Source organism: Zhongshania marina (genome assembly GCF_002915595.1).
GTDB lineage: Bacteria > Pseudomonadota > Gammaproteobacteria > Pseudomonadales > Spongiibacteraceae > Spongiibacter > Spongiibacter marinus_B.
In genome coordinates this window covers 1-115,343 of sequence record NZ_PQGG01000012.1, presented here as the reverse complement: position 1 = coordinate 115,343, position 115,343 = coordinate 1, and the positions used below count along the sequence as shown (strand labels likewise).

Here is a 115,343-nt window from a genome sequence, read left to right as displayed (position 1 = left end):
TTTCAGATCGTTTAAGCCGCAGCATGGAACAGCAAAGTCATCATTTTTTAGCGGCGGATCGGGTTTTAAAAACCCCTCGCGAAGTACCTGAGGAATGGCTAACTGAGGCAGCGGCGCGGGGCTTGCGCACAGCGACGATTGTAAGCTTTAGGTCAATGATCTACGCCGGTGAGGGCATGCAGCTGGCGTCAATCCGCGCAGTCTCAGATAGCTACCCCTTAATTGGCGAAGTCGGCGTTAGCGCGACTTTGTTTGGGCCGCCAATAATGCGCGCCACGGGGCCGAAGCGCGGTGAAATATGGTTGGATTCTCGGCTGTTTGCTCTGCTGGATTTAGGTGTTGGTGGTCAAGCAAGTGTTGGCGAAGCAGATTTCACCGCCAGCCAAGCCTTGATTAGCGAACCAGATCAGGGCGGCATGAATGAGATGTTAGCCCCTCGAGGTATCATTAATTTTGCAGACCTAGCCGCAACCGGCGTGGTGCAACCGGGTAGCCTTGTGCGCTACCGCTATTTATTTGCCGGTAGCCCCGAGCAGCTCGACGCTTATGAGGAGTGGTTAAGTCCGAGATTAGACGATGGGCAGCGTTGGCAAGATGTGCGGGATGGGCAGCCGGCAATGGCGGCAACGCTGCAGCGCACAGAAGGGTATCTACTATTGGCTGCAAGCTTAGGTGTGGCGCTGGCTGGCGCTGCCATTGCTTTGGCTGCGCGTCGATACGGCGAGCGCAATACCGACAGCGTTGCCATTATGAAGGCGCTTGGAGCAAGTCGGAGGCAGGTGCTAGCGCATTACGGCAGTCAGCTTTGTCTGCTAAGTGCGGCGGCAATAGTGCTTGGCGGACTTGGTGGTCACGGTTTGCAGTGGGTTTTATTTACTACTCTCGGCGAGCTAATTTCAGTCGACATACCAGCGCCGAGCTGGCGCCCATTGGCGGTAGGTGCGGTGACGGCATTGAGTTGCACTGCGGTGTTTGCCATGCCGCCAGTGTGGGCCTTAAGCGAAGTTTCACCGATGCGGGTGCTACGGCGCGGCCACGACGAGGCAGGTGTCGCCCTGCTAGTAAGTGCATTAATCGGAATTGGCGGTATCGGCTTGCTAATGTGGTGGTATAGCAATGATGCCTTACTTACCGGCGCGGTGTTAATTGCAGCACTGGTGACTGGGGTATTGTCCAGCGCATTGGTCCTGTTGTTAATTTCAGCGGCCCGTCGTGCCCTTATCCGCGGTGCCAGTGGCGCATTGCGTATTGCGCTGGCGGCGATCTATAGACGGCGGGTAAGCAATGCATTTCAAGTTGCCAGCTTTGCCTTGTCGCTAATGGTCTTGGCCAGCCTTGGCGTGCTGCGTACGAGTTTATTAGATGACTGGCGCTTGCAGTTGCCCGCTGATGCACCAAATCATTTTTTAATTAATATTCAGTCTTCAGAAATTCCAGCGCTGCATAGCTTCTTTCGGCAGCATCAATTAAAAGATGCTGGACTATTTCCAATGGTACGAGGCCGTTTAACTCATATTGATCAAGAAAAGATCTCAGATATAGAAGGTATCGATGCTCAAGACGGCAGTATTAATAGAGAGCTAAATTTAAGTTGGGCTGAGGATTTGCCAGAGGATAACCGGCTGCAGAGTGGCAGTTGGTGGTCGGATGAGGGCGCAGAATTTACTGATGTTATTCCAGTTTCGGTAGAAGCGGAATTGGCAGCAAGTCTGCAACTTACAATTGGCAGTGAGCTTCGATTTAATATTGGCGGGCAACTATTAAATGCGCGGGTGAGCAGTACCCGTAGTTTGGACTGGGCCAGTATGCGACCCAATTTTTATTTTATGTTTCCGCCCAATAGTTTAGAAAATTATGCGGGTAGCTATATCACCAGCTTTTATTTGCCGACGGAGCAGAAACGCCTCCTTGCAGATTTGCTGCGACAGTTTCCAACCTTGACCTTAATAGAAGTCGACACCCTTATTCAGCAAATGGAGGTGATTGTTACTCAGGTCAGTACCGCCATCGGTTTAGTGCTGGTATTGGTAGTCGCCTGCGCCTTACTGGTAGCCGTTGCTAATGTACAGGCCAGTCTTGATAGTCGCTTGCATGAAAATGCGATTTTGCGAACGCTGGGGGCCAGTAAAAAATTAATTATTCGCGGTTTACTTATGGAGTTTGCGGCGATTGGCCTGCTGTCGGGATTGCTGGCAGCGGTGGGGAGTAATATTGCGCTAATGGGTGTGCAGTACTGGGTGCTAGAAATGGATGTGGTTTGGCACGGTATGGTATTTGTTATTGCGCCGCTGGTCGGGGTGCTGACCATGTGTATACTGGCGGCGCTTTCTTGCCGCCAGCTTGTTACTCAGCCACCGCTGGTGGTGTTACGCCAAGCTCTTTAGTTGTTTTCTGGCGGGTAGGGGGTGGGTGCGCTTGGTAACCGCGAGATATCGCTGGGGTCCGTGCACAGGCCTGCAATCATCATACGTAGTGATTTTTCAGCCTGTAAATCTAAGTCGCGGTGATAGCCATAGGTGTCGCCGTGATCGAGCATTAGGGTGGCCACGCCGTGAACCGCCGCCCAAACAGTGTGGGCCATAGAGGCAACATCGTCGAGTTCGCGCAAAACACCGGTTTTATAACCGCGCTCTACACCTGCTCTTACTTTGTAAATGGCTTCACGTCCCGCAGCAAACAGCTCCGGATAGTCGTTGCGCGGTTGCAATACTGGGCCAAACATCAAATGAAACATTTCAGTATGGGTTTTCGCAAATTGCACATAGCCAAGACCAAAATACAGCAGGCTGAGATCTGCGCGGGGTTCAGACTCGCTCGGTACACAAAACTCAAAGAAACGGCGAAAGCCTTCCGTCGCTAATGCCGCCAGCAATGCGTTTTTGTCTTTGAAGTGGCGGTAGGGAGCGGTTTGCGATACGCCAATTTCTCTCGCCAGCGCGCGCAGGCTTAATTCGCCTATGCCCTCATTGATTAAATGTTGTTCGGCCAAATCCATCAGTTCTTGACGTAAGTTGCCGTGGTGGTAGCTAGTATTGGTGGTATTCATAGTCATGTATTCTGCCTGTCATCCTGAGGCAATGTTGACAGCGATTATATCTAATGTCATGTGTTTTTTCAGGTTTATGTCGCTATATTCTGCGAAGCTGCGTCATTCTAGCGAATTTCTAGCGGCGCGTCGCCCTATTGATCGTGACTCAGTGTGGTGAGGCCGGCACAAACAATTCACTTTGCGGTGGCTGACTTGTATAAGTTTCCGTGGCTAATCTCTGTGATAATAGCGATTTTACTGATCGCGCTTTCCGCAAATGTCAGTACTAGCCTAAAACCTAGGAGTTCTAATGGAGTTGAATGTAAAAAATAAGGTGTTTCTAGTTGCCGGCGCGAGCAAAGGTCTCGGCTATGCCATTGCGGAGCAATTAGCACTCAATGGCGCGGCAGTCGCTATCGCTAGTCGTGATCAGGCGGCTATTGGATCGGCTGCTGAGGCATTAGCGTCGGCAACGGACGCAAAGGTGCGTGGCTACGCGATGGACGCCAGCATAGCCGAGAGCATTACCAATTGGGTAAGCCAAGCGAGTAAAGACTTTGGCCGTGTAGATGGTTTGGTCGTGAATGCGGGTGGGCCGCCACCGGGACAGTTTGATGTGTTTAGTGACGACGACTGGCTGGCGGCGTTTCAGCTCACGCTGATGAGTGCAGTGCGTATGGTTCGCGAAACTCTGCCACATCTGCGAGCTGCGGGTGGCGGTGCAATTTTGACGCTGACATCTTCATCGGTAAAAGAACCCATCGATTTTCTATTGCTATCGAATGTCATGCGCTCTGGGGTGACGAGTTTGGCCAAGAGTTTGTCCAAGCAATTAGCAAGCGAGAATATCCGTGTAAACAATTTGGTGCCGGGCTTGATTGGCACTGATCGCATGGTGAACTTAGATACCGCGCAGGCGAAGGCCAAGGGCATAAGCTTTGATGAGCAGCGCGCGGCTAGTCAGGCACTGATTCCCCTTGGTCGCTATGGTGATCCGGCGGAGTTTGGAAAGGCAGGGGCATTTTTACTGTCTGATGCCGCTAGCTATATTACCGGTGCGACCCTCGTCGTTGACGGCGGTACGATGAAAACGGTTTGGTAAATCATCTTCTGTCCAGAGTTGAACGGCTAAGGCGATCAGTGTTCGCCGTGTTCAATCTTATAAAGTAAGTCAATGCTCTGGGCTTTGCCGGACTGGGCTTTTAGGCCTAAGTTTTTGCTTAGGCTGTAATCGAGCTGAACACTGCCGGTGGGTGTAAAAAGATTCTGCACATAGCTGATAAATAAATCCGGCGTCAGGTATTTGCCCACCACCAAGGCACTGTCTTCGTAGCTGTCGCCGCCCTGTAGGCTAATCACATCCACACCAAAGGTATTTTGCAGGGTATTGGTAATGCCTCGGCTTTGCGATATACCGAGTGCAGTGGCGGCGTTCATGACCTGGTTAGCGTCTGATTTATTCAGGTCTGAGGGTGCTTTGCCGGTAATTAAAATCGCCATTACATCGGTGGGTGGCAGTGCCGGTTCCGAGAAGAGTTCGCTTCGAATGTCCTGCGCAAAGCCACCGATATTCACGCCGACGGTGACAGTTTTGGTTTCTCTAACGGCGGTAATGTTTAGGCCAGGGTTGTCCAGCGGCCCCTGAAAAATAAGCAGCCCACGCTCAACATTTAATTTTTGGCCGTAGGCTTGGTAGATACCGTCGTAAAGCGACAGGGAGCCAAAGGCTTGCAATAAACCCTCAGGTTTTTGGCTTACTTTTAATTTCCCGCCTAGCCGAGTGCTGAGTCCATAGCCCTTAAATTCAAAGCTGTCGTTTAAGGTGATATCAATTCGGCTGTCTATGGCGCGCGCTTGTGTTTTGCTCTTATCGCTTTGCGAATTGACGATGCGTTCATCAACTGAGACTCCGGCAGCTTGGTCGGGCAGGGCCTTTAGCGTGTAGTTGCCTTTTGCTATGTCGAGGCTGCCGCGTATTTTTATAAGCTCCGGCGTGATGCTGGTGTTGATGTTTGGTGAAATCACCAACATACCTTCGCTGCGATCAAGCGCGGTGATATTTTCGCCGCTAATTTGAATTTGCCCGGTCGGCCCGCCAAGCTCGCCGAGTTCACCTTGACCGCTAATATTTAGTGATCCGTCACCAGAGGGGATGGTGCTATCCAATTGCCAAGGGCCGCGACTATCAAACGCGAGTTTGGCGCCTGCATCACGCAAGCTAAGTCCAAGCTCTGGTAAGTCCATTTTGACTTTGCTTAGGCTTACTACTCCATCGGCCTTTGGTGTTGCGAGTTGGCCGCTAGCGGAGATATTGCTTGTCAGCACGCCATCGAGCTTTTCGAGCTGGGGGAATAGGCCTCCCAACCACCGGAGGTTGTTGAATCCGCCTTCGATGCGTCCCTGAATGTCACTGCTCGCCGATAGCCCTTGAGTCGTGATATTTGCGGCGATATTGCCAACATCGTCGATGCTAAATAGGGCATTGCCGCGCAGACGGTTGTGCTCAAGCTCGGCCTTGGTCGTGAAGCTTGCGCGGTATTCGGCGGCAGTTTGATCTGCAGAGCTTTGGTAGCGAATCAGAATATCTTCGCTATTGATTGTGATATTGCCGCTGAGGTCGTCGCTTTTACCCGCAACAGAAAATTGGCTGATTATTTGCCCTGTTATGGCGGAGCCGGAGGGCAGGCCCGCAGCGAAGCGTTCTAGCGGCAGGGCGTCAATGAGCCCACTCGCTTTAATGGCGCCATCTTTTAATACTAGCTCGCTGCACACTCGCGTGCTGTCCTGGCCTAAACATAGACGAGATAGCGACACGGCATTGGCCGCTAGCGCCAAGTCACTGTTGCCAATTAACTGCCACGGCCCGCTAGCGCGGCTATTCAGCGACAAACGCTGAATGTTAGTTTGCCACTGGTATTGCGATTTAATTTGCTGCAGTGCGCCGCGTAGGTCGAGATCAATATGTTTGTCGCCATCACGTAATTGCAGGTCGAATTGGTGTTGGGGAAGGGTGCCGCTGCCATTGAGATCAAGTGCGGCATTGTTTAAAACCGAGGCCGAAATTCCCTCGCCGTGTAAACGTAAGTCGATTGCCGCATTGCTCTGGGTGTTTAGGTTTAGCGTGGCATTGGCGACACTGTATTGCTGATAACGAAGGGCTTTTGCATTTAGCGTGGCGCTAATTTTCGGCGACTTTCCTTTGTCAAAAAGTTGTGTGATGGCACCGCCATGCAGGCTGCCAGTTGAACTGATTGCGCCGCTTAAATCTGGCAAAACTTGACTTAAATCGCTAGCGGCAAGCTCCCAGTATAATTCGCTTTTATCCGCTAATTTTCCATTTGCTTTAAGGCGATTGTCACCCACTTGCAATGTCAGTTCTTTGAATGCTTGTCCTGTATTACTAATATCGAAACTGCCATTGCCGGCAAGGGATTTTCCTGCCAATTCGCCATCTAGGGTGTTTATGCTCAGTGTCGTTTGGTAAAGCTCACCCTGCCAAGAACCGCTGCTATCAATATCGGCGGCTAGCTTGATTGGCCATTGGGGGAGGAGGTTCTGGGTGTCGATAGCGTCGGCAATCAGATTTAGCCGCCACTTGATGCTGGGACTGGTTTGGGTTTGTTCTACATCGATTTTGCCTTGAATACGCAGTGCGCCGACACTGCTTGTTAAGGCAAGTTTATTCACGGCTACAGCTTGTCTTTTTCCGCTAATGTTAAGTGTTAGGTTTGCGGGCTTTGCTAGCAGCTTGTCGATAAATGCGGTCTGGTGTGTGTTGGCAGACGCGTCAGCACTTGCCTTATTAGCTTCAAGCTGACTTTGAAATGTGAGGCTATAGTCCTCCCAGCCACCTTTAATGAAAAGCTGAGCATTGCTGCTGCTAACTAATGGCTGATCGGCTTGGCGTGGTGGCAGCGCGAGTTTCGCCCAGTTTAGATTGGCTTCAAGCTGTATTTTTTTAATATCGATCAGCGCCTGCGAGGGCTCATACCAATCGCTAAGCATTAACTCGCTGTGTATGACGGTTGGTTCGCTGAGTTGATGACTAAGGCGCAGTTTTTCTAAGTTACCAGACAAGCTGCCTTTGCCGCTGTACCGGCCTTGTTCATCTAGCTCTATACGCCAATCGAGATTTAAGCGCATCTTATAGGGCGGGCGATTATTCACCGCGCCGCTGAGCTTGGCACTGTATTCCTTACTTTCAATATGCAGCTTAGCAATATTGCTACTAATAAGCCCGCTATGTGCTTGCAGGGACACTTCATCAATGTATTGCTGCTTGTCACCTTGCTGAATGTTTATGTCTTGAACGCGCAGATCCTTTAATGCGACGGGAAACGGCAGCGTTAAATTTGGCCAGGGTGGCGGTGATGTGGTCTCCGTTTCCGCTTTTTCTGTATCAAGAATTTTGATGTCTAGCTGCGTGATATGCAGATTATGTATCGGCAGTTCACCACTTAGAATGCCCCATAAATTCCAGCTGCTGTCGATACCGGCAATGTGGATATCTGCGCTAGGAAGAGGGAGATGCAAATCTTGAAGTTGAATCCCGCTTGCCAAGGTACCTCTGTACGAGGTGAAGCTCGCTTCTGGTGAGATAAACGACAGACTCTTGGCGAGTAGCCAGTCGCTGCCACGTTGCGTGTCTAAAACAGAATACAAGACCGCAACGCAAGTGACGACGATCAGTGTGCATGCCAGTACGCCGCGCAATATCCACTTGCCAATTTCGGCTGGCCAGCTGTTGCCTGTGTTTGGGTGATTTTGCGTCATAAATCTGGCCCCATTGAGAGATGGAAGCGGAAGCCGCCATCCTTTAAGGGAAAACCAAAGTCGACGCGGATCGGCCCGATAGGTGAAAACCAGCGCAGACCGAAACCGGCGCTGCTATAAAAAGTGAAGTCGCTGGTGTCGAAGGCATTGCCGGCGTCGTAGAAGGTGGCCAGCGCAAAATCGCCCCACACTCGGTGGTCGTATTCCACGCTGCCGGTGAGTCTATGCTTGCCGCCGACCACGTCGCCGTCGCTATTTTCTGGCCCCAAGGACTCGTAGGCAAAGCCGCGCACACTATTGTCGCCGCCCGCAAAAAAGCGCAGCGACGCGGGTAATTCTGAAAAGTCGTCGAGCGCGGTAAAGCCGATACCGCCGCGGCTGATGAGGCGGCCGCCCAGCAGTGGGAATATCATCTTTCCGTCTAGCTCAAGCTGAGCCAAGCTAACATCAGATACTACGCCATCTAAGGCGCCCCGTGCGGCAGTGGTGATGCGCCAGCCCTGAGTTGGGTAGCGGCGATCATTGGCTTTGCTGCGTGCAAAGGCAATGCCGGGCATGAGTAGTGTTGAGGTGTTGTCTACGTCGGCAATGTCAAAATTCTCATGCAGAAATTTTAAACTCAGGGTCTGAACCCAGCCGCCACTGCGTAGCGAAATAAGGGCAACTTCGGCACGGTAGCTGGTGCTTTCTGATGTGTCGGTGTCCTTTTTTTGCACCCCAGTTGACCACACCGTCTTATCGCTCAGGGGTTTGTCGCCGGGCTGCGAATATTGCAAGCCGAGGTTTGATAGTACCGGCGAGTATTGGCTGGAAAGCTGATAGGTGTCGCCGTCGTCGTTGACTCGTCGATTATGTAGCCCGTAACTCACCCGGGGGCCAGTATCTGTCGAAGCGCCGATACCCGCGGTGGTTTCATACTGCTTTTTAGGCGCGGTGCTGATGCGGGTCGCCACGGTTTTGCTGTCACCATCGGGATTGTCTTGATCAACATTTACCGAGGCAAAATAATTGCTGCTCACCAAATTATTTTGCAGTGTAATCAGCTGATCGGCCTCAAAGGGGACGCCGCTTGTGAAGGGTAAATAGCGTTTCAGTAGGGCGTCATTTAGCAGAGACGGGCCGAACTCTATTGCGCCAAAGCGGTAGCGAGGCCCACTTTCATAGCTAATTAATATTGCTGCAGTGTTCGAGTCGGTATTGATTTCTAGGCTATGTTGAGTGAATTTGCCTTCAAAATATCCGGCATTGCGTGCGCGTTGGCTGATTTGTTTTTTAATATCTTCGTAATCGCTGTGCCGTAATTTGTCGCCCACTTCAATGGGGAGCGCCGACAGGTATTTTGTGAATACCTCGTCGTGTTCACCTTCTCCCTCAATGCGAACGTCTAGCTTCGCAATGCGGGTAACTGGGCCGGCCGTGAGGTCAAGATCGAGTTGCCAGCAGCTATCTTGGCTGTCTTTTTTGAGCAGTTTCAAAGGATTGGCGGTATCTAGTAGCGAGCCTTTTTCACCCTTGCTTTGGCGCGGCCCTATATTTGTCGTCAAGGTCCATTTGCCTTGGTAGTACCCGAGAGCGCGTAGCGCGATCGAGATTTTCTCATCGCTGCCCCGCAGGCGACGGCGCAGCTTGGCTTCTGATAAGTCGCAGTCGAGGTCGTTTAGCGCTAGATGGGCACGAATATTTTCCTCCAGTTTGGAGTTTGCGCCCTTAATCGATAGCGTCGCGAATTCATTGTCTGCGGTTTGGGCGTAGGCGCAATACAAAAGCACGACAATTAGCGGGATGGCCCGTTTTAGCATAAATCCTGAATGTGCATGGCGGTGATGAGTGGATGAGGGACAGATTATGCCTTGGCATAATTTTGCTAGCCACTTTAAGCTGAGAATAATTAGCCGTAGCGCATTTCGTCCCGCGTCTATGATTGCACTGCTGTTAGAATATTTAGTTAGCAGCATTGTGTTGAGAACTTACGTAATGAACAGAGTCATCGATTTCACAGGGCATAAAAATTTATGAGGCGTTTGCTATTACCCCTAGCGGCACTCTTGCTGTCGGACGCGCTTTTGCTAGTTGGCCACGGCTTGATGCTGACCCTCTTGCCTTTGCGGGCGGAGATCGAACAATTTTCCGCGACCGAGACAGGTTTGACAGCGTCGACCTATTTTGTTGGTTTTGTACTAAGCTGTCTTGTCACACCCCATATAGTGCGTCGCGTTGGACATATTCGAACTTTTGCGGTACTAGGAAGTGTTTTTTCCTCGGTAGTCTTGGTATTTCACGCACTACCTATTTTCGCCGCATGGCTGGTGCTGAGATTTATCGTCGGCTTTTGTATTTCTGGTTTGTACATGGTGATAGAGAGCTGGTTAAACGACCGTGCGACCAGAGAAACACGGGGTACAATACTGTCGCTCTACACCGTCATTAACTTAAGCATGATTATTGTCGGTCAGCAGATGTTGAATTTTGCCGATCCCTCCGGCCCAGTATTATTCGGCCTTGCGGCTATCTTGCTGTCGCTGGCTATTGTGCCGGTATCACTCACAGCAACCCTAGCTCCCGCGCCCATGCAGGCGGTGAAACTCGACTTCCGTCGTCTTTGGCGCTTGTCTCATGTGGGGATGGAAGGGGCAATTACCAGCGGTTTAGTCACCGGTGCATTTTGGGCGCTGGGGCCGGTCTACGCCAGAGGTTTGGGCTTAGATACTTCGCAGCTCACATTGTTTATGAGTGGCGCGGTGCTGGGCGGTGCGCTATTTCAACTACCGCTGGGGCGCTTGTCCGATCGCTACGACCGGCGCTTGGTCTTGTATTTTTCGAGTCTTGCAGGAGCGGGAGTCTCCTTGCTTCTGGTCTTTCTGCCAGCGACAGGCAATTTACTGTTATTGCTGGCGGTATTGTGGGGTGGGGCGGTTATGACCATGTACTCCATTTGCCTAGCCCACACCTCTGACAATGCCGAAGCTGCCGATTTTGTATTAGTTGGCAGCGGTATTTTGTTTCTATTTGGCTGTAGCTCCGCGCTGGGCGCGCCACTTGCGTCACTGTTCATGCTGTTACTTGGCCCATCGGGACTATTTGTCTTTTCGGCGGTGTGTTTGCTCGGTTTTACACTCGGCATTTCGATTCGACGTAAATCTCATGTACTTCCTGTCGTCGACGAAACCGAGCCATTTGTGCCGGTGTCGGTCACCTCGCCGGTAATTTTTGAACTAGATCCCCGTACCGAAGAGTCTGAAATTGCACCAGATTCGGAGTCAGGTGTTAGTGATGAGAATGAGCATAGCCGTCAAGAAGAGGGTTCTGATGCGAATAATGAGCGATAGCGTATTTGCTCATAGCGATTTGTCAAAAACGCGATATGATCAAGAGAAGGGAATGATTGGCAGATATACTGGGACAGTCGTTTGACTGGCGACCACTAAAATAGGGGGCGCTATTTCATTGAGTTACCTAAAATGTATCCGCCAATGTTAAATCACACTCCCTGATTAAAGGGGGTAAAGTAATTTATTGCATCGTTATAGCAAATTGTTGAGTGTCAGAATAATGAGGTAATAAGCCTATGAGATGGCGGCATTAGCAAGGTGCTGGCCGGCTCTTATCGCATTCGTGGTGCTTGCGGCTACATTGGGCAATACAGATACAGCCTACTTGTGAGAATCGATGGTGTCTGCTCCCACCTCTTAGTTCTACTCAATTCTTGGAAAAAACCTTTAAGCAGCTTGCTTGTGGGCTGCGGCAACAATTGTCTTCCTTCGTGGTTTATAAGGTGTCTGCTTGTGTCCGTTTAGGGCATAACCGTTTAAGCCGGCCATATGGATTTTTCGTAAATAGATTTCCCAATCGATTGCGGCGGAGTTGACTGGAAACAGCTCCTGATCTTTTTTGCCCATACGCTTGGCGAGATCCAATAATTTATTATTGTGAAAGATGTAATTGGGTTCGGTGTAAAAGGAAAAAATCGCCGAAAGTGTCATTGCCGCATCAAGATTGCGGCGCGCTTTTAGTCCGCGTTTAAAGCCTAATTTAACTAAGGTATGGCTAACAGCGTTAAGTACTAAACTTAGACAAAGGGTGACGGCTGCGAATATACGCTTATCGACTGCTATAAACGGTTTGCGCGGTTGTCGCAGAAATAGTTTGTCGTAGCTACGGTAATTTTCCTTTGCTTCGGCCATGAGGTGGTCAATAAATTTACCCAAGGTAAGCGGGTTGGCCGAGCCGCTACAGCACTGGTAGATGTGGTGGCGGCCTGGGTATTTAAACTGCTCAGCTAGCGATAATAGTATGCTGTTGGAAACAAGATCTGCGGGAATCACGTCAATGACACCACTGCGTTTTCCCGGGAAGAAGCTCACCTTTTCTTTGGCGTAGGCCAACAAAATTGCGTCGGCAACTTTTACACCTTCAATCCAACCTGGCGACGGTTCCCGCAGGGTGCTTTCGACGATTGATGGTCTAAGTAATGTTAAGGAGTATCCGCGTAAAGATTTAAGTAGAAGTTGTTCGCCTAGCCATTTGGTGAAAGTGTAAGTGTCATTCCAGCCACAGGCGTTTGCTTCGCGAATGCCTAAATCAATAAGCTGTTGTTTTAAGGCTTTACCTTCATATTGTTGCCGTATCTGAGCAATTTTTAATTCGAGTTCTTCGATTAAATTGCCGACTTCAAAATAGCCTTCTTTGTGGCGGGGGATGTCTGCCCGTGCTGGCACTGTTACCGTCTCGTGAATGTGGCCTTGATTAAACCCGTTTACATAGCAGGTGGAAACCTGAATAACGGGGATGTTACCCGCTAAATCTGATAGCGCGACGATGTTATTTAAACTATGGGTATTGATGCTTAGTGCGCGGTCTAGCTCTTCGCGAAAGTTCACGCTGGCAGCACAGTTTACGATGGCGTCTATTTTTCCGGCGAGTTCATGAAATTCGATACGGGGAATGCCAAACTGATGCTCGGTAATTTCACCGCTGATGCAATGGATTTTCTTGTGGCAAAAATCATTGAAATAGTCGGGGGCATTTAATTTTAAAAATTCAAAGACGGAAGAAGTGGCGATTTCATTGGCGAAACGACTGCCCGCGTTTGCGTGCTTCTTTGTGCCTCTAATTAGCAGGTAGACACCGCCAATATCTGGCACCGTGCGCATTATTTTTTCTAGCATTACTTTACCGACAAACCCGGTCGTGCCGGTGATGAGTATATGCTTGCCTTTGAGGAGTTGTAGAGTTTGGGAAACTTCTTTACTTGTATCCATGAACGCTGACCTCGTTAATGCGATGCGGTGATCCTAGTAATCCTAACCTGATTCCTTGACCCTAATGTGACAGCGGATGCTACAGCTTCGTTGCATAGTTTTTAATGCATCAAGTAAGCCAAGTCAGTTTCGCAAGGGAGGTGCTGCCTATTGGCTAAAACCTCGAATTATCGTCGATGAGCTGGCGGCGAAAGAAGGAGCCTGAGTTAGAGCTTGTCTTTAATTATGTAACTCGCACCAAATTCAGGCGGGGCGACATTGTTTGCATTATTTCTGTGCGGCGCTGAGAGCTTGGTGCTTGCAAATTAAATTCCTGCGTTCAGCCTTGATTCAGTTTGTCGCGCACATACTGCAGCCATACTTTAAAAGGAGTTACGCCATGAAGATGCTTCCTATACTTACTCTTGCTTCAGTTGCGGTGTTACCCACCTTGGCTGAGGCCGATCATTTACGACGCGGTAGTCATAGTTATGGCAGCGGTCCCTCGCTGTATTTGTTTGGTGGTGTAAGTAGTTCGAGCTTTAATTTTAATCGCTCAGATTATCGTTATAGCTTTGGTGATGGCTCTTTGTCAGATATTAAGTTAGATACTGAATCCAGCGGTGGCAGGCTTGGTTTTGGTTTTGATTTTAGTCGTGAACTTAGTTTGGAGTTTGGTTATGCCTCGCTAGGTTCGCTTAGTGGTAGCGCGATATCGAATGGCTCTCAGGTCTTAAACAATGGCTTTAGCGCAGGGCGGGTGGATATGGATGCCGATGTCGACGGCGTGTTTCTTGGGGTGAATGCCCATACGCCGCTAAGTGAGCCAGTGGGTTTGTTTGCTAGGTTCGGTGTTTATAGCTGGGAGATGGACGGAACACTGGAAGACAGTAGCCGCGCGGGTGGTTTTACCGTTGAGGGAACCGACCCCTATGCCGGAATTGGCCTACGTATGGCGATTGCTAACAACGCCAGTGTCACCTTGGCCTACGATCACTATCTTCTTGATGACGACGAGTCGGTAGAGCTTTCTGCGAATACGCTTTCGGTAGATTTAGTGTTTCGTTTTTAAAGCTAGCCCACTCAGGCTGTTTGAGCCCCATGCTCTTGTGAGCAATGGGGCTTTTTTACGTCTGTATTTTATCTCTGATGTTTATGGACAAGATTTAATCAGATTCAGCCCAATCTTTGCCCATAATCGCTATTCCTCGGCGCAGCCCAGCGGGACATTGTTTTTCGGTGTCGGTATAGTGTGCCCATTGCAAGTGTTATCGGAGTAAACATGGCGGAGTTAAGTTTTACATTGAATGGTCAGACGCAGGCCCTGACCATCGATTCTGGCACCCCCTTGTTGTGGGTATTGCGTGAGCAGCTCGCGATGACGGGCACAAAATTCGGGTGTGGTATGGGCTTGTGTGGCGCGTGTACTGTGCATTTGGATGGTCAGCCGATTCGTAGCTGCAGTTATCCCGCAGAGTTTGTAAATGGTAAAAACATCACCACCATAGAGGGCTTGGCGCCAACGGAAGACACACTGCACCCCGTACAGCAGGCGTGGCTTGAAATGAGTGTGCCGCAGTGCGGTTACTGTCAGTCTGGGCAAATTATGTCGGCGGTCGCGCTGCTAAAAGCTAATAGTAGCCCCAGCGATGACGATATCGATAAAGCTATGTCTGGCAATATATGTCGCTGTGGTACATATCCCCGTATTCGCAAAGCAATACACCGCGCAGCGGAATTGAGCGTGCAGTATTACCAGCCTGCCACAACTGAGGTGGGGGCCGAGTCATGAGTTTATCCCGTCGTAATTTTATTAAAAGCACCGCGCTATTAGGCGGCGGTTTGGCGATAGGTTTTAATCTTAGTGGCTGCTCCAAAGCTCCGCCGTATCCAAATATGAATGCCACTGCTTTACAGCCGAATGCCTACCTACAGGTGACGGCGTCTGGTGAAGTGATTTTGCAGCTACATAAGGTTGAGATGGGGCAGGGTGTTTTCACTGGTCTTACAACCTTGGCGGCGGAAGAGCTGAAAATGGATCCTGCGCTGATCACAGTTCAGCACGCGGAGTTTCACCCCGATTTTCGTGACCCCGAATTTTACGTGATGATCACCGGCGGAAGCTCATCCCTGCGCTTGAGCTATCAAACGCTAAGAGAGGCCGCCGCCACTGTTGCTGCAATGCTAATCGCCGCAGCGGCGCAGCAGCTGAATGTTGCGGAGTCATCCCTCAATTTGCACGACGGTAAAATTATTCATGCCCAGGGCGAGCTTGGTTTTGCCGATGTAATTGTAAGGGCACGTGGGATGTCTGCGCCGAGCGTGGTTACGCTAACGTCGCCGCAGGATTTTCAATATATTGGTAAGTACGATCAGCGCTTGGACGCCCGCGCTAAAGTAACCGGCAGCTCGCAATTTGGCTTGGATGTTCAGTATCCCAATGCTCTCAGCGCGGTCTTGTTACGCTCGCCAGACTTTGGGGGCAAGGCCAAAAGTTTTGACGCCATTGCCGCACTCGCCAAATCTGGTGTGCGTTCAGTCATCAATGTTGACGGTGCGATAGCGGTTATTGCAGACACTTACTGGCAGGCTAGACAGGCTGCATCTGCAGTTAAAGTAGAGTGGGAGAAAGGCCCGCTAGCCGGTGTAAATAGCGATGCTTTGCGTGCAGAGCGTCATAGTTTGCTGGCAACGGAATCAGGTAAAAACGTCGAAGAAATCGGTGACCCGAGCGCCGCTAGTGGTGTGCTTTTCGACGCTCTATATGATGTTCCATATCTTGCCCACGCCACGATGGAGCCAATGAATGCCTTGGCGGTAGTGAAGTCTGATTCAATCGAAGTTTGGACAGGTAATCAGGCCCCCGATATTGCGCTGTCGGCAATTGCCGATGCCACTGGCTTTAGTCGCGAGCAGATTCGCATACACAATCAAATGCTTGGTGGCGGTTTTGGACGTCGGATTTTGCCAGATTATTTGGTAGAGGCCGCCCGTGTAGCCCAGCTTAGTGGTTATCCCATTAAATTGGTGTGGAGCCGTGAGGACGATATGCGAGGCGATTTCTATCGCCCCAATTCCTCAGTAAAAATGTCTGCAACAGTAGAGGCTAATGTCGTTACCAGCTTGCAGGCCAAAGTAGCCGCGCCCAGCATTATGGGGCAGTTTGTTGGTGAGGTGAGTAACACGCTGCTGCCGCAGTGGATTCCAGACGGGCTCCACGGCAAACTCGCCGGCTTAGCAGCGAGTTCTGACCCCGCTGCTACAGAGGGTTTGATAGAAACAGATTATCAATTTCCGTATATGCGAACCGACTATATTATGCAGGAGACCAGTATTCCAATTGGCTACTGGCGCTCTGTTGGGCATTCGCAAAATGCGTTTTTCATGGAAAGTTTTATTGACGAACTTGCCGTGAAAACTGGGCAAGATGCGCTGCAATTCCGTTTAAATCATTTGCCTGTAGATTCGCGTCGCCGCAAAGTTTTGAAGGAAGTGGCAGACAAAGCTGGCTGGGGTAGTCCCGCTGCGGGGCAATTTCAAGGGTTAGCCGTTCACGAATCATTCCACACAATGGTGGCGCAGATTGTATCGGTATCGATAGAAGACAAAAAAATTAAAGTACATAAGGTTGTTTGCGTTGTTGACTGCGGTGTGGCTGTAAACCCTGATATAGTCCGTGGCCAAATGGAAGGCGGTATTGTGTTTGCTTTAACGGCGGCGCTGAAGGGCAATATAAGTGTGGTGGATGGCGCGGTACAGCAAAGTAATTTCCACAACTATGAATTGCTTCGTATGAACGAAACCCCAGAAATCGAAGTGCATATTTTAGAAAGCGCTGAGGCTCCAACAGGTGTAGGTGAGCCAGGTGTGCCGCCGCTGGCGCCGGCCTTAGCGAATGCGGTGTATGCTGCTAGCGGTCAACGCTTACGGCAATTGCCTTTAAAGCTAGTTTAGTATTTTTTCAGGTGTGGAGCGTCTGCTTTGCACCTTAAGCTGTTTCTAATGATTTAGCGCGAATGATTTGTTTTATAAGCGGTAAAATTTAAAAAGTTGATGTGTTATGAGTAGTGATTCTGAATTTGGTATTCAATATCCTTTTGCAGAGATTCCGCAAAAAGGGGAGTGGATAGAAGTTGCCAAAGGGATTTTTTGGCTGCAAATGTCGCTGCCTATGGCACTGGATCATATCAATCTTTATGTTTTGGAAGATGATGCGGGCTGGTGGATTGTTGATACCGGCATGAAGATTGGCGATACCCGCGAGCGTTGGGAGTTATTGCTGGCAAATCAAATGTCGGGCAAGCCGGTGCTAGGCGTAATTTGCACCCATATGCACCCTGACCACTGCGGGCAAGCTGGCTGGCTATGCAATAGTTTACGGGTGCCCTTATATATGAGCGCGCTTGAATTTCTATCGGCGCGAACCTTTACCACAATTCCACAAGGTGAAATGAGCTGGACGGCGGAACAGCATTTTCGCCGCGCTGGAGTGGGCGATGATTATCTGCAAAGTGATAGCGCTAAAATGCGCGGTTTTGGTTCGGTTGTAGAGCCCTTGCCGACGGCGTTTCATCGATTGGTAGATGGACAGATTCTGCAAATTGGCGGGCGCGATTGGCAGGTGATGACGGGGGCAGGGCACTCACCAGAACATGTGTCGCTGTATTGTAGTGCGGATAAGCTCATGTTGTCTGGTGATCAAATTATTCCCCGTATTACCTCTAACGTTAGCGTAATGGCCTCTGAGCCTGAGGCCAACCCACTGCAGGATTGGTTCGATGCGCTACGCCGCTTTAGACGTGATCTCGATCCCGCAACCTTGGTAATGCCTGCACATAATGCACCGTTTTACGGTGTTCACGAACGGCTAGATTATCTGATAGCACATCACGAAGGACATCTTGCTGCTATTGAGAAGGCCTGTGTTGAACCGCAGATCGCCATAGATTTATTTAGCGTGCTATTTGCCCGTAAAATTGAAATTTCGCAACTTGGCTTGGCGCTAGGCGAGGCAATCGCGCATTTGCATTATTTGTGCGCAGAAGGGCGGATGGAGCGTGTATTAGATGATGGCGGGGTTTACCGCTACCGGACAATTGATATAGAAAATTGCCCATATCACGGTGTTCACGAGCCGGATACAGGGCCAATGGAGGTGTAATCGTGCAGGGCGGTTTATTTGGTGATGAAACGGCAACAGAGAATTGTATTTTCTGCAAAATTATTTCCGGTAAGGCCCCAGGGCATATTTTGTATCGCGACGATGAAGTGATGTGCTTTTTAGACATTGCCCCTGTTTCCGTAGGGCACACCCTCGTTATTCCCATCAAACACCACGATAATATTTTCACCCTTAACAACAGCGAAGTTAGCGCCTTGGCAATCCAAACTCGGCGTTTCGCCCCCATTGTAAAACGCGTAACAGGGGCTGATGGTTTGGGCGTCCACCAGTTAAATGGTCGGGCAGCGGGACAGACCGTTTTTCATTACCACACCCACCTAATTCCGTGCTTTCACGGCAAGCCAATGCAAATTCACGGTCGTAAACCCGCAAGTCAAACCGCCTTAGCGGAAATGGCGGAGCGTCTGCGCGCAGCCTTAAAATAAGCGCTTTACCTAGAGGCTGTTGACCGATTTTGCTTATGCCGGTGACGTCTATTGTTATTGTGAGCGGGGTTTATATCGTCAAGAATAAGGGCTCGTTGATGCCATATAGCATCGCTATTTAATAATAATTTTCAGGAGCCGACGTATGGCAATGCCAACGGATATCAAGGTCATCGATCTGATGCTCAGCGTGCCAGGTGAAGACAATAGCCAGTGGTATGAGTTTATGAAGCCGCTGCTGATGGACGAAGAAAGCCGCAATATGTTCAAAATGCCGGCTCAGTATATGTTTAAAGACATACCCGACAGCGGCAAAAAAGAAGATTATATCGCCTATACCGTCGAGCAGATGGATAAGCACAATATTGAGCGTGCGATGCTAGGCGTTGACGATCATAACGAAATAGCCAAAGAGGCCTTGCGACGCCACCCAGATCGTTTTTTTGCGAGTCTAGAAGTCAATCCAAATAATGGCATGGACGAAGTTCGTAAAATGGTGCGTTTGCACCAAGAGTTCGGCATAAAGGCAATTACCGGTTTTGCCTCGGGTCTGTGTCCACAAGTACCTTATGACGATAAAAAGTGGTACCCCATTTACGCTAAGTGCGTTGAATTAGATATTCCCTTCTGCCCCTGCGTTGGCGTACCTGGCCCGCGCTTGCCAATGGCCCCGCAAAAGGTCGAGTTGCTAGATGAGGTTTGCTGGTTCTTCCCAGAATTAAAAGTGGTGATGCGTCACGGCGCCGAACCCTGGGAGAAATTGGCGTGGAAGCTAATGCTGAAATACCCAAATCTGTATTACATGACCAGCGCCTTTGCCCCAAAACATTACCCAGAAGAAATTGTTAAATTCGCCAACAGCCGTGGCGCCGACAAGGTGATGTATGCCGGTTACTTCCCTATGGGTTTATCTTTGGATCGGATCTTTAAAGATATGCCGAATGTGCCGTTTAAAGATGAGGTATGGCCAAAATTCTTGAGGGAAAATGCCCGCAAGGTATTTAAGCTCGATTAAGTTAATACGCGAGCTTTATGCTCGCGCGAAATGTGCGCAAACATAAAATAATAATGGAGACACGCAATGCCCCTAAGCTTGCAGGAAATGTCCGACCGTTTTGAAATTCAAGACATGCTGTTTCGCTATGCCGATATTATTGATCGTAAAGCGGTTGATGAACTCAATGATATTTTTACCGCCGATGCCCATATCGACTACAGTGCCTTTGGTGGTTCGGTGGGCGACAGAGAATCGACCTTGGCCTTTTTAAAGCAGGCTTTACCGGCTTTTAGCGCATCTCAGCATCTTAATGCCAATGTCCAGATTGCCGTTGACGGTGACTCCGGTACTGGCAGAGTGATGTGTTTTAATCCCATGGAAATGCCGCTCGGAGAAGAAAAGCAGGTGTTTATGCTGGGCCTTTGGTATGTGGACAGCTACCGTCGTACCACAGAGGGCTGGCGTATTAGCAGCCGCAAAGAAGAAAAGAGTTGGGTGTTTAACGTGCCTGATTTTATGAGTTTATAGATCTAGTTGGTGTGGAAGCGTTTCCACACCAAGTAGCGTGCCTTAGCTTGTCGCAGCCATGCTGGGCATTTGAGAGTTCTTTCAGCACACCAACTAGCGCGCCTTAACTTGTCGCTGTATCCGCAATAAATTTTAATATCACCTCAACTAATTCCTCACTTTGATCTTCCTGCAAAAAATGTCCGCCATCAACGATGGTGGTGTGGGCCTGCCCCTTGGTGCCAGGTATCAATTTGCGAAATAGTGGCTCTCCCGCTGCGGTGATGGGGTCTTTGTCGCTAAAGGCTGTTAGGAAGGGCTTTTCCATCGTGCTCAAAACCTGCCAAGCAGCGCGATTGGCGTCGGCGGCGGGGTCGTTTGCTGAAGTTGGTACCAGCATGGGGAATTGCCTTGCTCCGGCCTTGTAGCTTTCATCGGGAAAGGGCGCGTCATAGGCTTTTATGGTTTCCGCAGAAACCGGTTTTACGCAGGCACCGGCGATAATTTTGCCGACGGTAAATACCGGAATATGTTGCGATAGATGCTGCCACTGTAGAAAAGCGTCGCCGGGGGCGTGATCGCCCGTTGGCAACATAGTGTTGGCGGCAATAGCGCGGGTAAAGCGGTTTTGTTCTTCCGCGAGCAGGCGCAAGCCAATTAAGCCGCCCCAGTCCTGACAGAATAGCGTGATGTTTTGTAAATCCAGCTGCGCAAGTAAATCGCGCACCCAGTTAACATGGCGTTGGTAGCTATAGTCGCTGCGCTCGCTAGGCTTGTCTGAGCGACCAAAGCCGATAAGGTCCGGTGCAATTACCCGAAACCCAGCGTCAGCTAAAGGGGAAATCATTTTGCGATATAAATAACTCCATGTTGGCTCGCCGTGCATGAGTAAGATGACCGGCGCAGTTTGCGACCCCTCATCTACATAATGCATCCGTAAACTGCCGCCTTCGGTGTCATCAACCTCAATGTAATGGGGTGAAAACGGGTAGTCCGGCAAGTTTTCAAAGCAAGAATCCGGTGTGCGTAGCGGCGTCATGGTTTTCTCCAGAGTTTATTATTAGGCTGGCAGGTTTGGTGTCGCATCGACCTCGGCCTTTGCATCATTCTGCTCAGGCGGCACAAAGCTTATCACCGTATCGCCGGTTTGGAGCTTGCGGGATTTTTGGCTAAGCCATTCCAGTTTGCCATTTTCTGGGATGATAGCGAGTCGCACGGCGTCTTCAGGTAGGCGGGCAAGAAAGTCTTTTTCGCTGTAAGTGTCAGTGATCACAGTTTTTCGAATCATCCATCCGCGAATCATTCGTGTCCACAATTCGGCAAAGGAGATATTGCTAGAAAATGCAGTAATGCCGCGGCGTGTTTCAGACACCACGCGATTATTGCGTTCATAGCCACTGTCGTAGGGTTGAAACACCCGGTGTCTGCCTAGGTGTGGGGCAAAATGATTGCATACCATAGAGTTGTAATGGTTGTTGCCGGTAGCGGCGAGCACGGTGTAAATATTATCTAAGGCCATCGCCTCGTCGGCCATGTCTGACAACACCTCGCCAAACCATGTGTCTATTCCCTGTTGCCGCGCTGGCTGTAATCGTCCCCACTCGGTATCGGCTATTACAACTTCCTGGTTAATTTTTTTGAGGGCACCAGCTAATTCAATTGTCCATGGCGAGGCGCCAACAATTAAAATTCGGCCTTTGCCCGGCGAGCCGAGTTTGAGCAATTTTGTTAGTGGTCCCAATGAAAATCCGTGGGCCAAAATAGTCGCAAAAATCAGCATAAAGACGGCAGGAACTAAATACTGAGCGTCTTCAAAACCTGCGTCGATTAAGGCAGGCGCAAATGCACCAGCTGAAGCGGCAGCTACAACGCCGCGCGGTGCTATCCATGCGATTAATACCCGGTCCTGCCAGCTACAATCGGTGCGGATGGTTGCCAGGAACACCGCCAAGGGTCTAACAAAAAATACAAAGCCAAACACCATTGCGACGAGTTGCCAGTGAATGGACTGCAGGGCTGTTTTGGTTAGCGAGGCGGTGAGTACAACAAATAAGAAGGAAACTAAAATTAGGGTGACGTATTCTTTGAAACGACGCATTTCATCTAGGCTGCGCAGCCCCATATTCCCCATAACCACACCCATCAAGGTGGTGGCGAGTAAGCCTGACTCATGCTGCACTAAATCGGATAATGCATAAACAGCAAGCACACAAGCGATGATGGAGGGCGCTTTCAGGTACTCCGGAATCCAGCCCTTGCGGAAGCAATAGCCAAGGCCGTAAGCAATACCACCGCCCAACACTGCGGAGGTTGCGAGGGCTAAACCGAGGCTGGCAAATATGGATTGCAGTGCTGGGCCTTCACCAGAATAAAGTAGGTATTGATAAACTAAGACCGCGAGTAGAACGCCAATGGGGTCGTTGATAATACCTTCCCATTTTAAATAAGACGCCGTTCTGCGATTGAGTTTGGCGTGTTTGAGTAGCGGCATAATTACCGTTGGGCCCGTAACAACCAGAATTGCACCGAGCAAAGACGCCACCCCCCAGCTTAAGCCGCCAACGTAGTGGGCGACGCAAATGCCAATTCCCCAAGCGAAAAACACACCGATTGAGGTGAGGCGACGGGTTACCTGTGCTGTTTCTCTTAATTCATGGAACTGAAGGTTAAGGCCGCCCTCGAACAGAATTATCGCTACAAAAAGTGATGTGACAGCGGTAAGACCATCGCCAAAGTCGACGCTGGGCTCAATCCAACCAGTGATTGGCCCCAATAAGAGACCGCAGGCAGCGAGCAAAACAATGGCAGGCAAGCGAAAGCGCCAAGCCAGCCACTGACAAAAGATACCGGCGACTAAAATACTTACTAAGGCGTGTGTCATTTTTGATGCTCTTTATGGTTTTATGTCTCTGGTGAACGATGTCATGCCTTGGGTATTTAAGTCAAAGCTGGGAACCAGATCAATTCACAATAATGTGGCTAGGGTATGATTAGGCGCAATAAAATAGACCAGACAGGGAGATAAGTGCGAATGGCTAGGCAACAAAGCTACATAATGTGGTGTTTATGTGTAGTGCTGCTGAGTGCTTGCGTTGGTCGTGTAGAAAATAAGCGCTTTGAACTCGACGGGGAGGCAGCGCCAGTATTCAGCGGCGAGTATAAGCGAGATATTTTTTTACAAGGCGAGGTGATATACGGCGACGCCGCGAACTCACAGTTTAAGGGTAAGTTTGACAGCTTGGGCTTTCCCCAGCAGGGCGAATTAACGCAGTTGTATCAAGACATCAATAATGAGCCGCTATTCCTAAACTTGAAGGGTGATTTTAAGCTTAACGCTGAGGAAAGCCGTTTAGGCTTTAACGGCTCATTTACCATTTTCGATGGTGAAAATAGAGTATTAGCTCAGAGCGAGCAAAGCCATTGGCAGGCTCAGTATTCAGATCTACATCGTTTCCGCGCGCCATCTTTAATGGCGATGGATGGTGATAATCAATACCTTCAGTACCGGCGCAATATTAGTCCCAAGGGCAGGCCAGAGGCTTTTCCCATTGTTCATCGCGGCTTGGGAGGTCCATTTCAAGTCGCACTTAAATTCAAAGAAGGATTGCCGAGGGGCGTAGTCAAAATAAGTGCTCTAGACGCCAGCCAAGATTTTTTTGTGGTTGAGCGGCAGTACTTCAATTATCAAATTAAGCCTCAGCCAGTACATTATTTTTATTATGAACCCGCTAGCTTTTCAAAGGTGGAAGTATTGGGTGACTGCGAGCGCGCCCCCAATTTAACGGTGCCCCAAAACTTATTACAAGCGTTTGCCTATGACTGCGATAAAAATCGTTTTTATGCTCTGAGTGAAGATTACCCCGCATCTATGCTGGAAGTAGCTGCACGAGATATTGATAACGGTGGGCTGTTTCACCGTGTGCGTATCTATCGCCATGGCGTTGTTACCACTGCGGCGGTGAATGTCGACGCTATTTATGACGGTAAGTGGTTATATCACGGGCCAGTCACGGTTATGCACTACGGGAATCTAAAAAGTTATCGGCAATATGAACTCGGTAAGCCAATCGGTATTGGTATTTACGTTGATGAACAGGGCGCCAGGTATGAGGGCTTTGGTGACGCCGATGACGCCTCTGGTCTGCCCGATGACGATTTCCGCGATAAGCTCGATAGTCGCTATGAGTGGTATAAGCAGCGTCTTAATACGCGGTTTTCTGATGTGTTGAGCGGTGCGGTTTTATCTTCTAGTGAGCTTGGCAAGCTGAAGTCAGATTTATTAACCGACATAGAAGAAAATCAAGCGATAGCAAAAGATGGCCAAGTTGCAGGTTTGGCAGAGCTGTGGGCCAGCTGGCAGCGCCAGAGCATGGCGCGACTAAGTACATGGGGTAGCGGCGGCAATGAGTCGGTCGCGGTACTAAAATCAAATATGCTTGCTGATATTGAAAAGTGGTATGAGCAAAGTGGGGCGCTCTTATTAGATGAGTCTGCGCAGCGCTGCGCCCGTGGCGGCAAAAGTTTTAACGAGACTGATTGGCGCTGTGAGCGTAGGCCGGATGATGCCCTAGTTAAGATTTGCGAAGATTATTTCAGTCAGTCCCAATGTGCAGCGATGAGTCGCGACTTTGCGAAGCGAGATCGCTAGGTGACTCAACAAGTTGTCATTTTTTCAAACACGAGTAGCCATTAGGTAATACAATGGATGGAAACATCCCTTGTTTCATTTACAGCAGTACAGGCGCAATTTACATGTGGTTTAAAAATCTTCTGATCTACCGTTTTACCAAACCCTTCTCACTGACCGCCGAAGAGGTCAATGAAAGACTTGCAGAAAAATCCTTTATACCCTGCAATAGTCAGGATGTGTCCAGCTATGGTTGGACCCTGCCACTAGGTTCACAGGGCAGTGAATATGTACATGTTAGCAACGGCTGCATCATGCTGTGTGCGCAAAAGCAGGAGAAAATTTTACCCGCGTCGGTCGTGAATGAAGTGCTTGCCGATAAGTTAGAAGAAATAAAACTTGCAGAAGACCGCATACCTGGGCGCAAAGAGCGAACAGAACTAAAAGACGAAATTACCTTCTCACTGATTCCCCGCGCGTTTACTCGCTCCAATCGCCTGTTTGCCTATATTGCTCCAGAGCAGGGGTTGTTGATTGTTAACGCGGCTTCTCATAACAAGGCGGAAGAGCTGCTTAACTTTCTGCGTGAGTCGCTGGGTAGTCTGCCGGTTATCCCCTTAAAAGCTAAAAATGTGGCGCAGCACCAAATGACAGAGTGGTTGGTGCAAGGAGCTGCACCCGCAGGATTTGAGCTGGGTGGTGAGTGTGAGCTGAGAGACAAGGCTGATGAGAGTTCGGTGATTCGCTGCAAAAACCAAAACCTTTGCACCGCAGAAATAAGCAGCCATATTCAGGCGGGTATGTTTGTCAATAAAATCGCGCTGCGTTGGAGCGGCGATATTGAATTTGTTATTGATGACCAGCTAGCTATTAAACGTCTTAATTTTGGTGATCTAATTCAAGACAAGGTTGGCGATGTACACACAGAAAGTGCTGCCGATCAGTTCGACGTTGATTTCGCGATAATGAGCGCAGAGTTCGCGGCGTTTATTCCCGCCGTGCTCGAGGCCTTCGGCGGCGAAGATCTCAGTGAGCAGGGTGAAGTGATATCCAGCGCCGCTTAAGTGTATAACAAGCTGCGGCCATGTCCGCAGCTTGTTGTTATACAAATTGTTTTCATCGTTTTAACCCAGCACCAAGTAAATCCAATCTGAATCCCGCTTGGTTTGTGCTGTGCTGGTGGGCACACATATTGTTCCTGTCGCTATTGGTTTAAATATCCTTGTTTAATTTTGACTCGCGCTTAACGTCCGACGAACGGAATGAGTTTTATAGTCAAAGATTTAGTTGTGCTAGCTAACAATAATAATGCTTCATTATATCGCGTCTTTCGATGTTCTATCTAAGATGTTGATATTTATATAAAAAATATTAATAACTACTGTCTTTTTGATCAATATAAGCCTTGCTGCTACGGGTATTTACGTATATTTCTGTTTTTCCTAAGCTCGCAGAATAGGTCAACCAAAATATTGATTTTTTATCAATACTTTCGGTGTTGGTTATGTTCCTTGGCTACATTACCTGAGCCCCGTGTGACATAAATAATGATAAAACTAGAGTAAACATATTGCTGGATACACTGATCGGAACCGTCTTGTCCTATTTCAGTGTTTCATCGGTGCTATGTATAGAGGTTATTAAATGAGAAAGATTCTTGGCGTTGAAGTTGCCGTTATGTTGTTTCCAGCGGTATTGCAAGCTGGTCAAATCGAAGAGGTAGTGGTTACGGCGCAAAAACGTGCTCAATCTATCAATGATGTAGGTTTGTCCGTTTCAGCGGCGACCGGCGAACAGATTGCCGATGCAGGAATCAGTGACACTGGTGATTTGGTCAAAGTGTCTCCCGGTTTGGTTTTCACGGCTAGTCAAAATGGTACACCCTTATTTTCTCTCCGTGGAGTTGGATTTAACGACTACACACTAGGTGCGAGTCCGGCTGTAAGTGTGTACGTAGACGAAGTGCCGCTAGCTTACGGCGCATTTACTAAAGGTGCGACCCTAGACTTAGAACGAGTTGAAGTCTTGAAAGGGCCGCAGGGATTATTGTTTGGTCAGAACTCTACTGGTGGCGCAATTAACTATATTGCGGCTAAACCGACGACGGAATTGGAGGCCGGTGGTCGCTTGAGCTATGGCCGCTTTAATAAATTGGAAACAGAGGCTTATGTTAGTGGCCCGCTTAGCGATACCGTTGCCGGTCGAATCGCATTGGCGACTACTCAGGCAGATGAGTGGCAAAAAAGTGTAGCATCTAATCGAGAATTAGGTGTAGAAGACCTATTTAAAGGTCGCGCACAATTACAGTTTGATCTTAGTGACCGGACTACTGTGTTGGCTGGTGTCAATGGCTGGGCTGATAAGTCCGACACTCAAGCCGCGCAACTCCAAGATGTTCAACTACAGTATTCTTCACCCAGCGAGCCATTGATTTCTGATGTTGCAGCAACGCAAAGCCGCATAGATGCGTTTTATGTTCAGCCAAACGCGGCGAATAACGCGCGCAGTGCCGAATGGGATGAGGGGCGTGATTTGTCTCGTAATGATGATTTCACGCAATTCACGCTACGCCTAGATCATGAGCTTAACGACGCGCTGACGTTCACTTCTATTACGGCCTACTCTGAGTACCGAGAAGATTACTCAATGGATAGAGATGGCACACTCTTACAGAATATGGGCATAGATTCAGAAGGCAGTGTTGACAGTTTCACCCAAGAACTGCGCTTGTCTGGTAACACCGACAACAGCCAGTGGTTAGTCGGTTTGAACTACGCGACTAATGATGTTGTCAGCGATGAAACGGTGTTAGTTGGTGATTCCACCAACGTAGCGCTAAACCCCGGTGGTCCATTTATCCAGCAATCTACCACCAGTATTACTCAAGACATCGAGGATGTTGGTATATTCGCTAATTTAGAATATGACCTAAGCGAGCAGCTTACCGTGCTTGCGGGTGTTCGTTTTACTCAAAGCAAAAATGATTTTACCTCTTGTAGTCATAATGCCGATCCTGGTTTAAATGCCACCTTTGCCTTCTTTTCTGATGCATTAAAAGGGCAGGCACCGGGAACAACCGTAATCGTGCCGGACGAATGTGTAAGCTTAGATGCTGTGACTGCCGACGTTAGTCGCACTCCTTATCAAGACACTTTAGACGAAGATAATGTGTCTTGGCGGTTTGGATTAAATTACCGTGTTGACGAGGATCTACTGCTATACACACTCGCATCTAAAGGGTACAAAACAGGCAGTTATCCGATTTTACCTGCATCTACCACATCACAATTTGAGCCAGTCACTCAAGAATCAGTTCAAGCTTTGGAAGCTGGTTTCAAATGGACTCTGGCTGATCGTAAAGCCCAGTTAAACTCCGCGATCTTCTATTATCAATACGATGATAAGCAGGTGCGTGGCAGTGTTAAAGATCCTGTGTATAACCAGCTGGATCGTTTAGTGAACGTTCCGGAATCAACTATCCAAGGTTTTGAAGTAGAGCTTACGTATACGCCTATTGACGGTCTTATGCTGCGGGCTTCTGGCACGTATGTAGATACTGAAGTTAACGAATGGTACACCTTTGTTAACCCTACTACTGGACAAGATGAAGATGGTTTAAATGGTGTGCGAGAGCAGGGGGACTTTGCTGGGTCTGAGCTGCCGTTTACGCCTGATTTTCATTTTGTCGCAGACGCGGATTACCGCTTGCCAATTAGCAGCACCTTGGGCGCATTTGTAGGGGCTAATCTGATGTATAACAGCGAAGCAAACTCTACCTTTGGTGCCCCAGATAAAACCCGCGTCAATAGCTTTACAACCCTGGATTTGCGCGCCGGTATCGAGTCTTTAGATGGAGTTTGGAGCGCAACGGTATGGGGGCGCAATGTGACAGACGAGTACTACTGGAGCAATCAGTTTGTAACTCAAGACGTTGTTGTTCGCTATGCGGCAAAGCCCGTTACCTATGGAATTAGTTTTGCCTACAACTTTATGTAGGAAAGGGCAGTTCTAATTAAAATCACCCAGTTGCCTGTCCTCGTGACGGGCTTTTTTGTGTTTATATCGGCGATATTTTGCTGCGCTCGTGAATGTTGAGTTGAATGGCATGTAGCCTATGCATTCTAAAATACTATTTGTGAACGACCTGACCGCGATACATTTGCTTTGTTTGTTGGCGCTCGGCCGAAACCTGCGAATGTGCCGGTAGTTCTTTGTCTCGGTAAACCTTCGTTCCTCTATAGGTAATCTCGGTAATTTGGCGTGCGTTATCACTATTCGCAGCCACCTTGCTGGGTTCTAGCTGAAAGGGGATGCCAGCCAAAGACATGATTTCAACAACCGTTTTGCGGGTAAAGGGGTCGCGGCTACGTTTACCTAGGTCAGCTAAACCGGTTAGTAACTCTGGATCAGCTAGGCGTATCCGAGTGCCAAATTCAGCGTAAATGCGATTACGCAATTGCTGCAACAGCGTGACCATTTCAGGGGAGTACACCATTGAATTCCTTTGCAGATGATTAAAGGTCGAGATAGCGCTTAATATTTAGACAGAAACAAAACTAAGCACTGTGTAGTAGAGCAATAAGCGTTCCAGCTCTTAAATCTGATGATGTCGACTTTTTGTGCTAAATAAGCACAACCGCGCGCACTAATTGCGCGCATATTAAGGTTGCCGCACCAAGAAGCGGCGCGACGGCGAAAATCAAATTATTTGGCAATTGCCATTGCTACTGATATTGGTTAGAGTAGCCGCCCTTAAAAAGCGGGCTACGGCGCGCTTGAGTTAAGTTTTGGTGAGGTGTCCGAGTGGCTGAAGGAGCACGCCTGGAAAGTGTGTAACGGGTCAAACTGTTCGAGGGTTCGAATCCCTCCCTCACCGCCATTACATAAAAAACCCAGCCTTTGCGCTGGGTTTTTTATGTAATGGCAAAAATGCGGTTAAAGCGGAATGTCTCGCCTAGTCTAGCCTCCTGTAAACTAATAATTTCCGCAGTTTCCTCCTCGTTTTGAGTCGTTCTTAGGGTCTGCCCTAAACCAGCTTATTTGCAGCGGCGCTGTTAAGTTGGGGCCCGACTGCTTATCATTAGTCTTTTGGCAAAGAACACAGTGAATTATGACGATTAAGTGCACAATCGTGCCGGTGACGGCTTACCAGCAAAATTGCTCTGTAATGGTGTGTGAAAAGACCGGAAAGGCTGCCATTTTTGATCCGGGCGGCGATATCGAGAATATTGAAGCCGCTATTGCTCAACTGGGCGGTAGTTTAGAGGTGATTTATTTAACCCACGGGCATATGGACCACTGCGCTGCAGCGGATGTTATGCGTAAAAAATACGGGGTTAAAATCATCGGCCCGCAGAAAGAAGATGCCTTCTGGATAGATAAACTACCCGAGTGGTGCAAGATGACGGGGTTTCCCCATGCCGATGCATTTACACCGGATCAGTGGTTAGAAGATGAAGACACGGTGAGTTTTGGTGAACAAACTTTGGCAGTAAAATTCTGCCCTGGCCACACACCGGGTCACGTGGCGTTCTTCCATGAAGCAGCCCGTTTGGCGATCGTGGGAGATGTCTTGTTTCAGGGCTCTATTGGCCGTACCGATTTTCCCAAGGGCGATTTCGACACGCTAGTGAATTCGATTCAAACCAAGCTGTGGCCACTGGGTGATGACGTAACCTTTATCCCAGGGCATGGCCCGACCTCGACGTTTGGCCATGAACGTGAAACCAACCCCTTTGTTGCCGATACTCGGTTCGGGTGAGTTGTTGTTATGAGTAATGAATTAACGCATTTTGATACCAAGGGTAATGCCCAGATGGTGGATGTGACCGAAAAAGCGGTGACTCAGCGCGAGGCACAGGCAAGTGGCACAGTCACCATGCAGCCAGAGACCTTGGCATTGATCGCTGAAGGTGGCCATAAAAAAGGCGATGTGCTCGCCGTCGCAAGAATCGCTGGTATTCAGGCCGCTAAAAAGTGTTCCGATTTGATTCCCCTGTGTCACCCTCTCATGTTGTCCTCTGTTAAGGTCGAGTTTGCCCTTGATCACGACGCTAATGCGGTGCGGATACTGGCGCGCTGCAAATTGGCTGGTCAGACGGGTGTTGAAATGGAGGCGCTTACCGCCGTCTCTGTTGCTGCATTAACGATATACGATATGTGTAAGGCCGTAGATAAAGGCATGGTGGTGTCTGATATTAAGCTCTTAGCTAAGTCAGGCGGTCGCTCGGGCGATTGGTTTGCAGAAGAGTCGAAGGAATGATCACCATATTGTTTTTTGCAAAATACCGCGAGCAACTCGGCTTAGGGAAAATGAATTTCACCCTTGATACCGCGCTAAGTGTAGGCGACTTAAAAAAGCGTCTGGTTAGTGATGGCGGGGAAAAATGGGCCGAGGTTTTATTAGCAGATAATACCCTGTGCGCGGTTAATCAAACCATTGCAAATGACAGTGTTGAGATTAACGACGGGGATGAGGTCGCTTTTTATCCCCCGGTTACCGGAGGCTAGTATGCATAGCCGAGTTATTGTCCAAACCGACGATTTTGATGTTGCCGAGGAATGCCGTGCTTTGGCAAACAGTGGCCGCTGCGGGGCTGTGACTCAATTTGTAGGCGTGATGCGAGATCGCAATGAGGGTGATGATATAGCTGCAATGGAGTTAGAGCATTACCCAGGGATGACCGAGCGCAGTATTGAAGCCATTATCGAACGGGCCGGCGAGCGTTGGCCGATATTAGCGGCGACGGTGATTCATCGGGTGGGTAGTTTGTTACCAGGGGCTCAAATTGTGTTTGTGGGCGTTGCCGCCATGCATAGGCAGGCAGCGTTTTCGGCCTGCGAATTTATAATGGATTACCTTAAATCCGAGGCGCCATTTTGGAAGAAGGAGTGTAAGGCTGACGGCACTGAACGCTGGGTAGATGCGCGTGATTCAGATGCCCAGGCACTTAATAAATGGTGACTTGAGTCTTAATAGTCCAATCGGAGTAGCATGTTACGCTCAATTTGTGTGTGCGCTAGGTGTATAATCCCTTCCATTCTAAGTAAGACAGCGGCAGCATTTATGCCTTGCCATAATAAAAGTACAAATAGGAAATTCTATGAGCCTTGATCCCCGCCAGTTCCGCAATGCCCTAGGTCAATTTACCACCGGCGTCTGTGTTATTACCGCAAACCCAGCTGGCTACAAGCCTTTCGGTATGACGGTAAACTCATTTGCCTCGGTGTCGCTTGACCCAGCACTTGTGCTATGGAGCTTGCGCAATGACTCTGAGTGTCTTGATGCGTTTAATAAATCCAAGACGTTCACAGTGAATGTGTTAGCGAGTGATCAATTAGATTTATCTAATTTGTACTCTAAAAAGAGTGATCACGATCTTCGTGACGAGCATTTTCGAATTGGCAAAAGTGGTGCGCCGGTATTACGTGGTGCCTTAACCAGTTTTGAATGTGAAACTTGGGCGCATTATGATGGGGGCGATCATATTATTGTGGTCGGCAAAGTCATTGAAATGGATAACAAACCCGGCGCCAAACCGCTGGTATTTCAGGCCGGCCAATATCGAGAGTTGCGCTAAGTAAATTGGAGTAGGGAGGGCGATGAAATACTGTAGTAATTGCGGTGCGGAAGTTGTTAAGCAGATCCCCGCCGATGATGATCGCCTTCGTTTTGTGTGCCCACAATGCGAAATCATCCATTACCAAAACCCTAAAGTTGTGGTCGGTTGTCTGCCTGTGGCTGGCCAGCAGGTGCTGCTGTGTCGACGGGCGATTGAGCCGCGCTTAGGTTACTGGACTATTCCTGCTGGTTTTATGGAAAACGGTGAAACCATGTTAGAAGGCGCGCTTCGTGAAACCCGTGAAGAGGCGGCCGCCAAAGTCTGTGATGAAACCCTGTACCGTTTATTTGATATTCCCCATATCAATCAGGTTTACGTATTTTACCGAGGCAATCTGGACGGTGATTATGGCATTGGGCCAGAGAGCCTAGAGTCTAGGCTCTTCTCAGAAGAAGACATTCCCTGGTCTGAGCTTGCGTTTCCTATTGTCACAGATGTGCTAACCGAATATTTTGAAGACCGTAAAACCGGCGAATTCCCGATTCGGGTCAGTACCCCCAGTAAATTGTGGGCGAAGCATGTAGGTTGGAAGTCGACGCCGGAAGGCAAAATTTAGTAAAAAGTCTAATAAGCTACTGCAATCCCTCATTTTTTATTATGCGCTTTTCACAAAGCGCGCTATGGTTATATTAGGCTGAAGACCGTTTTGAGCACCTCCATTATTCTTTAGCCTGTGATCAGTAAAATAAGGAGATTAAATGGAATACGTTTATCACACCGTTGATGTTTTTACGCAGTCCGCTTACAGCGGCGCTCAAATTTCGGTTTTTCCTCAAGCTGACGGCCTAGATGACTCGCAAATGCAGCTCATCGCCAAGGAAATGAATCATCCAGAAACCGTATTTGTCTTTCCCGGCAGCAGCGACGTAGCCGCCGAGTTACGGGTATTTTCACCTGCGGGTGAGCGTGCGGTCGGTAGTCATAGCGTGGTGGCGGCAGCGCGCACCCTCGTTCACAGCAAAGCTTTGCCGGTCAGTGACCGGGATTGCGAAGTGCATTTTTCACAGGGCAAGAAAATAATTGACGCCGTGCTGTCCTACGTAGATGGCCGTTTACTTACCCAGCTGTCGATGTCGGTTAGCCCGCAAATCGATCGCTACGTTCCCGACAATAAAGAATTGCAACAGGTGCTTGGCTTGGGGCCAGATGACATCGAAACCCTTAAAGCGAAAACGCTCTTTGTAAGTTGCGATACGCCGTATTTGATTGTGCCGCTGCGTTCGATGGACGCGGTATACCGAGCGCGCTTTAGTCTTGAGGCGTGGTCACGTAGCAGCGCGTCGTCTGTTGCAGTAAATGAAATTTTGGTTTACTGCAGCGAAACTGAATCCTTGCAGACAGATTTTCATCTGCGTATTTTGGGTGAGCATATCGCTCACGACGACAGTCCCCCAGTAGGGGCGGCAATTCCCGCTTTTGTAGCAAGTCTGTGCGATACCCGTGGACTGGCAGACGGAACCCACACTTTCTGGCTAGAGCGCGGTCACAAAGCTAAGCGGCAAAGTATTTTGCAGGTTGAGTTTGTGAAAAAATCTACCGCTGCCTTAAAGGTGAGAATTGGTGGCGATGCAGTACTTGTTGCTCAAGGCTCAATTCTTGCGCCAGCTTCACGGTCGCCAAAAGCGGCGTAGCTTTTGTTTTAAATACGCTTAGGCGTTCAGTCGTAATTGGCTGAATGCCTTTGCTAGTCCCTCATTTTGATGTCTGCTTTCTGTATACTAGTGCCCATACTCAGCCAAGATGTTGCTTCTTGACGGTTCTTCATTATTTATAAAAAGGCGTATTACATTCGCATGGATACACAGCTTTTGATATTGGTTGCTGGCGTCGCTTTTGGGGGCCTGTGTCTGGGCGCAATTTTTGCCATTGTCATATTGCGGCGTAGTCATAATATGCAACTGAAGATTATAGATGAACAGCAAAAGACCTTGCAGGCAGAGTTGGAACTACAAAAAACGGCGGGGCGGGAGTGCGCCGCGAAGCTAGAAGACACAGGGGCTGCACTTGTTATTCAGGAGCGAGAAGCAGCCGTTGTAAACGAGCGCTTGGCTATACAGATTGAAAGCTTGGCGAATACCCAGCGCGCATTGGCGTCTGCGGAACAAAAAAATAGTGAGCTGAACGATGCACTTGCAAGAAAAGAAAGTGCTTATGAACATCTCAAAACCTCTACCGCAGAGCAGATTACTTTACTCAGCGACGCCAAAAAGCAATTAACAGATCAATTTGAACAACTCGCCAACCGCATATTTGATGAAAAAAGTCAGCGCTTTCAAGTTAATAGCCGCGATGCTTTAGAGGTACAGCTAAAGCCCTTTCGAGAACAGCTTAAAGAGTTTCGCGGACGTGTCGATCATATTTACGACAGCGAAAATCGCGAGCGCGGCGAGCTAAAGGAACAGCTCAAAAATCTACAGGAAATGAACCGCAGCATTAGCAAAGAAGCTCAAAATTTGACCCGCGCTTTAAAAGGAGACAACAAAGCACAGGGCAATTGGGGCGAAGTCATTTTAGAGCGGGTACTGGAAGAATCGGGACTGCGAAAAGGCCACGAATACGAAACACAGCTCAGCTTTACCGACGATAGTGGGCGGCGAAAGCAACCGGATGTGATCGTGCGTTTGCCAGATGAAAAAGACATAATCATTGATGCCAAGGTGTCGTTGATTGCCTATGAGCGTTATTGCAGTAGTGATGATGACGCTGAACGTCAAGCGCTGTTGCGCGATCATGCCCAGTCAGTAAAAGCTCATATAAACGGTCTGAGCACCAAAGGCTACGAGCATATAGAAGGTCTACGGACGCTGGATTTTGTGTTTATATTTATTCCGGTTGAAGCAGCATTTATGGCAGCCTTCGAGCATGATCCAGAACTGTTTCGCGATGCGTATGAGAAAAATATAATCGTCGTTGGGCCGACAACCTTGCTTGCGACCCTGCGTACGGTACAAAGTATTTGGCGTTACGAACGACAAAATCAGAATGCCGAGGAAATCGCCCGTCAGGCAGGTGCGCTTCACGACCAGTTCGCCCTTGTTGTGCAGTCACTGGAAGATGTAGGCAAACACCTTGATCGGGGGCGCGACGCCTATGAAAAAACCCTGAACAGAATGACGCTGGGAAAGGGTAATTTGGTGTCGCGGGTGAGTCGTTTAGAGGCCTTGGGGGCCAAGGTGAAAAAGACCCTGCCGGCATCGCTGATTGACAGGTCTGAGATTGAAGGCATCGATTTTGACGATGCCGATAAAGATAACTAATTAAAGGAGTTTACGGTGGCATCAGTTAAAATTGGGAATTTAGCACCTGCGTTTTCGCTAAAAAATCAAAATGGCGAATCGGTTAACCTAAAGGACTTTAAAGGCAGCAAAAATGTTGTGCTGTATTTTTATCCCCGCGCTAAAACACCAGGCTGTACTGTACAAGCCTGCGGTATTCGCGATACTAAAAAGGCCTTTGATAAATTAGATACCGTAGTGCTTGGCGTGAGTCCTGACTCTGTAGCCAAATTGAAAAAATTTGAAGAGAACCCAAAGAAAGAAGAAAGCCCCTTAAACTTCACGCTGCTGTCAGATGAAGATCACAGCATTGCCGATAAATACGGCGCCTGGGGGCCAAAGAAATTTATGGGCAAAGAGTTCGACGGTATTTTGCGCAGCACCTTTATTATCGGTAAAGATGGCAAGCTCAAACACATTATGGCCAAAGTGAACACCAAAACCCATCATGAAGATGCTTTGGCGCTGATCAAAGAACTCGGCCTGTAAATTTGTAGGGTTGCCTCGCAACAGGCCGCGCATTTCGCGTAGTTTGACTTCGTATAGTGGTGTATCTAGTATTGTTGCGAAGGTGGTTTTGAGTATGGATGCTTTTTTATGGCGATGAGACTTGTATTTGCGTTTGTTATTTTACTTTTATTTGGGTGTGCCTCTTCCCCAGCTCCAGAGAGTCGATACTTGGAGGATAATTTTAAAAAGTCTGTAAGTGTCACTTTGAATGCGCCAAATCTATCTGCTCTTCATAAACCTCCGCTTAATTCTGGCTTGGCCTTCTTGAAGGTTTATGATTTCAATGATGTTTGTGAAAAACGGAGCACAATTTTTGGCGAGGCATATAAGCAAGCTGATCCGGTAGGAGAAATTTACGTCTCTAAAGCAGATCGTTCAAAGCTTGGCAAGCTACCGCTGGGGCTTGTTGTTATCAGTGCTGGTTTCGATGTTCATGGCGTCGGGACTAGAATGAAGTGCGACAGGTATTTTCAGTTTGAAACGCGTGAAAACTTTACTTATGAGATAGAGGTGAAAGAATCTCGCCCTTTCGTTGTGTCGTGTAGTGTCTCAATTAAAGAGCGAGGCGCTGACGGACGATATTCTGACAATATTTCAAAGTTTCAACGTAGCGAAAACGGTGGGTTTCTAGGTTTGGATGATGACTTGTCACCAATATGTGGTGAGTCCTGAACAGGCGATATGTGAAGTAAAGCCAGGAGTTGGAATGTTAACTCGATATATTTATTTCTCATTCACATTTTTTGTTCTGCTGCTGACCGCATGTGGTGGGGGCGGTGGAGGAGGGAATGGGGGAGATGTTGGCGCTACTCCTAAACCTGATTCACTCGACATCAATGCGCTGTCATATGTTCGACACTCATTCGTCGAGAATTCCGTTAAGGTTCCACTTCCTCACTGGGAAAGCATTCCGTCGGTCGAATTTCCTAGTGCATCGGATGAACCGCTTGAGCTGGAAATCGAGCCAATAAGCCTTGCTACTGGGCAATGGCGTACCTTTTTTGTCGTGCTTAACGCTGAATCAGCGGATCAGACGTTTAGTAATGAGCTTCGAAATAAAACCATTCTATCGTCTCAGTACCTAGTCATAGACGGTTTTCCCGCCGAGCAAACGGTTTATGAAGGCAATATCACCTTTGATATTGACGATGGCGATGGCGAGAGTCTAGCAACACCGAATCAAGGTAGTAATGTGCAGGATCGCTTTCGGTTTTTACAGACAACGGTCGATGTGAACGGCGACTTCTACACGTTGCTTTATGTCGCGGAGGTAACTGATTATGTGCGCTACGAAGAGATCGCCTACCATTTAGCCGAATCAATGGAATTTGCCACACGGCTACCCATCCAGCGATCTAATGCCGCAGGGGACCTAGTCTCGGCCAGTACTGAGTCCCAAACTTTATTTGCCTACTGTGAGATTGACGACAAATCTGGTTTACCGCAAATGGCACTAAATTCTGTGCTATTAACGTCTGAGCGGGTAGAGCAGCCGGAGACCCTTATAGCGACATTTCCTCTGGGAAGCGACAGCTGTTCCACTACTGGGTTGGCGTATGGTGACGGACATTATCTTGTGGTGTATGCGTCGCGCACAGGACAGAATGAAACATTGGTTGCGCAGATTCTTGATGCCCAAGGGCGGCCGCAGAATGAAGGTACTGTGTTGGCAACGGCTGATGCGGTTCCCAGTGAAAATACCTTCGACGACCTGAACCTGATTTATGACGGCGGTCGATTTTTTGCGGCTTGGACAGAGTTGGCGCTCAATGGCGGCAGCGGTGCAGAGCGTCGGCAACTCGTCGGGCAATTTATAGATGCCGACTATACAGCGTCAGAGCGGATGGTCATTCAGGGTGATCTGGTGCCTCGCTACGTAACAGAGTATCGCCGCTTGGCACTGGCAGTGGCGGAGCAGAGTGTTGGTATTGCATGGAGTTTTACCTCTGCCTCAGCCCCCTCTGAACAAATGACGCGCTTGATGGTGATGGATCTAAACGGTAATGCACTGAATGGCTCGCCTATTACGGTGCGGAATCACAGCGGTGTCGAATTGCTCGATCTGGATCTCGCTGTGATCGGTTCAACTTATAGCCTGTTCTGGGTTGAGCGCAGTCATACACCGGAAAGCCAGTCGCAATTCGATGACCGCTTGTTGGCACAACAGTTTACTGATTCAGGAGCCTTCCTGAATGAATTCCCCGTGCTCGTTATGGGGCCATTGTTAAATTTACAGGGCCTCGAGTATGAGAAAAACAGGCTGGAAGTAAATCCCTGGAACGATGAGTTCTATTTTATATGGGAATCAAGCTTGGCGGATGACGGCAATCGCTATGCCAGCAAAGCCTATGGTGTGGCGGTCGATAGCAACCTAAGCTCCCGCTCTGAACCGGAAGTGATGGAGTATGCCTCCGTAGGTTTGTTTAACTTAACGCTTATCCACTATCAAGACATAAGCTATATGACGTGGTTGCCTGCAATTTCTGCCAACCATGCGCAGGTGTGGGTGTACTCCCGTGATGCGTTTTCGGAATTATCTTGGCTGCCTACGGAAAGCTACGAGCAATAAGTTTTTTGTTTTTTTACTTTTAAATAGCTTGTACGATCAGTGACAGGTCTTGGATTTATGCTTCCCTCAAAGTGTCATAAGTGAGTTTGCGGGTGTCTTATTTGAAATACTAATCTCTGGTTTTATCAAGATGCCCAGACTCATCAGCGCCTGCCACCTTACTTAGCTTATATTTTTCTAAATCCTTAGACACCATATCCAAGCACAACTTAAGTACCACCGCGTCATCTAAAAAGCCCGCAATGGGGATGATATCTGGTACAGCGTCCAAGGGCAGTAAGATATAGAGCAGGGCGGTGACGACGGATCCTAATGACCACCAAGGTATTTCTCGATAGTCGCCCTTTACATAGTCTTGCAGCAAACTAAATAAGGTTTTTACTTGGCTGATATAAGGCGCAAGTGAGGCATTTTTCAGCACCTTGTTGATGATACGCTCGCGATTGCTCAGGGCGTAATTGATCTCAGATTCACTTAGCTCGGCTGCGCCTTCATCCAAGACTTTTTTAGCGCGGTTTTTGGAAAATATTTGCATCGCGTAGTAACCCACTACAATCGTGTAAATTTGATTCTACGTGCTCAATGGCAGTGGGTAAATGTTGTCTGGTATTAAGCCGAACTTGGTTTAGCATGAGTAGCTAAATTTTGGGTATTGCGTCAATCAATATACTGCCGCACCAGCTCAGATTTCAAAATTTTACCAGAGGCATTGCGCGGCAAGTCTTGGCTGCTAATCCAAATATTTTGAGGGATTTTATACGCCGCCAGTTTGTTGCTGAGATATGATTTGATGTCATCGTGACAGATTTCTGCGCCGTCGCGGGGTTTAATCACGGCGCCAGGGACTTCTCCCAAGCGCTCGTCGGGTACTGCGATAATCGCTGCTTCGGAAATGCTGGGATGCAGACTAAGGCAGGCTTCAATCTCGGCTGGGTAGATGTTTTCTCCGCCTCGTATTATCAAGTCTTTGGCGCGGCCGACTAAATAAACAAAATTTTCTTCATCTAGGTAACCAATGTCACCGGTTGCCATCCAGTCGCCATCGAAGTTGATGTTATTTGCGTCGGGTTTGTTCCAATACTGTTTTATATTACAGACTGATTTTAGCCAAATTTCGCCGCTTGCGCCGGCGGGTAAAGGCTGGCCCTGTTCGTCACGGGTTTGCCATTCTACCAACGGCGACAAGGTCCCAGCGCTATCGGGTTTGTACATAAAGGCGTCACCGGTACAGCTCGCGCATATTGCATTGCTTTCGGTCATACCGTAGCCGGTTCCGACGTAGCTGGTGCTTAAGGTATTGCTAATGATTTCTTTAAATGCGGGTGGGCAGGCGGCGCCACCACCGCCGAGGGAAAATAGGCTGCTGGTATCACTACTGTCAAAATCTGGGTGACGGAGTAAATCCATGACCATAGATGGCACGGCGCTAAAAATAGTCACGCGCTCCTTGCTGATAAGTTCAAGCGCCTCTTCCGGTGACCATTTGTACATCATTACGGTTTTCCGTCCGCCGCGAAGATTGAGTAAAAATGCGGCGTAGCAGCCAGAGACGTGGAAGAGTGGGACGCTCAATAATGTGCAAGGGGCAAAGCCACCGGCGAACATTTTTTCGATTGCCTTGGGGTTGGCCATTGCCGAACAAATGGCGTGGAATTCAAAACTGTATATCGCCTGGCAAATATTTTTGTGGCTAGACACCGCGCCCTTGGGGCGTCCTGTTGTTCCTGAGGTATACATAATTTGAGCAATATCGTTTGCTGCGCAGGCGGTGGTTGGCAGTGCTTTGCCCCGATTTTGGGTAATTATGTCATCAAAATTGCCAATGCTTTCGTCGGTATTCGAATTGTCCCCCGTGACGATGGCTTGGCAGTTAAGGCTTTTTAATAATGGTTTGGTGAGCTGTAAGCGAGCAGGGTCGCAGATTAGCAGCTTTGCACCGGCGTCTTTCAAGCAATAGGAAAGTTCATCTGCGCTGCCCCAGGAGTTCAGAGGAACAACCACTGCGCCGACTGAAACGATTGCAGCATAGGCGACCATCCATTCGGGGCAGTTACGCATGGCGATAGCCACGCGCTCACCCTTGGCAATTGCCTTGTTGTTGATGAGGTAATGACCTAGGGCGTCTACTTTGTCAAAAAATTGTGTGAAGCTAAGGCGTTCTTGCTGATAAACCAGAAACTCCTGTTCTCCGTGGGCTCTGCCCGCATCCACAAGTTCGCGCATTGTTGCCGGTGCATTTTTGTATTCCTGAAGACCACTGTCGGTGCTCGAACAAATTTCAAAGGGGGCGCCAACTTGGCAAAGTTGCTCGGTGCAAGCTTGTAGGCGTTTTGCAATATCGTTCATGCTAAATCGACTGCCTTATTTTTGTTCAAACATATTGTGAGTAAAGCTAAGGCTTGCCGGAATAGGGGCGTTAATGGTTTCCATGATTCGCTCATATTCGGTGTGGCAAATTCGCCATTCGCCGTCGCTTAATCGATAGTGATCGCTGTATATGGCCGTGCCGAATAGCATCCAATTCTGCTCTTGATTAAATACGAGATCCTGCAAATACCACTTACCGATAGCGGTGGTTTCGCCGCACAACTCAATTTCGGGGTGATGGCAGTTATGCATAGTCAGCACCTTGGTTGAATCCATATGCCCTTTCAAACCACTGATTAATTGCGCACGATCGTCAAAACTGTATTTGCCACCGTCGTAACGCGCACTGCAATCTGGGGTCAAGGTTTGCTCTAGTAGTTCCCAATCATGGGTGTCCACGGCGCGCAGATAGGCATACTTCAGCTTTTTTATGGCCTCTAGCGCGAGTAAGGTGTCTAGTGCTTGTTGGCTCATTGATGGCGATCCCTCTTAGTTTATTATTTTGTTCTGCACTGCAGCTGCGTGAGCGCCAGTACATTGATAAGGCTCAGTTTAAGGCCAGCCAAATGTCCGCAACATGGTCTGAACGGATGAAGCCGGTGCGGGTGTGTCTTGACGTTGATATTTCACAGGTATCTGCGGTTGCCGCCAACTTGTTTGCCACAGGAAAACCTAATAATCGGCAAGTGTTCCAGCTAGCGATTTGGATTTTTGTTAAGCTGTGCAGCGATTTTAATTTTCGGAGTAATTTGGATGCGCATTATTACTGCGAATACCAATGGTATTCGGTCTGCTGGGCGTAAGGGTTTTTTTGAGTGGTTGGCCAAGCAGGATGCGGACGTTGTTTGTATTCAGGAAACCAAGGCCCAGCGAGATCAGCTGGAGGACTCGCTATACCACCCAGAGGGATATACAACTGTATATAGCGATGCAATTAAAAAGGGTTATAGCGGTACGGCAATGTACTGCAAAAAGCCCCCGAACAGTGTGACAACATCTTTGGGGTGGGATCCCGCCGACAGTGAAGGGCGCTATATCCGTGCAGACTATGACAAGATCAGCGTTATTTCTATGTATTTGCCCTCGGGCTCAAGTGGTGATGAGGCGCAGGCAAAAAAAGACGCCTTTTTAGATAAAATTTACCTGCATTTTCTGGAGTTAAAAGAAGCTGGCCGGGAGTTAGTAATTTGCGCGGACTGGAATATCTGTCATAAGGAAATCGATCTCAAAAACTGGAAGGGCAATGTTAAAAACTCCGGTTTTCTGCCTCATGAAAGAGCGTGGTTAGACAAGCTTTATGACGAGGCGGGCTTTGTTGATGCTTTTCGAGAAATCAATCAAGACGCGGTTTACACATGGTGGTCTAACCGAGGTCAGGCCTATGCCAATAATGTGGGGTGGCGTTTAGACTACCAAGTTATCACGCCGAATTTGGTTGCGGGGATCCGCAGCGCGAGTGTTTATACGGAAGAGCGCTTTTCGGATCACGCTCCGTTTATCATGGACTATGATTACTCGCTTTGATTTAGCCGCTTGTGTACTATTGCAGGCGTATTTTAGTGCTGTGGCAAACGCCCACGGCGTTGGTTTTTGACTTTGAGTAAGGACGTGTAATGAGTTTTTTCATTTCTGAGGCGCATGCCCAATCTGCTGGTGCAGGTGCCCCTCCGGGCGGCGAATTGTTCCAGATTGGCTTTTTGGTACTGATGTTTGCTTTGTTTTACTTTATTGCTATCCGTCCACAGCGCAAGCGCCAGAAAGAGCATGCGGCAATGGTCGCTGCACTAAGCAAAGGCGATGAGGTGGTTACGACCAGCGGGATTCTAGGTAAAGTCACCAAGCTTGATGACGATTACGTTGTTGTCAGTGTGACCGACAATGTTGAATTGAAATTCCAGCGTTCGTCTATTCATGCCGTATTGCCTAAGGGAACATTAAAGGCGATATAACGATAACGCGCTTCGCACTATTGCGGAGCGCGATTCTCTAACAGGTGGCAAAATGCCTGATACGCTAAATAACGCAATACCTCCTGTTTCTGGTGTCACTGGCACCACGGTTCCTCGGCTGAAACTAGCCCAACTCCCCACACCACTGCAGCCCTTAGATCGTTTAAGTTCGCAGCTTGGTGGGCCCAGAATATGGGTCAAGCGCGACGACCTAACGGGCAGCGTATTGTCTGGCAATAAAGTCAGAAAACTCGAATTTAATTTGGCGCAAGCCTTGGCAGAAGGCTGCGATACCATAATAAGTTGTGGTGGGATTCAGTCCAATCACTGCCGGGCAACGGCGTTGCTCTGTGCCCAGCTAGGTCTGAAATGCCATCTCGTATTACGCGGATCAGAACCCGACGTTGCCGATGGCAATTTATTATTAGACCGCTTGGCCGGTGCAGAAATAAGTTTTTATGCTGCCGCCAAATACCAGCGCGAACTAGAGAATATCCTCCATTCTTTGCAAGCCCAATATCACCAGCAAGCGCGTAAGGCATTCATTATTCCAACCGGGGCTTCTGACGCCATTGGGGTTTGGGGTTATGTCGAAGCCTGCGCGGAGCTTAAACAGGACTTTGCTGAACACGATATTTCTCCGCGCCATATTATTTGTGCAACAGGGTCAGGGGGTACGCAAGCGGGTTTGAGTGCTGGCGTATTGCGCCACGGTGTCGATGCCCAGGTTTGGGGTGTGAATGTCTGTGACGATGAAGCGTGGTTTTTGAATAAAGTTAATTGTGATCTAAGTGATTGGGAGCAGCGCTATCAAACTGGCATAAACCTTGATTCCATTTCTGTGAAGGTGATTGATGGTTATGTTGGTGCCGGCTACGCCCAGGCGGGCCCTGAGATATTTAATTGCATGGCCGACCTAGCGCGATTAGAGGGCGTGGTTTTAGACCCTGTTTATACTGGCAAAGCCTTTTTCGGCATGCTCGATCAGTATAATAAAGGCCTATTTGGTGATGCCGGTGACATTGTGTTTGTGCACACTGGCGGCGTTTTTGGGGTCTTTCCCCAGCGAGAACAATTCAAATTTTGAATGGTAAAGTTTGTAATTTTAATAAATAGAGACCTCAGCATAAGCTAAGGAGCAAAGCCAAGCTGAATTCTAGCGTTGTATTGGCAAGTGCAGCAGTTAAGCCCTGGTCTCGAATAAAAGGACGTCAAATGGAGCAAATATCAGCCTTGGTTAGTGCGGTGAACGGCGTGGTGTGGGGGCCGTTAATGCTGGTGCTTATACTCGGTACCGGTGCGTATTTAATGATTGGGCTTAGGCTGATGCCCTTGCTCAATATTGGCGCGGCATTTCGTTTATTGATGCAAGGCCGCAAGGGCAGCGGCGATAGCGGCGAGATCAGCCCGTTTCAGGCACTGATGACGTCACTAAGTGCGACCATTGGTACCGGCAATATCGCCGGTGTTGCGACGGCTATTGCTCTAGGTGGTCCCGGTGCCTTGTTCTGGATGTGGTGCACTGCGCTGGTGGGAATGGCCACAAAATATGCGGAAGCGGTTTGCGCGGTGCATTATCGAGAAAAAGACGCCCAAGGCAATTTTAGCGGTGGGCCGATGTATTACATCAAAAACGGCTTAGGTCCACGTTGGCGCTGGCTGGGTGCGTGCTTTGCCTTATTCGGTGCAATGGCGGGCTTTGGTATTGGCAACACGGTGCAAGCCAACTCTGTAGCCGATGCCATGCAAGGGGCATTTGGTGTGCCAATTTGGATTAGCGCGGTGGTGATGTTTGTCGGCGTTGCCTCGGTTATTCTCGGTGGCGTAAAGCGTGTCGCCAGCGTTGCCGGATTCTTAGTCCCCATTATGGCTGTAAGCTACCTCGCTATCGGCCTCGTTATCTTGTTAATGAACCTAAGTTCCTTGCCTGCAATTTTAGCTTTGGTCATTGATTCTGCTTTTAACGGCACCGCTGCTGTTGGTGGTTTTGCCGGTGCAGGAATTGCAGCGGCCATTCGCTTTGGTGTTGCTCGCGGCGTATTTTCAAATGAGGCTGGACTGGGCAGTGCCCCAATAGCTCACGCTGCAGCTAAAACGAACAACCCAGTTCGGCAGGGCATGATCGCAATGCTCGGTACCTTTATTGACACTATTTTAGTGTGCTCGGTTACCGGCTTTGTCATATTGCTGTCCGGCGCGTGGCAGACCGGTGAAAGCGGGGCGGCACTGTCTACTCTAGCATTTGAATCCCAAATTCCAGGTGGTCACTATATTGTCGCGCTAGGCTTGGCCACTTTTGCCTTCACAACAATGTTGGGTTGGTCTTATTACAGTGAACGCTGCGTGGTCTACTTTTTTGGCGCCCGAGGCGTCATGCCATTTCGCATTGCATGGGTATTAGCGATACCGATGGGGGCGATGGCGAATCTCGGTTTTATCTGGCTACTGGCAGATACCTTGAATGCCTTGATGGCCATACCAAACTTAATTGCGCTAATACTGTTGAGTCCTGTGGTTTTTCAATTAACGAAAAGCCAGCTGGCGGCTGCCAAAGCAAAAAACTGATCTGCGTTGAGCGTACCTTTACTGATCGAATTTAGGCGAAGGACAAGTGTGGTGGAATACGGATAGCTTGTAGGTCCTTGTTTTACGCTGCTATACTGTTGTACATATTTTTGTACGTGTACAAGGTTTTATCATGAACAGCATAAGCTATACTTCCGCTCGCAGTAATTTGGCGAAAACAATGGAGCAGGTCTGCAATGACCATGCACCCATAGCTATAACCCGCAAGGGCGAAGGTGCGGTGGTGATGATTTCCATGGACGACTATCAGGCATTAGAAGAGACTGCATACCTGCTTAGGAGTCCTAAAAATACTCAGCGTCTAATTGAGTCCATTGCTGAGTTAGAGAACGGCAATGGGCAGGAAAAGGAATTACTTGAGTGAAATTAATTTTTGCTGAGAAGGCGTGGGAAGACTACCTTTATTGGCAAAAAACGGACAAGCAGATACTGAAACGTATTAATACCCTTATCAAAGAAATCAGGCGGGAGCCTTTTGAAGGTATCGGAAAGCCAGAGTCACTCAAGCACGCTCTTTCAGGATATTGGTCCAGAAGGATTAATGACGAACACCGAATCGTTTATAAAATTCAGCAAGATTCCCTCCTTATTGTCCAACTCCGTTACCACTATTAATCTAATGTGAGACACCGTGAATTGGGTAGGCCATTAGCTTGGTAGATAAAACCGCTCGACCCGTTGAGTAATGCGGGTAAATAATTCGTAGCTTATCGTATTACAGTGCCGGCCAATTTCCGCGGCGCTGAGCGTGTCTCCCCAAAGGGTAGCAATGTCGCCGGCCTTTACATCGGCTAGATGACTAACATCAACAGTGAGTAAATCCATCGAGACTCTGCCCGCCAGTGTTGCCCGCTGGTCATTAATGAGAACCGGTGTGCCGTCTACCGCTTGGCGCGGGTAGCCGTCTGCATAGCCAGCTGCAATAGTGGCAATACGCGCTTTATGGGCTGCTTTCCAGCGGCGGTTGTAACCCACACCCTCGCCAGGTTCTACATCTCGTACCGCGAGGACTTTGGCTTTAAAGCTCATAACGGCCTGTAGGGGTTGGTCTGGTGCAAGTGTGCAAGTTGGGTCATCGCCGTAAAGCATGATGCCCGGTCTTACCCAGTCGAGGTGGGTGGTGGGGTGGGCGATGATTGCTGCGGAGTTTGCCATGCTTAGAGGGACGTCGCCCAGCGTGCTGCTTAGCGACGTTAGCGCTTGGTATTGAGCTTGAGTGATTGACGCGTCTTCGGTTTCTGCGTCGCTAAAATGGCTCATGTGGTGTATTGCTGCGATATGCCCTTGGGCGCTAAGCAAGCGATGGGCTTCGGCAAAATCAGTGGCACTCATCCCAAGGCGATTCATGCCGGTGTTCATTTTCAACCACACCGTAACTGCCTTAGAGAGCGGGGTGTTGGCCAATAAGCGTGCGGTGTCGATATCGTGAATTACAAGGTCTAGCTGATGTGCGGCGCAGTCGTTTAAGAGTGCAGCATTTAGTTCAGTTCCTAACAGCAGTATTCGGTCATTAGGGCGGGCTTTGCGCAGGCGGAAGGCTTCGCTAGGGCGGGCGACGGCAAAGCCATCGACAATATCGTGTAATTGCTCGGCGACCCATTCTGCACCGTGGCCATAGCCATTGGCTTTTACCATCGCTAATATAGCTGCGTGCGGAGCAAGGCGTCGCACCATGTTGGCGTTGTGGCGCAGTGCCTTACTATTGAATTCAACCCATGTTGTTTTATGCATAATTTCCAACTCATATCATTGCTGAATTCTAGCGGGCTTGCCGCGGTGAGAACAGCGCGCAGTGTTGTTGTCTGTGGGTTTTTGTTATTTGGCAGTTTGGTCAATGCCGACTGTGGGAGAGTGTTGTTTCCCGCGCCAAGCTCAGATTCACTTTTTCCAGCCGCTAATAGTTCAGTATTCCGCGTCGAAGAGCTGCCTAGTCCAGAGTGTCAGTACGGGAATGTTGATTTAGCACAGGGGTATTTTTGGGGTGTTGCACCGCTTAGTGCCGACATTGATAAAGCCTATGCCTACGCTTTAAAAACACTTGTAAATGATCGCTGGCCTCATGACTTGGCACTGTTGCATGCCGCCTTTGTGATTAAAGGTCTGGATCGGAGTTTTAGCCTGAGTGAAGCGCTTAGGCGTTTCAGCCGAGAGATTAAGAGCGACAACCCTCTGCGGCGTGACAAAGCTTTAGCGGTACTTAATCAGCTCAGTGAGTTTTTACCTCGCATTAGCACCCTTGAGACTGGTGTGTTTGTTGATGCGGGTCTTAGCCAAGCAGTAGAGGTTGAGTCTAATCTTGCTTTGCAAATATCGAGCAAAGGGGATAAGCGTCAGATCTTACTCCCAGACCACGACGGTGTACCGGCTATTTATTGGATGAGGCAGTCCGCCGCCGTAGCTTCTGAACACCAAACGACAATATTTCAGCGCTACCCAGCAAGTGGTGCAGGCGGTATTGAAGATACCCGTCAGCAAATATGGCGTGTGCCAAGGCATATGCCGAAGACAGGGGTGCTGCGTAGCAGAGTGATTCGTCCCGATGGTAGCCCTTATGAATCCAATTGCACTGCGACCTTAATCGCACCGAAGTGGCTGATATCGGCATCGCACTGTTTGTTTACCCCAGAGGGGAGTGATCATGTGGCGTCGGTGAATTTTATTCCTTACTCAGAAACTCATATGACTGCTGATCCGCAAAAGATTGCTGTCGCCGGTGTGTGGCGCCATAGAGATCATCGTGCTGCTGATCAATTTAACGGCGAAGTGGGCCGTTACAGCGGTTCTGATATTGCCATATTCAAATTGGCAAGGACGCTACCTCTAACGGTGCCCCCTGTTTTAGCGACACCGAATGCGACTGATCCGTGGGTAGATAGTCTTGCCTACCCAAATGACAAGCCGGTGAACACCATGTGGGCGTCCCGCTGCCGTGGCAGTTTATGGCGTGAAGGTCGGGGCCGGCTTAGCGATTTATTTGCACTGGATTGCTATAGCTATGCGGGGCAAAGCGGGGCGGCGATCACCCAAAACCAGGCTGGCGAGCAGCAAATTATCGGTGTGCTATCGTCGCGGGTTTACAACGACTCTCTCAATCAAGCTGTGTTCGCTGCGCTCAACCCTCGTCTTATTTCAGATATTCAAGATTTGTTAGCGGGGCGTAGCGCGGGATTGTTTGTCGCCATGCCAATATTGCCTCCACAGAGTCTTGCCGCCGCAAGACCATAATTCGCAAAGGGCTGTTGTCTTGCTCCGGCCATATTGTATAGTGAGCTTGTCCCGTCGCGAAGTGAGCTTATGCCCAAAGGATTTGAGAATAAATTAGTCGTCGCCATTTCATCCAGAGCACTATTTAATTTGGATGAAAGCCATCGGGTTTACGAGTCAGAAGGCCTTAACGCCTATCAAAAATATCAAATTGACCACGAAAACGAGATCCTAGAGCCGGGAGAAGCCTTTGGCATTGTTGAGCGTTTATTGCAGCTCAATGATTATCTTGATGATGCTCGGGTCGAGGTGATTCTCTTATCCCGCAATTCCGCCGATACCGGCCTGCGGGTATTTAACTCAATTGAACACTACGGCCTGAGTATTAGTCGTGCGGCTTTTAGCGGTGGTGAAAGCCCTTACCGGTATGTGTCGGCATTTGGCTGTCATTTGTTTCTTTCAACAAATGCAGAAGACGTGCGTCGAGCCCTCGATAACGGCGTCGCAGCGGCGACCTTACTGCCGCGCTCCAAAAAATCCCAATCTTTGAGCAAGCGAGAATTACGCTTTGCCTTCGACGGCGATGCGGTGATTTTCTCCGATGAAGCAGAACAGGTCTTTAAGCGCGATGGTTTAGAGGCGTTCACTGCAAGTGAGGTAGCGGCGGCAAATACCCCGCTGAGTGGCGGGCCGTTTAAAAATTTCCTCGCTGCCTTAAACGCTTTGCAGTGTGAGTTGTCTGACGATGATCCACCGATTCGCATCGCCTTGGTAACAGCGCGCTCCGCACCTACGCATAAGCGGGTGATTCAAACGCTGCGGAATTGGAATATTCGTATCGATGAATCACTGTTTTTGGGTGGCTTAGACAAGGGCGAGTTCTTGGCGGCCTATGGTGCAGATGTGTTTTTTGACGACCAGCCCGGTCATTGTGCCTCCGCGAGTGAACATGTTTCCACCGGCCATGTCCCACATGGCATAGCGAATAAAGTGGAAGAGTGATCGGCTTGTTATGCAATAAGCGTTTTAGAACGCGTTTTTCGCAAGGCTTTGCTGATGCGTTTAAGGCTATATAAAGAATAATATTCAACTGGCGCGAGAAGTTTTCGAGCACGTTTGATTTCAGGAGTCAGATCAGGATGAAACTGCAGCAATTGCGCTATATCTGGGAAGTCGCCCATCATGAAATGAACGTGTCGGCGACCGCTCAGAGCTTATTTACCTCTCAGCCTGGGATCAGCAAACAAATTCGCATGCTCGAAGATGAGCTCGGTGTTGAAATTTTTGCCCGCAATGGCAAGCACCTCACCCGTATAACACCCGCAGGTAAGGCTATTTTAAAAACCGCCGGAGAGATTCTCTACAAAACTGAAAGCATTAAACATATTGCCCAGGAGTTTAAAAACCCCAAAAAGGGCAGTCTGTCGATAGCGACGACCCATACCCAAGCGCGTTATGCATTGCCGAGTGTTATAAAAACCTTTATTGATCGCTATCCCGAAGTATCGCTGCATATGCATCAGGGCACGCCGATGCAGATTTCTGAATTGGCGGCTAACTTTGAAGTGGATTTTGCCATTGCCACCGAGGCGCTGGAATTATTCAGTGATCTAATTATGATGCCTTGCTATCGCTGGAATAGAACAATTCTAGTCCCAAAAGACCACCCGCTGACCGCCATCGCCCATCTGCGCATAGAAGACGTTGCGCTGTTTCCCATTGTGACCTATGTATTTGGCTTTACCGGACGATCTAAATTAGACGAAGCGTTTTTAGACAAGGGACTAGAACCACGTGTGGTGTTTACCGCCACCGATGCTGATGTTATTAAAACCTATGTCCGTTTGGGCTTGGGTATTGGAATAGTGGCGGAAATGGCCTATGACCCCGTCGCCGATTCAGATTTGGTGGCGCTCAACGCCAGTCATTTGTTTGAACCCAGCGTGACCAAGGTCGGCTTTCGGCGCGGCACATATATGCGCAAATTTATGTACGATTTTGTTGAACTGTTCGCACCGCATTTAACCGCGGACCTCGTCGACAAGGCTTATCAATGTCAGAGTAAAAATGACCTAGATGCCTTGTTTGCGGATATAGAATTGCCGATGTATTGAGGCGGCGTCGGATGTCTGATGTCGAAAGTCGGACGAAAATTCACGCTTAGTGTGTCGATTTTGACCTTACGCCAGACACCTAGCGTCCGACTTCAGGCTTGCCCCTCAGCATTGCTTTATTAACCCCAAGCCGTTAGATTGTCGCGGTTTTTTAACGCTAAGCGTAAATTTATTAAATTTTAGGAGTAATGTTGTGGAAATCGCCTGTCTTGACTTGGAAGGGGTGTTGATCCCAGAAATTTGGATCGATTTTGCCGAGCGCACCGGTATTGAAGCCCTTAAGGCGACCACCCGTGATATTCCTGACTACGACGTTCTTATGCAGCAGCGCCTGCGTTTACTGCACGAAAATGGATTGGGGCTGCCGGATATTCAAGAAGTGATTGCCGATATGTCGCCAATGGAGGGGGCGCGAGAGTTTCTGGATTGGCTGCGTGAGCGTTTTCAGGTCATTATTTTGTCAGATACATTCTACGAATTTGCCGCACCGCTGATGAAGCAGCTTGGTTGGCCGACATTGCTCTGCCATAAATTAGAAACTGATAGCCTTGGCAAAGTTGTTGACTACCGCATCCGCCAAGTAAACCCAAAGCGTCAGTCGGTATTGGCGCTTAAAACCCTTTACTACCGTATTATCGCCGCTGGTGATTCCTATAACGACACCACCATGTTGGCTGAGGCTGATGCGGGTATTTTATTTAAGGCGCCAGATAATGTGATTCGCGAGTTTCCGCAATTCCCTGCGGTGCATGACTACGAAGCATTGAAATTAGAGTTTATTAAGGCTTCAAATCGTAATCTAAGCCTGTAAGTTCACGCTATAAATCGGCAAGCGCCTGCAGGAGCTTGCCGATTTTTGTTTCCGTTTCGACAAATTCCTCATCGACATCTGAATCGGCCACAATGCCGCCTCCCGCCCACCCGGTAATTGTATTATCTGCACACACAAAGCTGCGGATGGTGATATTGCTGTCCATTTTTCCGCCAGCACCTAAATAGAAAATGCTTCCGCAATACACGCCGCGCTGATGTGGTTCGATTTCTCGAATGATTTCCATTGCACGATGTTTGGGGGCGCCGGTGATAGATCCTCCAGGAAAACAGTTCAACAAAGCATTAAAGGGAGAGCAATCTGGTCGTAATTGGCCAGACACGGTGCTCACTAAATGGTGTACGGTGCGAAAGCTCTGCAATTCGCAAAGTTGTTCCGTTTTAACAGAGGCGGCCACGCAGCTTTTGCTGAAGTCATTGCGTAGCAGATCGACAATCATCACGTTCTCTGCGCGATTCTTAGTGCTTTGTTGCAGTGCCTTGGCCAAAGCCAGATCTTTGTCTGGGTCAGGATCGCGGGCTGCGGTGCCTTTAATGGGTTGAGTTTGCAGGGCGGCGTTATTGGCTGACAGCAAGCGCTCGGGAGAGAAACTCAAAATTTGGCTTTCACCTAGGTCAATGTAGGCCGAGTAGGGCGCCGCTGCCGCTTCCCTTAGTCCTCGGTATGCCTGCCAAGAATCGCCCTCATAGGGCGCGCTGAAGGCACGGGTAAGGTTGATCTGGTAGCAATCACCGGCGCGGATGTAGTCTTGAATACGCTTGAAGGCCTGTTGATATTTGGTCGCATTTAATGAGCTATTAAATTCGCCGTTAAGTTTGAATGGCAGCAGCTCAGTCGGCGTTTCAAGCTCATTCAAAATCAACCGTTCTATTTCCGCCAAGCTTTGCTCGCTAAGGCTGGCTTGTGCTACCAATTCACAGCGCTGGCGTTCATGGTCTACCACAATGACCCAAGGATAAATACCAATGTGGGCCTCAGGTGGATAGGCGGTCGTGCTGGTTGTTGCTGGTTCGCGTTTACCGAGGCTGAGTTCGCCAAAATTGTAGCTCAAATAGCCAATAGCCCCCCCACAGAAAGGAAGGTCATCGGCGTGAAGGTAGGTGTCGCTAACAGTCTTTAAAAGCTTTTCACTATTAAACAAGAATGTATCAATGTTTTCATAATTATTTGATTTAAATGAAATTATCTTTTCCGGCTGAGCGCAAATAATATCGAAACGACCGTAGTCGCTAAATGGTGCGGCACTGTCTAGAAAAACCGGAAAAGGGAGGTGTTTAAGCTTTGCAAATAGGGCACAGCTGTCGCAGGTGTAGGGTAACAATATGCGACGAAGGCTAGCCATGGGATGTTGCTCGGTGGTCGGTCAAACGCTACTGGTAGATGGCGATTTTACGTGCTATGAGGCTGAAAAATCTAGTGTTTTATCTAATTGAGCAAAGTCTCAGGACGGCCGTTTGGATTGACAGAGAGGCCCTTTGCCAGTAATGTTAGCCGCCGCTTTGAGAAACACCAAGCCGTCATCGCACCACACAGAACGGTTATTCTCATTCATCCGCAGTTCAATATGTCAGCTGGCGTAATGCCCCTTTGATAAACAAGCAGTGATAGGGATCGAAGAATCTCACTCTAGCCCACACATCAAAGTGTCAATGCTTGCGGTATGAGCGCGGGTTACCTATAAATGAAATGCAGCTGGAACTGACAGGCATGACAAAAATAGCTACGACGATACCCTCACTGGAAAACCCCTTCGAGACGAAAGCAGAGCTCGAGTTCACCGTCCCTGGTCAAATCGATTACGATCCTGGTTTATACGAAGCAGCGCTTCAAGCTGGTTATGATCTTCAACAACGTCCTAAGAAAATGGCCGGTGTTAAAGGCATTCAAAAGCAGCATGAAAAGAAGCGTATGACCATTTGGGAAAGGATTGATGTACTGGCTGATGCCGGCACTGAAGCTAAAATCCTTTACCAAAACTGGGGTAAGAATTTAGATGGCGCGTCTTTGGTGACCGCTATCGTTAAAGTAAATGGCCGCGATGTGGCCATGTATGGCCACGACTTCACCGTTCGCGCCGGCTCTATGGACGCAACCAACGGTAGCAAGTTGGCTAATCTGTTTAAACTTGCAGGCAAGCTTGGTATTCCGCTTGTTGGCATGAATGACTCTGCCGGTGCATACATTCCCGCCGGTGTGGGTGGTTTGGACGGCTACGCAGAAGCCTTTACCGCACTGCGTCATATCAACGGCGTTGTACCGTCAATTATGTGCATGTTTGGCTACAATGCGGGCGGTGGTTCTTATTTGCCGCGTCAAGGCTCATTCGTTATTCAACCCAATGAAACCTTTTTTGGTTTGACTGGCCCCGGCGTTGTTAAATCGGTGCTTGGTGAAGACGTCACTGCCGATGAGCTAGGTGGTCCTAGTGTCCACTCTAAATCGGGTGTGACTGACTTTGTTGTGCCTGACGAAGTGGCGGCATTGCGCAAAGTAAAAGAACTGCTGAACTATTTGCCGAACAACAGCGCTGAAGCGCCTGCCTTTCAGCCCACCTCTGACCCAATCAGCCGTAAAACTTGGGATATTGACCTGTTATTGAAGAAAGCCTTTAACAGCCCCACTGGTTTTAACACCCCATTTGATATCAGCATTATCATTCAGCAGATGTGTGATCACGGCGATTTCTTTGAAATTCAGCCTGAGCGCGCTCGTAACACTGTCTGCGCGCTGGGTCGTATGGGCGGTAACGTCGTCGGTTTTGTGGCCAATAACTCGGCGGTTGCCTCTGGTCAGATCGATATTGATGCGGCGTATAAAAACGCGCGCTTCATCCGCTTCTGTAATGTGTACAACATCCCAGTGATCTTTATGGAAGACACCACGGGCTTCCTGCCTGGCAAAGAGCAGGAGGCGGGCGGTATCGTTCAAGCTGGTCGCGCTATGCTAGATGCGATCATTGATCTTCGCACTCCGCGTTTCCTGATGATTGTTCGCAACGCTTTTGGTGGCGCCTACGCGGCATTCAACAACTACCCAACGGGTGCAGATTTTGTCTGTGCGCTGCCAACAACCCGTTTGGCGGTTATGGGGCCAGCGGGTGTTGAATATGTTTATAAAGACGAGGTGCGCAAAATACGGACCTCTGTGAAACCAAAAATTGCGGAACTCACCGCGCAAAATGTGAAGGCTGGAATGCCTGAGTCAGAAGCTGCCGCAGCTGCAAAAGACGCTGTAGCGGCGTGGCAGAAGCAGGAAGAATTGCTACTGACCCAACGCTATGAGCGTGAGCTGATGAATCCGAATGAAGCACTAAGCCTGGGATCAATATCCCAGATCGTCATGCCCTCTGACCTGCGCAAGGTATTGGGTGAACAACTGGAACTGCACCTCAAGGCTTATAAGCCTGAGCCTATGAGTGGCACGCAGCGGGAATTCCATTAATTCTCGCGGTGTAGGTATATGTTCCGTAATTCATTGACTCAAGACGATTCGCTAACGAGGTTATTCGACGTGCAAGCAAGTAACAATTACTACCTAAACAATCCGATGGTGCACAAGGACCGTCAGCTCGCTAAATCAAACACAGCATGGACTAGAAGTTTCGCCTGTAATGATTTGAAACCATTGATAATTTGCCGTGGCCCAATTCGTAAAGAAGCGATGGATGTCTTCGACGAAATGGGCATAAACCACTACGGTATTTTGCTCTCAGAAAAAGACTCCATTACTTATACCAATGCTTTGGCACCTGAGCTGCGCACCCTGACTGATCCAAACCGCGTTCACCGCGTGCCGGATTACACAGGTGCCACCAAGGAAGAGCGTATTCGCCGTATTCAGCAGATCATCCGCATTGCCTACGATAATGGCTACAACGCTATTTTCGCCGGCTATGGTTTTATGTCGGAAGACGCCGAAATGGTGGAATCAATGGAAAAAGCTGGGCTGAATTTTATTGGGCCTTGCTCTTTCACTCAAAAATCCGCCGGTATGAAAGATCAGGCAAAACGCACCGCCTTGGAAACTGGCGTATCGGTTACGCCCGGTGTGAACAACGCAACCAGCTTGGCGCTATTCGCCAAATACGGCGTTGACGGCCTAGAGAAGTGCGCGAAAGACAATAACCTAGATGTCGATTTTGCTGCATGTAAAGATGCAGAAGAAAAAGCACTCGCTTTGCTGGCTGCATCTTACGCTGCCGGTATCGATATTATTACTGCTGCGGATATTGGTCTTGCCTTACAAGTTGAAGCCAAGCGTATGTTGGCAGAAAAGCCAAACAACCGTTTCCGCCTTAAAGCCATTGCCGGTGGCGGTGGTAAAGGCCAGCGTATTCTTCAGTCTGCCAATTCGTATGAAGGTGCGACGATTGAAGAAAAAGTAGAAAAAGCGGCTGCCAAGGTCCCATCACTGGTACAAGAATGTTTGATCGAACTTAAAACCAATGGTGTGGGCGACAACAAAAACGTTCTTATCGAAATGAATATCGACACCACCCGTCACCAAGAAATTCAGGTGGTGGGTAATGGCGAATGGTGTATGACGATGGGTGGTCGCGACTGTTCATTGCAAATGCACGAGCAAAAGCTGTTAGAGGTGTCTGTTACAGAAGAAGAGTTGGAAGCGGCTATTGCAGTTGCGGAAGCGGCGGGTAGCAAAGACGAAGCGGAGCAACTCAAGAAAGATCTCGTGATATTGCAGCGCATGGAACACGAGGGCGCGGTTTTTGGTGAAGCGGTGAAATTGGACTCGGTCGGCACCTTTGAGTGTATCGTCGACGGTGAGTCTCATTACTTCATGGAAATGAATACCCGTATCCAGGTAGAGCACCGAGTTACCGAGCTTTGCTACAAGCTCAAGTTCACCAACCCAGACGACTCGGGTGATTACTTCATCGCAGAAAGCTTGGTTGAAGTGATGGTGTTATTGGCGCGTCACGGTAAAAGATTACCTAAGCCAACGCGTATTTTGCGGGAAAAAACCTCGGTTGAAGCGCGTATGAACGCGACCAACCAAGCGCTGCAGCCCCATGCTGGCGGCGTAATTGAAAACTGGTCAAATGCGATTCCTGGTGAAATCCGTGATGACCAAGGTATTTCTACCCATAACCCAGATACCGACGTATTCATGAAATACCACCTTGCCGGTGCGTATGACTCGAATATTGCCTTATTGCTGACGACTGGTGAAACCCGTCTGGCAAGCTACCAGCGTCTGGCAGAGATTCTGCGCCGCACTGAACTGCGTGGTAAGGATTTAGCGACAAACCTAGAATTCCACTACGGTTTGGTTCACTGGTTTATTGGCAACGGCATAAACGCACGTCCTTCAACCCGTTTTATCGTGCCTTATTTGACGGCGGTAGGCTTGTTGAAAGAGCAGGCCAACCAAATCGACCTAGACGTTGCCTATGCAGAAATTCGCCAGCGCTATGTCAGTCAAGCCGGTCACAACGCAGCGGCTTGGGCAGAAGCACTCGACGCCAAAAAGCTGCTGATGACCCGTCCGCTGGAGCGCTTGTTCGCTGAGCCGCACTATATGGCTGGCTGGCTGAGCATGAATAAAAACAGCCTGCAGATTGAAAACGGCAAAATCAAATGGGCCGTTAACCCTATTGAACTGCTAGACAAGCTGTATCACTACCTCAATATGGATTTTGAAACGGGTAAACCTGCCCGTTACATGATCTGGGATCACGATCACGAGATATTGAGCTCGGCTGTTAGTTTCTATAAAGCGCTAAATGAAAAAGTCGATGCGGCGGATTTCCCTGCGCTTGAGGCGCTTCTTGCGTCTGACAAAGCACCTAAAGGCTTTAGCGCGGAGCAATGGGCTGCGGTGCGCAGCGCCCACGCCGGTTACTTTGCAGGTACGGAAGTCTTGTCAGTGCTGGCGTATATAGCTGACAAAACTGGCTTCTGTGAATTGAGTGTTAACGCTGATTTAAGTATTAATATTCCAGATCGTCTTACTGATGAAGCGCTGCAAAAGCGTATGGCCAAAGTTTTGGTACCGCCACCAGCAGCGAAATCAGACGAAGTCTTGGCAGCAAGTGGTGGTATGTTCTACCCCCGTGAAGCGCCAGGTATGGACGTATTTGTGAACGCCGGCGACCATTTCGAAGCGGGCGACACCCTTTACATTGTTGAAGTTATGAAGATGTTCAACAAAGTAGTGGCGCCGTTCTCCGGTACTATCGACAAGGTTTTGGTTGAGGGTGATGGTGTGATCATTAAGAAAGGTCAGCCATTGTTCAAGATCATCCCTGACGAAAAAATTGTTGTGGAAACCCCTGAGGAAATTGCTGAGGCTCGCCGCGCTAAGACTATCGAGTTTTTGGCGACCCTTAAGTAAATGTTATAGGCCGGCTGTGCGCAGCCGGCCGTTTATTTAACCATTAGGAGTATTCACATGATTACTGGTCTTGATCATATTGCGGTCGCAGTTCCCGATTTAGAAAAAGCTATCAAGCGGTTTTTAGAAGATTTTGGTTTGACTTACGAAGGCACTGAAGAGGTTGAAACAGCCAAAACCTCGACGGCGTTCTTTCCACTGAAATCCACCAGCATCGAGCTGGTTAGTCCATTGCGTGGCGAAGGCCCCATTGCCAAATACCTAGAGAAAAAGCCAGGTGGCTTGCACCATTTGTGCTTTAGCACTGATGATATTATTGCCGATGTCGCTCGCTTAAAAGCACTGGGCTATCAATTTCTTAGCGATGCGCCATCGCTGGGTGCACATAATTGCCAGGTTATCTTTATTCATCCTAAATCCTGCGATGGCGTACTCATTGAGTTGAGCCAACCAGGAGATGATCACCACTAAATGTCGAGCGATGCCGCGTATCCGGTGGTGATACACATAAGCGGCACGATCACGTTTTACTAGGGGAGGTCCGCCTCGGCATCTTCCCTAAACACTGACCCTCACGAAAACAGACAGGTACATGTATGGCTGATTACAAAGCTCCCGAGACTTCCGTAGACGAGTGGAAAGCAATGGCGAATAAAACCCTCGCCAAAGGCAACCAAACGCTTGAGGATTTAGTTTGGCACACCCCAGAAGGTATAGATGTAAAGCCTTTGTACACCAAAGAAGATACTCAGGATCTGCCATACACCAATACCTTACCTGGTGTTGAGCCATTTATTCGCGGCCCACAGCCGACAATGTACGCTGGCCGTCCGTGGACAATTCGTCAGTACGCTGGCTTTTCTACCGCTGAAGAATCTAACGCCTTTTACCGTAAAGCATTAGCTGCTGGTGGGCAGGGCGTTTCAGTAGCATTCGACTTGGCAACTCACCGTGGTTATGACTCTGATCATCCGCGAGTCACCGGTGATGTGGGTAAAGCCGGTGTGGCCATCGACTCAGTTGAAGACATGAAGGTGTTATTCAACGAAATCCCGCTGGATAAAGTCTCAGTTTCCATGACCATGAACGGCGCTGTATTGCCAGTTTTGGCGGGTTATATCGTTGCCGCTGAAGAGCAGGGCGTAGGTCAAGATCAGTTGTCCGGTACAATTCAGAACGACATTCTGAAAGAATTCATGGTGCGTAATACCTATATTTACCCACCACTGCCTTCAATGAAAATTATCGGCGACATCATCGCATACGCGTCTGACAATATGCCGAAATTCAATACCATTTCTATTTCTGGCTACCATATTCAGGAAGCGGGCGCCGACGCCGCGCTTGAGCTGGCTTACACTCTAGCAGACGGTAAAGAATATATTCGCACGGCAATTGCCGCCGGTTTAGACATCGACAAATTTGCTGGTCGTCTGTCTTTCTTCTGGGGCATTGGCATGAATTTCTATATGGAAATTGCCAAGATGCGCGCCGCACGTTTGCTGTGGTCGAAAATTGTTAGCGAGTTCGAACCAAAAAACTCGCGCTCTAAAATGCTGCGTACCCACAGCCAAACCTCGGGCTGGTCATTGACCGAACAAGACCCCTACAACAATATTGTTCGTACCACTATCGAGGCGATGGCGGCGGTATTTGGTGGCACCCAGTCACTGCATACCAACGCTTTAGACGAGGCAATTGCACTGCCAACCCAGTTCTCCTCACGTATTGCGCGTAATACCCAGCTCATCATTCAAGAAGAAACCGGCATCACCAAGGTTGTCGATCCTTGGGGCGGTTCTTACATGATGGAATCACTGACAAAAGATATCGCTGACCGCGCATGGGAACTCATCCAAGAAGTGGAAGAGAAGGGCGGTATGGCTAAGGCGATTGAAACTGGTCTGCCTAAGCTGCGTATCGAAGAATCTGCTGCTCGCAAACAAGCCCGTATTGACCGTGGCGAAGACGTTATCGTCGGTGTAAACAAATACACCTTAGCGGAAGAAGACGACGTTGAAGTTCTAGATATCGACAACAATGCAGTGCGTGAATCCCAGGTTGCGGCATTGGCAAAAATTCGTGCCGAGCGCGACGAAGCTGCCGTTGAAGATGCGCTGGAAGCAATTTATCAGTGCGCATTAACCGGTGAAGGTAATCTGTTAGACCTCGCGGTTAAAGCAACTCGTCTGCGCGCAACGGTTGGGGAGATATCCTTCGCTATGGAACGTGAATTTGGTCGCTTTAATGCCCAAGCGCAAACCGTGTCTGGTGTATACGGCAGCGCTTACCAAGACGATGAAAATTGGCAGGGAATCACCAAAGACATCGAAGACTTCAGCGAGAAACACGGCCGTCGTCCACGTATGCTAGTGTGCAAAATGGGGCAAGACGGTCACGATCGCGGCGCTAAAGTTATCGCCACCGCCTTTGCTGACGTAGGTTTTGATATTGACCTGTCGCCAATGTTCTCAACACCAGAAGAAGTGGCCAAGCAAGCAGTAGAAAACGACGTACACGTTGTTGGTGTATCGTCACAGGCAGCGGGTCATAAAACACTGATTCCTGAGCTTATCGCCGAACTCAAAAAAGTCGGTGCCGACGACATCATCGTTATCGCTGGCGGTGTTATTCCACGCCAAGACTACGACTTCCTATACCAAGCCGGAGTGAAAGGCATCTTTGGCCCAGGCACTAAAATTCCACTAGCCGCGCGCGGCGTGTTGGATGCGGTGAATGAGGCGTATAAGGGCTAAGTGGTGAGTCTGGTGTCAGAGATCGGAAGTCGGACGTGCGGCTCTTACCTCTGACGTCAGACATCTGACCTCTAGCGTTTTCATTATGGCTATAGACATTCAAGCACTCCAAGCCGGTAACTCCCGTGCTCTGGCCAAGGCGATTACCTTGGTTGAGAGCAAGCGGGTTGAGCACCGTAGCGAAGCGCAATTATTGCTGGAGCAACTTCTTCCCCATACGGGAAATAGTATCCGCATTGGCATTACCGGTATTCCCGGTGTCGGTAAATCCACCTTTATTGAAGCTTTTGGCCTGTATTTATTAAGCCAAGGTAAGCGCGTTGCAGTATTGGCGGTTGATCCTAGTTCGCCAATTGCCGGCGGTTCTATTTTGGGCGACAAAACCCGCATGGAATTGTTGTCCCGCAGTAAAGACGCGTTTATTCGCCCGTCGCCCTCTGAAGGTTCTTTGGGTGGTGTGGCGCAAAAAACCCGTGAAACCATGTTGCTCTGTGAAGCCGCTGGTTACGACGTGATTTTGGTGGAAACCGTAGGTGTAGGGCAGTCCGAATATGAAGTCGCCAGTATGGTCGATTTCTTTATGGTACTGATGCTGCCCAATGCCGGCGATGAATTGCAGGGTATTAAAAAAGGCATTATCGAACTTGCCGACGCCTTAGTAATAAATAAGGCCGACGGAGAGAGTATTAATCTTGCCCAGCAAACCCGTCGTCACTACGAGAATGCCTTACATTTATTGCGGCAAAACAGCTTTTGGACGCCTCAGGTAATGAGTTGTTCGGCGCTGAAGAATGAAAATATCGAAGCAATTTGGGGCATGATTAGCGGCTTTAAAATTGATGCCACTAAGAACGGTTCACTGCAGGAAAAGCGTTCGCGCCAGGCTCGTGAGTGGATGAATAAATTGCTGCATGAAATGCTCGACATGAAGCTAAAGCAAAACCCCGAAGTAAAAGTGTTACTCCCTGAGTTAAACCAGAAAGTTACGATGGGTGAAACCACACCTTATTTGGCGGCTACGCGGCTGATTAATCTCCTTTTTAAACCGGATGCCTGATCAATGAGCGGAGCGGCGCTAGACGATTTTATAGGGAAATACCTGCCAACGGCGCAGCACATGCAAATCAGTGTTGAGCACTACGACGGCAGTAGCTTGCGATTGCATGCGCCCTTGGCACCCAGCATTAATGATAAATTGACTGCCTTTGGTGGCAGTATTTACGTTGTCGCGGTTATGGCGTGTTGGGGCATGGTGTATATGCGCTGTGTTGACTACGGTCTCGATCCCGACATTGTGGTTGCTGAAGCCTCTATCGAGTATTTAAAGCCCGTCACCGGCGATATTGTGGCCAGCTCTTTAGTTAGCGATGAAAAAAATTGGGAAAACTTTTTCCATCGCTTTGAAGAAAGAGGCAAAGCCAAAATCGACCTCAGCTCGGAAATCATCGTAAACGGCGAGGTGGCAGTTCGTTTTAAAGGCCTATACGCCATTATTGGCGTTAAATAGCGTTCACCGACAGCACTCACATCCTTTCTAGTAAGTTTCCAGATTCACAGCTAATACCTTTGCGTTCTTATTTCTTAGGTATTAGCTGTCCTCGGTTTTCTTAATTAACTAGTTCTTGCTAAAACGTCCATTTGGCACGCAGGCCATATTTACGCGGAGCGGCTAGCGTGCGTCCCGGCCCAAAATCTAAATTTACAGCGCTAGAATAATAGCGTTCATCCGTTAGGTTTTCGCCGTAGAGGGTAATTTGCAAACCATATGGCTCGTAAAAATAGCCAATGCGGGCACCAATTAAATGGTATTTTGGTTGTTCGACGAGGGAGGTGTTTTGCGCACTGAAATAAGAGCCGGTGTTGTAGTAAGTGTCTGCAGCAAACTCTAGATTACCCCAGTCATTGGGTAATGGCAGGTACTGTAAGATGGTCGCTGATGCGGTCCAGTCCGGCGTGTTGACGATATCGTTTCCAGAGAAATCCCGCGCCGGTAAGCCGACGGCGTCTGGGCCGAAGGGTAACCCAGTACCTTCATCAAAGCCGCGTCCTTCAGGGTAATTATGGTACTTGGCATCTAAGTAGGTCGCGCCAGCAATCACCGCCAAGCCTGGGTTAAGATTTGGCATTGGTTGGGCTTGCAGGCTTAGCTCAGCACCTTTTATCACCCCGTCGCCGCCATTATAAAAATTCACTGCGCCGCCAGATGCCAAAGAGGTGATTGCGGTAATGATATTTTCGCGTTCGGTATAGAAAATTGCCCCCTCTAATGAAAGAGTGTTGTCTAACCAGCTGCCCTTAAAACCGAGTTCGTAGGCGGTGTCTTCTTCCTGATCGACAAAACTTGGCGCAACGAGGAAGTTAACCGTGTTATAGGTGGGGCTTAAATAGCCGACAGAATAGGAGGCGTAGATCTGTCCCTGGGTGAAACTCCATTTGAGTGAGGCACGGGGGCTAACTCGCTCCGTCGTTGCCTCGGGCACGTTAAAGTTGATAACCGATATTGCATCTCCCGTTAGCGGATTAATGGCGCTGAGGGAGGAATTTGCGACATTACGGGTTTCTGTGTCGTAGCGCACCCCGAGACTGAAATCAAAAGAATAGGGCAGCAAGGCGGTGCCTTCCGCAAATCCTGATAGCGACTCGGTTTCTAATACGCCGTTGGAGGCGAGGGCGGCATCGACATCTAATAAATCCCCAAGCCCACTAGGTAATTCAATTGGTATTGGCAGGCCATTTTCTAAGGCATTGCTACCAAACCGTAAATAAAGAGGGTCGTAGCCACCGGCGGATTCAAGATAATACATACCCGCTACCCAAACTAGGTAATCGCTCCAGGGTGATTGCTCATTTGATTCAATGCGGGCCTCAAATGTTTTTTGTTCGACAAATTGACGGGGTACTTCTGCTACAAAAAGTGGGGTGCTGGTGTAGTCAAGATCGCCAATGCCGTAGGGAACAATGAGTTCTTGGTCAGACGCTAATGCGATAAAGTCGAAGTAGGGAAGGCTCCAGTTGAGACGAGCTGACACCAAGGTTCGCTCTGATTCAAACCCTGAATCGGTATTGTGGGCTACGTGGTAATCAAATTCGGGGTCTGGGCTACAGGTCGCACAAAGTAAATACGGGTTGCTACCCTCGGAGGTTAAGCCCCCCGAAGACTGGCCTTTTTCCTGTGCGGCACTGAGGGTTATATCGATATTTTCACTTGCCCACCACTTAAGCTTAATGCGCCCAGCGTTTAACTCTTCGTCGTATACTTTTCCGCCTAAATCGTTGGTGTAGATTGGTTCTTGATTGCGCAATGTGCCGGAAAATGTCGCTGCTAGGCCTTCAACAATCGGTATATTTAAAAATAGGCTGGAGGACAGGCCTGAGGCGTCCACGACATCAAAGTGCCCACTATCAATTTTAATTTCACCAAAGAAGCTCTCGTCGTCAGGGTCGGCGGTAATGATTCGAATCGCGCCACCGAGGGCATTGCGACCGAATAGGGTGCCCTGAGGCCCCTTTAGGACTTCTACCCGTTCAATCGCGACGAGAGAATCAATAGAGCCTTGCGCGGCAACTTGGTTTATATCGTCGACGTAAATGGGTACGCTGGGGTCAGCGGAAGGTAAAAAAGCCTCAGAGCCGATGCCGCGTAAAAAGGCGATGTAGTAACCAAAGGTATTAGCAAAAACGAGGCCGGGGGTAATTTTTGTTAATCCCTGTGCGCTTTCCACCCCGGCTGCATCTAATTTCTCAGCAGAGAAAGCCGCAATTGCGATGGGGATGTCTTGAATATTTTCTTCACGCTTTCGGGCGGTGACCACCACCTCCTCTAAAAGTCGGTTATTTTGCGACATAGTTTTTGCTGCATCGTTTCCTGAATTTTCATTCGCCATCACAGGATTAGAAATGGCAGATAATATTGCCAAGGCTAAGCCAGTAGAGAAGGGGAGCACGCGGCGCTGATAATTATCAAGAACGAGCTTCATTGCAATCCTTTGTATAAATCTTATTAAGAGGGAGCTAAGGCAAGAAAAAATTATTATTAGTAGCCGCAAAGGTCGCTTATTTCTTTCTATGCCACTTCGTCGGATACGACGATTTTGGTTCTTGCCCAGCGAATGTAAGGCTCGCTAGCAAGGCGCCGATGTTTTTTTTATTTAAGCCTTAGGCAGCGGCGGAAATTGAGTGTCATAGGTTTCGTTGATTGAGATTCAACAATGGCGGGTGCGAAGCGAAATTGCCTATTTGTCGCGGTAAAGGAATGCTTCCAATTGTTCTTGTTGTTTCATGCCATCGCGATAGCCGAGGTCAATTAATTTGCCACAGTACTCAGGGGTGAACAGCAGGTAACTAGCGATACTGACGCCACCACCGCTATTGCCAGTGCTGCCGGTGCGGCGCAGGAATATGCGTAAAGAGCGGGGCAGCTCGTTGACGTGTTCGTCGGCGATACGGTCTATGTCTTCGCTGGGGCTAATAACGAGGCAGTCTATAGGTAGTAGCTCTTTACCCATCATACTTTGATCTTCTTCGGGTATGAGGCGTACCAATTCATTAATGCGTTCTAAGCGCTCTATATCGGTTTCGATACTATCTATAAAGGCGCTATTCAGTAGGTGACCAATGATTTGCCCAAAGCCTGGAGACTTAATTTCTTGAGGAAGCTTTGGGTATTGCCGTTTGTGACCGTTAGCGGGAATAACTAATACGCGATTTGCACCAAGATGAATGACTGGGCTAATCGGCGTTAATTGGCGCAGTGCGCCGTCGCCATAGTAGTCGCGGCCTAATTTAGCCGGCGGAAATATGGTTGGGATGGCGCTCGACGCCATAAGGTGCTGAAGTTGGATTGGGGTTGCCAATCCTTGCCGACGCCAGCGCTGCCAGCCCGCGTATTGAGGCCCGCCTTGGAAAAAGGTCTCAGACACACCTTGGGTATAGTTCATGGCGGTGAGGCATAGTGCGTCTAAATCACCATTCAAAATATTGCGACCAATATTTTCAAATTTTACGTGTTCATTTAGTAATGCCCGCAGCGGGCTATTGTCTAGCAGAGCAACAGGTTTGCCGTCGGATGAGCCTGAACTAAACAGCGAGACTGCTAATCGCAGAGCATTGCGCATCACTCCAAAAAAATCGGCTCGATATATTTTATCGGTTGTCAGATTGCGCCAAAGCATTTCTAGCTTTTCAACCGTACCGGTAAAATGGTGCGCTCCCGCCGCCATAGAAACCGCGTTTATTCCCCCTGCCGAGGTGCCTGCCAAAATAGGGAAGGGGTTGCCTGGGCGACTCCCGTGTATTTCCGCCAGTGCTTTAAGTACGCCGACCTGATAGGCAGCCCGCGCACCGCCGCCTGGTAGAACCATTGCCGTGTTGGAGCGGTAGCTGTTTTCTGGAGGTATTTGATCGCTATTCACAGTGGTGTCATGTTCCATTGGGCTATTAACGCTTATGGCCGCGTAGTCCTGTATCCATTAATACTCGGGTAGCGATTTCTTCAACCGAGGCATGGGTAATATCAAGATAGGGAATGCCAAATCGTTTAAACATGGCTTCTGCTTGCCGAAGTTCGTCTTCGCATTGGCGAAGCGAGGCGTAGCGGGTGTCGGGTCTGCGTTCGCTGCGGATTGCAGCAAGACGTTCGGCCTCGATGGTGAGCCCAAATAATCGGCTGCGGTGATCCATTAGCGCCTTTGGTAAACGGTCGCTTTCCATATCCTCGTCAGTGATTGGGTAGTTTGCGACAAATATCCCTGACTGCATGGCCAAATAAAGACAGGTTGGCGTTTTGCCGCTGCGTGAGACACCGATCAAAATCACTTCGGCTTGATCGTAGCGGTTTAGCCGCGCGCCATCGTCATTGTCTAGTGCATAATTGACCGCATCAATACGCTGCTTATAAAGCATATCTTTATCGGCATTCTGTAGGCGGCCAACGGTGCGGGAAGGCTTTTCCCCCAGCGCCGCTTCTAGTTGGCCAACAAAGGTGCCCAACACATCAACGATAAAGCCTTTGCTGGTGGCAATGATGGCGCGCAGGTTTTCGTCAACCAAGGTGTCGAAAACAATGGGCTGCTTACCGCAAGCATCGGCGGCGCGATTAATTTTCTCTACGGCTGATTGCGCTTTTTCAGCATTATCTACGTAGGGGACAATAATGTGCTCAAATTTTTGGCTTTCAAATTGCGCTAAAACACTGCTTCCTAGGGTTTCAGCGGTAATGCCGGTACTGTCTGATATAAAAAAGGCCGGACGAGTCATGTAGTTTTTTTACCTAAGTCTCTGTGTTTTTCGACGGGAATTTCCAAATTACTTACTTTAGTATAGCCCGTGTTAAATTCTTGCACCCTTATAACCGTAATACGGTCGCTTTGTAAAATGGGAGATACCCGTGTCTGAATATGTAATCTGGTTTGACGACCTTGGAATGAACGATGTTGACCGAGTTGGCGGCAAAAACGCGTCATTGGGCGAAATGATCAGCCAGCTATCTCAGCTTGGGGTTTCGGTTCCTGGCGGCTTCGCAACTACCGCTGACGCCTTCCGTGATTTCCTACAGCAAAGTGGTTTAAACGACCGAATCATTGCCGAGTTAGACGGCTTTGATATTGACGATGTTAAAAATCTGGCCCTTGTCGGCAAAAAGATTCGTCAGTGGATCGTAGAAACCCCGTTCCCTGAGGCGCTTAACGCCGCTGTTGTTGAAGCCTACGCCAAGCTGGTGGATGGCAATGAATCTATGTCTTTTGCTGTGCGTTCATCAGCAACCGCAGAAGATTTACCTGATGCATCTTTCGCTGGCCAGCAGGAAACCTTCCTGAATATTCGCGGCCTCGACAATATTATGATCGCTATCAAGGAAGTGTTCGCCTCGCTCTACAATGACCGCGCGATTGCCTATCGCGTTCACCAAGGATTTGAACATGCAGACGTTGCCTTGTCGGCAGGCATACAGCGCATGGTACGGTCAGAAACAGGCGCTGCCGGCGTTATGTTCTCTATGGATACAGAGTCCGGCTTTGATGGCGTGGTATTCATCACTGCGTCTTATGGTTTGGGTGAAACCGTTGTGCAGGGTGCAGTAAACCCCGATGAATTCTATGTTCATAAAGCAACGCTTGAAAAAGATCGCCCAGCGGTTCTGCGTCGCAACCTCGGCAGCAAAATGATCAAGATGATTTACGGCAGTGATGCTAGTGCCGGTAAATCTGTAGAAACAGTCGATGTGAGTGAAGAAGATCGCAATCAATTTTGTTTGAATGACGAAGAAGTACTCGGCCTTGCCAAGCAAGCCATGACCATCGAGAAGCACTATGGTCGTCCGATGGATATCGAATGGGCAAAAGACGGTGACGACGGCAAGCTTTATATTGTTCAGGCTCGCCCAGAAACGGTTAAGAGTCGCGAATCTACCACCTTGATGGAACGCTATCTCCTCAAAGAAAAAGGCGCAGTATTGTGTGAAGGTCGCTCGATTGGTCAGCGCATAGGCGCTGGGCCAGTCCGTGTGATTGATAATATTAGCGAAATGGATCAAGTTCAGCAGGGCGACGTACTGGTAACAGATATGACTGACCCAGATTGGGAGCCGGTCATGAAGCGCGCCTCAGCGATTGTTACCAATCGCGGTGGCCGTACCTGCCACGCGGCGATTATAGCCCGTGAGCTTGGCATTCCCGCAGTCGTCGGTTGTGGTGATGCGACAGAGCTACTAAAAGACGGCACCCCTGTGACGGTGTCCTGCGCGGAAGGCGACACCGGTATGGTGTATGAGGGGATTCTCGATTTTGACATCAATCGCAATAAGCTTGATGCCATGCCAGATCTGCCCTTTAAAGTGATGATGAATGTTGGTAATCCCGATCGCGCATTTGACTTCCAGGGCTATCCTAATGCGGGGGTTGGTTTAGCGCGCCTAGAGTTCATTATTAACCGCATGATTGGCGTTCACCCCAAGGCGTTGATCAATTACGACGATATTCCCCGCGACGTGCAAGCCGCAGTTAAACGCCGTATCGCCGGTTATGCCAGCCCTGTCGATTTCTACGTCGAGAAATTGGTGGAAGGTATATCAACCATCGCCAGTGCGTTCTATCCCAAGCGCGTTATCGTGCGGATGTCAGATTTTAAATCCAATGAATACGCTCACCTTATTGGCGGTAGCTTGTATGAACCGTCGGAAGAAAACCCCATGTTGGGCTTCCGTGGTGCGTCTCGTTACATCTCAGATTCATTCCGCGAGTGCTTTGAACTGGAATGTCGCGCGTTAAGAAAAGTCCGTGACGACATGGATTTAACTAACGTCGAAATCATGGTGCCCTTCGTACGCACCGTGGGTGAGGCCAAGCAGGTTATTGAGCTTCTAGAAGCCAATGGTCTAAAGCGGGGTGAAAATGGTCTGCGCGTCGTCATGATGTGCGAGCTACCGGCCAATGCCTTGCTGGCAGAGCAATTCTTGCAGTATTTTGATGGCTTCTCGATCGGTTCAAATGATTTAACCCAGCTCACGCTTGGCCTAGATCGAGATTCTGGATTGATCGCGCACTTGTTTGATGAGCGTAATGACGCGGTAAAAGCTCTCTTAAAACTGGCCATTGACGCCTGTAAAAAGCAGGGTAAATACATTGGCATTTGTGGGCAAGGTCCTTCAGACCACCCCGATTTTGCCCAGTGGCTAATGGAGCAGGGTATTGATAGCGTCTCACTGAATCCAGACTCGGTATTGGATACGTGGTTATTTTTAGCGGATAAGCTAAAAACCTAATCTATTAGTTGGATTGCTAATGAAATCCCCGCCTTCGTGCGGGGATTTTTTTTGAGCTAAGTAAGGTGAAATGAAAGGCAAGCGAGCAGGGCCGTTTTATGGGTGGGACTTAAGCTGTTAATGCCTTGCGAAGACTCGCAGCACAAGATTGAGACGACTATTCATAAAGGGGTTAAGCACCGTATTGACGGTGATTTTGGCGGTAGGTTGGCGAAAAGAAGAGGTGGGTCTTGAAGCATTGCAGCCACCTAGCTCGATAGAAGCTAGGTGGCTGCAATTTCAGTATAAAAAAATAAAATTAAACAAAAACAATTGTTTATGCTATTTATTTAAAGCTAGTTACCAACTACATGTTTGGATAATTTGGTCCACCCAAGCCTTCAGGCGTAACCCAAACGATATTCTGAGCGGGGTCCTTAATGTCGCAGGTCTTGCAGTGAACGCAGTTTTGACCGTTGATTTGAAACTTCGGCGTTCCCTCAGCATCTTCTACCACTTCATAGACGCCGGCAGGGCAGTAACGCTGTGCTGGCTCTGCATATTTGGGTAGATTGTCACGGATTGGCAGCTCGGGATCTTTGAGCGTTAAGTGACAAGGCTGATCTTCTTCATGGTTGGTGTTTGACAAAAATACCGAGGTCAATCGGTCGAAGGTGATCTTGTTGTCTGGCTTGGGGTAGGTAATCTTTTTACTTTCAGCCGCTAGCTTCATTTCAGCGTGATCTGGGTGGCTATCGCCCAGCGTCCACGGAAGTTTGCCACCAAAGATATTAAGATCAACAAAGGCGTAAGCAGAGCCAAAGAAATTACCCCATTTGTGTTGCGCGGGGCCAAAGTTACGCTGCTCGTATAGCTCTTTGTAAACTGAGGAGTTTTCAAAGGCAGTGGTGTACTCGCTTAATTCTGCACCAGTGGCTTCATTTTCAGTAATAGCCTTGTGAACAACTTCTGCGGCAATCATGCCGGATTTCATCGCTGTATGGCTGCCCTTGATCTTGGCGAAGTTTAGGGTGCCCGCGTCACAACCAATTAATAGGCCGCCGGGGAAGGTCATTTTGGGTAGAGACTGCAAGCCACCTTTCGCTATAGCGCGGGCACCGTAAGAAATACGCTCGCCACCTTCTAGGTATTGCATAACGGTAGGGTGTTTTTTAAAGCGTTGGAACTCTTCGAAGGGCGACAAATAAGGGTTGTCGTAGCAAAGGTCTGTAATGAGGCCAATTGATACCTGATTGTCTTCAATATGGTATAGAAAGCTACCACCCGCTGCGCCGTTTTCAGCTAGAGGCCAGCCTGCAGCGTGCATAACCTTGCCTTCTTCATGCTTGGCAGGGTCAATTTTCCACAGCTCTTTAATACCAATGCCATAATGCTGAGGATCTTTGCCCGCATTAAGGTCAAACTTCTCCATTAGGCGCTTGCCTAAATGTCCGCGGCAGCCTTCCGCAAACAGGGTGTATTTGGCGTGAAGCTCCATGCCAGGCATGTAGCTGTCTTTTTGGCTACCGTCTTCGGCGATACCCATGTCGCCGGTAACGACACCTTTTACGCTGCCATCTTCATGGAATAAAACGTCAGCAGCGGCAAAGCCTGGGTAAATTTCTGCGCCCATACCTTCTGCTTGTTCTGCTAACCAGCGGCACAGATTACCAAGGCTAATAATATAATTGCCTTCGTTGTGCATGGTTTTAGGCACGGCAAAACCGGGCACCTTAATAGCCTTCTCGGCGCTGGTCATATAGTAAATATCATCGCCTGTGACCGGTGTGTTTAGCGGTGCGCCTTTTTCTTTCCAGTCTGGGAAAAGTTCGTTTAATGCGGTGGGTTCAAAAACCGCACCAGAAAGAATGTGGGCACCGACTTCAGAGCCTTTTTCTACAACACAAACACTGATGTCTTTTCCGGTACTTTCGCTTAATTGCCGAATTTTACACGCCGCAGCCAATCCGGCAGGGCCGGCACCAACTATCAGGACGTCAAATTCCATTGATTCGCGTTCCACAGACTCTCTCCTCTGTATGCTTTACCAGCATTGCCCTTATTTTGGGCGATTTATGACTGATTAAAAGCGCGAATTATAAAACTTGAGCCTCTAAAACGCTACTTTAGCCTTAGTTTTATTCTTCTCTAGTCAAAACGACCTGATTCCTCAAGGCGAAAAAAAATCTTTTTTAAACAAATGCTTATTCATATGAAATGAAAATACGATTAGCTAGCTAATAATCGTTATTCGCTTGATGAATATCCCACATTTATTGACCTTAGGTCTTATACACGTCAATATAACGGCGCTTTGAAAAGAGGCTTTATCCGGTTGGGATCGATTTACGGTTCCACAGCGTAGGGATATAAAGCCATTCCATTTAATTTACGCGTGTACTGGGGAATCCATGAAGGTTCTGGTTGCTGTCAAACGAGTAGTTGACTACAACGTAAAAGTACGTCCGAAGTCGGACGGAACTGGCGTTGATCTGAATAATGTCAAAATGGCTATTAACCCATTTTGCGAAATTGCCATTGAAGAGGCTGTACGTCTGAAAGAAAAAGGCGTGGTAACTGAAATAGTTGCTGTCTCTATTGGTGCTAAAGTATGCCAAGAGCAGATTCGTACTGCACTGGCCCTCGGTGCCGACCGCGGCATCTTGGTTGAAACCGATGTAGAGGTTCAACCATTGGCTATTGCTAAATTGCTAAAAGCAGTTGTAGAAAAAGAAGAGCCAAAAATGGTTATTCTTGGTAAGCAGGCTATCGACGGTGATAACAACCAAACCGGTCAGATGCTTGCTGCATTAACTGGTATGTCACAGGGTACTTTCGCTTCAGAAGTTGTTGTAGAAGGCGATTCAGTAACCGTTACCCGTGAAGTTGATACCGGTTCGCAAGTTGTTAAATTGGCGCTGCCTGCAGTGGTAACTACTGACCTGCGCTTAAATGAGCCTCGCTACGCTTCATTGCCAAACATTATGAAGGCGAAGAAAAAGCCTTTAGACACAATGACACCAGAAGATCTGGGTGTTGATGTGACTCCACGAGTAACTACCCTCAAGGTAGAGCCGCCTGCGGAGCGTCAAGCTGGTATCAAAGTCGCTGACGTTGCCGAACTTGTTGATAAGCTGAAAAACGAGGCGAAGGTAATCTGATGAGTATTTTAATTCTTGCAGAACACGATAACGCCTCTATTAAAGGCGCTACTTTAAATACTGTTGCCGCTGCGAAAGCCATCGGTGGCGATATTACAGTTCTAGTTGCTGGTGAAGGCTGCGGTGCAGCTGCTGAAGCTGCGGCAAAAATCGAAGGCGTTGGCAAAGTACTTTGCGCTGACAACGCTGCTTACGGTCATCAGTTGGCTGAAAACGTCAGCTTATTGGTTGCTGAGCTTGGTAAAGACTACGGCTACATTTTGGCGCCCGCTACTACCAACGGTAAAAACACGCTTCCGCGTGCAGCTGCCTTGCTAGATGTGGCTCAGATTTCTGAAATTATCTCTGTAGAAAGTGCTGATACTTTCAAGCGCCCAATCTACGCAGGTAACGTAATTGCTACTGTACAGTCTTCAGACGCGATTAAAGTGATAACTGTTCGTGCAACTGCTTTTGACGCCGTTGCGGCGGAAGGTGGCAGCGCGTCGGTTGAAGCAGTTGCTAGCGCACATGACGCGGGTAACTCAAGCTATGTGCGTGAAGAAGTCGCTAAGAGTGATCGCCCTGACTTAACTGCGGCCAGCGTCGTTGTTTCAGGTGGTCGCGGCATGCAAAATGGCGATAACTTTGCCATGTTGTATTCTTTGGCTGACAAACTTGGTGCAGCGGTTGGTGCTTCACGCGCGGCTGTTGATGCGGGCTTTGTACCTAACGATATGCAGGTTGGTCAGACCGGTAAGATCGTTGCACCTGGCCTGTATATTGCTGTAGGTATTTCTGGTGCAATTCAGCATTTGGCTGGTATGAAAGACTCTAAAGTCATTGTTGCTATCAACAAAGACGAAGATGCTCCGATCTTCCAGGTTGCTGATTACGGCCTGGTTGCTGATTTGTTTGATGCTGTACCAGAGCTTGATTCAAGCCTCTAAGTACTCATTAACAAGTTGTGTAAAAAGCCCGGCTTAAACAGTCGGGCTTTTTTTTGCCCAATTTATTAGTGGCTTTATTGAATAGTTTGTCATTCTTACTGTCTGAATTTGCAGTGATATGGTGAACTTTATTCGTTCCGTTTGTTGATTTTTAAGGCATTTAAAGACGAAAAGGAGAGATTGATGAAAAAGCTAGTATATGCGCTTGTACTTTCATTACCGCTGGGAGGCTTGAACGCACTTGAATTAGACAAAGAATCCTCGGTGATGAATTTTGTGACGGTAAAGAATGACACAGTTGCCGAGCTGATGAGCTTTACCTCGTTGACAGGTAGTATTGATGAAAAATCGGGTAAGGCAGTGCTCAATATCGATCTAAGTAGTGTTGCGAGTGGCATCGATATTCGCAATGAGCGTATGCGCGAACATTTGTTTGAGATTGATAAGTTTGCTCGTGCCGTGTACAGCACGGAGTTAGACATGAAAGCCTTAAATGAGCTTGCGATCGGTGAGCAGAAGTCTGTTGCTTTAAAGGGCGAGCTTGAGCTGCATGGCAAGAGCGCTGAGGTGAAGTTTGATGTCACAGTGACCAAGCGTAAAGATGGCGCTTTTCACGCAGTGACAAATTCCCCTGCATTCGTCAGTGCAAATAGCTTCGAATTAGCCCCTGGTATAGCTAAATTACGCAGCTTGGCGGGTTTAGCTAGTATAGATCTCGTGGTACCCGTGACTTTCTCTGTGGTATTTAAATAGTCGCATTTAGGCGAGGCTTTTAGTCTCGCCGCAATTTATCTGAGATACCAATTGGGCTCGGATAGTTAAACACCACGATATACGACGATACGACAAAGCTAATAATCGCCGTAGCCTGTATAAGATGGGAGGCTTCTCGTCCTATCAGCAACATTTCTGCCGCGACATAGGCAATCAGTAATGAAAACTCGCTGATTTGCCCCATACGAAATCCTAAATCCCAGGCAAGTTTTTTGGTTTCGCTCATGCTGTGTATTAAATAGCGGAAAATAATGGGTTTGAGAATCAGGATGAGGGCGGCAAGTAAAATCGCCGACACCAAAATATCTGCTAATACGCTTAAATCAAAACGCGCGCCCAGTGAAAAGAAAAACAATATTAAGAAAAAATCCCTAAGCGGTTTTAAATTGATCGCGATATATTGAGAAATCGGGCTAGTTGCTAAGCTGATTCCAGCTAAAAATGCACCAATTTCAGCGGACAAACCTAAGCTATGTGCCGCTTCACTCATTCCCAAACACCAACCGATGGCGAGTAAAAATATATATTCGTGGAAGCGGTCAAATTTCGTCAGCATTGGCAGTAATACAAACCTTACCACTGCAAATGCAATCGCTATTAAAGCTGGTAGAGCGACCAGTGTTCTCAGCAAGTTAGCAGCGGAGAATTCGCCTTGGCTCATGCTAAACAAAATTAATAATACAAAAATGGCGATGATATCTTGCAGCAACAACAAGCCGACCATTAGTTCACCGGTATAGCGGTGATGAAGGGCTGTCGTCGGTAATAGCTTTATACCGATGATGGTGCTCGAAAACATCATCGCCGCGCCAATAATAAGGCTCTCAGTAGGGGTAAATCCAAAGCTGTAGGCGAGTCCGAAGCCGATGGCAGCAAACGCCAATGAGCTAAGCAGTGCGACAACGGTTGCTTTTTTGAGCGTGCTGTACAGCGACTTGGGCTGCATATCCAAGCCAAGTAAAAACAGCAAAAAGATGATGCCAAACTCGGCAATTTCGGCAAGTAGCTTTAAATCCGTTACCCAGCCTGTGCCGTAAGGGCCGATAATGGCGCCCAAGGCAATATAGGCAATCAATAGTGGTTGTCTGGTGTAAAGCGCGATTGACGCGAGAACTGCGGCACCGCTGAATATCATAAAAAAAGATGATGTCAGACTCGCTTCCACGCCTTATACCTCAAACTGCGCTGGGAAAATCATCATCACACAGGCCTTTGCCGTGAAACAATACTAGGAATAAAAAATGCCGTCAGATGACGGCATTTAAGTAAGGCTGCTTACTGGAAAGTCTAGCGGCGGCGAAACAGCGGTAAGCGCTGATCAATACCAGCTTGATAGCTTTCTGTAAAATCATTAAAGCTCGCTAAGGATTCTTCAAGATCACTGGTTTCTAACGCAAAGCTGTTAAAGCCGCAGCGATTTAGGAAATACAGCTGATCGCGGATGAAATCACCAATAGCGCGTAATTCGCCGGTGTAGCCTAATTGCTCGCGGAGCTCACGGCCGTAGGAAAAACCACGGCCATCGGCAAATTTGGGGAAGTCTACTGCGATCAGGTCAAGTTCAGCGATATCATCAGCTAGGGCTTTAGGTGATTCATCACTGGCTAGAAAAACCGCAATGCTGCCGAGGCTTTTCAGCTCTTCTTTGTGTGCCTTCCAAAGCGTTAACGGCACAATGTAGCCGCCGCTGCTTGGTAGGATGTCGGTCTCGCGCCAAACCTGCCAGCTATCATCGCAGACTTGTTTGTTTTTGATGATATTAGGCATAGGCGCGCTCCTTAAAGGGGTCGATGCCAACGCGGCGGAAGGTGTCTAAAAAGCGTTCTTCCGGCTGGCGTAAATCTACATAGGTTTCTAATACTTTTTCGATAATATTGGGGACTTCGTCCTGCGCGAAGGAGGGGCCCAATATTGAACCGAGTGAGGCGTCCAGACCTTGGCTGCCACCAAGAGACACTTGGTAAAATTCCTGGCCTTTTTTATCCACGCCTAGAATCCCAATATTGCCAATATGGTGGTGACCGCAGGCATTCATGCAGCCAGAAATATTGAGTTCTATTTCACCGAGATCATAAACATAGTCGATATCATCGAATCGACGCTGAATAGCTTCGGCAATAGGAATAGATTTCGCATTAGCTAAAGAGCAGAAATCACCGCCGGGGCAGCAGATAATGTCGTTTAATGTACCAACGGTCGGCGAGGCCACTTCTAATTCAACTAGCTCCTTCCACAAGGCGAAAAGATCAGTTTGTTGAACGTCTGGCAGCACTAAGTTTTGCTGGTGTGTGCTGCGGATTTCGCCAAAGCCATAGCGCTCAGACAGATCCGCTACGGCTTCGAATTGCTCGGCAGTGATGTCTCCGGGGGCAACGCCCACGGTTTTCAGGGCTAAGGTAACTATGCGGTAGCCAGAAACTTTGTGCTCGTGGGTGTTGTGTTGCAGCCAGCGTGCAAAATCGGCACTTTCTAAGGCTAAGGCCTGCAGGTCTTGCTGTGGCAAGGTTTTGTAGCTAGGCGGCACAAAGAAAGATTTGGCGCGATCTATTTCTTCATTGCTCAGGCTCAAATCACCGTCCTTAATGTGTGCCCATTCTTTTTCGACTTCGGCTTTAAAGGTTTCGGCGCCCATAGCGCGGACAAGTATTTTAATACGTGCTTTAAACTTGTTGTCGCGACGGCCAAGTTGGTTGTATACCCGCAGAATGGCTTCTAAGTAAGTCAGCAGGTGTTTCGGCTCTAGCTTGTCATGGATTAGGCTGCCGATAACCGGTGTGCGGCCAAGTCCGCCACCAACAAAGACTTTAAACGCGGTTTCGCCGTTAGCGTCGTGAACAATTTGCAGACCGATATCGTGCATCATAATCGCTACGCGATCAGATTCAGAGCCGCATACTGCAATTTTAAATTTGCGAGGTAGAAAGGCAAATTCAGGATGGAAGGTCGACCACTGACGGATAATTTCGCAATAAGGACGGGCGTCTTCTACCTCATCTGCCGCTACACCAGAGAATTGGTCGGCGGTGGTGTTGCGAATGCAGTTACCGCTGGTTTGTACGGCGTGCATCTCAACTTCAAGTAGCTCAGCTAAAATATCGGGCACTTCTTCAAGTTTCGGCCAGTTAAGCTGCACGTTTTGACGGGTGCTGATATGCGCATAGCCTTTATCGTATTTGCGGCTGATAGAGGCGAGCTTGCGCAACTGCGTTGCGCTTAAAGTGCCGTAGGGCACCGCAATCCGCATCATTGGCGCTAGGCGCTGAATGTATAGGCCATTTTGCAGACGTAGCGGCAGAAACTGCTCGTCTGTAATTTTACCGTCGAGATAGCGCTGGGTTTGGTCGCGAAATTGCGCAACGCGCTGACTGACAATCTGACGGTCAAAGTGATCGTAAGTGTACATAGAAACCTTTGTCTTAAGAGTTTTGGCGGGCAAATACGCTTTGTAGCTGCGCTGCAGTAAAAACCGGAGGGTATTTTACGCTTAAAACGAGCTAAGTTCACGTTTTTACATGGCTAATGGTAAAGACTAAGCCGATATTCGACTAACGAATTTTATGAGTATCGCTTATACAGCTGGTCGATATACTGCATATTGCGCTAAGTATTCGCGTTAAATTACGGAATTAAAGCTAACCCATTTGCGGTTTTTTGCTACAATGGCGCCGACTTTTATATGCCGAACTTCGGCTTCTTTCAATCGTATTATGAGGCTCCCATGTCTGATCAAACCCAAGAAGAGCGCGATGATAACTTCGCCGATGTTTGTGCTTCCATTGCTATTTTAGCGATTGTTGTCGGCACCGTTGTTTACTGGTTGCACGGTATGCCAACCTAGTCGCAACAAAGCCCATAAAAAAAGCCGCTTCTGCGGCTTTTTTTATAGCTGCGTTTTTATACGCTTTTGGGGTTTAGCTTAAAACCATTTTTACAATGCTAAAAACCGTTGCAATAAAAACACCAACAAAGATTATTGCGGTGATAGCGTAATTCCTAAAACGGCCGTGAGTAAAGTCGCGCTCGCGATTGCGACTGCTCTGCACACCAAAGGCAGCGGCTACTACGCTGCCAATCACTGCAAGCGGCCCCGGCCGTTGAGTCTTTTCGTCTTGTTCTTCCATTTGATCCCCTTACTTTATATCCAATTGGCAGATATCTATTTACGACTAGGGGTCGTAATCCAAGATTGGCGACAACCAGCGCTCCATTGTGGCCATTTCCATGCCTTTTCGTTTGGCAATATCGGCGACCTGATCTTTGCCAATACGGCCAACGGCAAAATAACGAGACTGCGGATGGGAGTAATAAAACCCGCTTACCGCGGCAGCAGGATGCATCGCTAAATGTTCTGTTAACACAATACCGGTTTCATTTGTCGCATCTAGTAAATTAAAGAGCGTTGTTTTCTCAGTGTGGTCAGGGCAGGCGGGGTAGCCTGGTGCAGGGCGAATACCTTGATACTTTTCTTTAATTAACTCTTCATTGCTTAAGTTTTCGTCTGGCGCATAGGGCCAGAATTCTTTGCGAACACGACGGTGCAAGGTTTCGGCAAACGACTCGGCTAAGCGATCTGCAAGTGCTTTGACCATAATCGAATTGTAGTCGTCATTGGCTTTTTCGTATTTAGCCGCAAGCTCATCAGCACCCAAGCCAGTAGTTACCGCAAAGCCGCCCACGTAATCGCTAAGCCCGCTGGATTCCGGGGCAATATAATCCGCCAAACTCATTTGGGGCTTATCATCGGGCTTTTGTGATTGCTGGCGAAGATGGTGCAGGGTTGCCAGTTGTTCGTTGCTGTTTGGGTCAAAAACCGCAATATCGTCGCTACCTGCGCGCCGCGCTGGCCAGAAGCCAATAACGCCATTCGCTTGCAGCAGTTTATTGCTAATAATGTGGTCGAGCATTTTTTGTGCGTCATCAAATAGATTGCGTGCTGCTTCACCCACTGTTTCGTCTTTTAAAATCTTGGGGTATTTGCCTGCCAATCCCCAAGATATAAAGAAGGGCGTCCAATCGATGGTTTCACGCAGTTCCTCCAGTGGATAATCCGTGAAGGTGCGCGTGCCCAAAAAGCTTGGTGTAGGTGGAGTGTAGTTCTCCCAGTCCCACTGGTAGGCCAGCTCGCAGGCTGCTTCATAGCTATGTAAGCGCTTTTTACCTTGATTCCCTTCGCGGCGTGCACGCACACGCTCGTATTCGTCTTTCCTGGCTTCGACAAAGGCAGCTTTTAGATCCTCGCTAATCAATTGGGTGGCAACCGCCACACTGCGAGAGGCGTCTGGAACATATACCGTGGCGTCGTTTTTGTATTTGGGCTCAATTTTGACCGCAGTGTGTGCCTTCGAGGTAGTCGCTCCGCCGATCATGAGCGGAATATTAAAACCTTGACGCTGCATTTCGCTCGCAACATGAACCATCTCGTCTAGGGAGGGGGTAATTAAGCCGCTAAGACCAATAATATCGACGTTTTCGCGTTTTGCGGTTTCGAGTATCTTGTCGCAGGGCACCATCACGCCGAGGTCGATAACCTCAAAGTTATTACATTGCAGCACAACGCCGACAATATTTTTACCAATGTCGTGAACATCGCCCTTAACGGTTGCCATTAAAACCTTACCGTTTGCCTTGGCGCCGACTTCTTTGCCGGCCTCAATAAAGGGGTTGAGGTAGGCGACCGCTTGCTTCATAACGCGGGCAGATTTCACCACCTGGGGCAGGAACATTTTGCCATCGCCAAAGAGATCGCCAACGACGTTCATGCCGTCCATCAGTGCGCCTTCGATAACATCGATAGGTTTAACAGCAGCGGCGCGGGCGGCCTCTGCATCTTCTTCTATATACGTTGAAATACCTTTAACCAAGGCGTGTTCAATGCGCTTGTTTACCGGTAACTCGCGCCAGCTAAGGTCTTCTTTGTTTTCGGCGGTGCTGCCATCACCCTTATATTTATCGGCGATATTCAGCAGACGCTCGGTGCTATCACTGCGACGATTTAGGATGACATCCTCAACGTGCTCACGTAATTCCGTCGGTAGGTCGTCGTATATCGCTAGCTGGCTGGCATTTACAATCCCCATGTCCATACCGGCTTTAATGGCGTGGTATAAAAATACCGAGTGGATTGCCTCGCGCACGGGGTTGTTGCCACGGAATGAGAAGGACACGTTCGACACGCCACCCGACACCATTGCATAGGGCAGCTCTTTTTTGATGTAGGCGGTGGCCTCAATAAAATCGACGGCGTAGTTGTTGTGCTCGTCAATGCCGGTGGCGACCGCGAAGATATTGGGGTCAAAAATTATATCTTGCGCTGGGAAGCCTATTTCATCCACCAAGATGTCGTAGCTGCGCTTGCAGATCTCTGCCTTGCGCTTAAAGGTGTCAGCTTGGCCATCTTCATCAAAGGCCATGACGACCACGGCGGCACCGTATTTTAAGCAGGAGCGGGCGCGTTCGCGGAACTCTTGTTCGCCTTCTTTGAGCGATATGGAGTTAACAATGGGCTTGCCTTGAATGCATTTTAATCCGGCCTCGATCACATCCCATTTGGATGAATCGACCATGATGGGCACCCGGCAAATATCAGGTTCGGCAGCTACAAGATTTAAGAAGGTCACGATGGCATTTTGCGCATCGAGCATGCCTTCATCCATATTGATATCGATGACTTGGGCGCCATTCTCGACTTGCTGGCGGGCAACTGAGAGGGCAGCGTCGTAATCGTTTTCTAAAATCAGGCGTTTAAATACGGCTGAACCGGTAACATTGCAACGCTCTCCGACGTTGACGAATAGAGAGTCAGGGCCAATGTGAAAGGGCTCAAGACCGGCTAGGCGACAAATCGGTTCGCGTGTTGGCAGCGGGCGGGGGGCAATGCCATCCATCGCTTCGCCAATTGCTTTGATGTGGGCCGGTGTAGTGCCGCAGCAGCCACCAACTAAATTCAGAAATCCGCGCTGGGCAAATTCTTTGAGCTCGCCGTGCATGTCTTCTGGGGTCTCGTCGTATTCGCCAAATTCATTGGGTAAGCCGGCGTTGAAGTGACCGCTAAAATAGCAGTTTGAGGCTTCACAAAGCTCTTCAACAAATGGGCGTATCTCACTGAATCTGCGGCCACAATTAGTACCGATGATCAGTGGTTTAGCATGGGCAATTGAATTCCAAAATGCTGTTGGTGTTTGCCCAGATAGGGTTCTGCCGCTGGTGTCTGGAAAAGTCACCGAAATCATAATCGGCAATTCTTTTCCGCTGTCTTCAAAGTACTGCAGCACGGCGTATACCGCCGCTTTGGCGTTGAGGCTGTCGAACACAGTCTCAATCATCAGAATGTCGGCGCCACCGTCTATGAGTCCGCGGGTCGCTGCGTAGTAATTTTCAACGAGCTGGTCAAAGTTGATGTTACGAGCACCGGGGTCGTTTACATCTGGCGAAATGGATGCAGTACGCGGGGTGGGCCCGATTACACCGGCAACAAAACGCGGTTTATCTGGATTTTTAGCGGTTTCTGCGTCGGCAACTTCACGCGCCAAGGTTGCGCCGACGCGATTTAATTCCTCGGCAATATCGCCCAATTCATAATCATCTTGGGCAACTACGGTGGAGTTAAAGGTATTGGTCTCAATAACATCCGCACCGGAATCGAGATAAGCCTGATGAATTTCACGAATAACATCAGGTCGTGTCAGCGTTAGCAGATCGTTATTGCCCTTTAAATCCTTATGGAAATCGGCAAAGCGTGAGCCACGGTAGTCCTTTTCCTCGAGCTTATAACTTTGAATTAAGCTGCCCATAGCCCCATCAATAATCAAGATGCGATTTTGAAGAGCTTGCTTTAACAATGTCGTGCGGGGCGTGGACTGACTCATGAATATCCTGATATATAAAACAATTAAAGTACTAAAGCGCGTCTCGGACTGTGGCCGGAATGGGCTTCGTGGTAAACTACGCAATTCTAACAGATACACGGCCCAGCATAGAAATTGTTTGGCAAAACAGCGAGATATATAGAGGTTATTATGTCAACAGAGCAAACAGCCGTTAATTTGACCATCACCGAGTCTGCCCAAGACTACCTTGCGGAGCTTTTACAGAAGCAGGAAGACGTGATTGGCGTACGGGTGTTCATTACACAACCAGGAACACCAAAAGCCGAGACTTGTATCGCCTATTGCCGCGAAGGCGATATGACCGACAATGACGAAGTGCGCGACTATCCAAAATTTAAAGCCTACTTTGAAGGCCGCAGCATCCCATTTTTAGATGAAGCACTGATTGATTATTCCAAAGACCGGATGGGCGGGCAGCTGACAATTAAAGCGCCAAATGCGCGTTTGCCCCGCGTCGACGCAAATAGCCCCTTGGAAGATCAAATTAACTACGTGCTATACAACGAGGTAAACCCTTCGCTTGCAGCGCACGGTGGTGAGGTGTCGTTGCAGGAGCTTACCGACGAGAAATTCGCCATTTTAAAATTTGGTGGCGGCTGTCAGGGCTGCGGTATGGTCGATGTCACCCTTAAAGAGGGCGTTGAGAAAACCTTGATGGAAAAAGTCCCCGGTTTGGCCGGTGTAAAAGACAGCACTGACCACAGCAATACTGAAAACGCGTATTTTAAATAGAACAATTGCTTACCCTTCTAAAAGCCAGCTCTTTTTAAAAGAGCTGGTCCCCAAGGAAAAAACACTATGCAGCTACCCCATTCACGCACTGAGATTCAGGTGCGATTTTCTGATCTAGATATCCTTGGTCATGTTTCAAACAGTTATTACGCCCAATATTTTGATTTAGCGCGGGTCACATTCTTTAGAAATATTTCTAATATCAGCGGTCGCCCCAATCCTTCCCACGTTGTTGCTAGCGTAAAGATGGATATGCTTCGAGAAATTTGTTTTGACCACAGTGTTGTCGTTGATACTTGGTGCTCAAAAAAGGGCACTAAAAGTATGACTATTGAGCATGTTATATACGCCAACGGTGAAAAAGCGACAAGCTGCCAAACGGTATTAGTCGGTTTTGACCGTGAAACCCGCAGCTCTACGGCCTTGCCTAGTGACTGGGAAGCATCTGATATCAGTGACGTTACCGCACCAGCTCATTATTAACCATGTCATCTGTAGCACCTACTTGTCATTGCGGTAGCGAAAACGCATTTATTGATTGCTGTGATCGCTACCTGTCGGGTGCAGAAAGTGCACCCACTGCAGAGGCCTTAATGCGTTCGCGGTACAGCGCTTTTTGTCTTCGAAATCCTGACTATTTATTGGCGACACTCCAGAAAGATATCCGCGCGAAAGAAACGCGAAAAGCGCTACTTAAAAGCTTTGCAGGCACACAATGGCGGCAGCTTAAAGTCATTCGCTGTCAGCGCGGTCTGCTTGGCGACAAAGCCGGTGAGGTGGAGTTTGCAGCCTTTTTTACTCAGGATGATGAGGGCGGCCAACTTCACGAGCGCTCACGCTTTGTATTTGAAGATGAGCGCTGGTTTTACGTGGATGGCGATATTCTGCCGCCAATTTCGTTAAGCCGAAACGAACCTTGTTGGTGTGGAAGCGGTCGGAAGCTAAAGAAGTGTCACCTAGCGTAGGAGGTTGAATGTCGGTACTGAGGGTGCTGTCGTACAATGTACACAAGGGCTTTTGCTCAGCTAACCGGCAATTTTTGCTAAAACAAATCCGTGAGAGCGTGCGTCGTGTCGACGCCGAAGTGGTCTTTCTTCAAGAAGTGGTAGGCAAGAATAGCCGCCACGCGGCGCGGGTTGAAGGCTGGGTCGACGAGCACCAGCTCGAGTTTCTTGCTGACTCGGTGTGGCCACACTTTTCTTACGGTAAAAACGCGGTCTACGACCACGGTCATCATGGCAATGCCATTCTGAGTAAGTACCCCATTATTGACAGCCAAAACGTCGATATCTCTTTGTATCCGCGCTCGCAGCGGGGCTTACTACTTAGCCTTATTGAGCCTGGGATTTACATTATTTGCGTGCACATGGGTTTGCTGGGTTGGGAGCGCCATCAGCAATTTAAACGCTTGATGGCGGTTATTGAAGAAAAAGTACCCGCGGGCGCCCCGTTAATAATTGCCGGTGATTTTAATGACTGGAGCGGTTCGCTGCATTTGCGTTTTACTCATACTCTCAAACTGCGTGAGGCCTCGGTGGCGGTAACGGGCAAGCTTGCCAAGACCTTTCCCGCCAAGCGGCCGGTACTGCGTCTAGATCGAATATATTACCGAGGTTTTAATGCGGTAGCGGCCAAGCGCTTAAGTGGTGAGCCGTGGCGTTCGCTGTCTGATCATTGTGGGCTGTATGCAGAGTTAGAAATGCAGCTATAGGCAAAAAAAAGCCCCTTATCGTAAGGGGCAAAAATAACCATGCATTATGGTTGTGGAGCATTGTTTCTACGCTGATTTACGAGGTTTAGATTTTTCTTATAAAACTAGGGCGAAAAAAAAGCGCCCGAAGGCGCTTTAATCTATTTTTGACGTGCTTAGCGCTTGCGCTTAGGTAGCACATCTTTAAGCTTTTCACGCATCGTCCGCAGGGCGGTTTCTGTTTCTTCCCAGCCAATACAGCCATCGGTTACCGAAACCCCATAAGCCAGTTTCGATAAATCTTCTGGAATACTTTGGTTGCCAGCATTGATATTACTTTCGATCATCAAGCCGATAATTGAGGTATTTCCTTCGAGTACCTGATTGGTTACGTTTTCAATAACCAGCGGCTGCAAAGAAGGCTGCTTGCTAGAATTGGCATGGCTCGTATCCACCATAATATTTAGCGGAATGCCTGATTTATCTAATTCTGCTTCACATAATTTAATGTGCACTGAGTCGTAGTTAGGGCCTTGGCTACCACCGCGAAGAACAATGTGGGTGTAGGCGTTGCCGCGGGTATGAATAACCGCAACTTGACCGTCGCCATTTATACCCAGAAAACGGTGGGGTTTAACCGCTGAACCGATCGCGTTTAATGCAACCGTTAAACCGCCGTCAGTACCATTTTTAAAACCTACCGCTGAAGACAGGCCGCTTGCCATTTCACGGTGGGTTTGCGACTCGGTAGTGCGCGCACCTATCGCTGACCATGAAATACAATCTTGCAAATACTGGGGCGAAATAGGGTCTAAGGCTTCGGTTGACGTAGGTAAACCCAGCTCGCTGATGTCTAGAAGTAATTTACGGCCAATATGCAAACCCTCTTCAATTTTGAAGGTGTCATTTAGATAAGGGTCGTTGATTAAGCCTTTCCAGCCAACCGTTGTGCGCGGCTTTTCAAAATAGACCCGCATAATAATAACGAGGGTATCGCTGACTTCGTCAGCTAGGGCTTTTAAGCGACGAGCGTAATCCATAGCAGCATCGACGTCGTGGATGGAGCAGGGGCCCACAACCACAAACATGCGATGGTCTTTACCGTCTAGAATATTTCTGACGGTTTCGCGGCCCTTAGAAATAACTTCCCTAGCGGCGTCACTCATGGGAAGGGCGGCTTTTAATGCGGCAGGAGTAATCAGGATTTCCTGCGCATCGACATTTACGTTTTCAATTACAGTGTTAGACATAATACTTCCGGTTTCGGATACATATAAGCGTAATTCAGCCAACCATTCTAACTGAAAAGTATGCCAATTAAATATCCAGCACCGCGCCAGAGGGGTAAAATACTGCGAAATTCAGGGGAATATTGCCGAGTGAGCCAAAATATATTCAGTATTGCCAGTCATTTAATGCGCCTATACGGCCAAAAGCTATCGTGCATTCTGCTAATTATGTGCTTTGGTGTAGGCGGCGCTTATGGCAGCGACGAGACTGATTTACCGCTAGTGAAATTGACACCGCAAATGCGAGTAGACACAAGAGAGCGCTCTCCGTCCGAGCTTTCCTGCGATGACCTTTCTAAATATGAAGCCGAAAGCGCTGATCAACAACGAGCATTGGCGCAGCGCAAGCAAGAGTGTCTCGCGCAATACCGCCATTTTCTACCCACAAAGGCTTTGCGATAATGGCTAAGCACCGAATTAACACCTTCAAGCCTGCCAAAAAAACGCGTCCTCAGGTGCATCCCCAAACGATTGAATTGACGATTGAAAGTCTGGCAGATGATGGTCGCGGTGTTGGCCGTCATCAGAATAAAGTAGTGTTTGTAAGCGGGGCACTGCCGACGGAAGTTGTTATGGCAAAAATCACCCGGGTCCACAAACGATTTGATGAAGCAGAGTTGCTTGAGTTGCTAGAAACCTCAGCAGATCGCAATGACCCTATTTGCGAAATTTACGAGCAATGCGGTGGTTGCCAATTACAACACCTTCAATATGCCGCGCAGTTAAAATTTAAACGCTCTAAATTAGAAAAAGTTCTCAGCGCAAATAGCGCGTCTGCTATATCAGTGGCGGAGATCAGCGCTGATGATAGAGCCTATCGCCACCGAGCACGCTTGGCGTATTCAGATGGGGTGCTTGGATTTAAAGCCCGAGCGAGCCACAACATCATTGCGCTTGAGCAATGTCCCTTATTGGAAGACAGCCTGAACACGACATTGGCATTATCAAAAACTGCCATTCAAGGTTTCTTGGGCGACAAGGCAAGGGCCGAGGTAAGTTTTACCGCTGATCGCGATGGTCGCGTTGCTATTCTCATTAGAAAAGATGGCTATGTAGATATTAAGCGTTGCGAAGAATTATCTGCCAGCATCGTCGCGCCTGCCTTCTTGCACAGCGTAATTGGCAGCAAGGGGCCAGAGTGGTTGGGAGCGAATTCGCCGCTGCAATATAACACTGCAAACTCCGTAGCGCTGCGATACCAAGCCGGGGATTTTACTCAAGTAAATGGTAGGGTAAATCAGCAGATCGTCGAACTTTGCCTAAAATGGCTTGCACCACAAGCTGGTGAGCTAATAAGCGATTACTTTTGTGGTTTGGGCAACTTCAGCTTGCCATTGGCGAAAGCCGGTGCAGAGGTTATGGGGTTTGACGCTGGTGAGAAGATGATAAATAGCGCGAATCAGCAGGCCTTGGACTACGGCTTGTCGGCAAGTTATTTTTGTGCGGATTTATTTGATGATACGGCAATTAGTATTCCCGCCAATTGCCGCAAAGTGATACTCGATCCACCTCGTGCTGGCGCGAAAGCGCTGTGCGAGAAAATTGCCGCACACAAGGCCGTTACACATATTGTGTACGTATCCTGCGATCCAGCAACGCTGGCCCGAGATTTAGCTATTTTGCGGCAAGCTAAATTTAAAATTGTCGAGGCCGCAATGGCAGATATGTTTCCGCATACCTACCATGTAGAAAGCGCCGTGCTTTTGCAGCGCTAGGTGTTTAACTCTGCGATGTAGTCGTCTGCATAACGCTTAATGCCGTCAATTTTCTTGGCCAGTTCCTGGGTGTCACCATAATAGAACGGCCATGGTTGAGTCAGGATATGGCTAACGCCGCCGTCTTCAAGCCGCTTGTAGCCATCGATGGTAAAGGCGTCGGAGGGGGTTGCCATGACTGAAAAGGGTAGATTTTCACGTCCGTATTCTTTGCGGTATTGCTGTATTCGCTGCACGCAGCTCAATATCTCAGCACTGCTTTGCAAATCGGTTACCCAGCCGTCTGCTATTCGCGCAGCACGGCGCATCGCTGCCTCACTGATACCACCTACCCAAATTGGGATGTAGGCGCTGGGGGCGGGGTTCATTTCTAAGGCATCAAATTGGTAGTGTTTACCTTGGTACTCAACCAGTTCACCAGTCCATAGCAGGCGCATAATTTCTACCATCTCGTCTGCGCGTTTGCCCCTAGTGTGGAAATCTTGTTGAAGTAGTTCAAATTCGTCTTTTGACCAACCAACGCCAATAGCAGGAATGACCCGGTTATCAGAAATAATGGCGGCGGTACTGATGGCCTTAGCCACCAAAAACGGATTGCGCATGGGCAATACAAAAATATTATTGGTGAATTTTAGATTTTTGGTAATGCTCGCCAAGGCCCCAATCATTACCCAAGGGTCTGGCCAGTCGGTAAAAGCCTGCCAGCGCCGCTCGCCATTTTCGGTGTAGGGGTAGGGGGTTTTGATGGTTTGGGGGTTCACAACGTGATCAGAAAACGACATTGCCTCCCAGCCACAGCTATCGGCGGTCTTCGCCAGTTCCTTTAAATCGGCGACACTGCTAAATGAGGTCGAAAGAACGAATTGCATGGTAGTTTCCTATTATTTTTATATTGATGGCCGCAAACCAACTTTAGTTGATGGCCCTTAAAGCGTGCTTCTCACAGATATACTTGAACAGGCCCTGCGCCGCTATTTCAATTTGGCCGATGACTTGATCAAAGGCGTTTTCGTCGTCGTAATACGGATCAGGAACTTGGCTATTGCCGGCGCCGGCGCTGTAATTCATTAATAACTTTATCTCGCCTTGGTAGCTGGGCGGTGCCCATGCGCTAACATTAGTTAGGTTCATTCTATCCATGGCCACAACATAGTGGGCCCGTTCATAGTCGGTGTCGTCGATTTGGCGGGCGATCTGTTGTTCTATGGCATAGCCGCGTTTTTTAGCGGCACTAATCGAGCGAGAATCTGGTGATTTGCCGATGTTAAAGGCCGCTGTGCCACAGGAATCAACGGTGATTTGTGTTTCTAGCCCTGCCGCTTGAATGAGGTGCTCGAATACGCCTTGGGCGGCGGGGGAGCGGCAGATATTACCCAGACAAACAAAGAGAACATGGATTGGCATTACAAAGCTGCTTATTAAAAATGAATTGGCGCTAAAGTAGCATTCGCAGACTGTGGTGGCATCATCCGTTTGGCGGGGTTGAATGTGGTTTAGCAGTAGGCGGCTAAGACGACAAACTTGGGGTCAGAGGCGATGACATCGCAGTGGCCGAATAATTTTTTGAGGACGACGTGATAGCCAAGGTGACGATTTCCCACAACACATAAGCGGCCATTGGGGGCTATATGTTTGAGAGCGTCGCGAAACATTTGCTGGGCAATATGGTCACCCACATGATGGTCTTGGTGAAATGGTGGGTTGCATAAAATCAAATCAAAGGGCTGACCATCGTAGTTAGATAAGCAGTCATCTGGCGTGAAACTGGTGTTTGCCCCGGCCATGCAGGTATTAACGCCGATATTTTTGCGGGCGGAATCGAGTGCTAAATATGAGTCATCGAAAAACGAGATTGTCGCGTTTGGCCAAAGCCGTGCGGCGTGTATTCCCAGCAAGCCGTTGCCACAGGCCAAGTCAGCAATGCGCTCCGCCGCAGGGAGTTTTTCCATACCGCTCAACATCAAGCGACTACCGCGATCAAGTTTGTCGCGGGAAAATACATTGGCACGATTGTGAAGTACCAAGTTGTAGTCAGGGATAGTTAATACTTTACTATCGTCGCCCACGGTTTTGGGGGTAGGCTTTTCAAGCAAATGGATGAGGCGGGCTTTCTTGCGTGCCAAACTCGGGCGGGCAGGGGCTAAATAATCCGCAAAAGCAGCGACAATGTGATGGTCAATATGCCGCGCCATCGCTGCCGCAGTGAAGCAATCTGCTGAGTTTAACAGCCCACTTAAATGCGTGAGTTGATACTTTAATAATGATCGGCTTTTGGGCAGTTTGTATAAAATATAATCAAATTCCCCTTGGGGAATGTCTGTCGCCGGCAAAAAATGTGGCGGCTTACACTGATTGCGAGCGCAGTTTTCAGTGGCTGACAATTGGCTTATTGCAGAGTCAGCCCAGAGCGTACAATCGTAGGCCGACAGTGCGCTGCAAAGACTGCCTTGTGCATCATTAACAATAAGAAAGCGGCTATGAGCGGGAATGTCTTGCTCGGCAATGTGCTGAAGTAGGTATTCATCTGCCGCATCCCACGGCTGCAGAGTTTCTCGTGAGCGGTGCGGGCGACGGCTAAGCTGCAGTACGCCAAATGGAGAATCAAATAGTGCGAGGTCTACCATCAATATTGACTAACCGGTTCAAGCAGTAGAGTTTGTAATGTCGCACGTTCTGTTTGAGTAAAACCTAATGCCGTTTCTATATAATTATCGATGTCGCCGTATTCTTCTTCGATGGCTTTAAATGCTTCAGCTAAGTAGTGCTTTTGTACGGTAAACAAAACCCGCACAACGTCTTGATTGACTTGGTGCATCGTTTTCTCATTCACATATTGCACAATGTGATCGACTCTAGCGGCGGTGTAGGTGTTGGTCGCGAGGTAGTCCTGCACAATTACGTCATGCGGCACCCCAAGGATACTTAACAGCAACGCTGCGCCAAATCCTGTGCGGTCTTTGCCCGCCGTACAATGGAAGACCTGCGGGTAACTTTCTTCGCTTAAAAGGGATTGTAACCACTGCTTATAAACCGGAGTATAGCGCTCTACCATTTCCCGATTCGCCTCGACTAAAAAATGCCCCATATCGTCGGCGGTGACATTTTCCTCTTGTAAGCGCGCAGCGACACGTTCAATTTGAGCGGCCTCGAGCGGGATCGGTAATTCATTGATAGTGATTCCGGCGTTAGAAGGGAGCTTATGTGGGGCATCTTGTCGCTCCTCATCAGAGCGAAAATCACTGATTTGGCTTATACCTAAGCGCAATATGAAGTTTTGATCCTCTTCTGAGAGTGACGACAGCTTGTCTGATCGATAAATACGTCCCCACTTTAGTTGCCGATTATCGCTGGTGCGATAGCCTCCAAGGTCGCGGAAATTATGCATACGATCAAACGATAATTTACGTAGTGCCTCTCGCTGAGTAGGTGGTAGCAGGGCTGGAATAGCACGTGTTTGTGCTGGTATAGACTCTGTGTATGGCTGCGGGGTGGCATGAAGAAAATCTATTGTGTTCATTTAGTTAACTCATATTGTTAATATATTAGATAAGGTAAAATTAAGACCTTTTAATACTTGTGTTTGGCCGGCGGCTGGCGCGATATTCCCCTGGTGTCATCCCCGTCCACTTTTTAAACGAGCGGTGAAAGGCGCTGGGTTCGTCAAAGCCCAACAAGGCCGACACTGCGTTAATTTTCAATTCCGGTTGATTAAGCCAGCGGGTAGCGTGCTCTTGGCGAAGCTCATCTTTAAAGCATTGGTAGGTGGTGTCTAGGTCCTTTAGGCGTCGGCGCAGCGTGCGTACCGACATATTCAATTGCTCCGCCATAAGCACAACACTCGGAAATTCGTGACTTAAGTCGCTTCCAACAATACGCTTCATTTGTGAAAGTAAAGAGCTGTCGTCATCTTCCTGCGAGACCAATAAATGGTAGGGCGCATTGCGAAGAAATTTATACAGTGACTCTTCAGTGTGGATGAGCGGGCAGTCTAGACAATACTCTGCGAGCACAAAGGCATTGTGCTCGCTGCCAAAATGAATTTCGCAGCCAAACAATTGTTCAAAATATTCAGCTTGCTCAGGCGCATCTGCCTGTAAATGAACGGCGATTAAGTCTAAAGGTTTACCGATTAGCCACTGGCAAAAACGGCGCCAGATGGCCATCGTATGAGCTATTGTGGTGCCGGTGGCATTTATGTCATCGAAGGCAACAAGGTCGACATTTTCTGGAAAGCGATAAAGTGCAGTGCCATCACCGAATCGTTCGATCGGCTTTTCATAGCTGCTCGCTGTATCGGTAAGCGTGCGACAAAAATTAATAAATTCGGCGGCACGGCGCAGGGCATGCTCTAGTGTTTCACAATGAATAATAAACAAGCAGAGCATTCTGAAGCTGCCGGCTGGGGTGCGCTGATCTAAGCCGAGCCCGAATGATTCGTCCTGCAGCAGCCACATTACACGGCGGTAAATTTGACTGTAATAACGACCGTCGATAAGTGTGCTTAAATCTGCATTAGGCGCCATAGGATCGATGGGCAAATCTAAAGATCTTAATAATTCTTCGCTGCTGTAACCTTGCGCCTCAGCCACCTGCAGCATACTGCGCGCATATTTAAGCGGAACGCGATCTTTGTGTGACGGGTAGATGTTACGCACGCTAAACCTTAAATGTATGAACTTGCGATTAGGCCCTGTTTGAATGGCTTGGCTTATAGCAGGGCAAGTAATTAAAAGATCAGAGTTTACCCCGTATTGTATTAAAAATGGACGCTATCATCGGGGTTTTCTTTACGCGGGGGTAAACTCGCGTAATTTTAGCTCTTCCCAAAAGTGGCAGGCTGTAAAATGGCTAGCAGATTCGGCGCGCAGCTCAGGTGCTTGCGTACTGCATTCGGCTTGCGCATAGGCGCAGCGCGTGTGAAAACGGCAGCCAGCCGGCGGGGCCATAGGTGAGGGGATATCACCACCTATTTGGCTATTTTCCTCTGGTGAGCTTCCGAGTCGCGGAATAGCAGCTAGCAAACCTTGGGTGTATGGGTGGCGCGCCTGCTCATAAATAGCTTGGGCATCTCCGATCTCTACGATTTGCCCTAAATACATTACCGCGATTCGGTCACTCATATGGCGCACAACGCCAAGATCATGGGATATAAACAACATACTCAGATGGAGTTCGCGTTGTATTTCCAATAATAAATTCAGTATTTGGGCCTGTACTGACACATCTAATGCTGAGACCGCCTCATCGCAAATCAACACACTGGGATTTAAGGCAATGGCCCGCGCAATGCCAATGCGCTGACGTTGCCCACCAGAAAACTCGTGGGGATATTTATTGGCAGCTGAGCTTGGCAAGCCCACCATATCTAATAGTTCGGTTACGCGTTGAGCGCGGCTGCTGCGGTCGCCGATGCGGTGGATCAGTAGCGGTTCCTCTAAAATGGCAGACACGGTGTGGCGGCTATTTAGGGATTCGAAGGGGTCTTGAAAGATGATTTGCAGAGAGCGGCGATATTCCCGCATTGCTTTGTCAGACAAGCCGGCGATGTTTTTACCTTGATAAATCACTTCACCGGCAGTGGGTTTATGGAGGTTTAGCAGCGTTTTGCCCAAGCTGCTTTTACCGCAACCTGATTCCCCGACCAAACCGAGGGTTTCACCTTTGCGCAATTCAAAGCTGACATCATCTACCGCTCTTACCACAGCGCGATCGCGACCGAAAACGCCGCTGCGCTGGGAGAATTGCAGTTTTAAGCCGCGCACATCTAAAATCGCCTCGCTCATGACCTTATCTCCTTCCAGCGATGGCATGCCACAGTATTTGTTTCACTTATATGCTCTGCTAGCGGCGTCTTGTTGTGGCAAAGCTCGGCAACGTAGCGACAGCGATTGGCGAAACGGCAGCCGCTTGGCATGTTCTCAATGGCGGGTACCTGCCCTTCCAAAGCGAGTAGTGGTGATTTGGCTTGGTGATGAATGCCGGGCAGCGCGGCCAACAAACTCTGTGTGTAGGGGTGGTGCGGCGTCGCAAAGACATCGCGGGCTTTGCCGTATTCTGCAATTTTACCGGCGTACATCACCGCAATATGATCACTCACCTGCGACACCAGTGCGAGGTCGTGGGTGATGAATAACATTGCCATACCATTTTTGGCCTGCAACCCCTTCAATAAACGGACTATTTGCGACTGGATTGTGACGTCTAAAGCCGTGGTGGGCTCGTCTGCAATTAAGAGATCTGGCTCACAGGCTAGGGCCATTGCAATCATCACCCTTTGCCGCATGCCACCAGAAAGTTGATGGGGATAGGCCGACAAGCGTGCTTCCGGCGCTGGTATACCGACTTCCCGCAGTAACTCAAGTATGCGCTGGCCGTGTTGTTGGCGGGATTGCTCTGGAAAATGAATTCTTAGCACTTCACCTATTTGCTGCGCCACGGATTGTACCGGGTTTAATGCGGTCATTGGGTCTTGGAAAATAACCGCGATATTTTTACCGCGAATTTGTCGCAGGCGGGTTTGATTTGTACTGCCGATATCTTCGCCCTTAAAAAGTACTTTGCCATTGCTGCGGCTAGCTTGGGGTTTGGGTAGCAAATCTAAGATCGACATGGCGGTAAGACTTTTACCGCAACCCGATTCGCCGACTAGACCAAGTGTTTCTCCAGCGGCGATATCGAATGAGATAGAGCTGACCAATTCGCGAGCAATACCATCGTCACCGAGAATAGAAACCGATAAGTTTTGAATCGACAGCAAACTCATGGTGTTACCGCCCAAGTCTTATCTATGATCATGATTTTTGGCAATACTTTACCGTCTGATTTGGCTTCTAGCGTTGCCTGCTGTTGTTCGGTGTCGATCCAAAACAGCCCGCCGGTGCCGCCCAGAGGGTCAAAAACGACATCGCTGGTTCTGGTGGCGTGATTCGCAGGCAGTTTTATCCAGCGCCAGAAAGCCTCGCGGGTATAGGGCACTTTAAATGTGGGAATAAACGAGCCTTGATCGTGGATCATCTGCTCTAACTCATGGGCAAGCCTAACCCGCGTAGCCTTATCGGTGGCGCTGCGATAGGCCATTATTTTCGCATCGAGCACTTTATCGTCGGTATTGGTAATGTTATTCGTCTGAGGCTTATGGGCATTGTCAGAGTGATAAAACTCCCAATAGCGGGGCGACAATCCACCGCCAGCCCATCCCATCCACGCTGCTTGGTGTTTGTTTTCCATAATCTGCTTAAACGCGGCAGACATATCTAATAGCTGCAATTGGAAGTCGATACCGGCTTTGCGGGCTTCTTGGGCAAGAATAACAAGACGATCGTTATGTTCACTTCTAAAATAGGTGATTCGGATTTTGAGGGGCTTGCCGTCCTTCACCCGAATGCCGTCGCTATTGCGCTCGCTCCAACCAGCGTTGTCGAGATACTCTGCAGCTTTTTTAAGATCAAATTTGCGGGCGCGGATCGAAGTATTGCTGTAATCACCAAATCCGTCGTGTGCTGTTTGCAATCGCTCGTAATCACCGTGAAGTACAGTGTTTATTACTTTATCGACATTTAAGGCATGGGCAATGGCGTAACGGACGTTTACGTCGTCGAGGGGCGCTGCGTCTTCATTTAGGAACAATCCGCTGATCGGCTGCGGCACGTCGTTATAAAATTTAATTTTTCCTGCGTAGCCATTCTCATATATATCGCCTTGGGCCTTTTTGTGCCAAAAACGCGGCATCAACAATGGGAAGGTATCTAATTCACCTTTCCGAAAATATTGGTAGGCAATATTAAAATCGCGGATGAGCTTTACGCGAATGTGGTCGGGGTTATAGCGATATTTAAAATACCGTTTGTCATTAGCCCACCAGTCATTTTTGCGGGTAAATTCTACATATTTACCTTTGCGAATTTCGCTAATTTGATAAGGGCCGGTATTAGGTTCAATACGCCAGTTATAATCTCGAACCCAATTTTCGTCGAGTTTATGGAAATGCGCAGGCACAGGTGAAACGCTGTATTCAAACAGCATCTCATCCTCTGGTTTGGGGTTGGCACCCTCAATACCTATTGTGTAGTCATCGTACTTAACGAGATCAGTGATGATTTCACTGAAATAATTGTTGTACCAAGGCGCCAAAATGAACTTTGAGCGCATAAATTCCAAGCCAAATACGTAGTCATCGGCGGTGACCGGTGTGCCATCAGACCAGCGCGCGTCCGGGTCGAGTCGAAAATAAATACTGTGGCCGTCGTCACCAAACGCCCACTGCGTCGCTAATTCCGGAATTGGATTTCGGGTATTGGGATGAATGCCGACCAAACTCATATTATTCGCGCGCATATAGCTTGCGAAGCTGCCGTTGGAGTCAGGCCCAACTAAGCGCAATGTTAGTGGGAAGGTAATGACAAAACTCCGGTAGCGACCGCCGCGCTGTGCGCGTGGATCAGCAAAAATCGGATCGTTTAAATTACTTTGCCATACTAAATCGCTGGGCAATTTTTCTGGCAGGGCTTGCACGCCAAGACTCATAAAACCAGCAAGTGCGGCGAGGATGCAGAGCAAAATATTACGCATATAGGACTTATTCATAAAAGCTGAATTTTCGCGGATCGTAGGCATCGCGTATTGCTTCACCAATGTATGCGACCAGCATTAAAATCACGGTCATAGCTGAAACAACAGAGCCAACCAGCCAAAGCGCCTCAAGGTTTTCGGTGCCTTGTTTAAGTAACTCTCCCCAGCTTGACACTGGTGGTGGCAGGCCAAAACCCAGATAGTCCAAAGCGGTAAGTGAAGTGATGCCCGATGCAACTGAAAAGGGTACAAAGGTCACCAGTGTAGACACGCTGTTTGGCAATATATGCCTAAACACAATCCGTGGCCCAGAAGCACCAAGGGCGCGGGCAGCCATGACATAATCTCTGGCGACTTCTTTGTACGTCGCGGTTCGCATATACCAGGTCATACTCGTCCAGCCGAAAAAGGCCATGATAAACAGCAAGGTCCAAAACCCTGGGGTGATCACTGACGCGACAATCATAATGACGTAAAGGAAGGGGATGTTGGACCAAATTTCTATAATGCGCTGAAAGAATAAGTCGAAGGCGCCGCCCCAAAACCCCATCATGCAACCAATCGCAACACCCACTGAGTAATTAAAAAATAGCAGCAAGAGTGAAAACACAATCGCTGTTCTGAATCCATAAATAAGGCGGGCGGCTACATCTCGACCACTGGTGTCAGTGCCAAGATAATGGCGAGTATCCACAGATGGCGCATGGGGAGGGAAGTCGCCGGCAATTAAATCTGTTTCAAGCGGGCTGAAGGGTATAGCTGGCATTAATACCCAGCTGTTTGGCTCCTCGCTTAAACTCGCTTTTAACTCTCGATAGTTAACCTCATAGCTGTAGTCTAGGCCGAAGTCCTTGCCGGACAGTACATCACCATAAATTGGAAAGTGCCATTGCCCTTGGTAAACGACAACAATAGCGCGATTGTTCGCAAACAACTCCGCGCCAAAACTGCACAGTGTTAATACCAGTAGTATCCATGCGGAATAGTAGCCGCGGCGGGATTGACGAAAGCGCTGCCAGCGCTTTTTAGCGACTGGATTTTTAAACACATTCATGCGCCACGACCTCCACCAAACCGAATGCGGGGATCAACTAGGGCTACGCAGATATCCGATAAAATATTTCCCAGTAAATACAGAAGCGAGGAGATAACTAATATGCCCATTACGATGGGGTAATCGCGCTCGATAATCGCCTCGTAGCCAAGAAGACCAATGCCGTCTATGTTGAAGATGGTTTCAATAAGAAATGAGCCACCTAGGAGCAGAGAGATGTTGCTGCCAAAAGAGGTCGCGACTGGAATTAAACTATTGCGAAGGGCGTGTTTGCGTACGCTTTCGCTGCGACTTAAGCCTTTGGCTGCAGCAGTGCGCATATAATCTGCAGATAAATTATCCATTAGCGAGTTTTTCATCATTAACGTAGTTACCGCGAAGCTCCCCGCTAGGTAGGCAATTAGGGGTAGCACCGCGTGACTAAAAATATCTTTGGCCTTTCCCCAGGCGCTAAATTCCTCATAGTTGTCACTGACAAAGCCACCTAAGGGAAACATATCCCAATAACCTGCAAACAGCGAAATCAAAGCAATACCAATCACGTAGCTGGGAAGGGCGTAACCTAAAAATACCACCGCAGAGGACCAGCTATCGAGGGTGCTGCCGTGGTACATGCCCTTGGCTAAACCCAGTGGAATACAGACAGCGTAGGTTAAAACTAGGGTGCTGAGGCCATAGAATATGGAGATTGGGAAACGCTCTTTAATAATTTCCCACACTGGATCTTGGTAGCGGGTTGAATGCCCTAAATCGAACTGTAGGACTTTTTTAAGCCAGATTGCATAGCTCGATAACATGGGCTTATCAAAGCCGTAATAGCGCTTCAATTCTTCCATTTGTTCGTCGGAAAGGGTGCCGCCACCTTGGCTGCGATGCAGTGAACCGGTCTCTCCACCCAGCTGAATTTGGGTCATCATCCGCTCGATAGGGCCGCCAGGCACCACACGAGTGATGGCAAACACCAGAAGTGTTATCCCAATAAAGGTAGGAATAATTAATAAAAAGCGGCGAACAAAATAGCCTGTCATAAACGCAGTAAAAACCTGAAGAAAGCGAAGAGGCTATACTATATCAAAACGCCGTTAAAGATCGGCGTGTGTGATGTCTACATACAAAGTTAATGATTGCCCTGGGCGCAGATACTGGCTGGTCTTGATCGAGTTCCACTCAAGTATATCCCGTATCCTGAGGTTGAAACGACTAGCGATTACCGAGAGCGAATCGCCATCGCGCACTTTGTAACCAACTTTGCGAATAATACCTTTGTTCGATTGCTGGGGCGCCTTTCCCCAAACAACCAACTTTTGCCCTGGCTTTATGACGGATTCGCTAGAGAGTTTATTCCATGCAAATATCTGCTTGCTGGTCACTCCGTATTTATTTGCTATACCGCTAATTGTGTCGCCGCTACTAACTTTGTACTCAATGCGTGAAGCATTGGTAGATGCCAAGCCGCGATTTAAGTCATTTAGAGGAGAAACGCCATTTCCTGCATCTGGAATAAGTAAAACGTGACCAACTTGCAAAACATCGCTATCGAGCTGATTACTGGCGCGTAAAGTAGCCACATCTACATGGTGACGACGGGCTATAGAAACTAAATTATCACCACGTTGAATTTTGTACTGCTGCCAGCGAACGCGGTCTCGCGCTGGAATTTTTATTAAACGCGACGCAAATAATCGCGCTTTTTCCCTTGGAATCAAGAGTCTGTGCGGGCCTTCCGGCGCCGTAACCCAACGATTAAAGCCCGGGTTTAGGCGATACAATTCATCTACGCTGATTTCCGCTAATTTTGCCGCTTGGGCAAGGTCGAGCTGGCTGCCTGTGTTCACCTTGAGGAAGTGCGGCTCATTCGGCACTGAAGGTAGGGTTAAATTATAGGATGCTGGATTCTTGAAAATCTTTACCAGCGCTAACATTTTAGGGATATAGTTTTTGGTTTCTTTTGGCAGTTTCAAAGACCAAAAATCGGTAGGTAAGCCCTTCTTTTTGTTCTTGTTGATAGCTTTATTTACCGTACCTGCGCCGGCATTATATGCGGCGAGTGTCAGCAGCCAGTCGCCATCGAAGCGTTTATTTAAGTCAGCAAGATAGTCGAGGGCAGAATCTGTAGCCGTAAGAACATCACGACGTCCGTCATACCACCAGTTTTGCTCTATACCCAGATGTTTAGCGGTGTTGGGAACAAATTGCCACAAACCAGAGGCGCGACCGTGGGAATAAGCGAAGGGGTCATAAGCACTCTCGACGAATGGCAGTAACGCCAAATCCGCAGGCATATCGCGCTCTTCTAAGTTTTCTAAAATATAGTAAATGTAGCGGGAAGCCCGTTTGCTGATATTTGCGAGGTAATAAGAGTGTTCTGCATACCACTCCTCCCGCTCTTCAACAGCCGCGTGTCTAGCTAAGGTATTGAAACGAAGATCTGACGCTAATCTGGGCCACACTTGTGGGTATTTTTGCGACGGACGCGCTGTGGGTTCGTCTATTGCAGCTTCTGGCTTTTCGGTAGTAACTTTTGCAACGCTAGTTTTCTTGATTTGAGTAGGAGTTACTTTGCTAATTTTTGCGGCTTGCACAGTGCTGCGGGGCTTAGGTTTTAGACCATCCAGTGTCTCTTTTGCGGGATCACTTCCACCTTTTCGGCGTTCTACAACTTCTTGATATCTGCACAGTTTGGAGCTTCGGTTTTCACTTCGATCGCAGTAAAGCTGATCGTGTTTGGCTCGTGTACTGCGCTGTGGCGTTTGCGCACAGGCAGCCAGCAGCGATAGTATCACTGCACCAAAAACTAACTTATTCAAGTATTTACAGATCGTTGTCATTATCAATATATTCGTTAACGTCGTTCAAAAGTCATCCTTCCATGCACGCAAATTCGCAAAAATATCGTTTTGATTCCAATACTTAAGCTCGGCGTACGTAGCTACTCGTTCCTGTACCGCTGAGTTATCTGTTCTTAAAAATGGATTGGTCAGCAATTCGAGTGCCAATTTGGATGGAACGGTCGGTATATTATCAGTCCTCATTGCCTGTGCATTCTCAAACCGCACCAGCAACTCGCTGTTGTCAGGTTCTACTTCACGGGCAAAGCGAAGGTTGTTTACGGTGTATTCATGGGCGCAATAGATGGCAGTATTGGCCGGTAAGGCTTGGATTAGTCCAAGCGAAGTAAGCATTTGTTCCGGAGTACCTTCAAAAAGTCGACCACAACCACCGGCGAACAAGGTATCGCCACAGAATAAGGCAGGACCAGAATCGGCATTTTCTAGGTAATAGGCGATATGATCAAGTGTGTGCCCAGGAACGGCTAGAATCTTAAATGTTTGATTTAGCAGGGTAATGCAGTCATCGTGTTTAAGGCGATAGCCAATGCTAGCGCATTGATTTTCTGGGCCGTAAACGGGAATATTGGGATAGTGCTCAAGGAGCAACTCAATACCATTTACGTGGTCATAGTGGTGATGTGTAATAATGATCGCAGACAGTGTCAGCCCCATTTCTTTTAAGTGCTGTAGTACAGGCGTGGCGTCGCCGGGATCGACAATAATTGCCTCTCCGTGACGTGCGACACACCAGATATAGTTGTCGCTAAATGCAGAAATGGGTGATATTGACAGCATAATCATTATTTTTGGTCGGACAGCGAAGCATAAACATTCCTGCGTTCCCCTGCAATAGGCGTCAAAGGGAATTCGTTAGAGAGGTAAATATGGCAAAATGGCGAACCCAGCACTCTCCAGAGATACTTCTGCCGGCCCTTCGAAAGTGGTTCTACGGCCCGGTAGGCCGCACAGTACTTGCCGAAGAGCGGCCTTTAATCGCTGATGCCATCAGTGATGCCTCGACCGCTAAGTACAATTTATTGAACCTGAGTGTAATCCCTGAGCGTTGCCCGATAGCCAGCGACGTTTTCCAACGTCAGTTTTGTCTTGGCGGTATGCAGCACTACGGTTTGAGCCAAGTGCTTGATGTTGTATGCGATTTTGAGCACTTGCCAGTCGCCAATGAATCTCAAGATGTCGTCGTGCTGCATCACTTATTAGAGTTTGTAGACAATCCGCACAAAGTGCTCCGCGAAGTTGAGCGTGTCATCGTACCCCACGGTAAGGTGGTGATATGCGGAATAAATCCCTATTCCTTGTTGGCGATGCGAGGAGTGCTAGGTCGGCTCAAGCGCAGTGCCATGTGGCAAAATCATCGTTTGCCCATCCATCGTTTACACGATTGGTTGTCATTGCTTGGTTTTGAAGTAAATGTGGTGGAATATGGTTTCCATCGTGTGCCGATTAGCAGTCCAAATTATTTTATGGCCCACAAAGCCGTTCCCAAAAATATACCAATGGGTGGCGTTTTCATCTTAAGCGCGACAAAATACCGCGCTCCATTAAGTCCCTCGGCACAAAATCTAGCTCGTCGGGCGAAAATACTTCGTCATCCAGCAATGGCGGGCGCAACCCGAACGATAAAATCACGAGCTGATTATGAGCAAAACCCAAGAGAAAGTTGAAATTTTCACCGATGGAGCCTGCCGTGGCAATCCAGGCCCTGGCGGCTGGGGGGCATTGCTGCGCTACCAAGGTAAAGAGAAGAGTCTATTTGGTGGAGAAGCGGCGACGACGAATAATCGTATGGAGTTGATGGCGGCAATCGAAGCCTTGCGGGCTTTAACTAGGCCCTGCGAGGTGGTGTTAACCACAGACTCGCAATACGTTCGTCAAGGCATCACCGAGTGGATGATTAATTGGAAAAAACGTGGCTGGAAAACCGCCGCGAAGCAGCCAGTTAAAAATGCTGATTTGTGGCAGCAGCTGGATGCGGCAAGCGAGGGCCACCAAATAGATTGGCGCTGGGTAAAAGGCCATAGCGGACACCGCGAGAACGAGATTGCGGATATGTTAGCCAATCGTGGCATCGACGAATTAGAGAACGTGTAATGCGGCAAATTGTATTAGATACAGAGACCACCGGCTTAGATCATGCTTCAGGGCACCGTATTATTGAAATTGGCTGTGTTGAACTCGTCAATAGAAAGCTGACTGGACGCCACTACCATCAATACATAAACCCAGACCGAGAGGTAGAGGCGGGGGCGATTGAAGTCCATGGCATCACGAATGAGATGTTAAAAGACAAGCCTCGTTTCGCTCAAATTGCTGATGAATTCTTCGACTTCATTCAGGGCGCCGAGCTTATTATTCACAACGCGCCCTTTGACGTTGGCTTTATCGACGCCGAATTTGCATTGTTGCAAAATAAGAGACCCAAAATTAGCACTATCTGCGGCGTAGTAGATACGTTGATTATGGCGAGGCAAAAGCATCCCGGCCAGCGGAATAGCCTAGATGCGCTATGTCAGCGTTACTATGTCGATAACTCTCAACGCGACCTGCATGGTGCTTTGCTAGATGCAGAGATTCTCGCCGACGTCTATTTACTAATGACTGGCGGTCAAACCGCACTGGCCTTAGCTGCCGACGATGGCTCACAGCAAAATGAAGGTGGCGCCGCTAGCGACCATAGACGCTTGGCTAGTGCTCCGCGCCGATTGCGGGTTATTTCAGCCACTGCAGAAGAGTTAGCCTTACATCAGCAGCAATTGGCTGAGGTAGATAAGGCAAGCGGTGGCAACTGTGTTTGGCGACGCACATCAGAAGAATAATCTGCCTTCTAAGCATGTATATACCTTGCGAGAGCGACGCAATTTTGTAGCCAGAACCCATAATAATGCTGTGCATATCATGTTTTTGATGCTAAATAGTCATATATAACCAGTAGTTAAGCGACTAATTCAAAGCAGAACTTCATGGCGAGCCCTATGGGCTATAAGGATACTGTGTGGCACTGAAAGTAGAAATAAATACAAGCTCCTATGCGATGGTTGAAGAAGAGCTAGCGAAAACCTTGCAACAAGCCACCAATGTTTTTGAAACATTTTTGTCTGAACGGCATAACCTAGCCCTGCTTGAGCAGTGCGAAGCAAATTTGCGGCAAATCGGCGGCACGCTGCGTTTGCTCCAAATTCCGGGGGCAGCCTTGCTCGCCGACGAAATGCGAATGTTATGTGGTGCCATTCTTAAAAGTATAAATGCGGTTCCCGAAGGGCGGCTAAATGCGCTGAGTACAGCGTTCTTTGTGCTGCCCCGTTATTTAGAATTTGTACAGTCTAGGCAATCAGAGATTCCTCAGCTTGTTATCGCTCATGTAAACGAACTGCGTGCCGCACACAATCAATTACTTTTACCGGATAGCTATTTTTCTCAGTCCGATGAAAGTTTGTTTAGTCGTGATTCAAATATACGCATACAGGGAACGCCTTTAGCTGAGACAGCGTTTATAGAAAACTTAAAGCGTATCAACCACCTTTATCAAAGCGGCTTATTAGGCTTGCTGCGTGATGCGCATAACCCCATGCAACTCACCATTATGTCGCGAGCGATTAGACGTCTTCGCAGCACGATCGAAGCTGGTCCCCAGCAACGATTTTGGCTGTTAGCCGACGCCCTGCTAGAAGCGTTTGTAAATAATGGCCTAGAGCTAAACCCTCATCGCAAGCGTGTATTAGCAGGCTTAGAAGGTCAGATGCGGGCGCGACTAAAAAATCGCATGGTTATTAACGAAGTGCTGGAGAGGGAGCTTTGTTTTCTGCTGTCGCTCAGTGCTTATAAAGAAGGTTTAGTTGGCAAAGTTGTAAAAGTAGCGCGCATACACGCCGCTGACATTAACGATGAGCAGCTCAAAACACTGCGCGGCATTATGTTGGGCCTGAGTTACGATACTGTCTCATCGGTGATCCATGAGCTGCGCACCGAGCTACGCCACGCTAAAGATGTGCTAGAGCTGCTGGCTCTACACCAGAGAAGCGAAAGCGAAGAAATAGCGCCACTTACCGCAGTATTAAAGCAAAGTGCAGACATTCTCCGAGTGCTTAATTTACCGTCTTTAGCGTCAACCCTTATAGAGCACGCTGATGCCCTACGAGCCTTAGAAGGAAGCGATTTGAGCCAAGAACGTAGCCGGCTCGAAGACTTGGCGGAAACATTATTGTTCATCGACAGCAGTTTGGCTCAGATTGATCGCCGAAAATTGAACTATGAAGATTTAGGTGAGCTTAGCTTAGAGCGTCGCGATGCTATTAGTGTGGATAATCAAGTTAGCGAAGCGAAAAGTATCGTCATAGAAGAGTCTAAAGCAGCAATCGGGCTGGTAAAACGCGCTATTTCGGCCTACATCGATTCTGGATTTGACGCTACCCATATTGCAAATCTACCGCAGCTACTAGATTCGGTACGCGGTGCATTTCAGATGATCAATGCCAGCAAATTACCAGAAGTGACATTGGGCGCTAGCCAATTTATGAGGCGATTTGTTGAGCGTGACGCCGTAAACCCCGCTTCAGATGTACAAGCCTTGGAAACCCTCGCCGATGCCATGATTAGTATCGAATACTACCTGAACGAGTTAGGTCGGCGGCATATTGCAGATGAAGGGATTCTTAAAGTTGCTGAGGACAGCATTGCCACTCTGAAGCTTGCAAGTTAAGGATATGCAAAAATGATCGGTCTAGACCAAATATTATTGATATTGACAGGTTTTGGCGTTTTGCTGTGTCTTATGGCTGTCTTACGCCTGCGACGACACGTCTTCAGTGGTCTTCTCGCGGTAATCTTATCCGTAAGTTTCACTGCTATGGCTGTGATTGTTACTAAAGACGTTTATAGCTACCGTCATTTAGCAGATGAACAGCTTGTGGCAAGAGTTTTTATCGCAGGCAAAGAGAAGCAGCAATATATTGTCAGCGTAGATACCGCTAACGAAGAACCCATGCAAACCTTTCTTTTAATGGGGGATCAATGGCAGCTCGACAGCAGAGTCATCCGTTGGGCTTTGCCGGTCGCCCGCTTGGGCTTTGACAATCTATTCCGTCTAGAGCGCCTGACTGGTCGTTACCAAAGCATAGAAGAAGAGCGTAATTTAACTCGCACCGTTTATTTAATAAATCTTTCTGAACCCGTAGACATATGGACTTGGTTGCGCCGCAGCGAATTTTTTCATAAATGGGTAGAGGCCGACTATGGGAACGCGGTTTTTGCCCCAATGGTTGATGGCGCGCAGTTTAACGTCTACTTAGGGCGTAGCGGCTTATTTATTCGGGCCGAAAACCCAATAGCAGTCAAGGCCTTAGGCAATTGGCCAACTTGACTTAGCGGTCCTTCACATAACACTATGTGCCACTTTTTATACCAATCTGGGAGTACTTAGTTGGAATTTTTATCGGAATACGGCTTATTTTTGGCCAAATCGGTCACTATCCTTGTTGCCGTTATCGTTGTTGTCAGTGCCATCGCCGTAGCGAGTCAGCGCAATAAGCGGGATAGCAGTGAAGGGCATATAGAAGTCACCACCTTAAACCACAAGTTTGAGGATTGGGAAGACATGCTGAAGTTCGAAATTCTCGACGAAGACGCCTTTAAAAAAGAGCGTAAAGCTAAGAAGAAGCAAGAAAAGCAGGATCGCAAGAAAAACACCCAAGAGCAGCGTAAACGCTTATTTGTGCTCGATTTTGACGGTGATATGAGCGCTTCTGAGGTGGAATTTCTCCGCCATGAAATATCCGCTGTACTCACTGTTGCCAAGCCTGAAGACGAAATTCTACTCAGATTAGAAAGCCCGGGTGGAATGGTACATAGCTACGGGTTGGCGTCATCGCAATTGCAACGTATTCGGAGTCACGGTATTCCACTTACTATCGCTATAGATCGCGTTGCTGCTAGCGGCGGCTATATGATGGCGTGTATTGGTAATCGTATACTGGCAGCCCCATTTGCAGTCATCGGTTCGATTGGAGTAGTTGCGCAACTTCCAAACTTTAACCGGCTATTAAAAAAGCACGATGTTGACATAGAGCTACATACCGCAGGTGCCCATAAGCGTACCTTGACGATGGTTGGCGAAAACACTGAAGAGGGTCGGCAAAAATTTAAAGAAGAGCTTGAGGATACCCACGTTCTATTTAAAGAATTTGTCAGCGAGAATCGACCAGAACTCGATATCGATCATATCGCAACCGGCGAGGTGTGGTACGGGAAACGTGCTCTAGATCAGAAGTTAATAGATGAAATTCGTACCAGTGACGACTACCTGCTAAGCAAGCGAGCCGATACCGATATATTTTCTGTTAAATATCGTCAAAAGCGCAGTTTACCTGAACGCTTGGGCTTTGCCGCCGAGGGCGCACTTAGCCGCAGCCTTAATGCGGTTATAGGTAAATTAAGCCAAAGTCGCTGGAATGTATGAAATTAGGCAGTTAGCCTATCGCGCATAAGCGTATTAAAACTAATATTAAGTATCAGTTTAAAGAGTGGTAAATATTTGACTGACGTACTCTGCGCTAAAGAAAAAAGCCTGGAAAAAACGCCAAGCCGACACCGCCAGCAGGGCATTAAACGCTGGGAGTTACTATTAATCCTGGCTATTACCGCTGCCATTGCTCTTGCAGTCGGCAGTATTATTTATCAGCGGCTCGGAAGCGCGATGAGTGAGCAGGTAAATAACGATTTTAGGCGCCTATCTACGGCCTTACACCAATACAAGCTCGATAACAAACGCTACCCAAGCAGCCAGCAAGGCTTGGCGGCGCTTTATATACAGCCTCAAACGCCTCCGTTGGCGCCGTTATGGAAGGGGCCTTATATCGGCCGCGCTAGCCTTACCCAAGACCCATGGAATAATGCCTATTTATATAAGAGCTCTGATTCTCCTCCTGGCTTTGAAATAACCACTCTTGGTGCTGACGCAAAACCTAATGGTAAGAAAATGAATCAGGATATTTCTATTCGGTTTCGTAGCGACGAAAATTATTTCGACTAGAATGTTACGATCTTTAAAACTAAAAAAGGGCCGCGTGGCCCTTTTTTAGTGAGTGCTTTTGACTAAGGTTTTAATCAAAGAACCACACTGCAGTAACTGCAACGCTGCTCATTACGATGGTATATGGCAGAGCCATAATAACCATTTTACCGTAAGACAAACGAATCAGCGGGGCGAGGGCAGAGGTCAATAAGAACAAGAACGCCGCCTGACCATTTGGCGTGCCAACACTGGGGATATTCGTTCCAGTATTGATGGCGACAGCCAAGTGCTCGAGTTCTTCACGGGTCAGATTACCCGCATCAAAGGCTGCTTTCACTTCATTGATATAAACTGTTGCCACAAACACGTTATCGCTGATCACACTTAGCAAGCCGTTAGCAACGAAGAACATGACAGTACGAGCTTGGCCTTCCATTGCCAGTACCGAGTCGATAATCGGCTTGAATAAATGCTGCTCGTGAATTACCCCAACAATGGCAAAGAACACGACCAATAAGGCGGTAAAGGGCAGTGCCTCTTCAAAGGCGTGACCAATGCGATGTTCATCAACGATACCGTTAAAGGCCGTTTGCAATACAATAATCGTTAAACCAATCAAGCCCACGGGAGCCAAATGCAAGGCTAGTCCGATGACTAAAAATATGGCGACTAAGCCTTGAATAATAAGCTCTGCAACGTCCGAGGGGGTTCTTTTCTCATCTTGCTCTTTATCGTATTCAACTAGAACATTGCGCACTGAATCAGGCAATTTTGCGCCGTAGCCAAACCAGCCAAACACTTCTAGTAAGGCACAGGTGCAAAGACCAGCAAATAAAACCGGCATGGTAATTGGCGCCATCACTTGGAAAAAGTGAATAAAGCTCCAGCCCATTTTTTCTGCAATCAGTAGGTTTTGCGGCTCACCGACCAATGTACACACACCGCCAAGCGCAGTACCCACCGCGCCGTGCATTAGCAAACTGCGCAGGAAGGCACGAAATTGTTCAAGGTCAGCGCGAGAATTTTCTGTGACTTTATTGTCATCGCCATGATCATGATCATGGTGTGAATGGTGCCCGCCGGAGGCTACGCGGTGATACACCGAATAAAAGCCAATACCTACAGCGATCAACACTGCCGTTACTGTTAAAGCATCTAGGAAGGCACTTAGTATGGCTGCCATACTCGAGAAGACCAATGACAAGGCTATCTTAGAGCGAATTCCAAGCAATAATTTGGTAAAAACAAATAACAGCAGGTTCTTCATGAAGTAGATACCTGCGACCATAAATACGAGCAGCAGGATTACTTCGAAATTGTTTTTAGCCTCCATGTACACGGTTTCTGGCGATGCCATCCCGATCACGATAGCCTCAATGGCAAGTAAGCCGCCAGGCTGGAGGGGGTAGCACTTCAATGCCATCGCGAGGGCAAAAATAAACTCCGCAATAAGCGCCCAGCCTGCTACAAAAGGGCCGGCCGTATAAAACAGGATGGGATTTAATATCAAGAAGCCAATGATGGTTTTTTTATACCACAATGGCGCATTACCGAGAAAATTGCCCGCAAAGGCGCGCACCATACTTTGATCCATAGAATTACAATCCTTATTAGTTATCATTCAGGCACGGATGACGGAGCGTCAGCCAGAGTAAGAACCGGCATAATCATAATACAGACCGCTCCGGAGAACCACGTATGATGGCGTTAAAGCACGCTACATTTCTATGTTGACTAAAAAAACAATAAGCATCGCTGCTCAAAAAATAAGCACTCACTCAGTGTGTTCATCGATTACTTGGCTTCGCGAGAGGGGGGGCTAATCGAGCACTGAAGAGTTCATACTTCGCCACGGTAAGACCAACAGGGCGACAATATTCACAACTAGCCAGCAAATCACCATTGATACCAATGTATGGCTTAGAAAGTGGTGTCCAACCATCATCTTGTAACCCCCCATTAAAGTACCGGCAATCATTGCCAGAGCAAGCATCTTATTTTTATTGCGTCGGGACTTGGGTAGGTAGTAGAGCGCCAATAGCGCAAACCCACCGCTCGCGTGGCCTGCTGGAAAACATCGCTGCCGCTTTTGTGGTTGGCTGTCTTCTGGGTAGGATTCTAAGACGCCTATATAGGATAATTTCCCACCGTAATCCACAAGAGCATAGGGGCAGGCGACATTTGTGCTGCTTTTTAACGACGACACCAGAGCGGGCCCAAGTGGTAGGGCAATCAACACGATCAAAATACCCTGCTGATAGTGCTTGAATAGACCTCGCTGATTGAAAAAAATAGCCACAAACAATAAAGCCAACTCAAAAAAGACTAGTAACTTTTTAGGGCCATCATAAAAAATAAAATAGAGTGGCGAGTTCGATGTGCTTAACAGCCATTCTTCAGATTGTGGCGTGTATAGAAAGTCTTGCACCCAGAGATCGAAGTTTGTAAGCTCAAAAAAGACCATTAACGCGACTAGGGCGGCAAGAGAGGCAGCAATATGTTTAGTGGGGGACACTGGCTACTTCCTCTTCCTCCTCAGGTTTAAGTATAACTAGCTGCGCTGCTGACGTAGGAAGTAACGATGTCGTTACTTCGAATATAGTCATCAAGGTATCAAAAACCGCATCGTGGGTATTTGCGGTGTCCTTTAGTAATTTGCTCTGTTCGTAATCAATATCAGATGACGCACCAACCCAAGCTAACACCGGGACGTGAGTTTGCGCCCTAGGAGCGAAGCCGTAGGGCATGCCATGCAGGTAGATTCCAGATTCACCGAGGGATTCACCATGATCGCTTACGTAAAACATCGCTGTCTCATAACGGCTGGAGTTTGATTCTAAAAATCGAATTACCTGAGATAGAAAATAGTCTGTGTATAAAATAGTGTTGTCGTAGGCGTTGATAACCTCCTGTTGGCTGCATTCAGAAAGCTCTGCAGATCTGCAGGAAGGTGTAAATTTCTCAAATTCCTTTGGATAGCGCGCAAAGTAAGCTGGGCCGTGGCTACCCATTTGATGAAGCACAATTAGGGTATCGCCAGAATGACCGTCAACATACTCCTGAAGGCCTCCTAACATTCCTATATCTCGGCATTCTGAATCGCATATCGGATTAAGGCCTGGCGATCTAAAATTTTCATACTCTACTCTATCTGCCACCCCCTTTGAGTCAGAATTATTATCTCGCCACAACACATTAACACCCGCAGACTTTAGCAAATCTAAACCGTTTTCCGTGTTTCGAGCGCTCTTCAGGTCAAAATTAGCGTGTGTCGAATAGGAAAACATGCAGGGCACCGAAATCGCCGTTGCTGTACCGCAGGACTGGATATTGGAATAGCTGATTAGACGATCCTGTTTGGCAAGCTGAGGGTTCGTTTCACGTTCATAGCCATTCAATGAAAAGTGATCCGCTCTAGCCGTTTCACCTATCACTAGAACAATTAGCTCCGAGTGTGCTTCTTGTTCTTCAACGATATTTGCCTGTGCTTGCAGTGCTTGAAAGGGTCGCGGTGGGCCTTTAGGTATAAAGCTAGCGCCCAAGTTAATTGCCGAATAGATAGGGTAGGCGGGGTTGATATAGTACCTAACCGGCTTATGCTCCCTAAAGAAACTCGCATATTGACTGCTAAAACCAGCGATACAAGCAGCTGCGATGCCTAACGTAATTATCGAAATAAGCCCATTTTTCAGCGCCGAGCTTATAAACCCAGTGCCACTTGCGGAAAAACGCCAAATAAACAGGGCGGGTAGAAAGCCTAACAATAAAAGCCGTAAACCAAGCGATGGGTTTAATAAATCGGCCGATTCAGCTACATTTGTTTCTAATACATTTCGCAGCATGTCGCTATCTATAACCGTGCCGAAGCTGTCCGAAAAATGTGCGCTAGAGGCAGCGACTAATAAAAATATCACCGCCGTCACTCTAACCGACAGAACAACACTAAAAAGCGCCGCAAAAAAAAGTAGGCATGCAAACAGCAGCAAGACCAAAGAACAAATGAATCCTTGGTTGCTAGCCCAGGGGTATATGTCTAATACTTTTTGGAAGAATCTCAGATTTGCGCTCAGGCACAAAAATAACGCCAGAATAATCAATGTTAAGTATTCAGGGAGTAACTTTTTTATTAGAGGTCTAAACTTAGGCGAAGTGTTCATTAAGCAAGTTTTCTCGATATCGTGGGTACAGCAAATCAGCAGTACTTAAACTTTATTCGATCATAGTTAAGAGAGTCTTAAGGTTTATTTTGTGCGTTAACCGACGTGATAGAGCGCATCAATCCTAATAATCCACCCACAGAACTAAAGGGGTGCTTGAGTTGCTAAGCATACCAAAAGATATTTCCGATACTCTCCAGTATTGGAAATAGTGAGTATAGGCTGCTACAATGCGGATATTCGTCTATGTGCGCTAAATCAGGTATCAGGATAAAACATGGCTATTCCTAGACCGATTCCTTTGTACCCAACTTACAAGGATCTTAAAGCTGTAAAAATTGAGGAATTTCCCGATTTAGCATCGTTACTCGCTGATGCAGATGAATGGAAATCTAAGGCATGGCGCTGGGGTCACGAATTTCTCTGTTATATCGGTCGAAACAAATCTGAGCATACTTACACACGATTTCGTTCAGAGATCGAAAAGTTTCTGCTTTGGGCGTTTTTAATTAAGGACAAGCCCATCGATGAATACCGGAAATCTGACATCTTAGAATATATTGATTTTTGCTGGCGACCACCCTTAACGTGGATATGCCTATCTAATGTAGAGAAATTTCATCTTAAAGGTGGCTTATACATCAGTAATCCTGAATGGGCACCATTTAGATTGATGACTGCCAAAGGCGACAACTCGAAGCCTGACAAAAAGAAATACCACCCCTCGCAAGAAACCCTGCAAGCAAGCTTCACCGCCGTGAATGCGTTTTACAAACATTTGACCGATGAAGAATACTGCTACGGCAACCCCGTACAAATTGCCAAAAAAGATTGTCGCTACTTAATTAGAGACGCTCAGGTTAAAGATGTAAAACGCTTAAGCGAGGATCAGTGGCAATTTCTTTTGCAGGTTGCCCACGCAATGGCTGACGAAGACTCGAGATACGAGCGCAGTTTATTCCTGATTGCCTCTTTAAAAACGCTATTTCTCCGAATATCTGAGTATTCGGACCGTCCAGAATGGTCGCCAATAATGAGTCATTTTTGGAAAGATAATGACAATAACTGGTGGTTAAAAATTTATGGCAAGGGCCGAAAAGTTCGCGATATTACTGTGCCACCGAGCTTTCTAGCGTATTTGACACGATATAGACAGCATCGAGGCCTGAATAAGTTACCGGTAGCGGGTGAAAACCACCCTATTATTGAAAAAATTCGCGGTCGCGGTGGAATGACGGCGCGGCAATTGTCACGTTTGGTACAAGAAGTATTTGATCAGGCTTACGAGCAAATGAAGGCGCGCTACGGTGAGGATAATGCTAGCAAATTCAAAGAAGCGACAACCCATTGGCTACGCCATACCGGCGCGAGTTTAGAGATTGAACGTGGCCGCGCGCTTAAAGATGTATCTGAGGATCTAGGTCATGCGAGTATGTCTACAACCGACACTGTCTATGTACAGACCGACGATAAAAAGCGGGCGGCAAGCGGTAAAGAACGCTCTGTTTAACAAGTTTATATTGAAGCTGTCACAGTTTAAAGATAGAGATTAGAGCGCCGACAAGCGCCCTTCTCTTTTAGTGCTGCGGCTTATCGTTCCGGTGAAACCATTGGTAAAGGATAGGAAGCACTAATAATGTCAGCAATGTTGAGGAAATAATCCCGCCAATGACAACGGTTGCCAGTGGTCGCTGCACCTCAGCTCCGGTACCCGTATTTAAGGCCATAGGAACAAACCCCAAACTAGCTACTAGCGCGGTCATGATAACCGGCCTTAGGCGCATCAAAGCTCCCTCAGTTACAGCCAGCATAAGGTCACCCTTTTCACGCCAAAGGTCGCGGATAAAAGACAGCATCACCAATCCGTTTAGTACCGCAACACCTGACAGGGCAATAAACCCGATACCAGCAGAAATCGACATGGGCATACCACGTATAAACAAGGCTAGCACGCCACCGGTAAGCGCAAGTGGGACGCCACTAAACACGATTAATGCGTCTTTTAGTGAGCTAAATGCCATAACTAATAAGCTAATTATGAGTAATAAGGTAAGAGGAACAACGATAGATAATCGCTGAGTTGCAGACGCTAATTGTTCAAAAGTGCCACCATAGCCAAGCCAATATCCAGCGGGGATATCTACTTCGTCATTAATTTTACGCTTAGCTTCATCAACAAAGCTGCCGAGGTCTCGGCCTCTAACATTGGCTGTCACAACCACGCGGCGTTTACCATTTTCGCGACTAATTTGTGCTGGCGCGGGTGCAATATCCAGAGTGGCTATTTCTGATAAAGGTACATAATCGCCGTTAGATAATGGCACGGGTAAGGAGGCAAGGCGGTCTATATCGCGTCGAGTGGTTTCTGGCAATCGGACAATGAGTTCGAATCGCCGGTCACCTTCATATAGTATTCCCGCACTCTCGCCACCAATCGCCGTCGCCACCCAGTTTTGCAAATCCGCCACGTTTAGGCCGTAACGACCTAGTGCCGTTCGCTTTGGAATAACAGATAGGGTTGGCAAGCCAGTGACCTGCTCTACCCTAGCGTCGGCGACGCCATCAATAGTGTTAATTACGGCTAAAATTTCGTTCGCGCTTGCAAGTAGTTGACTTAGATCATCGCCAAAAACCTTAATCCCCAAATCCGCACGAACGCCCGAAATTAACTCGTTAAAGCGCATCTGAATTGGCTGGGTAAATTCATAGTTATTTCCAGGTAGTTTTTCAATTGACTGCTCCAGCTCAGTAATAAACTCTTGCTTGGTTTTGGATGGCATGGGCCAATCGCTACGCGGTTTTAAAATAACAAAAGTGTCTGCAACATTCGGTGGCATAGGGTCATTAGCCACTTCGGCTGTTCCTATTCGCGAAAATACTATTCCAACTTCTGGAAAAGATTTAATACGTACCCGTGGTGCATTTAGGAAATGACCACTTTCAGGTTGTTTAATTTATTCCCTTCACGTTGGTTGAACCATTGAATTAATGTGAGGGACGCTATCTTTGTCACAATTCTGCGCGAAATACCCTTGAACGATTTTGCATAATTCCGCCGTATCATGAACTGGTCACAAAGTTGTGAAAACAATGTTTCGATCCGCTTTCTGGCTTTACGATATTTAGCCGGAAAGTCTCTAAACTCTTTCTGGTTCTTTCGCATCGGTGTTTGCAAATTGATACAACTTGATGAAAATAAATCTGTTTGCCAAACTCTGCTCAAATACCCTTTATCGCCAATCAAAACACAATTGTTTAACTGGCCTTCAATATCGTTTAGGTAATGGATGTCATGAACCGAAGCCTTTGATATATCGTACATTTTTAACACGCCACTCGGTGAGCAAACCGCGTGTAACTTATAGCCAAAGTAGCGCATATTTTGTGCTGCACAAAAACCAAAATCTGGCGAGCTAGATTCAAATTCTTGGCAAATTTTACTGCGATTAGATCGACTCATTTTACACACTTCCAATGGCATGCTATCGACAATATTTATATCGTTATCAACATCTAATCGCGTGACAATAGCGCTTCTGATTTCTTCTAATTTAAAACTCAACCTTCGCGCTCTTCTGTTATAAACGGAGCGCTCAATTTTCCCATTGATGCACGCAGGCAGCTGTTTGAACAAAAAGTGTTCTGAATCAATGCCCAGTGTTTCAGCTGCAAGACTGAGCGCGAGTAGCTCCTTATCGCTTAGCTTAGGTGTTCTGATTTGATTCAAAAAATTATCGGCTGGCTCAATTTCGTGCAAAAGAGACAGAATTTTGCTATAAACGCTGTGTAAGTTACTCATCTCGTTACCATTTTTCTCGTAAACTAATGATAACCTCTTTATGAGGGTGAGTAACTTACCTCCTTCCTAAATGCACTACGGGT

97 protein-coding genes, 1 tRNA gene and 1 pseudogene (1 of these 99 running past the window's edge) are annotated in these 115,343 nt (G+C 48.3%); 60 read left to right on the top strand and 39 right to left on the bottom strand.

The window, feature by feature from the left end; translation table 11 throughout:
- Positions 1-2,384, top strand: the 3' portion of a protein-coding gene (locus tag C0068_RS05475; protein WP_103683482.1) for an ABC transporter permease. It extends 112 nt beyond the left edge of the window; only the last 2,384 of its 2,496 coding nucleotides appear in the window; its start codon lies off the left edge, out of view; the stop codon is at positions 2,382-2,384.
- On the opposite strand, the gene C0068_RS05470 is transcribed toward C0068_RS05475, so the two are convergent.
- On the bottom strand, positions 2,381-3,052 hold the full coding sequence (locus C0068_RS05470) for a TetR/AcrR family transcriptional regulator (protein WP_103683481.1): 672 nt from the start codon (positions 3,050-3,052) through the stop codon (positions 2,381-2,383). The genes C0068_RS05475 and C0068_RS05470 overlap by 4 nt on opposite strands.
- A gap of 286 nt (positions 3,053-3,338) precedes the next feature.
- On the opposite strand from C0068_RS05470, the gene C0068_RS05465 reads away from it, so the two are divergent.
- Positions 3,339-4,130, top strand: a complete 792-nt coding sequence (locus tag C0068_RS05465; RefSeq protein WP_103683480.1) for an SDR family oxidoreductase — start codon at positions 3,339-3,341, stop codon at positions 4,128-4,130.
- A 35-nt stretch (positions 4,131-4,165) separates the two neighbouring features.
- Here C0068_RS05465 and C0068_RS05460 read toward each other — a convergent pair whose 3' ends face one another.
- Both C0068_RS05460 and C0068_RS05455 read right to left on the bottom strand, forming a co-directional pair.
- On the bottom strand, positions 4,166-7,801 hold the full coding sequence (locus C0068_RS05460; protein ID WP_103683479.1) for a translocation/assembly module TamB domain-containing protein: 3,636 nt from the start codon (positions 7,799-7,801) through the stop codon (positions 4,166-4,168).
- Positions 7,798-9,600 (bottom strand): autotransporter assembly complex protein TamA, encoded by a 1,803-nt coding sequence (locus tag C0068_RS05455; RefSeq protein WP_158249921.1) that lies wholly within the window; start codon positions 9,598-9,600, stop codon positions 7,798-7,800. Before C0068_RS05455 ends, C0068_RS05460 begins: the two co-directional genes overlap by 4 nt.
- Positions 9,601-9,813: 213 nt before the next feature.
- Between C0068_RS05455 and C0068_RS05450 the strand changes: the two genes are divergently transcribed.
- Positions 9,814-11,127, top strand: coding sequence for an MFS transporter (locus tag C0068_RS05450; protein ID WP_103683477.1), 1,314 nt, complete (start codon positions 9,814-9,816; stop codon positions 11,125-11,127).
- A 390-nt stretch (positions 11,128-11,517) separates the two neighbouring features.
- On the opposite strand, the gene C0068_RS05445 is transcribed toward C0068_RS05450, so the two are convergent.
- Positions 11,518-13,059: a fatty acyl-CoA reductase gene (locus tag C0068_RS05445; RefSeq protein ID WP_103683476.1), complete on the bottom strand. Its 1,542-nt coding sequence runs from the start codon at positions 13,057-13,059 to the stop codon at positions 11,518-11,520.
- A 379-nt stretch (positions 13,060-13,438) separates the two neighbouring features.
- On the opposite strand from C0068_RS05445, the gene C0068_RS05440 reads away from it, so the two are divergent.
- The 7 genes from C0068_RS05440 to C0068_RS05410 all read left to right on the top strand — a co-directional run bounded on the left by C0068_RS05440 (position 13,439) and on the right by C0068_RS05410 (position 20,170).
- Positions 13,439-14,110 (top strand): outer membrane beta-barrel protein, encoded by a 672-nt coding sequence (locus C0068_RS05440; protein ID WP_103683475.1) that lies wholly within the window; start codon positions 13,439-13,441, stop codon positions 14,108-14,110.
- Between the two features lie 210 nt (positions 14,111-14,320).
- Positions 14,321-14,830 carry a (2Fe-2S)-binding protein gene (locus C0068_RS05435; protein WP_103683474.1) on the top strand — a complete coding sequence of 170 codons (510 nt, stop codon included), beginning with the start codon at positions 14,321-14,323 and terminating at the stop codon, positions 14,828-14,830.
- On the top strand, positions 14,827-16,992 hold the full coding sequence (locus tag C0068_RS05430; RefSeq protein ID WP_103683473.1) for a xanthine dehydrogenase family protein molybdopterin-binding subunit: 2,166 nt from the start codon (positions 14,827-14,829) through the stop codon (positions 16,990-16,992). Before C0068_RS05435 ends, C0068_RS05430 begins: the two co-directional genes overlap by 4 nt.
- A 106-nt stretch (positions 16,993-17,098) precedes the next feature.
- Complete coding sequence (locus tag C0068_RS05425; protein WP_103683472.1) at positions 17,099-18,199, top strand: MBL fold metallo-hydrolase; 1,101 nt, start codon at positions 17,099-17,101, stop codon at positions 18,197-18,199.
- 2 nt (positions 18,200-18,201) lie between these two features.
- Positions 18,202-18,645: an HIT family protein gene (locus C0068_RS05420; protein ID WP_103683471.1), complete on the top strand. Its 444-nt coding sequence runs from the start codon at positions 18,202-18,204 to the stop codon at positions 18,643-18,645.
- 145 nt (positions 18,646-18,790) lie between these two features.
- The gene (locus tag C0068_RS05415) at positions 18,791-19,660 is read left to right on the top strand and encodes an amidohydrolase family protein (protein ID WP_103683470.1); all 870 of its coding nucleotides are present in this window, start codon (positions 18,791-18,793) and stop codon (positions 19,658-19,660) included.
- Between the two features lie 66 nt (positions 19,661-19,726).
- Positions 19,727-20,170, top strand: coding sequence for a nuclear transport factor 2 family protein (locus C0068_RS05410; RefSeq protein WP_103683469.1), 444 nt, complete (start codon positions 19,727-19,729; stop codon positions 20,168-20,170).
- 103 nt (positions 20,171-20,273) lie between these two features.
- On the opposite strand, the gene C0068_RS05405 is transcribed toward C0068_RS05410, so the two are convergent.
- A complete protein-coding gene (locus C0068_RS05405; RefSeq protein WP_103683468.1) occupies positions 20,274-21,188 on the bottom strand; it encodes a haloalkane dehalogenase in 915 nt (304 codons plus the stop codon).
- Positions 21,189-21,209: 21 nt separating this feature from the next.
- On the bottom strand, positions 21,210-23,030 hold the full coding sequence (locus C0068_RS05400; RefSeq protein ID WP_103683467.1) for a cation:proton antiporter: 1,821 nt from the start codon (positions 23,028-23,030) through the stop codon (positions 21,210-21,212).
- 150 nt (positions 23,031-23,180) lie between these two features.
- Here C0068_RS05400 and C0068_RS05395 point away from each other — a divergent pair, with 150 nt between their 5' ends.
- The 3 genes from C0068_RS05395 to C0068_RS05385 all read left to right on the top strand — a co-directional run bounded on the left by C0068_RS05395 (position 23,181) and on the right by C0068_RS05385 (position 28,772).
- The gene (locus C0068_RS05395) at positions 23,181-24,797 is read left to right on the top strand and encodes a hypothetical protein (protein ID WP_146047842.1); all 1,617 of its coding nucleotides are present in this window, start codon (positions 23,181-23,183) and stop codon (positions 24,795-24,797) included.
- A gap of 104 nt (positions 24,798-24,901) precedes the next feature.
- On the top strand, positions 24,902-25,840 hold the full coding sequence (gene rdgC, locus C0068_RS05390) for a recombination-associated protein RdgC (protein ID WP_103683465.1): 939 nt from the start codon (positions 24,902-24,904) through the stop codon (positions 25,838-25,840).
- A 580-nt stretch (positions 25,841-26,420) separates the two neighbouring features.
- Entirely contained in the window at positions 26,421-28,772 is a 2,352-nt protein-coding gene (locus C0068_RS05385; RefSeq protein WP_103683464.1) for a TonB-dependent receptor, read from the top strand.
- 133 nt (positions 28,773-28,905) lie between these two features.
- On the opposite strand, the gene C0068_RS05380 is transcribed toward C0068_RS05385, so the two are convergent.
- Positions 28,906-29,271: a hypothetical protein gene (locus C0068_RS05380; protein WP_103683463.1), complete on the bottom strand. Its 366-nt coding sequence runs from the start codon at positions 29,269-29,271 to the stop codon at positions 28,906-28,908.
- Between the two features lie 294 nt (positions 29,272-29,565).
- On the opposite strand from C0068_RS05380, the gene C0068_RS05375 reads away from it, so the two are divergent.
- The 12 genes from C0068_RS05375 (at position 29,566) to C0068_RS05320 (ending at position 38,752) form a co-directional block, all read left to right on the top strand.
- A tRNA-Ser gene (locus C0068_RS05375) sits at positions 29,566-29,655 on the top strand.
- A gap of 231 nt (positions 29,656-29,886) precedes the next feature.
- Positions 29,887-30,537, top strand: coding sequence for an MBL fold metallo-hydrolase (locus C0068_RS05370; RefSeq protein WP_269844883.1), 651 nt, complete (start codon positions 29,887-29,889; stop codon positions 30,535-30,537).
- Positions 30,538-30,546: 9 nt separating this feature from the next.
- Positions 30,547-31,038: a cyclic pyranopterin monophosphate synthase MoaC gene (gene moaC, locus C0068_RS05365; protein WP_103683462.1), complete on the top strand. Its 492-nt coding sequence runs from the start codon at positions 30,547-30,549 to the stop codon at positions 31,036-31,038.
- Positions 31,035-31,286, top strand: coding sequence for a MoaD/ThiS family protein (locus C0068_RS05360; protein WP_103683461.1), 252 nt, complete (start codon positions 31,035-31,037; stop codon positions 31,284-31,286). Before moaC ends, C0068_RS05360 begins: the two co-directional genes overlap by 4 nt.
- 1 nt (position 31,287) lies before the next feature.
- Positions 31,288-31,740: a molybdopterin synthase catalytic subunit MoaE gene (gene moaE / locus C0068_RS05355; RefSeq protein WP_103683460.1), complete on the top strand. Its 453-nt coding sequence runs from the start codon at positions 31,288-31,290 to the stop codon at positions 31,738-31,740.
- Between the two features lie 139 nt (positions 31,741-31,879).
- Complete coding sequence (locus tag C0068_RS05350) at positions 31,880-32,356, top strand: flavin reductase family protein (RefSeq protein ID WP_103683459.1); 477 nt, start codon at positions 31,880-31,882, stop codon at positions 32,354-32,356.
- A gap of 22 nt (positions 32,357-32,378) precedes the next feature.
- The gene (locus tag C0068_RS05345) at positions 32,379-32,954 is read left to right on the top strand and encodes an NUDIX hydrolase (protein ID WP_103683458.1); all 576 of its coding nucleotides are present in this window, start codon (positions 32,379-32,381) and stop codon (positions 32,952-32,954) included.
- A gap of 142 nt (positions 32,955-33,096) precedes the next feature.
- Entirely contained in the window at positions 33,097-34,029 is a 933-nt protein-coding gene (locus C0068_RS05340; RefSeq protein ID WP_103683457.1) for a PhzF family phenazine biosynthesis protein, read from the top strand.
- Between the two features lie 261 nt (positions 34,030-34,290).
- A complete protein-coding gene (locus C0068_RS05335; RefSeq protein ID WP_233208747.1) occupies positions 34,291-35,655 on the top strand; it encodes a DNA recombination protein RmuC in 1,365 nt (454 codons plus the stop codon).
- A gap of 15 nt (positions 35,656-35,670) precedes the next feature.
- A complete protein-coding gene (gene bcp, locus C0068_RS05330; protein WP_103683455.1) occupies positions 35,671-36,162 on the top strand; it encodes a thioredoxin-dependent thiol peroxidase in 492 nt (163 codons plus the stop codon).
- A gap of 108 nt (positions 36,163-36,270) precedes the next feature.
- Complete coding sequence (locus C0068_RS05325) at positions 36,271-36,855, top strand: hypothetical protein (protein WP_103683454.1); 585 nt, start codon at positions 36,271-36,273, stop codon at positions 36,853-36,855.
- Between the two features lie 34 nt (positions 36,856-36,889).
- Complete coding sequence (locus C0068_RS05320; RefSeq protein WP_103683453.1) at positions 36,890-38,752, top strand: hypothetical protein; 1,863 nt, start codon at positions 36,890-36,892, stop codon at positions 38,750-38,752.
- Between the two features lie 109 nt (positions 38,753-38,861).
- Here the strand turns inward: C0068_RS05320 and C0068_RS05315 are convergent, their stop codons facing one another.
- From C0068_RS05315 to C0068_RS05305, 3 genes are all read right to left on the bottom strand, one after another.
- Positions 38,862-39,287 (bottom strand): YkvA family protein, encoded by a 426-nt coding sequence (locus tag C0068_RS05315; RefSeq protein WP_103683452.1) that lies wholly within the window; start codon positions 39,285-39,287, stop codon positions 38,862-38,864.
- Between the two features lie 122 nt (positions 39,288-39,409).
- On the bottom strand, positions 39,410-41,098 hold the full coding sequence (locus tag C0068_RS05310) for a class I adenylate-forming enzyme family protein (protein ID WP_103683451.1): 1,689 nt from the start codon (positions 41,096-41,098) through the stop codon (positions 39,410-39,412).
- A gap of 15 nt (positions 41,099-41,113) precedes the next feature.
- Positions 41,114-41,593, bottom strand: coding sequence for a nuclear transport factor 2 family protein (locus C0068_RS05305; RefSeq protein WP_103683450.1), 480 nt, complete (start codon positions 41,591-41,593; stop codon positions 41,114-41,116).
- A gap of 2 nt (positions 41,594-41,595) precedes the next feature.
- On the opposite strand from C0068_RS05305, the gene C0068_RS05300 reads away from it, so the two are divergent.
- The 7 genes from C0068_RS05300 (at position 41,596) to C0068_RS05270 (ending at position 46,269) form a co-directional block, all read left to right on the top strand.
- Positions 41,596-41,922: a hypothetical protein gene (locus C0068_RS05300; protein ID WP_103683449.1), complete on the top strand. Its 327-nt coding sequence runs from the start codon at positions 41,596-41,598 to the stop codon at positions 41,920-41,922.
- Positions 41,873-42,643 carry an exodeoxyribonuclease III gene (locus C0068_RS05295; RefSeq protein ID WP_103683448.1) on the top strand — a complete coding sequence of 257 codons (771 nt, stop codon included), beginning with the start codon at positions 41,873-41,875 and terminating at the stop codon, positions 42,641-42,643. The genes C0068_RS05300 and C0068_RS05295 overlap by 50 nt, the downstream gene beginning before the upstream one ends.
- Positions 42,644-42,732: 89 nt before the next feature.
- The gene (yajC, locus tag C0068_RS05290; protein ID WP_103683447.1) at positions 42,733-43,068 is read left to right on the top strand and encodes a preprotein translocase subunit YajC; all 336 of its coding nucleotides are present in this window, start codon (positions 42,733-42,735) and stop codon (positions 43,066-43,068) included.
- Between the two features lie 52 nt (positions 43,069-43,120).
- Positions 43,121-44,155, top strand: coding sequence for a 1-aminocyclopropane-1-carboxylate deaminase/D-cysteine desulfhydrase (locus C0068_RS05285; protein WP_103683446.1), 1,035 nt, complete (start codon positions 43,121-43,123; stop codon positions 44,153-44,155).
- 128 nt (positions 44,156-44,283) lie between these two features.
- Entirely contained in the window at positions 44,284-45,633 is a 1,350-nt protein-coding gene (locus C0068_RS05280; RefSeq protein ID WP_103683445.1) for an alanine/glycine:cation symporter family protein, read from the top strand.
- A gap of 133 nt (positions 45,634-45,766) precedes the next feature.
- On the top strand, positions 45,767-46,018 hold the full coding sequence (locus tag C0068_RS05275; protein ID WP_103683444.1) for a type II toxin-antitoxin system Phd/YefM family antitoxin: 252 nt from the start codon (positions 45,767-45,769) through the stop codon (positions 46,016-46,018).
- Entirely contained in the window at positions 46,015-46,269 is a 255-nt protein-coding gene (locus C0068_RS05270; protein ID WP_103683443.1) for a Txe/YoeB family addiction module toxin, read from the top strand. Before C0068_RS05275 ends, C0068_RS05270 begins: the two co-directional genes overlap by 4 nt.
- Before the next feature lie 33 nt (positions 46,270-46,302).
- On the opposite strand, the gene alr is transcribed toward C0068_RS05270, so the two are convergent.
- The gene (gene alr, locus C0068_RS05265; protein WP_103683442.1) at positions 46,303-47,385 is read right to left on the bottom strand and encodes an alanine racemase; all 1,083 of its coding nucleotides are present in this window, start codon (positions 47,383-47,385) and stop codon (positions 46,303-46,305) included.
- 45 nt (positions 47,386-47,430) lie between these two features.
- On the opposite strand from alr, the gene C0068_RS05260 reads away from it, so the two are divergent.
- From C0068_RS05260 to thrH, 4 genes are all read left to right on the top strand, one after another.
- Positions 47,431-48,879 carry a trypsin-like serine peptidase gene (locus tag C0068_RS05260; protein WP_158249920.1) on the top strand — a complete coding sequence of 483 codons (1,449 nt, stop codon included), beginning with the start codon at positions 47,431-47,433 and terminating at the stop codon, positions 48,877-48,879.
- A 69-nt stretch (positions 48,880-48,948) separates the two neighbouring features.
- Positions 48,949-49,860 (top strand): 5'-nucleotidase, encoded by a 912-nt coding sequence (locus C0068_RS05255; protein ID WP_103683440.1) that lies wholly within the window; start codon positions 48,949-48,951, stop codon positions 49,858-49,860.
- A gap of 137 nt (positions 49,861-49,997) precedes the next feature.
- Positions 49,998-50,972 (top strand): HTH-type transcriptional regulator CysB, encoded by a 975-nt coding sequence (gene cysB, locus C0068_RS05250; protein ID WP_103683439.1) that lies wholly within the window; start codon positions 49,998-50,000, stop codon positions 50,970-50,972.
- A gap of 193 nt (positions 50,973-51,165) precedes the next feature.
- Complete coding sequence (gene thrH, locus C0068_RS05245; protein ID WP_103683438.1) at positions 51,166-51,783, top strand: bifunctional phosphoserine phosphatase/homoserine phosphotransferase ThrH; 618 nt, start codon at positions 51,166-51,168, stop codon at positions 51,781-51,783.
- 7 nt (positions 51,784-51,790) lie between these two features.
- Here thrH and pabB read toward each other — a convergent pair whose 3' ends face one another.
- Positions 51,791-53,146: an aminodeoxychorismate synthase component I gene (pabB, locus tag C0068_RS05240; RefSeq protein ID WP_103683437.1), complete on the bottom strand. Its 1,356-nt coding sequence runs from the start codon at positions 53,144-53,146 to the stop codon at positions 51,791-51,793.
- A 365-nt stretch (positions 53,147-53,511) separates the two neighbouring features.
- Between pabB and C0068_RS05235 the strand changes: the two genes are divergently transcribed.
- The 6 genes from C0068_RS05235 to C0068_RS05210 all read left to right on the top strand — a co-directional run bounded on the left by C0068_RS05235 (position 53,512) and on the right by C0068_RS05210 (position 62,421).
- Positions 53,512-55,245, top strand: coding sequence for an acyl-CoA carboxylase subunit beta (locus C0068_RS05235; RefSeq protein WP_103683436.1), 1,734 nt, complete (start codon positions 53,512-53,514; stop codon positions 55,243-55,245).
- 69 nt (positions 55,246-55,314) lie between these two features.
- Complete coding sequence (locus tag C0068_RS05230) at positions 55,315-58,158, top strand: biotin/lipoyl-containing protein (RefSeq protein WP_103683559.1); 2,844 nt, start codon at positions 55,315-55,317, stop codon at positions 58,156-58,158.
- A gap of 57 nt (positions 58,159-58,215) precedes the next feature.
- The gene (gene mce / locus C0068_RS05225; protein WP_103683435.1) at positions 58,216-58,629 is read left to right on the top strand and encodes a methylmalonyl-CoA epimerase; all 414 of its coding nucleotides are present in this window, start codon (positions 58,216-58,218) and stop codon (positions 58,627-58,629) included.
- Positions 58,630-58,754: 125 nt separating this feature from the next.
- Positions 58,755-60,914, top strand: a complete 2,160-nt coding sequence (gene scpA, locus C0068_RS05220) for a methylmalonyl-CoA mutase (RefSeq protein ID WP_103683434.1) — start codon at positions 58,755-58,757, stop codon at positions 60,912-60,914.
- A gap of 85 nt (positions 60,915-60,999) precedes the next feature.
- The gene (gene meaB / locus C0068_RS05215) at positions 61,000-61,971 is read left to right on the top strand and encodes a methylmalonyl Co-A mutase-associated GTPase MeaB (RefSeq protein WP_103683433.1); all 972 of its coding nucleotides are present in this window, start codon (positions 61,000-61,002) and stop codon (positions 61,969-61,971) included.
- 3 nt (positions 61,972-61,974) lie between these two features.
- Positions 61,975-62,421 carry a YiiD C-terminal domain-containing protein gene (locus C0068_RS05210; RefSeq protein ID WP_103683432.1) on the top strand — a complete coding sequence of 149 codons (447 nt, stop codon included), beginning with the start codon at positions 61,975-61,977 and terminating at the stop codon, positions 62,419-62,421.
- Positions 62,422-62,539: 118 nt separating this feature from the next.
- Here the strand turns inward: C0068_RS05210 and C0068_RS05205 are convergent, their stop codons facing one another.
- From C0068_RS05205 to ppsR, 3 genes are all read right to left on the bottom strand, one after another.
- Complete coding sequence (locus C0068_RS05205; RefSeq protein WP_103683431.1) at positions 62,540-64,891, bottom strand: TonB-dependent receptor; 2,352 nt, start codon at positions 64,889-64,891, stop codon at positions 62,540-62,542.
- A gap of 255 nt (positions 64,892-65,146) precedes the next feature.
- Positions 65,147-66,343 carry a patatin-like phospholipase family protein gene (locus tag C0068_RS05200; RefSeq protein ID WP_103683430.1) on the bottom strand — a complete coding sequence of 399 codons (1,197 nt, stop codon included), beginning with the start codon at positions 66,341-66,343 and terminating at the stop codon, positions 65,147-65,149.
- A 7-nt stretch (positions 66,344-66,350) separates the two neighbouring features.
- Positions 66,351-67,169 (bottom strand): posphoenolpyruvate synthetase regulatory kinase/phosphorylase PpsR, encoded by an 819-nt coding sequence (gene ppsR, locus C0068_RS05195; RefSeq protein ID WP_103683429.1) that lies wholly within the window; start codon positions 67,167-67,169, stop codon positions 66,351-66,353.
- 130 nt (positions 67,170-67,299) lie between these two features.
- On the opposite strand from ppsR, the gene ppsA reads away from it, so the two are divergent.
- Positions 67,300-69,672: a phosphoenolpyruvate synthase gene (gene ppsA / locus C0068_RS05190; RefSeq protein ID WP_103683428.1), complete on the top strand. Its 2,373-nt coding sequence runs from the start codon at positions 67,300-67,302 to the stop codon at positions 69,670-69,672.
- Positions 69,673-70,018: 346 nt separating this feature from the next.
- Here ppsA and C0068_RS05185 read toward each other — a convergent pair whose 3' ends face one another.
- Complete coding sequence (locus C0068_RS05185) at positions 70,019-71,674, bottom strand: electron transfer flavoprotein-ubiquinone oxidoreductase (protein ID WP_103683427.1); 1,656 nt, start codon at positions 71,672-71,674, stop codon at positions 70,019-70,021.
- A 388-nt stretch (positions 71,675-72,062) separates the two neighbouring features.
- Here C0068_RS05185 and C0068_RS05180 point away from each other — a divergent pair, with 388 nt between their 5' ends.
- From C0068_RS05180 to C0068_RS05170, 3 genes are all read left to right on the top strand, one after another.
- Complete coding sequence (locus C0068_RS05180) at positions 72,063-72,812, top strand: electron transfer flavoprotein subunit beta/FixA family protein (RefSeq protein ID WP_103683426.1); 750 nt, start codon at positions 72,063-72,065, stop codon at positions 72,810-72,812.
- The gene (locus C0068_RS05175) at positions 72,812-73,741 is read left to right on the top strand and encodes an electron transfer flavoprotein subunit alpha/FixB family protein (RefSeq protein ID WP_103683425.1); all 930 of its coding nucleotides are present in this window, start codon (positions 72,812-72,814) and stop codon (positions 73,739-73,741) included. Before C0068_RS05180 ends, C0068_RS05175 begins: the two co-directional genes overlap by 1 nt.
- A gap of 183 nt (positions 73,742-73,924) precedes the next feature.
- Positions 73,925-74,494, top strand: a complete 570-nt coding sequence (locus C0068_RS05170) for a YceI family protein (RefSeq protein WP_103683424.1) — start codon at positions 73,925-73,927, stop codon at positions 74,492-74,494.
- 19 nt (positions 74,495-74,513) lie between these two features.
- Here the strand turns inward: C0068_RS05170 and C0068_RS05165 are convergent, their stop codons facing one another.
- The 5 genes from C0068_RS05165 to metH all read right to left on the bottom strand — a co-directional run bounded on the left by C0068_RS05165 (position 74,514) and on the right by metH (position 82,380).
- Entirely contained in the window at positions 74,514-75,680 is a 1,167-nt protein-coding gene (locus C0068_RS05165; protein ID WP_103683423.1) for a cation:proton antiporter domain-containing protein, read from the bottom strand.
- A gap of 122 nt (positions 75,681-75,802) precedes the next feature.
- Positions 75,803-76,282, bottom strand: coding sequence for a DUF934 domain-containing protein (locus tag C0068_RS05160; RefSeq protein ID WP_103683422.1), 480 nt, complete (start codon positions 76,280-76,282; stop codon positions 75,803-75,805).
- Positions 76,275-77,918: a nitrite/sulfite reductase gene (locus tag C0068_RS05155; protein WP_103683421.1), complete on the bottom strand. Its 1,644-nt coding sequence runs from the start codon at positions 77,916-77,918 to the stop codon at positions 76,275-76,277. Before C0068_RS05155 ends, C0068_RS05160 begins: the two co-directional genes overlap by 8 nt.
- A 508-nt stretch (positions 77,919-78,426) precedes the next feature.
- Positions 78,427-78,636 carry a DUF2970 domain-containing protein gene (locus tag C0068_RS05150; protein ID WP_103683420.1) on the bottom strand — a complete coding sequence of 70 codons (210 nt, stop codon included), beginning with the start codon at positions 78,634-78,636 and terminating at the stop codon, positions 78,427-78,429.
- Positions 78,637-78,681: 45 nt separating this feature from the next.
- Entirely contained in the window at positions 78,682-82,380 is a 3,699-nt protein-coding gene (gene metH / locus C0068_RS05145; protein ID WP_103683419.1) for a methionine synthase, read from the bottom strand.
- Between the two features lie 150 nt (positions 82,381-82,530).
- Here metH and nfuA point away from each other — a divergent pair, with 150 nt between their 5' ends.
- The 4 genes from nfuA (at position 82,531) to C0068_RS05125 (ending at position 84,844) form a co-directional block, all read left to right on the top strand.
- Complete coding sequence (gene nfuA, locus C0068_RS05140; protein WP_103683418.1) at positions 82,531-83,133, top strand: Fe-S biogenesis protein NfuA; 603 nt, start codon at positions 82,531-82,533, stop codon at positions 83,131-83,133.
- A gap of 66 nt (positions 83,134-83,199) precedes the next feature.
- Positions 83,200-83,616, top strand: coding sequence for an acyl-CoA thioesterase (locus C0068_RS05135; RefSeq protein ID WP_103683417.1), 417 nt, complete (start codon positions 83,200-83,202; stop codon positions 83,614-83,616).
- A 2-nt stretch (positions 83,617-83,618) separates the two neighbouring features.
- A complete protein-coding gene (locus C0068_RS05130) occupies positions 83,619-84,098 on the top strand; it encodes a YchJ family protein (RefSeq protein ID WP_103683416.1) in 480 nt (159 codons plus the stop codon).
- An 8-nt stretch (positions 84,099-84,106) separates the two neighbouring features.
- Positions 84,107-84,844: an endonuclease/exonuclease/phosphatase family protein gene (locus tag C0068_RS05125; RefSeq protein WP_103683415.1), complete on the top strand. Its 738-nt coding sequence runs from the start codon at positions 84,107-84,109 to the stop codon at positions 84,842-84,844.
- A gap of 155 nt (positions 84,845-84,999) precedes the next feature.
- Here the strand turns inward: C0068_RS05125 and C0068_RS05120 are convergent, their stop codons facing one another.
- Positions 85,000-86,073, bottom strand: coding sequence for a 3-deoxy-7-phosphoheptulonate synthase (locus C0068_RS05120; RefSeq protein WP_103683414.1), 1,074 nt, complete (start codon positions 86,071-86,073; stop codon positions 85,000-85,002).
- Positions 86,074-86,202: 129 nt separating this feature from the next.
- On the opposite strand from C0068_RS05120, the gene C0068_RS05115 reads away from it, so the two are divergent.
- Positions 86,203-86,514: a hypothetical protein gene (locus C0068_RS05115; protein ID WP_103683413.1), complete on the top strand. Its 312-nt coding sequence runs from the start codon at positions 86,203-86,205 to the stop codon at positions 86,512-86,514.
- The gene (rlmD, locus tag C0068_RS05110) at positions 86,514-87,827 is read left to right on the top strand and encodes a 23S rRNA (uracil(1939)-C(5))-methyltransferase RlmD (protein WP_103683412.1); all 1,314 of its coding nucleotides are present in this window, start codon (positions 86,514-86,516) and stop codon (positions 87,825-87,827) included. The genes C0068_RS05115 and rlmD overlap by 1 nt, the downstream gene beginning before the upstream one ends.
- Here rlmD and C0068_RS05105 read toward each other — a convergent pair.
- From C0068_RS05105 to gloB, 12 genes are all read right to left on the bottom strand, one after another.
- On the bottom strand, positions 87,824-88,696 hold the full coding sequence (locus C0068_RS05105; RefSeq protein ID WP_103683411.1) for a TIGR03619 family F420-dependent LLM class oxidoreductase: 873 nt from the start codon (positions 88,694-88,696) through the stop codon (positions 87,824-87,826). The two genes, rlmD and C0068_RS05105, sit on opposite strands and share 4 nt — an antisense overlap.
- A gap of 43 nt (positions 88,697-88,739) precedes the next feature.
- Positions 88,740-89,231 carry a low molecular weight protein-tyrosine-phosphatase gene (locus C0068_RS05100; protein ID WP_103683410.1) on the bottom strand — a complete coding sequence of 164 codons (492 nt, stop codon included), beginning with the start codon at positions 89,229-89,231 and terminating at the stop codon, positions 88,740-88,742.
- Between the two features lie 89 nt (positions 89,232-89,320).
- Entirely contained in the window at positions 89,321-90,451 is a 1,131-nt protein-coding gene (locus C0068_RS05095; protein ID WP_103683409.1) for a class I SAM-dependent methyltransferase, read from the bottom strand.
- The gene (locus tag C0068_RS05090; RefSeq protein WP_103683408.1) at positions 90,451-91,344 is read right to left on the bottom strand and encodes a tyrosine-protein phosphatase; all 894 of its coding nucleotides are present in this window, start codon (positions 91,342-91,344) and stop codon (positions 90,451-90,453) included. The genes C0068_RS05095 and C0068_RS05090 overlap by 1 nt, the downstream gene beginning before the upstream one ends.
- Positions 91,345-91,384: 40 nt before the next feature.
- Complete coding sequence (locus C0068_RS05085) at positions 91,385-92,482, bottom strand: AraC family transcriptional regulator (RefSeq protein WP_103683407.1); 1,098 nt, start codon at positions 92,480-92,482, stop codon at positions 91,385-91,387.
- Between the two features lie 132 nt (positions 92,483-92,614).
- Positions 92,615-93,610, bottom strand: a complete 996-nt coding sequence (locus C0068_RS05080) for an ABC transporter ATP-binding protein (protein ID WP_103683406.1) — start codon at positions 93,608-93,610, stop codon at positions 92,615-92,617.
- A complete protein-coding gene (locus C0068_RS05075; protein ID WP_103683405.1) occupies positions 93,607-94,590 on the bottom strand; it encodes an ABC transporter ATP-binding protein in 984 nt (327 codons plus the stop codon). Before C0068_RS05075 ends, C0068_RS05080 begins: the two co-directional genes overlap by 4 nt.
- On the bottom strand, positions 94,587-96,440 hold the full coding sequence (locus tag C0068_RS05070; protein ID WP_233208746.1) for an extracellular solute-binding protein: 1,854 nt from the start codon (positions 96,438-96,440) through the stop codon (positions 94,587-94,589). The genes C0068_RS05075 and C0068_RS05070 overlap by 4 nt, the downstream gene beginning before the upstream one ends.
- Positions 96,403-97,449, bottom strand: coding sequence for an ABC transporter permease (locus C0068_RS05065; protein WP_103683404.1), 1,047 nt, complete (start codon positions 97,447-97,449; stop codon positions 96,403-96,405). Before C0068_RS05065 ends, C0068_RS05070 begins: the two co-directional genes overlap by 38 nt.
- Positions 97,446-98,477, bottom strand: a complete 1,032-nt coding sequence (locus tag C0068_RS05060; protein WP_103683403.1) for an ABC transporter permease subunit — start codon at positions 98,475-98,477, stop codon at positions 97,446-97,448. Before C0068_RS05060 ends, C0068_RS05065 begins: the two co-directional genes overlap by 4 nt.
- Positions 98,478-98,531: 54 nt before the next feature.
- Positions 98,532-100,256 (bottom strand): LysM peptidoglycan-binding domain-containing protein, encoded by a 1,725-nt coding sequence (locus tag C0068_RS05055; RefSeq protein WP_233208745.1) that lies wholly within the window; start codon positions 100,254-100,256, stop codon positions 98,532-98,534.
- Between the two features lie 45 nt (positions 100,257-100,301).
- Positions 100,302-101,075, bottom strand: coding sequence for a hydroxyacylglutathione hydrolase (gene gloB / locus C0068_RS05050; protein ID WP_199176118.1), 774 nt, complete (start codon positions 101,073-101,075; stop codon positions 100,302-100,304).
- Positions 101,076-101,164: 89 nt separating this feature from the next.
- On the opposite strand from gloB, the gene C0068_RS05045 reads away from it, so the two are divergent.
- The 7 genes from C0068_RS05045 to gspG all read left to right on the top strand — a co-directional run bounded on the left by C0068_RS05045 (position 101,165) and on the right by gspG (position 107,322).
- Complete coding sequence (locus C0068_RS05045) at positions 101,165-101,962, top strand: class I SAM-dependent methyltransferase (protein ID WP_103683402.1); 798 nt, start codon at positions 101,165-101,167, stop codon at positions 101,960-101,962.
- A complete protein-coding gene (gene rnhA, locus C0068_RS05040; protein WP_103683401.1) occupies positions 101,937-102,389 on the top strand; it encodes a ribonuclease HI in 453 nt (150 codons plus the stop codon). Before C0068_RS05045 ends, rnhA begins: the two co-directional genes overlap by 26 nt.
- Positions 102,389-103,114, top strand: coding sequence for a DNA polymerase III subunit epsilon (gene dnaQ / locus C0068_RS05035; protein ID WP_103683400.1), 726 nt, complete (start codon positions 102,389-102,391; stop codon positions 103,112-103,114). The genes rnhA and dnaQ overlap by 1 nt, the downstream gene beginning before the upstream one ends.
- A gap of 176 nt (positions 103,115-103,290) precedes the next feature.
- Positions 103,291-104,994: a FimL-related protein gene (locus tag C0068_RS05030; RefSeq protein WP_103683399.1), complete on the top strand. Its 1,704-nt coding sequence runs from the start codon at positions 103,291-103,293 to the stop codon at positions 104,992-104,994.
- A gap of 147 nt (positions 104,995-105,141) precedes the next feature.
- Entirely contained in the window at positions 105,142-105,654 is a 513-nt protein-coding gene (locus C0068_RS05025) for a cation/multidrug efflux pump (protein WP_146047841.1), read from the top strand.
- A gap of 60 nt (positions 105,655-105,714) precedes the next feature.
- The gene (sohB, locus tag C0068_RS05020; protein WP_103683397.1) at positions 105,715-106,749 is read left to right on the top strand and encodes a protease SohB; all 1,035 of its coding nucleotides are present in this window, start codon (positions 105,715-105,717) and stop codon (positions 106,747-106,749) included.
- Between the two features lie 75 nt (positions 106,750-106,824).
- Positions 106,825-107,322, top strand: coding sequence for a type II secretion system major pseudopilin GspG (gspG, locus tag C0068_RS05015; protein ID WP_158249919.1), 498 nt, complete (start codon positions 106,825-106,827; stop codon positions 107,320-107,322).
- A gap of 70 nt (positions 107,323-107,392) precedes the next feature.
- Here gspG and nhaB read toward each other — a convergent pair whose 3' ends face one another.
- From nhaB to C0068_RS05000, 3 genes are all read right to left on the bottom strand, one after another.
- Positions 107,393-108,898, bottom strand: coding sequence for a sodium/proton antiporter NhaB (gene nhaB, locus C0068_RS05010; protein WP_103683395.1), 1,506 nt, complete (start codon positions 108,896-108,898; stop codon positions 107,393-107,395).
- A 225-nt stretch (positions 108,899-109,123) separates the two neighbouring features.
- On the bottom strand, positions 109,124-109,819 hold the full coding sequence (locus C0068_RS05005) for a phosphatase PAP2 family protein (protein WP_103683394.1): 696 nt from the start codon (positions 109,817-109,819) through the stop codon (positions 109,124-109,126).
- On the bottom strand, positions 109,806-111,461 hold the full coding sequence (locus C0068_RS05000; RefSeq protein ID WP_103683393.1) for a phosphoethanolamine transferase: 1,656 nt from the start codon (positions 111,459-111,461) through the stop codon (positions 109,806-109,808). Before C0068_RS05000 ends, C0068_RS05005 begins: the two co-directional genes overlap by 14 nt.
- 277 nt (positions 111,462-111,738) lie before the next feature.
- Here C0068_RS05000 and C0068_RS04995 point away from each other — a divergent pair, with 277 nt between their 5' ends.
- Positions 111,739-112,971 carry a tyrosine-type recombinase/integrase gene (locus tag C0068_RS04995; RefSeq protein WP_103683392.1) on the top strand — a complete coding sequence of 411 codons (1,233 nt, stop codon included), beginning with the start codon at positions 111,739-111,741 and terminating at the stop codon, positions 112,969-112,971.
- Positions 112,972-113,038: 67 nt separating this feature from the next.
- On the opposite strand, the pseudogene C0068_RS04990 reads toward C0068_RS04995, so the two are convergent.
- Positions 113,039-114,370 (bottom strand): annotated as a pseudogene (locus C0068_RS04990) (efflux RND transporter permease subunit); the annotation flags it as partial.
- A gap of 14 nt (positions 114,371-114,384) precedes the next feature.
- On the bottom strand, positions 114,385-115,260 hold the full coding sequence (locus C0068_RS04985; RefSeq protein ID WP_103682565.1) for an IS982 family transposase: 876 nt from the start codon (positions 115,258-115,260) through the stop codon (positions 114,385-114,387).
- Positions 115,261-115,343 lie beyond the last annotated feature (83 nt).

What these genes read in the sequence shown, in the direction of transcription:
- C0068_RS05470 (WP_103683481.1), bottom strand. Translation starts at nt 3,052, where the DNA reads ATGACTATGAATACCACCAATACTAGCTACCACCACGGCAACTTACGT.
- C0068_RS05465 (WP_103683480.1), top strand. Translation starts at nt 3,339, where the DNA reads ATGGAGTTGAATGTAAAAAATAAGGTGTTTCTAGTTGCCGGCGCGAGC.
- C0068_RS05460 (WP_103683479.1), bottom strand. Translation starts at nt 7,801, where the DNA reads ATGACGCAAAATCACCCAAACACAGGCAACAGCTGGCCAGCCGAAATT.
- C0068_RS05455 (WP_158249921.1), bottom strand. Translation starts at nt 9,600, where the DNA reads ATGCTAAAACGGGCCATCCCGCTAATTGTCGTGCTTTTGTATTGCGCC.
- C0068_RS05450 (WP_103683477.1), top strand. Translation starts at nt 9,814, where the DNA reads ATGAGGCGTTTGCTATTACCCCTAGCGGCACTCTTGCTGTCGGACGCG.
- C0068_RS05445 (WP_103683476.1), bottom strand. Translation starts at nt 13,059, where the DNA reads ATGGATACAAGTAAAGAAGTTTCCCAAACTCTACAACTCCTCAAAGGC.
- C0068_RS05440 (WP_103683475.1), top strand. Translation starts at nt 13,439, where the DNA reads ATGAAGATGCTTCCTATACTTACTCTTGCTTCAGTTGCGGTGTTACCC.
- C0068_RS05435 (WP_103683474.1), top strand. Translation starts at nt 14,321, where the DNA reads ATGGCGGAGTTAAGTTTTACATTGAATGGTCAGACGCAGGCCCTGACC.
- C0068_RS05430 (WP_103683473.1), top strand. Translation starts at nt 14,827, where the DNA reads ATGAGTTTATCCCGTCGTAATTTTATTAAAAGCACCGCGCTATTAGGC.
- C0068_RS05425 (WP_103683472.1), top strand. Translation starts at nt 17,099, where the DNA reads ATGAGTAGTGATTCTGAATTTGGTATTCAATATCCTTTTGCAGAGATT.
- C0068_RS05415 (WP_103683470.1), top strand. Translation starts at nt 18,791, where the DNA reads ATGGCAATGCCAACGGATATCAAGGTCATCGATCTGATGCTCAGCGTG.
- C0068_RS05410 (WP_103683469.1), top strand. Translation starts at nt 19,727, where the DNA reads ATGCCCCTAAGCTTGCAGGAAATGTCCGACCGTTTTGAAATTCAAGAC.
- C0068_RS05405 (WP_103683468.1), bottom strand. Translation starts at nt 21,188, where the DNA reads ATGACGCCGCTACGCACACCGGATTCTTGCTTTGAAAACTTGCCGGAC.
- C0068_RS05400 (WP_103683467.1), bottom strand. Translation starts at nt 23,030, where the DNA reads ATGACACACGCCTTAGTAAGTATTTTAGTCGCCGGTATCTTTTGTCAG.
- C0068_RS05395 (WP_146047842.1), top strand. Translation starts at nt 23,181, where the DNA reads ATGGCTAGGCAACAAAGCTACATAATGTGGTGTTTATGTGTAGTGCTG.
- rdgC (WP_103683465.1), top strand. Translation starts at nt 24,902, where the DNA reads ATGTGGTTTAAAAATCTTCTGATCTACCGTTTTACCAAACCCTTCTCA.
- C0068_RS05385 (WP_103683464.1), top strand. Translation starts at nt 26,421, where the DNA reads ATGAGAAAGATTCTTGGCGTTGAAGTTGCCGTTATGTTGTTTCCAGCG.
- C0068_RS05380 (WP_103683463.1), bottom strand. Translation starts at nt 29,271, where the DNA reads ATGGTGTACTCCCCTGAAATGGTCACGCTGTTGCAGCAATTGCGTAAT.
- C0068_RS05370 (WP_269844883.1), top strand. Translation starts at nt 29,887, where the DNA reads ATGACGATTAAGTGCACAATCGTGCCGGTGACGGCTTACCAGCAAAAT.
- moaC (WP_103683462.1), top strand. Translation starts at nt 30,547, where the DNA reads ATGAGTAATGAATTAACGCATTTTGATACCAAGGGTAATGCCCAGATG.
- C0068_RS05360 (WP_103683461.1), top strand. Translation starts at nt 31,035, where the DNA reads ATGATCACCATATTGTTTTTTGCAAAATACCGCGAGCAACTCGGCTTA.
- moaE (WP_103683460.1), top strand. Translation starts at nt 31,288, where the DNA reads ATGCATAGCCGAGTTATTGTCCAAACCGACGATTTTGATGTTGCCGAG.
- C0068_RS05350 (WP_103683459.1), top strand. Translation starts at nt 31,880, where the DNA reads ATGAGCCTTGATCCCCGCCAGTTCCGCAATGCCCTAGGTCAATTTACC.
- C0068_RS05345 (WP_103683458.1), top strand. Translation starts at nt 32,379, where the DNA reads ATGAAATACTGTAGTAATTGCGGTGCGGAAGTTGTTAAGCAGATCCCC.
- C0068_RS05340 (WP_103683457.1), top strand. Translation starts at nt 33,097, where the DNA reads ATGGAATACGTTTATCACACCGTTGATGTTTTTACGCAGTCCGCTTAC.
- C0068_RS05335 (WP_233208747.1), top strand. Translation starts at nt 34,291, where the DNA reads ATGCAACTGAAGATTATAGATGAACAGCAAAAGACCTTGCAGGCAGAG.
- C0068_RS05325 (WP_103683454.1), top strand. Translation starts at nt 36,271, where the DNA reads ATGGCGATGAGACTTGTATTTGCGTTTGTTATTTTACTTTTATTTGGG.
- C0068_RS05320 (WP_103683453.1), top strand. Translation starts at nt 36,890, where the DNA reads ATGTTAACTCGATATATTTATTTCTCATTCACATTTTTTGTTCTGCTG.
- C0068_RS05315 (WP_103683452.1), bottom strand. Translation starts at nt 39,287, where the DNA reads ATGCAAATATTTTCCAAAAACCGCGCTAAAAAAGTCTTGGATGAAGGC.
- C0068_RS05310 (WP_103683451.1), bottom strand. Translation starts at nt 41,098, where the DNA reads ATGAACGATATTGCAAAACGCCTACAAGCTTGCACCGAGCAACTTTGC.
- C0068_RS05305 (WP_103683450.1), bottom strand. Translation starts at nt 41,593, where the DNA reads ATGAGCCAACAAGCACTAGACACCTTACTCGCGCTAGAGGCCATAAAA.
- C0068_RS05300 (WP_103683449.1), top strand. Translation starts at nt 41,596, where the DNA reads ATGGCGATCCCTCTTAGTTTATTATTTTGTTCTGCACTGCAGCTGCGT.
- C0068_RS05295 (WP_103683448.1), top strand. Translation starts at nt 41,873, where the DNA reads ATGCGCATTATTACTGCGAATACCAATGGTATTCGGTCTGCTGGGCGT.
- yajC (WP_103683447.1), top strand. Translation starts at nt 42,733, where the DNA reads ATGAGTTTTTTCATTTCTGAGGCGCATGCCCAATCTGCTGGTGCAGGT.
- C0068_RS05285 (WP_103683446.1), top strand. Translation starts at nt 43,121, where the DNA reads ATGCCTGATACGCTAAATAACGCAATACCTCCTGTTTCTGGTGTCACT.
- C0068_RS05280 (WP_103683445.1), top strand. Translation starts at nt 44,284, where the DNA reads ATGGAGCAAATATCAGCCTTGGTTAGTGCGGTGAACGGCGTGGTGTGG.
- C0068_RS05275 (WP_103683444.1), top strand. Translation starts at nt 45,767, where the DNA reads ATGAACAGCATAAGCTATACTTCCGCTCGCAGTAATTTGGCGAAAACA.
- alr (WP_103683442.1), bottom strand. Translation starts at nt 47,385, where the DNA reads ATGCATAAAACAACATGGGTTGAATTCAATAGTAAGGCACTGCGCCAC.
- C0068_RS05255 (WP_103683440.1), top strand. Translation starts at nt 48,949, where the DNA reads ATGCCCAAAGGATTTGAGAATAAATTAGTCGTCGCCATTTCATCCAGA.
- cysB (WP_103683439.1), top strand. Translation starts at nt 49,998, where the DNA reads ATGAAACTGCAGCAATTGCGCTATATCTGGGAAGTCGCCCATCATGAA.
- pabB (WP_103683437.1), bottom strand. Translation starts at nt 53,146, where the DNA reads ATGGCTAGCCTTCGTCGCATATTGTTACCCTACACCTGCGACAGCTGT.
- C0068_RS05235 (WP_103683436.1), top strand. Translation starts at nt 53,512, where the DNA reads ATGACAAAAATAGCTACGACGATACCCTCACTGGAAAACCCCTTCGAG.
- mce (WP_103683435.1), top strand. Translation starts at nt 58,216, where the DNA reads ATGATTACTGGTCTTGATCATATTGCGGTCGCAGTTCCCGATTTAGAA.
- scpA (WP_103683434.1), top strand. Translation starts at nt 58,755, where the DNA reads ATGGCTGATTACAAAGCTCCCGAGACTTCCGTAGACGAGTGGAAAGCA.
- meaB (WP_103683433.1), top strand. Translation starts at nt 61,000, where the DNA reads ATGGCTATAGACATTCAAGCACTCCAAGCCGGTAACTCCCGTGCTCTG.
- C0068_RS05210 (WP_103683432.1), top strand. Translation starts at nt 61,975, where the DNA reads ATGAGCGGAGCGGCGCTAGACGATTTTATAGGGAAATACCTGCCAACG.
- C0068_RS05205 (WP_103683431.1), bottom strand. Translation starts at nt 64,891, where the DNA reads ATGAAGCTCGTTCTTGATAATTATCAGCGCCGCGTGCTCCCCTTCTCT.
- C0068_RS05200 (WP_103683430.1), bottom strand. Translation starts at nt 66,343, where the DNA reads ATGGAACATGACACCACTGTGAATAGCGATCAAATACCTCCAGAAAAC.
- ppsR (WP_103683429.1), bottom strand. Translation starts at nt 67,169, where the DNA reads ATGACTCGTCCGGCCTTTTTTATATCAGACAGTACCGGCATTACCGCT.
- C0068_RS05180 (WP_103683426.1), top strand. Translation starts at nt 72,063, where the DNA reads ATGAAGGTTCTGGTTGCTGTCAAACGAGTAGTTGACTACAACGTAAAA.
- C0068_RS05175 (WP_103683425.1), top strand. Translation starts at nt 72,812, where the DNA reads ATGAGTATTTTAATTCTTGCAGAACACGATAACGCCTCTATTAAAGGC.
- C0068_RS05170 (WP_103683424.1), top strand. Translation starts at nt 73,925, where the DNA reads ATGAAAAAGCTAGTATATGCGCTTGTACTTTCATTACCGCTGGGAGGC.
- C0068_RS05160 (WP_103683422.1), bottom strand. Translation starts at nt 76,282, where the DNA reads ATGCCTAATATCATCAAAAACAAACAAGTCTGCGATGATAGCTGGCAG.
- C0068_RS05155 (WP_103683421.1), bottom strand. Translation starts at nt 77,918, where the DNA reads ATGTACACTTACGATCACTTTGACCGTCAGATTGTCAGTCAGCGCGTT.
- C0068_RS05150 (WP_103683420.1), bottom strand. Translation starts at nt 78,636, where the DNA reads ATGGAAGAACAAGACGAAAAGACTCAACGGCCGGGGCCGCTTGCAGTG.
- metH (WP_103683419.1), bottom strand. Translation starts at nt 82,380, where the DNA reads ATGAGTCAGTCCACGCCCCGCACGACATTGTTAAAGCAAGCTCTTCAA.
- nfuA (WP_103683418.1), top strand. Translation starts at nt 82,531, where the DNA reads ATGTCAACAGAGCAAACAGCCGTTAATTTGACCATCACCGAGTCTGCC.
- C0068_RS05135 (WP_103683417.1), top strand. Translation starts at nt 83,200, where the DNA reads ATGCAGCTACCCCATTCACGCACTGAGATTCAGGTGCGATTTTCTGAT.
- C0068_RS05130 (WP_103683416.1), top strand. Translation starts at nt 83,619, where the DNA reads ATGTCATCTGTAGCACCTACTTGTCATTGCGGTAGCGAAAACGCATTT.
- C0068_RS05125 (WP_103683415.1), top strand. Translation starts at nt 84,107, where the DNA reads ATGTCGGTACTGAGGGTGCTGTCGTACAATGTACACAAGGGCTTTTGC.
- C0068_RS05120 (WP_103683414.1), bottom strand. Translation starts at nt 86,073, where the DNA reads ATGTCTAACACTGTAATTGAAAACGTAAATGTCGATGCGCAGGAAATC.
- rlmD (WP_103683412.1), top strand. Translation starts at nt 86,514, where the DNA reads ATGGCTAAGCACCGAATTAACACCTTCAAGCCTGCCAAAAAAACGCGT.
- C0068_RS05105 (WP_103683411.1), bottom strand. Translation starts at nt 88,696, where the DNA reads ATGCAATTCGTTCTTTCGACCTCATTTAGCAGTGTCGCCGATTTAAAG.
- C0068_RS05100 (WP_103683410.1), bottom strand. Translation starts at nt 89,231, where the DNA reads ATGCCAATCCATGTTCTCTTTGTTTGTCTGGGTAATATCTGCCGCTCC.
- C0068_RS05095 (WP_103683409.1), bottom strand. Translation starts at nt 90,451, where the DNA reads ATGGTAGACCTCGCACTATTTGATTCTCCATTTGGCGTACTGCAGCTT.
- C0068_RS05090 (WP_103683408.1), bottom strand. Translation starts at nt 91,344, where the DNA reads ATGAACACAATAGATTTTCTTCATGCCACCCCGCAGCCATACACAGAG.
- C0068_RS05080 (WP_103683406.1), bottom strand. Translation starts at nt 93,610, where the DNA reads ATGAGCGAGGCGATTTTAGATGTGCGCGGCTTAAAACTGCAATTCTCC.
- C0068_RS05075 (WP_103683405.1), bottom strand. Translation starts at nt 94,590, where the DNA reads ATGAGTTTGCTGTCGATTCAAAACTTATCGGTTTCTATTCTCGGTGAC.
- C0068_RS05070 (WP_233208746.1), bottom strand. Translation starts at nt 96,440, where the DNA reads ATGCCTACGATCCGCGAAAATTCAGCTTTTATGAATAAGTCCTATATG.
- C0068_RS05065 (WP_103683404.1), bottom strand. Translation starts at nt 97,449, where the DNA reads ATGAATGTGTTTAAAAATCCAGTCGCTAAAAAGCGCTGGCAGCGCTTT.
- C0068_RS05060 (WP_103683403.1), bottom strand. Translation starts at nt 98,477, where the DNA reads ATGACAGGCTATTTTGTTCGCCGCTTTTTATTAATTATTCCTACCTTT.
- gloB (WP_199176118.1), bottom strand. Translation starts at nt 101,075, where the DNA reads ATGCTGTCAATATCACCCATTTCTGCATTTAGCGACAACTATATCTGG.
- C0068_RS05045 (WP_103683402.1), top strand. Translation starts at nt 101,165, where the DNA reads ATGGCAAAATGGCGAACCCAGCACTCTCCAGAGATACTTCTGCCGGCC.
- rnhA (WP_103683401.1), top strand. Translation starts at nt 101,937, where the DNA reads ATGAGCAAAACCCAAGAGAAAGTTGAAATTTTCACCGATGGAGCCTGC.
- dnaQ (WP_103683400.1), top strand. Translation starts at nt 102,389, where the DNA reads ATGCGGCAAATTGTATTAGATACAGAGACCACCGGCTTAGATCATGCT.
- C0068_RS05025 (WP_146047841.1), top strand. Translation starts at nt 105,142, where the DNA reads ATGGCTGTGATTGTTACTAAAGACGTTTATAGCTACCGTCATTTAGCA.
- nhaB (WP_103683395.1), bottom strand. Translation starts at nt 108,898, where the DNA reads ATGGATCAAAGTATGGTGCGCGCCTTTGCGGGCAATTTTCTCGGTAAT.
- C0068_RS05000 (WP_103683393.1), bottom strand. Translation starts at nt 111,461, where the DNA reads ATGAACACTTCGCCTAAGTTTAGACCTCTAATAAAAAAGTTACTCCCT.
- C0068_RS04995 (WP_103683392.1), top strand. Translation starts at nt 111,739, where the DNA reads ATGGCTATTCCTAGACCGATTCCTTTGTACCCAACTTACAAGGATCTT.
- C0068_RS04985 (WP_103682565.1), bottom strand. Translation starts at nt 115,260, where the DNA reads ATGAGTAACTTACACAGCGTTTATAGCAAAATTCTGTCTCTTTTGCAC.